General features: G+C 61.7%; 101 protein-coding genes and 1 tRNA gene (2 of these 102 running past the window's edge). 31 read left to right on the plus strand and 71 right to left on the minus strand.

Translation table 11 applies throughout. The features are described from left to right. The 5 genes from Q2K57_RS01275 to Q2K57_RS01295 all read right to left on the minus strand — a co-directional run. Positions 1–1,114: the 5' portion of a Re/Si-specific NAD(P)(+) transhydrogenase subunit alpha gene (locus Q2K57_RS01275; RefSeq protein ID WP_304525957.1), read on the minus strand. Its footprint begins 458 nt before the window's first position; only the first 1,114 of its 1,572 coding nucleotides appear in the window; it begins with the start codon at positions 1,112–1,114; its stop codon lies beyond the left edge, outside the window. A gap of 391 nt (positions 1,115–1,505) precedes the next feature. Further along, complete coding sequence (locus Q2K57_RS01280) at positions 1,506–2,105, minus strand: isochorismatase family protein (RefSeq protein WP_304525958.1); 600 nt, start codon at positions 2,103–2,105, stop codon at positions 1,506–1,508. A 411-nt stretch (positions 2,106–2,516) separates the two neighbouring features. Further along, positions 2,517–3,305: a glucosaminidase domain-containing protein gene (locus tag Q2K57_RS01285; RefSeq protein WP_304525959.1), complete on the minus strand. Its 789-nt coding sequence runs from the start codon at positions 3,303–3,305 to the stop codon at positions 2,517–2,519. Positions 3,306–3,590: 285 nt separating this feature from the next. After that, positions 3,591–5,495: a molecular chaperone HtpG gene (gene htpG / locus Q2K57_RS01290; RefSeq protein WP_304525960.1), complete on the minus strand. Its 1,905-nt coding sequence runs from the start codon at positions 5,493–5,495 to the stop codon at positions 3,591–3,593. Between the two features lie 185 nt (positions 5,496–5,680). Then, complete coding sequence (locus Q2K57_RS01295; protein WP_304525961.1) at positions 5,681–5,998, minus strand: YkvA family protein; 318 nt, start codon at positions 5,996–5,998, stop codon at positions 5,681–5,683. 263 nt (positions 5,999–6,261) lie between these two features. Between Q2K57_RS01295 and Q2K57_RS01300 the strand changes: the two genes are divergently transcribed. Next, the gene (locus tag Q2K57_RS01300; protein ID WP_304525962.1) at positions 6,262–8,232 is read left to right on the plus strand and encodes a transglycosylase SLT domain-containing protein; all 1,971 of its coding nucleotides are present in this window, start codon (positions 6,262–6,264) and stop codon (positions 8,230–8,232) included. A 175-nt stretch (positions 8,233–8,407) separates the two neighbouring features. On the opposite strand, the gene Q2K57_RS01305 is transcribed toward Q2K57_RS01300, so the two are convergent. The 3 genes from Q2K57_RS01305 to Q2K57_RS01315 form a co-directional block, all read right to left on the minus strand. Then, complete coding sequence (locus tag Q2K57_RS01305; RefSeq protein ID WP_112054521.1) at positions 8,408–9,052, minus strand: LysE family translocator; 645 nt, start codon at positions 9,050–9,052, stop codon at positions 8,408–8,410. Positions 9,053–9,129: 77 nt separating this feature from the next. Beyond that, positions 9,130–9,543 (minus strand): TM2 domain-containing protein, encoded by a 414-nt coding sequence (locus Q2K57_RS01310; RefSeq protein WP_112054523.1) that lies wholly within the window; start codon positions 9,541–9,543, stop codon positions 9,130–9,132. An 84-nt stretch (positions 9,544–9,627) separates the two neighbouring features. Next, positions 9,628–10,467 (minus strand): isopenicillin N synthase family oxygenase, encoded by an 840-nt coding sequence (locus Q2K57_RS01315; protein ID WP_112054525.1) that lies wholly within the window; start codon positions 10,465–10,467, stop codon positions 9,628–9,630. Positions 10,468–10,720: 253 nt separating this feature from the next. On the opposite strand from Q2K57_RS01315, the gene Q2K57_RS01320 reads away from it, so the two are divergent. Beyond that, positions 10,721–10,927: a cold-shock protein gene (locus Q2K57_RS01320; protein WP_092522637.1), complete on the plus strand. Its 207-nt coding sequence runs from the start codon at positions 10,721–10,723 to the stop codon at positions 10,925–10,927. Between the two features lie 274 nt (positions 10,928–11,201). Here Q2K57_RS01320 and Q2K57_RS01325 read toward each other — a convergent pair whose 3' ends face one another. The 4 genes from Q2K57_RS01325 to yegS form a co-directional block, all read right to left on the minus strand. Then, on the minus strand, positions 11,202–11,828 hold the full coding sequence (locus tag Q2K57_RS01325) for a hypothetical protein (RefSeq protein WP_112054527.1): 627 nt from the start codon (positions 11,826–11,828) through the stop codon (positions 11,202–11,204). A gap of 68 nt (positions 11,829–11,896) precedes the next feature. Next, the gene (locus tag Q2K57_RS01330; RefSeq protein WP_112054529.1) at positions 11,897–12,334 is read right to left on the minus strand and encodes a nucleoside deaminase; all 438 of its coding nucleotides are present in this window, start codon (positions 12,332–12,334) and stop codon (positions 11,897–11,899) included. 40 nt (positions 12,335–12,374) lie between these two features. Further along, a complete protein-coding gene (locus Q2K57_RS01335) occupies positions 12,375–12,794 on the minus strand; it encodes a VOC family protein (protein ID WP_112054531.1) in 420 nt (139 codons plus the stop codon). Positions 12,795–12,894: 100 nt separating this feature from the next. Further along, positions 12,895–13,824 carry a lipid kinase YegS gene (gene yegS, locus Q2K57_RS01340; RefSeq protein WP_112054533.1) on the minus strand — a complete coding sequence of 310 codons (930 nt, stop codon included), beginning with the start codon at positions 13,822–13,824 and terminating at the stop codon, positions 12,895–12,897. A gap of 153 nt (positions 13,825–13,977) precedes the next feature. Here yegS and Q2K57_RS01345 point away from each other — a divergent pair, with 153 nt between their 5' ends. Continuing rightward, entirely contained in the window at positions 13,978–15,579 is a 1,602-nt protein-coding gene (locus tag Q2K57_RS01345) for a cation:proton antiporter family protein (protein WP_181463050.1), read from the plus strand. Positions 15,580–15,802: 223 nt separating this feature from the next. On the opposite strand, the gene pepN is transcribed toward Q2K57_RS01345, so the two are convergent. The 4 genes from pepN to rimI form a co-directional block, all read right to left on the minus strand. Continuing rightward, positions 15,803–18,442, minus strand: coding sequence for an aminopeptidase N (gene pepN / locus Q2K57_RS01350; RefSeq protein ID WP_112054535.1), 2,640 nt, complete (start codon positions 18,440–18,442; stop codon positions 15,803–15,805). A 58-nt stretch (positions 18,443–18,500) separates the two neighbouring features. After that, entirely contained in the window at positions 18,501–18,947 is a 447-nt protein-coding gene (locus tag Q2K57_RS01355) for a YbaN family protein (RefSeq protein WP_112054536.1), read from the minus strand. Positions 18,948–19,143: 196 nt separating this feature from the next. Continuing rightward, a complete protein-coding gene (locus Q2K57_RS01360; RefSeq protein ID WP_112054538.1) occupies positions 19,144–19,629 on the minus strand; it encodes a YajQ family cyclic di-GMP-binding protein in 486 nt (161 codons plus the stop codon). An 84-nt stretch (positions 19,630–19,713) separates the two neighbouring features. Further along, positions 19,714–20,196: a ribosomal protein S18-alanine N-acetyltransferase gene (gene rimI / locus Q2K57_RS01365; RefSeq protein WP_112054539.1), complete on the minus strand. Its 483-nt coding sequence runs from the start codon at positions 20,194–20,196 to the stop codon at positions 19,714–19,716. Positions 20,197–20,367: 171 nt separating this feature from the next. Between rimI and Q2K57_RS01370 the strand changes: the two genes are divergently transcribed. Continuing rightward, positions 20,368–21,870: a RimK family protein gene (locus Q2K57_RS01370; protein ID WP_112054541.1), complete on the plus strand. Its 1,503-nt coding sequence runs from the start codon at positions 20,368–20,370 to the stop codon at positions 21,868–21,870. Between the two features lie 74 nt (positions 21,871–21,944). Further along, positions 21,945–22,361, plus strand: coding sequence for a hypothetical protein (locus Q2K57_RS01375; protein WP_112054543.1), 417 nt, complete (start codon positions 21,945–21,947; stop codon positions 22,359–22,361). A gap of 97 nt (positions 22,362–22,458) precedes the next feature. On the opposite strand, the gene Q2K57_RS01380 is transcribed toward Q2K57_RS01375, so the two are convergent. The 6 genes from Q2K57_RS01380 to Q2K57_RS01405 form a co-directional block, all read right to left on the minus strand. Then, positions 22,459–23,256: a DUF2797 domain-containing protein gene (locus tag Q2K57_RS01380; RefSeq protein WP_112054746.1), complete on the minus strand. Its 798-nt coding sequence runs from the start codon at positions 23,254–23,256 to the stop codon at positions 22,459–22,461. 32 nt (positions 23,257–23,288) lie between these two features. Beyond that, positions 23,289–23,600, minus strand: coding sequence for a YeaC family protein (locus tag Q2K57_RS01385; RefSeq protein ID WP_112054544.1), 312 nt, complete (start codon positions 23,598–23,600; stop codon positions 23,289–23,291). Between the two features lie 42 nt (positions 23,601–23,642). Further along, on the minus strand, positions 23,643–24,494 hold the full coding sequence (locus Q2K57_RS01390) for a rhomboid family intramembrane serine protease (RefSeq protein ID WP_112054546.1): 852 nt from the start codon (positions 24,492–24,494) through the stop codon (positions 23,643–23,645). A gap of 245 nt (positions 24,495–24,739) precedes the next feature. Then, positions 24,740–25,735: a metallophosphoesterase gene (locus tag Q2K57_RS01395; protein ID WP_181463051.1), complete on the minus strand. Its 996-nt coding sequence runs from the start codon at positions 25,733–25,735 to the stop codon at positions 24,740–24,742. A gap of 1 nt (position 25,736) precedes the next feature. After that, positions 25,737–26,618, minus strand: coding sequence for an NAD(+) kinase (locus Q2K57_RS01400; protein ID WP_112054548.1), 882 nt, complete (start codon positions 26,616–26,618; stop codon positions 25,737–25,739). A 72-nt stretch (positions 26,619–26,690) separates the two neighbouring features. Further along, positions 26,691–27,569, minus strand: a complete 879-nt coding sequence (locus Q2K57_RS01405) for a carboxylate/amino acid/amine transporter (RefSeq protein WP_112054550.1) — start codon at positions 27,567–27,569, stop codon at positions 26,691–26,693. Between the two features lie 25 nt (positions 27,570–27,594). Between Q2K57_RS01405 and Q2K57_RS01410 the strand changes: the two genes are divergently transcribed. Further along, positions 27,595–28,068, plus strand: a complete 474-nt coding sequence (locus Q2K57_RS01410) for a DUF6314 family protein (RefSeq protein ID WP_146742466.1) — start codon at positions 27,595–27,597, stop codon at positions 28,066–28,068. Positions 28,069–28,188: 120 nt separating this feature from the next. Here Q2K57_RS01410 and Q2K57_RS01415 read toward each other — a convergent pair whose 3' ends face one another. The 8 genes from Q2K57_RS01415 to Q2K57_RS01450 all read right to left on the minus strand — a co-directional run bounded on the left by Q2K57_RS01415 (position 28,189) and on the right by Q2K57_RS01450 (position 37,693). Continuing rightward, the gene (locus Q2K57_RS01415; protein ID WP_112054554.1) at positions 28,189–29,871 is read right to left on the minus strand and encodes a glycerol-3-phosphate dehydrogenase/oxidase; all 1,683 of its coding nucleotides are present in this window, start codon (positions 29,869–29,871) and stop codon (positions 28,189–28,191) included. A gap of 177 nt (positions 29,872–30,048) precedes the next feature. Continuing rightward, the gene (gene glpK, locus Q2K57_RS01420) at positions 30,049–31,557 is read right to left on the minus strand and encodes a glycerol kinase GlpK (RefSeq protein WP_112054556.1); all 1,509 of its coding nucleotides are present in this window, start codon (positions 31,555–31,557) and stop codon (positions 30,049–30,051) included. Positions 31,558–31,668: 111 nt separating this feature from the next. Continuing rightward, positions 31,669–33,381, minus strand: a complete 1,713-nt coding sequence (locus tag Q2K57_RS01425; RefSeq protein ID WP_369700285.1) for an ABC transporter substrate-binding protein — start codon at positions 33,379–33,381, stop codon at positions 31,669–31,671. 70 nt (positions 33,382–33,451) lie between these two features. After that, complete coding sequence (locus tag Q2K57_RS01430) at positions 33,452–33,724, minus strand: DUF2160 domain-containing protein (protein ID WP_112054559.1); 273 nt, start codon at positions 33,722–33,724, stop codon at positions 33,452–33,454. Between the two features lie 12 nt (positions 33,725–33,736). Beyond that, positions 33,737–34,630 carry a carbohydrate ABC transporter permease gene (locus Q2K57_RS01435; protein ID WP_112054561.1) on the minus strand — a complete coding sequence of 298 codons (894 nt, stop codon included), beginning with the start codon at positions 34,628–34,630 and terminating at the stop codon, positions 33,737–33,739. A gap of 1 nt (position 34,631) precedes the next feature. Then, positions 34,632–35,510, minus strand: coding sequence for a carbohydrate ABC transporter permease (locus Q2K57_RS01440; RefSeq protein ID WP_112054563.1), 879 nt, complete (start codon positions 35,508–35,510; stop codon positions 34,632–34,634). Continuing rightward, a complete protein-coding gene (locus Q2K57_RS01445; protein ID WP_112054565.1) occupies positions 35,503–36,603 on the minus strand; it encodes an ABC transporter ATP-binding protein in 1,101 nt (366 codons plus the stop codon). Before Q2K57_RS01445 ends, Q2K57_RS01440 begins: the two co-directional genes overlap by 8 nt. A gap of 1 nt (position 36,604) precedes the next feature. Beyond that, positions 36,605–37,693 carry an ABC transporter ATP-binding protein gene (locus Q2K57_RS01450; protein ID WP_112054567.1) on the minus strand — a complete coding sequence of 363 codons (1,089 nt, stop codon included), beginning with the start codon at positions 37,691–37,693 and terminating at the stop codon, positions 36,605–36,607. A 188-nt stretch (positions 37,694–37,881) separates the two neighbouring features. On the opposite strand from Q2K57_RS01450, the gene Q2K57_RS01455 reads away from it, so the two are divergent. Then, complete coding sequence (locus Q2K57_RS01455) at positions 37,882–38,169, plus strand: hypothetical protein (protein ID WP_146742467.1); 288 nt, start codon at positions 37,882–37,884, stop codon at positions 38,167–38,169. A gap of 45 nt (positions 38,170–38,214) precedes the next feature. Here the strand turns inward: Q2K57_RS01455 and Q2K57_RS18330 are convergent, their stop codons facing one another. Then, a complete protein-coding gene (locus tag Q2K57_RS18330; protein WP_181463052.1) occupies positions 38,215–38,571 on the minus strand; it encodes a hypothetical protein in 357 nt (118 codons plus the stop codon). A 341-nt stretch (positions 38,572–38,912) separates the two neighbouring features. On the opposite strand from Q2K57_RS18330, the gene Q2K57_RS01465 reads away from it, so the two are divergent. The 3 genes from Q2K57_RS01465 to Q2K57_RS01475 all read left to right on the plus strand — a co-directional run bounded on the left by Q2K57_RS01465 (position 38,913) and on the right by Q2K57_RS01475 (position 41,278). Further along, the gene (locus Q2K57_RS01465) at positions 38,913–40,382 is read left to right on the plus strand and encodes a dihydrolipoyl dehydrogenase (RefSeq protein ID WP_112054569.1); all 1,470 of its coding nucleotides are present in this window, start codon (positions 38,913–38,915) and stop codon (positions 40,380–40,382) included. Positions 40,383–40,440: 58 nt separating this feature from the next. Next, positions 40,441–40,854, plus strand: a complete 414-nt coding sequence (locus Q2K57_RS01470) for a CBS domain-containing protein (protein ID WP_112054570.1) — start codon at positions 40,441–40,443, stop codon at positions 40,852–40,854. Between the two features lie 350 nt (positions 40,855–41,204). Further along, positions 41,205–41,278, plus strand: a tRNA-Gly gene (locus tag Q2K57_RS01475). Between the two features lie 47 nt (positions 41,279–41,325). Here Q2K57_RS01475 and Q2K57_RS01480 read toward each other — a convergent pair. Continuing rightward, entirely contained in the window at positions 41,326–45,072 is a 3,747-nt protein-coding gene (locus Q2K57_RS01480; RefSeq protein ID WP_304525963.1) for an EAL domain-containing protein, read from the minus strand. 810 nt (positions 45,073–45,882) lie between these two features. On the opposite strand from Q2K57_RS01480, the gene Q2K57_RS01485 reads away from it, so the two are divergent. Then, entirely contained in the window at positions 45,883–46,107 is a 225-nt protein-coding gene (locus Q2K57_RS01485; protein WP_112054573.1) for a hypothetical protein, read from the plus strand. Between the two features lie 29 nt (positions 46,108–46,136). Next, positions 46,137–46,457, plus strand: a complete 321-nt coding sequence (locus Q2K57_RS01490; protein WP_258396063.1) for a GGDEF domain-containing protein — start codon at positions 46,137–46,139, stop codon at positions 46,455–46,457. A 171-nt stretch (positions 46,458–46,628) separates the two neighbouring features. Here the strand turns inward: Q2K57_RS01490 and Q2K57_RS01495 are convergent, their stop codons facing one another. Continuing rightward, positions 46,629–47,291 (minus strand): metallophosphoesterase, encoded by a 663-nt coding sequence (locus tag Q2K57_RS01495; RefSeq protein WP_258396064.1) that lies wholly within the window; start codon positions 47,289–47,291, stop codon positions 46,629–46,631. Positions 47,292–47,679: 388 nt separating this feature from the next. Between Q2K57_RS01495 and Q2K57_RS01500 the strand changes: the two genes are divergently transcribed. From Q2K57_RS01500 to putP (Q2K57_RS01525), 6 genes are all read left to right on the plus strand, one after another. Then, complete coding sequence (locus Q2K57_RS01500) at positions 47,680–48,060, plus strand: hypothetical protein (protein WP_112054576.1); 381 nt, start codon at positions 47,680–47,682, stop codon at positions 48,058–48,060. Between the two features lie 74 nt (positions 48,061–48,134). Next, positions 48,135–48,935, plus strand: a complete 801-nt coding sequence (locus Q2K57_RS01505) for a helix-turn-helix domain-containing protein (RefSeq protein WP_304525964.1) — start codon at positions 48,135–48,137, stop codon at positions 48,933–48,935. A gap of 358 nt (positions 48,936–49,293) precedes the next feature. Then, positions 49,294–50,283, plus strand: a complete 990-nt coding sequence (locus tag Q2K57_RS01510; RefSeq protein ID WP_304525965.1) for an IS481 family transposase — start codon at positions 49,294–49,296, stop codon at positions 50,281–50,283. An 11-nt stretch (positions 50,284–50,294) separates the two neighbouring features. Beyond that, on the plus strand, positions 50,295–53,468 hold the full coding sequence (gene putA, locus Q2K57_RS01515) for a bifunctional proline dehydrogenase/L-glutamate gamma-semialdehyde dehydrogenase PutA (protein WP_304525966.1): 3,174 nt from the start codon (positions 50,295–50,297) through the stop codon (positions 53,466–53,468). Between the two features lie 298 nt (positions 53,469–53,766). After that, a complete protein-coding gene (putP, locus tag Q2K57_RS01520) occupies positions 53,767–55,257 on the plus strand; it encodes a sodium/proline symporter PutP (RefSeq protein ID WP_112054582.1) in 1,491 nt (496 codons plus the stop codon). Positions 55,258–56,071: 814 nt separating this feature from the next. Continuing rightward, a complete protein-coding gene (gene putP / locus Q2K57_RS01525) occupies positions 56,072–57,550 on the plus strand; it encodes a sodium/proline symporter PutP (protein WP_112054584.1) in 1,479 nt (492 codons plus the stop codon). Between the two features lie 134 nt (positions 57,551–57,684). Here the strand turns inward: putP (Q2K57_RS01525) and Q2K57_RS01530 are convergent, their stop codons facing one another. Further along, entirely contained in the window at positions 57,685–57,975 is a 291-nt protein-coding gene (locus Q2K57_RS01530; protein WP_112054585.1) for a cyd operon YbgE family protein, read from the minus strand. Between the two features lie 312 nt (positions 57,976–58,287). Here Q2K57_RS01530 and Q2K57_RS01535 point away from each other — a divergent pair, with 312 nt between their 5' ends. Next, on the plus strand, positions 58,288–58,896 hold the full coding sequence (locus tag Q2K57_RS01535; protein ID WP_112054587.1) for an OmpW family protein: 609 nt from the start codon (positions 58,288–58,290) through the stop codon (positions 58,894–58,896). A gap of 178 nt (positions 58,897–59,074) precedes the next feature. Continuing rightward, positions 59,075–60,409 (plus strand): branched-chain amino acid transport system II carrier protein, encoded by a 1,335-nt coding sequence (gene brnQ / locus Q2K57_RS01540; protein ID WP_220086249.1) that lies wholly within the window; start codon positions 59,075–59,077, stop codon positions 60,407–60,409. A gap of 172 nt (positions 60,410–60,581) precedes the next feature. Here the strand turns inward: brnQ and Q2K57_RS01545 are convergent, their stop codons facing one another. The 6 genes from Q2K57_RS01545 to Q2K57_RS01570 form a co-directional block, all read right to left on the minus strand. After that, entirely contained in the window at positions 60,582–61,220 is a 639-nt protein-coding gene (locus Q2K57_RS01545) for an OmpW family protein (protein ID WP_112054588.1), read from the minus strand. 288 nt (positions 61,221–61,508) lie between these two features. Then, the gene (locus Q2K57_RS01550) at positions 61,509–62,009 is read right to left on the minus strand and encodes a gamma-glutamylcyclotransferase family protein (protein WP_112054591.1); all 501 of its coding nucleotides are present in this window, start codon (positions 62,007–62,009) and stop codon (positions 61,509–61,511) included. Between the two features lie 24 nt (positions 62,010–62,033). Continuing rightward, positions 62,034–62,369 (minus strand): YqcC family protein, encoded by a 336-nt coding sequence (locus Q2K57_RS01555; RefSeq protein ID WP_112054593.1) that lies wholly within the window; start codon positions 62,367–62,369, stop codon positions 62,034–62,036. A gap of 72 nt (positions 62,370–62,441) precedes the next feature. Next, positions 62,442–63,197, minus strand: coding sequence for an amino acid ABC transporter ATP-binding protein (locus Q2K57_RS01560; protein ID WP_112054595.1), 756 nt, complete (start codon positions 63,195–63,197; stop codon positions 62,442–62,444). Then, positions 63,194–63,868, minus strand: coding sequence for an amino acid ABC transporter permease (locus Q2K57_RS01565; protein ID WP_112054597.1), 675 nt, complete (start codon positions 63,866–63,868; stop codon positions 63,194–63,196). Before Q2K57_RS01565 ends, Q2K57_RS01560 begins: the two co-directional genes overlap by 4 nt. Before the next feature lie 12 nt (positions 63,869–63,880). Beyond that, positions 63,881–64,630, minus strand: a complete 750-nt coding sequence (locus tag Q2K57_RS01570) for an amino acid ABC transporter substrate-binding protein (RefSeq protein ID WP_112054598.1) — start codon at positions 64,628–64,630, stop codon at positions 63,881–63,883. 478 nt (positions 64,631–65,108) lie between these two features. On the opposite strand from Q2K57_RS01570, the gene Q2K57_RS01575 reads away from it, so the two are divergent. The 4 genes from Q2K57_RS01575 to Q2K57_RS01590 all read left to right on the plus strand — a co-directional run bounded on the left by Q2K57_RS01575 (position 65,109) and on the right by Q2K57_RS01590 (position 68,091). After that, complete coding sequence (locus Q2K57_RS01575; protein ID WP_112054600.1) at positions 65,109–66,164, plus strand: DUF3549 family protein; 1,056 nt, start codon at positions 65,109–65,111, stop codon at positions 66,162–66,164. Positions 66,165–66,176: 12 nt separating this feature from the next. Further along, on the plus strand, positions 66,177–66,614 hold the full coding sequence (locus tag Q2K57_RS01580; RefSeq protein ID WP_112054601.1) for a RimK/LysX family protein: 438 nt from the start codon (positions 66,177–66,179) through the stop codon (positions 66,612–66,614). Between the two features lie 22 nt (positions 66,615–66,636). Then, positions 66,637–67,545, plus strand: a complete 909-nt coding sequence (gene rimK / locus Q2K57_RS01585) for a 30S ribosomal protein S6--L-glutamate ligase (protein WP_112054603.1) — start codon at positions 66,637–66,639, stop codon at positions 67,543–67,545. A 105-nt stretch (positions 67,546–67,650) separates the two neighbouring features. Next, positions 67,651–68,091 carry a hypothetical protein gene (locus tag Q2K57_RS01590; protein ID WP_112054605.1) on the plus strand — a complete coding sequence of 147 codons (441 nt, stop codon included), beginning with the start codon at positions 67,651–67,653 and terminating at the stop codon, positions 68,089–68,091. On the opposite strand, the gene Q2K57_RS01595 is transcribed toward Q2K57_RS01590, so the two are convergent. From Q2K57_RS01595 to Q2K57_RS01680, 18 genes are all read right to left on the minus strand, one after another. Continuing rightward, a complete protein-coding gene (locus Q2K57_RS01595; RefSeq protein WP_258396073.1) occupies positions 68,018–68,917 on the minus strand; it encodes a vancomycin high temperature exclusion protein in 900 nt (299 codons plus the stop codon). The two genes, Q2K57_RS01590 and Q2K57_RS01595, sit on opposite strands and share 74 nt — an antisense overlap. Before the next feature lie 179 nt (positions 68,918–69,096). Next, entirely contained in the window at positions 69,097–69,660 is a 564-nt protein-coding gene (sufT, locus tag Q2K57_RS01600) for a putative Fe-S cluster assembly protein SufT (protein WP_369700286.1), read from the minus strand. A 28-nt stretch (positions 69,661–69,688) separates the two neighbouring features. Next, positions 69,689–70,930: a cysteine desulfurase gene (locus Q2K57_RS01605; RefSeq protein ID WP_112054608.1), complete on the minus strand. Its 1,242-nt coding sequence runs from the start codon at positions 70,928–70,930 to the stop codon at positions 69,689–69,691. A gap of 3 nt (positions 70,931–70,933) precedes the next feature. Further along, positions 70,934–72,292, minus strand: coding sequence for a Fe-S cluster assembly protein SufD (sufD, locus tag Q2K57_RS01610; protein ID WP_304525967.1), 1,359 nt, complete (start codon positions 72,290–72,292; stop codon positions 70,934–70,936). Then, positions 72,289–73,041: a Fe-S cluster assembly ATPase SufC gene (gene sufC / locus Q2K57_RS01615; protein ID WP_112054612.1), complete on the minus strand. Its 753-nt coding sequence runs from the start codon at positions 73,039–73,041 to the stop codon at positions 72,289–72,291. The genes sufD and sufC overlap by 4 nt, the downstream gene beginning before the upstream one ends. Before the next feature lie 82 nt (positions 73,042–73,123). Continuing rightward, entirely contained in the window at positions 73,124–74,566 is a 1,443-nt protein-coding gene (sufB, locus tag Q2K57_RS01620; RefSeq protein WP_112054614.1) for a Fe-S cluster assembly protein SufB, read from the minus strand. A 50-nt stretch (positions 74,567–74,616) separates the two neighbouring features. Then, on the minus strand, positions 74,617–75,084 hold the full coding sequence (locus Q2K57_RS01625) for an SUF system Fe-S cluster assembly regulator (protein ID WP_112054616.1): 468 nt from the start codon (positions 75,082–75,084) through the stop codon (positions 74,617–74,619). A 345-nt stretch (positions 75,085–75,429) separates the two neighbouring features. Further along, a complete protein-coding gene (locus tag Q2K57_RS01630; protein WP_112054618.1) occupies positions 75,430–76,725 on the minus strand; it encodes an adenylosuccinate synthase in 1,296 nt (431 codons plus the stop codon). Positions 76,726–76,777: 52 nt separating this feature from the next. Further along, positions 76,778–77,959: an ATP phosphoribosyltransferase regulatory subunit gene (locus Q2K57_RS01635; RefSeq protein ID WP_112054620.1), complete on the minus strand. Its 1,182-nt coding sequence runs from the start codon at positions 77,957–77,959 to the stop codon at positions 76,778–76,780. A gap of 273 nt (positions 77,960–78,232) precedes the next feature. Then, positions 78,233–79,117 (minus strand): protease modulator HflC, encoded by an 885-nt coding sequence (gene hflC, locus Q2K57_RS01640; protein WP_112054622.1) that lies wholly within the window; start codon positions 79,115–79,117, stop codon positions 78,233–78,235. Further along, entirely contained in the window at positions 79,117–80,352 is a 1,236-nt protein-coding gene (hflK, locus tag Q2K57_RS01645; protein ID WP_112054624.1) for an FtsH protease activity modulator HflK, read from the minus strand. Before hflK ends, hflC begins: the two co-directional genes overlap by 1 nt. A 158-nt stretch (positions 80,353–80,510) precedes the next feature. Continuing rightward, a complete protein-coding gene (gene hflX / locus Q2K57_RS01650) occupies positions 80,511–81,827 on the minus strand; it encodes a ribosome rescue GTPase HflX (RefSeq protein WP_112054626.1) in 1,317 nt (438 codons plus the stop codon). Positions 81,828–81,841: 14 nt separating this feature from the next. Continuing rightward, positions 81,842–82,087 (minus strand): RNA chaperone Hfq, encoded by a 246-nt coding sequence (gene hfq / locus Q2K57_RS01655; protein WP_092522408.1) that lies wholly within the window; start codon positions 82,085–82,087, stop codon positions 81,842–81,844. A gap of 127 nt (positions 82,088–82,214) precedes the next feature. Continuing rightward, positions 82,215–83,168: a tRNA (adenosine(37)-N6)-dimethylallyltransferase MiaA gene (gene miaA / locus Q2K57_RS01660; RefSeq protein ID WP_304525968.1), complete on the minus strand. Its 954-nt coding sequence runs from the start codon at positions 83,166–83,168 to the stop codon at positions 82,215–82,217. An 8-nt stretch (positions 83,169–83,176) separates the two neighbouring features. Then, positions 83,177–85,159 (minus strand): DNA mismatch repair endonuclease MutL, encoded by a 1,983-nt coding sequence (mutL, locus tag Q2K57_RS01665; protein WP_112054628.1) that lies wholly within the window; start codon positions 85,157–85,159, stop codon positions 83,177–83,179. Positions 85,160–85,249: 90 nt separating this feature from the next. Next, on the minus strand, positions 85,250–86,686 hold the full coding sequence (locus Q2K57_RS01670) for an N-acetylmuramoyl-L-alanine amidase (RefSeq protein ID WP_112054630.1): 1,437 nt from the start codon (positions 86,684–86,686) through the stop codon (positions 85,250–85,252). Beyond that, positions 86,683–87,168 carry a tRNA (adenosine(37)-N6)-threonylcarbamoyltransferase complex ATPase subunit type 1 TsaE gene (tsaE, locus tag Q2K57_RS01675; RefSeq protein WP_112054632.1) on the minus strand — a complete coding sequence of 162 codons (486 nt, stop codon included), beginning with the start codon at positions 87,166–87,168 and terminating at the stop codon, positions 86,683–86,685. Before tsaE ends, Q2K57_RS01670 begins: the two co-directional genes overlap by 4 nt. After that, positions 87,146–88,651 (minus strand): NAD(P)H-hydrate dehydratase, encoded by a 1,506-nt coding sequence (locus tag Q2K57_RS01680; RefSeq protein WP_112054634.1) that lies wholly within the window; start codon positions 88,649–88,651, stop codon positions 87,146–87,148. Before Q2K57_RS01680 ends, tsaE begins: the two co-directional genes overlap by 23 nt. Before the next feature lie 170 nt (positions 88,652–88,821). On the opposite strand from Q2K57_RS01680, the gene queG reads away from it, so the two are divergent. Continuing rightward, positions 88,822–89,961, plus strand: coding sequence for a tRNA epoxyqueuosine(34) reductase QueG (gene queG / locus Q2K57_RS01685; RefSeq protein WP_112054636.1), 1,140 nt, complete (start codon positions 88,822–88,824; stop codon positions 89,959–89,961). 88 nt (positions 89,962–90,049) lie between these two features. Here the strand turns inward: queG and orn are convergent, their stop codons facing one another. Continuing rightward, the gene (gene orn / locus Q2K57_RS01690) at positions 90,050–90,637 is read right to left on the minus strand and encodes an oligoribonuclease (RefSeq protein WP_112054638.1); all 588 of its coding nucleotides are present in this window, start codon (positions 90,635–90,637) and stop codon (positions 90,050–90,052) included. A 58-nt stretch (positions 90,638–90,695) separates the two neighbouring features. Here orn and rsgA point away from each other — a divergent pair, with 58 nt between their 5' ends. From rsgA to asd, 3 genes are all read left to right on the plus strand, one after another. Continuing rightward, positions 90,696–91,730: a small ribosomal subunit biogenesis GTPase RsgA gene (gene rsgA, locus Q2K57_RS01695; RefSeq protein ID WP_112054640.1), complete on the plus strand. Its 1,035-nt coding sequence runs from the start codon at positions 90,696–90,698 to the stop codon at positions 91,728–91,730. Positions 91,731–91,835: 105 nt separating this feature from the next. Continuing rightward, positions 91,836–92,666: a sulfurtransferase gene (locus Q2K57_RS01700; protein ID WP_112054642.1), complete on the plus strand. Its 831-nt coding sequence runs from the start codon at positions 91,836–91,838 to the stop codon at positions 92,664–92,666. 66 nt (positions 92,667–92,732) lie between these two features. Next, on the plus strand, positions 92,733–93,587 hold the full coding sequence (gene asd / locus Q2K57_RS01705) for an archaetidylserine decarboxylase (protein WP_112054644.1): 855 nt from the start codon (positions 92,733–92,735) through the stop codon (positions 93,585–93,587). A 140-nt stretch (positions 93,588–93,727) separates the two neighbouring features. Here asd and Q2K57_RS01710 read toward each other — a convergent pair whose 3' ends face one another. From Q2K57_RS01710 to efp, 5 genes are all read right to left on the minus strand, one after another. After that, positions 93,728–95,023, minus strand: coding sequence for a cytochrome c (locus Q2K57_RS01710; protein WP_112054646.1), 1,296 nt, complete (start codon positions 95,021–95,023; stop codon positions 93,728–93,730). A gap of 1 nt (position 95,024) precedes the next feature. Beyond that, on the minus strand, positions 95,025–96,626 hold the full coding sequence (locus Q2K57_RS01715) for a GMC family oxidoreductase (protein ID WP_112054647.1): 1,602 nt from the start codon (positions 96,624–96,626) through the stop codon (positions 95,025–95,027). A gap of 2 nt (positions 96,627–96,628) precedes the next feature. Next, entirely contained in the window at positions 96,629–97,189 is a 561-nt protein-coding gene (locus tag Q2K57_RS01720; RefSeq protein WP_181463053.1) for a sugar dehydrogenase complex small subunit, read from the minus strand. A gap of 271 nt (positions 97,190–97,460) precedes the next feature. Further along, positions 97,461–98,435 carry an EF-P lysine aminoacylase EpmA gene (gene epmA / locus Q2K57_RS01725; protein ID WP_112054649.1) on the minus strand — a complete coding sequence of 325 codons (975 nt, stop codon included), beginning with the start codon at positions 98,433–98,435 and terminating at the stop codon, positions 97,461–97,463. Positions 98,436–98,607: 172 nt separating this feature from the next. Next, on the minus strand, positions 98,608–99,174 hold the full coding sequence (efp, locus tag Q2K57_RS01730) for an elongation factor P (protein WP_112054650.1): 567 nt from the start codon (positions 99,172–99,174) through the stop codon (positions 98,608–98,610). 100 nt (positions 99,175–99,274) lie between these two features. On the opposite strand from efp, the gene epmB reads away from it, so the two are divergent. Beyond that, complete coding sequence (epmB, locus tag Q2K57_RS01735; protein ID WP_112054651.1) at positions 99,275–100,318, plus strand: EF-P beta-lysylation protein EpmB; 1,044 nt, start codon at positions 99,275–99,277, stop codon at positions 100,316–100,318. A 135-nt stretch (positions 100,319–100,453) separates the two neighbouring features. Here epmB and leuA read toward each other — a convergent pair whose 3' ends face one another. Together leuA and Q2K57_RS01745 are read right to left on the minus strand one after the other, a co-directional pair. Next, on the minus strand, positions 100,454–102,169 hold the full coding sequence (leuA, locus tag Q2K57_RS01740) for a 2-isopropylmalate synthase (RefSeq protein WP_112054652.1): 1,716 nt from the start codon (positions 102,167–102,169) through the stop codon (positions 100,454–100,456). 350 nt (positions 102,170–102,519) lie between these two features. Continuing rightward, entirely contained in the window at positions 102,520–103,347 is an 828-nt protein-coding gene (locus Q2K57_RS01745; protein ID WP_112054653.1) for an ion transporter, read from the minus strand. Between the two features lie 326 nt (positions 103,348–103,673). On the opposite strand from Q2K57_RS01745, the gene Q2K57_RS01750 reads away from it, so the two are divergent. Next, positions 103,674–105,353, plus strand: coding sequence for a diguanylate cyclase (locus Q2K57_RS01750; RefSeq protein WP_304525969.1), 1,680 nt, complete (start codon positions 103,674–103,676; stop codon positions 105,351–105,353). 76 nt (positions 105,354–105,429) lie between these two features. On the opposite strand, the gene Q2K57_RS01755 is transcribed toward Q2K57_RS01750, so the two are convergent. Beyond that, the gene (locus Q2K57_RS01755; RefSeq protein ID WP_112054655.1) at positions 105,430–105,687 is read right to left on the minus strand and encodes a TIGR02647 family protein; all 258 of its coding nucleotides are present in this window, start codon (positions 105,685–105,687) and stop codon (positions 105,430–105,432) included. 388 nt (positions 105,688–106,075) lie between these two features. Here Q2K57_RS01755 and Q2K57_RS01760 point away from each other — a divergent pair, with 388 nt between their 5' ends. Further along, complete coding sequence (locus Q2K57_RS01760) at positions 106,076–108,079, plus strand: PAS domain S-box protein (RefSeq protein WP_304525970.1); 2,004 nt, start codon at positions 106,076–106,078, stop codon at positions 108,077–108,079. 158 nt (positions 108,080–108,237) lie between these two features. Here Q2K57_RS01760 and serB read toward each other — a convergent pair whose 3' ends face one another. The 4 genes in view from serB to Q2K57_RS01780 are tightly spaced (at most 55 nt apart) and all read right to left on the minus strand, a layout consistent with a single transcriptional unit that may run on beyond the window. Beyond that, positions 108,238–109,464, minus strand: coding sequence for a phosphoserine phosphatase SerB (gene serB, locus Q2K57_RS01765; RefSeq protein WP_112054657.1), 1,227 nt, complete (start codon positions 109,462–109,464; stop codon positions 108,238–108,240). Between the two features lie 10 nt (positions 109,465–109,474). Continuing rightward, positions 109,475–111,727, minus strand: coding sequence for a DNA topoisomerase IV subunit A (parC, locus tag Q2K57_RS01770; RefSeq protein ID WP_112054658.1), 2,253 nt, complete (start codon positions 111,725–111,727; stop codon positions 109,475–109,477). Between the two features lie 7 nt (positions 111,728–111,734). Further along, positions 111,735–113,615 carry a DNA topoisomerase IV subunit B gene (gene parE, locus Q2K57_RS01775; protein ID WP_112054659.1) on the minus strand — a complete coding sequence of 627 codons (1,881 nt, stop codon included), beginning with the start codon at positions 113,613–113,615 and terminating at the stop codon, positions 111,735–111,737. Positions 113,616–113,670: 55 nt separating this feature from the next. After that, positions 113,671–114,292: the 3' portion of a YqiA/YcfP family alpha/beta fold hydrolase gene (locus Q2K57_RS01780; RefSeq protein WP_112054660.1), read on the minus strand. It continues 29 nt past the right edge of the window; the window shows 622 of its 651 coding nt (coding positions 30–651); the start codon falls outside the window, past its right edge; the stop codon is at positions 113,671–113,673.

A 114,292-nucleotide genomic window follows, 5' to 3' on the forward strand; every position in this document is an offset into this window, starting at 1 on the left:
AGGTGATCTCTCCGGCGTGCGTCACGGTGGACCCGCGGATGACATCATCTTCCATGTTGTGATTGACCACGCCGTCCTTCTCGGGGGTCAGGTCGGTCAACATATGGCGAATATTGGTGGCATAGAGCAGCGAGGACTGCGTCGCCATGCGCGACGGGAAGTCGGTATAGCCCACCACGATCACGCCGTTGTCGGTGACGATGCGCTCATCCGGCACGGTCAGGTCACAGTTACCCCCTTTTTCGGCGGCCAGGTCGATGATCACCGAGCCAGGTTTCATGGCCTCGACCATGTCCTCGAGCCACAGCTTGGGAGCCGGCTTGCCGGGTATCAGCGCAGTGGTAATGACGATGTCCACGTCCGGCGCCTGCTCGCGGAAACAGGCAAGCTGCTTTTCGCGAAACTCCGGACTGGAGGGTGCCGCATAGCCGCCGCTCTCGGCACCATCCTGACTGTCCTCAAAATCGAGAAACAGGAACTCGGCGCCCATGGATTCGATCTGCTCGGCCACTTCGGGGCGCACATCGAACGCGCGAACCACGGCACCGAGGCTGGTGGCGGTACCGATGGCGGCCAGCCCCGCCACCCCGGCGCCGACTACCAGCACCTTGGCCGGCGGCACCTTGCCGGCGGCGGTGACCTGGCCGGTGAAGAAGCGGCCGAACTGGTTACCGGCCTCGATCACCGCCCGGTAGCCGGCGATATTGGCAGTACTCGACAGGGCATCCATCTTCTGCGCCCTGGAGATACGCGGCACCATGTCCATGGCGACGACGGTAGCGCCCTGAGCGCGGCAGCGCTCCAGCAGCGCCTCATTCTGGGCCGGCCAGAAGAACGAAATCAGCGTCTGGCCATCATGCAGCCGGTCAGCTTCCTCGTCGGTGGGCTCGCGTACCTTGATGACGGTATCGGCCTGCTCCCAGAGCGTTTTAGCGTCGTCGACCACGCTGACGCCGGCATCACGATAGGCCGCATCGGCGAAGCCCGCGGCCACGCCGGCCCCGGCCTCGATGAGGCAGTCATGGCCGAGTTTCTGAATCTGCTGCGCGCTCTCCGGGGTCAGCGCCACTCGCGCCTCGCCCGGGGCCTGCTCCTTTGGTGCTCCGATCTTCACTCTATGCCTCCCTGTCGCGACGCTTGCCGCGAAGCCGACCGCCGTCCTAAAAACGGCGGGAATGAGTCGATATCTGCATGAATATCCGGGGGTAACACGCCTGTTTCGCCCGCCCCGGGTCATCCTTTGCGATAACGCAGTGTTTGGAGAAAGCAGCGCAAAGGCAAGGGTTTACGATAAAAAATCCTTTATAAATATACAGTTATGACATCCATAACCTACTCTTTATATTAATGATCCGAGTCAACTAATTGATAAATAATGGAAAAAATGAATTCCCCAACCTGACAAAATCGTTATGAGTGTCATAACGAAAGCATTATTGCTGCCTTGCCTGTCACCGTTCTTCGATTCATCACCGACCACATGCGTTCGCAAAAACGGGAGCAGATCAAAACTGATGCACCACTTCCTGCGTCGAGGTGATCCGCGCGTAATGGCTGCCCAGCAACGACAGGCTGAAGTGCTGCACATCCTCGGCGGCCCAGCGCTGCCCATCGATATCGTCGATAGGAAAACTCGCGCAGGCATCGGAGACCACGACCACGCCAAAATCCAGGCAGTGTGCATGGCGAGCGGCCGTCGACACGGCATGGCCGGTGGACACGCCCGCCACCACCAGACGCGACACACCGTGACGCCTCAACCAGATATCCAGGTCAGTGCCGATGAAGGGGCTTTCGACGTGTTTGGTGACGATACGCTCCCCAACACGGGGCGTTGCCGAGGCTTTGAATTCGGCCCCGGCATGGCCGGAGCGATAGAGGGACCCCGGGGTATGGGAGAAATGCCGGACATGAACGATGTGTCCATTGCCACCCCGCCAGCAACTCAGCAGTTCATCAACCCGATCATCCAGGGCTGGATTGCTATGCATGCCATTGAGCTCGACATCATCGATCGCCTTCTGGAGATCGATCAGCAGCAGAGCCGCCGCATCGTCCCTGGCATCGTAAAGACGCAACCGTGCATTACTTGACTGGCGCACCATCACCACCTCCGTCGCCTGTCCTGAAAGAAGCAGTCCCGAATTGCATGCTCCGCCTTGAGCCGAACAAACACGCCTGAACCGCATGAACCGCTTTGTACTGAATAAGCGGCCCCGAGACGAATCCCCCATCCCGACACCGAATAAGCGGCCGTGAACCGAATAACCACAGGATAAGCTGCTCCGAGTGAGCGCGTTCCAAGGGGCGCTATCCGGCACGCACCCGGCAAGTATTCATGCAAGCATAGGCGCTTGCGCGCCTTGCTGCCCTGCATCAAAGCACGCGACTCTCAACGCTCGACCGCACTGGGGGCTAAAACGACGACGCCTCCCGCGGCATAAGCCGGAGAGGCGTATTGAAGGTGCTCGACATGCGGGTATCGGCAAGATCAGGCTAATCGCCAAAGCGTCCAATCAGGCAGGCGTATCACCCGCATAGCGACGAATGCGCTCCGCATTGGTGCGCAGCAGCGACAGCAGCACATGCTGATAGTCGGAACGGGTGGCGTAATCATTGAGCATCGCGATCAGCGCTTCCGGCGGCACCTCGCCCTGAGCCGACAACTGGGCCCGACGCGCCCGCAGGTCTGCATAGGCACGATGGGTGTTCAGGTTCTTGAGATAGGCGCGCACGGCGTCCTGCAGACTGTCGAAGGACTGGTAGCGGCCACCGCTAGTGCGCATACCAAACAGGTTGTTGTTCTGACGTGCCAGCCGCGACGTTCCCCACCCGGATTCTTCCACCGCCTGCACGGCGACCATTTCCAGCGGCACCGGGGCGACACGCTTGAGAAGCAGCGCATTGATCTTGCCCGGCTCGCAGTCCAGCGCATATTCCTTGCACAGCGCCGTTACCCGTTCACGCTCGGCGCGGGTCCAGGGCGTGTCACGCTCGGCGAGCGCCATAAGCCACTCACGACGGGCCGCGAGCCGCGAGTTCTCGGCCTCGACGATCGGCACCAGCACCTGGAGGAAAGCATCCTTGCGCCGAGGTCCGGCCGGCAGTTGCCGCAGGTCAGGCAGGGTCACGGCCGCGGCCGGTTCTGTAGTAAGGGTGGGACGAGGTTCAGCGGGTTGGGAGACTGCCACCGGCGGCATGGCCACCAGCGCAAGAACAAGACTCAGGACCAGTAGCGCCAACGGCAAGGGCCGACGACGCGAGGGCGACGACAAGAAACACCAGGGAAATAGATAGCGCATCATCAGGACTCCGCTAACAGTGGTTGAGGGCCATCGTGCTATGACCGTCGTGCTAAGACGTCTCCTCAACAAGATGCCCCTCATTCAATGTCAGGGGCGCAGGAAAAAGGCAGTGGGCAGATGCATCCCAAGGCCCGGTGACAACCAGCGGGCAAGATTATCAGGCATTGGTCGAATCACCGAGCTTTTTTGCACTGCACAAAAAGAAAACCCCGCCAGGCGGAACCTGACGGGGTTTGCTAACACTCACGGCGCGCAGCGCGGGTCGTCTATGTCAACGCACGACCATTACGCCATCAGCAGCGCGTTGAGGCGCTTGACGTAAGCGGCCGGATCGTCGAGATGACCGCCCTCGGCGATGATCGCCTGATCGAGCAGGATCCGCGACAGGTCGCTAAAGGCCTCGCCATCGGCGCCCTCGAGACGACCGACCAGCGCATGCTCGGGGTTGAGCTCGAGGATCGGCTTGACTTCAGGCATCGGCTGACCGGCCGCCTCCATGATGCGGCGCATCTGGAAGCCCATCTCGTGCTCAGGCAGCACCACGCAGGCCGGGGAGTCGGTGAGGCGATGGGTAACCTTGACCTCCTGAACTTCCTCGCCCAGCGCTTCCTTGACGCGCTTGACCAGGTCTTCCTTGGACTTGGCGGTCTCTTCCTGCGCCTTCTTCTCGTCCTCGTCTTCGATCTCGCCCAGATCAAGGTCGCCCTTGGCGACGTCGACCATGGACTTGCCGTCGAACTCGGTGAGGTGGCTCATCAGCCACTCATCGATACGGTCGGAAAGCAGCAGTACCTCGATGCCCTTCTTGCGGAAGATCTCGAGATGCGGGCTGTGCTTGGCCGCATTGAAGCTGTCGGCCACGATGTAATAGATCTTCTGCTGGCCTTCCTTCATGCGCTCCACGTAAGCCGCCAGCGACTGATCCTGAGTCGTGCTGTCGGTGTGAGTGGAAGCGAAGCGAAGCAGCGCGGCGATCTTGTCGCGGTTGGCATGATCCTCGGCCGGGCCTTCCTTCAACACGGTGCCGAAGGTGTTCCAGAAGGTCTGGTACTGTTCGTCGTCCTTGGCCAGCTTCTTGAGCATGTCCAGGCCGCGCTTGGTCAGGGCCGCCTTCATCTTGTCGACCTGCGGGTCCTGCTGCAGCAGCTCGCGGGAGACGTTCAGCGACAGATCCTTGGTGTCGACCACACCCTTGACGAAGCGCAGATACAGCGGCAGGAACTGCTCGGCGTCGTCCATGATGAAGACGCGCTGCACGTAGAGCTTGAGGCCGCGGGCCCCGTCACGCTCGTAAAGATCGAAGGGCGCGCGGCCCGGCACATAGAGAAGGCTGGTGTAGTCGAGCTTGCCCTCGACCCGATTGTGGCTCCAGGTCAGCGGATCGCTGAAGTCATGGGAGACGTGCTTGTAAAACGCCTTGTACTCGTCGTCGGTAATCTCGGCCTTGGGGCGCACCCACAGAGCGGTCGCCTCGTTGACGGTCTCCCAGGTCTCGACCTCGCTGCCTTCGATCTCGTTGCCCTCGTCGTCCTTGGCAGTCTCGACCTTGGGCATGCGCACCGGCACTTCGATATGGTCGGAATACTTGCGCACCAGATTCTTGAGGCGGAAGTCGTCGGCGTATTCCTGGGCGTCATCCTTGAGGTGCAGCACGATCTCGGTGCCACGTACCTCGCGGTCGATGTCGGCGATGGTGAATTCGCCCTCGCCTTTCGAGCGCCATTCGACGCCGGCATCCTGGGGCAGGTCGGCACGACGAGTGCGGACGCTCACCTCATCGGCGACGATGAAGCCAGAATAGAAACCGACGCCAAACTGACCGATCAGGCGTGCATCTTTCTGTTGCTCGCCGGAAAGCTGCTGGAGAAAGTCGGCGGTGCCGCTCTTGGCGATGGTGCCGAGGTTCTGGATCACGTCATCACGGCTCATGCCAATGCCGTTGTCGCGAACGGTGACGGTGCCGGCCTTGGCATCGTGCTCGATCTCGACGCGCAGTTCGCTGTCACCCTCGTAGAGTGCATCGTTATCCAGCGCCTGATAGCGCAGCTTGTCGCAGGCATCGGCAGCGTTGGAAATCATCTCACGCAGGAAGATCTCCCGGTTGGAGTACAGGGAGTGAATCATCAGATTCAACAGCTGTTTGACTTCGGTCTGGAAGCCCAGGGTTTCTTCATGGGTGACGGTAGACATGTAACGAGTCCCTCATCGATCTCAGCATTGGGGGCGGTTGCCAACGGCAACGCGCCGGTATCGGGTGATGTGATCGAAATATGGGGCTCTGAATGGGCTTTTCAAGCCTGCCGAATCAACTGGATGACATTGATTCGACAAATGAGGCCGCGAGTGACACCTGATCCTCGGCGCCAGACCAATGGCTAGTCATCGCGACCCGCCCGCCAGGCATGATAAGGCGCCAGGTGACGGTCGACCCGAGATAACAGCCAGCCAACGATCAGGGCGTCGTCAGCCAGCCCCAACACCAGAAAGACATCGGGAATCAGATCCAAGGGTGACAGCAGATAGGCGACGGCTGCCGTCATGCAACCGATGGCCCGCCAGGGCACCGGCCGATAGCGCCCCGTCAGCACATCGCCAAGCATGGGGAAGAACGAGCGCAACGCGCGGCCGATCCGCGCAAACGATCGACCCCGCCGGCCAAGCCAGCCCTTGCCTCCTGACGGTGATCCTGCCATGTTGCTCTCCCCTGACTGCCCCGGTTGCTTTTGCGGCATCCATGACGCGAATGCTAACTCATTAGACCTCTTGCCCTCCCCGAGTGTCACCCGCTTAAACTGCCGCCAGGGTTAGACGGACTGTCAAAGTGCTTCCACTCCTGGCCAAGATGCCACGAGACAACCGAGCCTTCACCACCTGTCGAAAGCTGGCGACACTACTCAACGGGTCATGCATCGGCGAAGATAACGGTTATGCACGGCGCGACTCTGGAGATCCCCTAATGCGACGCTTCCTCCCCTCTCGGCATTGGCCGGCCCTGCTGGCAAGTCTGGCGCTCAGCCTGCCGCTGGGCCTGACAGTCGATGCGGCCAAGGCCGATGAAACACAGGATATGGCCATGCGTGATGCCCTGGAGGCCGCCAGGGCAAAGGAATTCTCGCGTATTGACCAGGCGGCCATCGATGGCCATGTCCTCGAGGGCTACGTGGAGTATCACCGCCTGCTGTCGCGCCTGCCAAATGCGCCGGCATCGCAGGTGCAAGACTTCATGACCCGATACGACGACTCGCCGCTGGCCGACTGGATGCGCGGCGAAGCCATAGGCCGTTACGGCAAGGCCGGTCGCTTTGAAAGCCTGCGCGAGATCAGCGACGGCGAGCCTCGTGGCACTCAGCGCCGCTGTTACTACTATACCGCCCTGCTGGATACCCGCCCCCAGGATGCCGCCAACGGTGGACGGGCGCTATGGCGCGTCGGCCACTCCCAGCCCGACGCCTGTAACCCGCTGTTTCGCGCCCTTCGCGAACGTGGCGAGATAGGCGCCCCCGAGATCTGGGAGCGCCTTACCCTGGCCTGGCAGGCCGGTGAGACTGGCATGGTGAGCTATCTTGGCCGTCAGTTAGGCAGCGCCTGGCAGCCCGGGCTAGACGCCCTGGACCGCCTGCAGCAGGACTTCTCGGCCATTACTCAGGTGCCCACGCGCATCGGCCCACAAGGAGGCGGCACCGACGCGCTCTATGAAGCGGCCATGCACGGTTTCACCCGAGCCGATACCGAGGCAGCCCTGGAAGCCTGGCGCAAGATCTCGCCGCACGTCGATCTCGGCGCCGGTGCACGGCGGGAAATCGAACACGACCTGATGTTCTATTCGATGGTTCGCGAAGTCGCCAATAACCGCGGCTGGGTCGATGCCACCCTCCCCGGTTTCCAGGACACCGACCTGCTGGAGCTCAGGATACGCCGGGCACTTGCTCAACGTGATTGGAGCGGCGTAATCGATTGGGTGCATCGCCTGCCGGACGAGCCGCGCCGCGAGGCCCGCTGGCAATACTGGGTAGGCCGCGCGCTCGAGCAGCTCGGCAATCCCGGCGGAGCCGCCGACGCCTTCCGCGCTGCCGCCAGCGACCGCAGCTTCTTCGGTTTCGCCGCCGCGGACCGTCTCGATGTGCCCTATGCATTGAATCTGGAGCGAGTCAGCTACAACGCGGCTTACCGCGAGCGCATTGCCGAATGGCCGGTCGTGCAGCGCACAGAAGCACTGATTCGCATCGGTGAGCCAGGACTTGCCAACAGCGAGTGGTACAGCGCTGCCGGTCGCGCCGATGCTGACAAGGCCAAGGCACTGGCGGACTACGCCGCTTATCGTGGCTGGCATGCGCGCGCGGTGCAGACCACGATTGCCGCCGGCCTTTGGGATGCACTGGACTGGCGCTTCCCCGAGGCCTATCGCGACGATTTCCTGCACTGGGGCAATCGCCGCGGCGTCGACCCCTACCTCTTGATGGCCATCGCCCGCCGTGAAAGTGCCTACAACCCAACGGTGGTCTCACCGGCCGGTGCCCGAGGCCTGATGCAACTGATGCCGGCCACCGCGCGCCATGTCAGTCGGCAACTGGGGCTCGAGGACCCTGGCCTCTATGGCGTTCTGCAGCCGGAAACCAACATCCGTCTGGGAAGCCGCTATATCCAGGACATGATCGAGCGCTACCGTGGCAATCGGCTGGCCGCCACCGCCGCCTACAACGCCGGACCGAACCGGGTCGACCGCTGGCTCAAGGATGCCCCGCGGGAGTTCGACCTGTTCGTGGAGAGCATTCCCTTCCACGAGACCCGCCAGTACGTCCAGGCGGTAATGGCCTACCGGGTGATCTTCGAGAGTCTTGCCAAGGGCGGCAGCACCCAGGATGTGTCGCTGCTGACCCAGGCGGAGCAACGCGAGCGTTACGACACCTCACTGCTCGCCCAGCAATAGAACGCTTGCCGCGCACCTGCGGCAAGCCATACCAGAGAGACCGACACACCACGGGCCCGCCAAGCGGGCCCGTGGTGCTTTCAGGCAGGGGCTTTTGTGACGCTGAGTTCGTTAAACGCGACTGATCTTTCCCCAAGACCCGCAACCGGGTGGCTCGGAGCCGACGCCAAGGCATTCAGACAGGTCGCTGTGACAGCGCAAGCTTGAGGCCAAAGGCGACCATCACCATCCCGGTGGCGCCATCCAGAGTGCGCGACACCGCTCGGCGCGCCAGCCAGTGGCCGGCCCGGCCCAGCATCACCGCGATGCCGATCTGCCACAGATTGGCAATCAGGAAGTGCACGCCGGCCAGCCACAGCGACTTGGCCAGCGCCGGGTCGCCCGGGGCGATGAACTGGGGAAGAAAGGCCATGTAGAACACGACCGTCTTGGGGTTGAGCACATTGGAAAGAAAACCCTCGCGCAGCGGCACCCAGTGCGATACCGCCTGCCGCTCGACAGAACAGTCGGCAACCGGCAGCGGCGTGCCCCGCCGGGCACTCGCCAGGCTCTGCAGGCCAAGCCATATCAGATAGGCCGCACCGACCAGTTTTAACGCCGAAAAGGCCCAGGCCGACTGCAGCAGGATGACCGAGATGCCCAGCGCCGAGACGGTGGCATGCACGAAGAGCCCCGAACAGATCGCCAGGCTGGTCAGCACCCCATCGCGCAGACCGCCGCGCGTGGTGTTGCGAATCACCAACAGGGTATCCACCCCGGGGCTCAGCGTCAGCAGGGTGATGGCAACGAGAAAGGGCCAGAACTGGGCATCGAAGAACATGAGCGGCAGGCCTCCTTGCCGTGCAGAATCGCCCGTTCAGAGCGAATGGACTAAGGCCGGGCCTGCCCGGCCATGGATCAGTTGAAGATGCCGCGTTTGGCATGCTTCATCGAGATCTGGTCATTGAGCGTCCAGAAGTCATAGAGCACGCCCAGCAGGAAGAACCCGCCCGTCAGCAAGTAAAGAATACCGGTCAGCCACTTACCCATATAGAAACGGTGCAGACCGAACACCCCAAGGAAGGTCAGCAGCACCCAGGCCAGTGAGTAATTGATCGGCCCGGCCTGATAGCGGAAGTCCGCGTCACGGTCCATGCCGGGAATCAGAAACAGATCGATCAGCCAGCCAATCCCCAGTAGGCCCAGGGTGAAGAACCAGATGGTGCCGGTGACCGGCTTGCCATAATAGAAGCGATGGGCGCCGAGGAAGCCGAAGATCCACAGCAGATAGCCCATCAGCTTACTGTGAGTGTCGCTGGGCGCACTGCTCATTGATGCCATATCAGGTACCTCGTCTAGACGTGTAGCGAAGTGGAGTAGCGGAGAGCCCCGTCAGCGCTCCGCCGGTACTGAACCTCAGATGACGCCCAGCTCGCGCAGGCGCTCCTTCAAATAGCTGTCAGCCGTATGGCGCTCGGACAGCACTACTTCCGGCCGCGGGTGCAGAAACAACGGCAGCGACAGCCGTGAGTGGAAACGCGCCGGACCGCTGGGGTTGACCACCCGATGAGACGTCGAGGGGAAGTACCCGCCCGAGGCCTCCTGCAGCATGTCGCCGACATTAATGATCAGTTGGCCCGGATCGCAGGGCACCGCCAGCCACTCGCCCTCGCGGTTTTTGACCTCAAGTCCGGGCTCATTGGACGCCGGCAGCACGGTGATCAGATTGATGTCTTCATGGGCAGCGGCACGCACGGCACCGGGCACCTCATCGCCGGACAGCGGCGGATAGTGCAGAACCCGCAGCAGTGTCTGGCCGCTATCGGCAATCATCCGCGACAGCGGCTCCCGGTAACGCTCGGCCACCTCCGGCGGTGTTTCGGCCTCGATCCAGCCGAGCAGCGTCGCCGCCAGTGCCTCGGCGCGACGATAGTACTCCATGATGTCCTCGGCCAGCGCGTCGGGAATCCGGCCCCAAGGATAGACGTGGTAGTACTCCTTGAGATCCTTGACCGACTGGCCTTTGGCGGTCTCGGAGACCGAGGGCGGGAAGTAACCATCCTGGCGCCCAGGATCGAATTGAAACTCATGCTTGTCCTGCCCTTCGAAGAAGGCCTGCCACTGGCGATAGATGGATTCCACCAGGTCGGATGAAATCGGATGGTTGCGCAGCACGCCGAATCCCGTCTCGCGCAGCGAGGCAACGAAGCGTTGAGGGGCGTCGGCGGCAGTGAAATCGACGTTCTGGACGGCCATGATATTTCCATCTAAAGTGATTTTGCGGGCATTCAGGCATGCCACTTCGCGGGTTATATTGACCCAACTCGGCTGCCGATGCATCTATCCGCTAAGTGGGTTGGCAAGTGGCAAGACGCCTGACGTTGATTGATTCCTTTGTCATTCTCCTCTCGCTCTTCTTCTCGACATAACCCACATACAGAGGGGACTTGCGCCGGACACGGGCATGATGTCCCCAGCATGATCATTACGTAAGGTAAGGAAAACAAAGATGGCAACTGGCACTGTCAAGTGGTTCAACGACACCAAGGGCTACGGCTTCATTTCTCCGGATGATGGCGGCGACGATCTCTTCGCCCACTTCTCCGAGATCCAGGCCGAGGGCTTCAAGTCTCTACAGGACGGTCAGAAGGTCAGCTTCGACGTCACTCAGGGCAAGAAAGGCCTCCAGGCCGCCAACATCAAGCCCGTCAGCTGATCAGCTACGATCAGATAAAAAGGCGCGGCTGCCCCTCGCCAGTTGCTAGCGCTGCGACAGCAGGCAGCAGACAGCAGCAGAGGGTTACAGCATCGGGTGTTCACATAGACTTTTCACATAGGCTGTTCGCGAAGTGTATGCCCGAACACTCAATGGCTAAGCAAAGGTCCACCGAGGTGGACCTTTTTCCTTAGCCGTTGCGGCACCTTTTAAACGCACGGACTGCGCCACGCGCTAGACACAGCGCTGACTCATCTACGTCCGCTGTTGACGTTCAGGGCTGACCAAGTTCTTTATCGGCCTCGTTCAGCATCTCGTCAGGCGTCTTGCTCTCCGCTTCCTTGAACTGCTGATCGATTTCCTGCTGGGCTTCCTCGAACCGGCGCTCGGTCTCCGCCATGAAGGCCTCGATCTCGGACTTGCTGGTCTCGCCAGGCGTCACTTCCAGGTTATCGTCGGCGCTGATCATGGCGTCGATCTCGGAGTCGCTCGGCTCGCTGGGTGTCGTTTCACCGATGGAACTGCCCACAGGCTCATTGAGCATGGACTCGTCGGTCATGGAGTCCTGACTCATCGACCCGGCACTCAGCGACGCGTTGCCGCCCATGGTGCTGTCACTGGCCGCGCCATCGCTTGCGGTCTCGGGGGCATTGGTGATCGAAGCTGCAGCGCCCTCCTCAGCACTCGGCTCTACCGTCGCCGCGCCATCAGAGTTCTCTGCTGCGGGCGCCTCTTCAGCCGCCGGAGCATTCGCCGCAGTGTCGCTTGCCGCTTGGTCACTGGTCGTCTGATCATTGGCCGCCGGATCGCCGGCTACCGGATCGTCACCATTGCCACATCCGGCCAGTCCCAGGCTCAGAACCAGAGCCAGCAGCAGGGCCCCGTATGGCGTCTTCATCATCTTGAATTTCCTCGCATCGTGTGTGGTGTCATTCCAGCAAAGCGCTGACGCGCACGCAAGGCGCCGGATCACTCGCCGATATCTTCGGCCCAGACCTCGGGGTGGCGATCAATGAAGGTATTCATCAGCTCACGGCACTGGACATCGTCGCGCACCTCAAGTTCGACGCCGGCCTGACGCAGGGTGTCTTCGGCGCCAAGAAAGGTGCGGTGCTCGCCGATCACTACCTTGGGAATGCCATACAGCAGGATGGCGCCACTACACATTGGACAGGGTGAGAGGGTGGTATAGAGTACCGAGTCACGGTACACCGATGCAGGCTGACGCCCGGCATTCTCGAGGGCATCCATCTCACCATGTAGCACCACGCTGCCGCGCTGCTGACGCTGGTTGTGACCACGCCCGATGATGCGCCCGCGATGCACCAGCACCGAGCCGATCGGCACACCGCCCTCCTCGAGGCCCAACCGCGCCTCGTCGATCGCCGCCTGCATGAATTCATCCATTGTCTGTCTCTCGTCGGGCTGTGGTAGACGTAAGCGTCGATCAGGTCGCGAACAGCTGACCGTCGATATCGCGAAAGGCCTTGAACTCCAGCGCATTCCCGCTGGGATCATAGAAAAACATGGTGGCCTGCTCGCCGGGCTGGCCTTGGAAGCGCACATAGGGCTCGATCTCGAAACGCACCCCGGCCTCGGTCAGGCGGTCGACAAGCGCTTCCCATTCGGCCATCTCAAGCACCACACCAAAGTGCGGTACCGGTACGCCATGACCGTCCACCGCATTATGATGGCGCTGCGGCGTCATGTCAGGGTTGAGGTGACAGACGAACTGATGGCCGAAGAGATTGAAATCGATCCAGGTATCGCTCGAGCGGCCCTCCGGGCAGCCCAGCAGATCAGCGTAGAAACCGCGCGCCTCAGCGAGATCCCGGACCTGCACGGCCAGATGGAATGGGGTCAACATCGAACATCGCTCCCTGTTGTTATCATGAATCGTTCTAATGAGTCGTTCTAATGAGTCGTGATCATGAATTATCATCGTGCGTGGTTATTACGAACCGCCATCAGGGTGCCGGCGCGGCATGCTCAAGCAATCGACAGTCGTGTGGCGCCAGCAAGTCGATGGCACCTGGGGCCAGTTCCACATCCAGGTGATCCAGGCGATGCGGCTCGCCATCCAGAGTCAGTGGCAGTGGCGTATCGGCCGTTACTCGGATTTGGTCGGTCTGCCAGTACTCCACGTACTCGCCGTTTGCGGGTAGCCGCTTGAGTTCGGCGAGCATCTGGCGCATCCCCGAGAGCGAAGAAGACTGCCGAACCGCCAGCACTTCCAAAAGGCCATCATCGAGACGGGCCATCGGGCTAAGCTGCTGTCCCCCGCCGGCCTGGGCGCCATTGCCAATCGCCAGCAGAAAAAGCTCGCGGTTCCCCTCGCCCCCCGGCCACTCGAGCCGGGCCGGGCAGGCGTGGAAACGCCAGGCCTTGAGCGCTCCCATCAGCGAATAGGCACCGCCGCCGAGTAAACGCTTGAGCGTCTTGGGGGTAGAGGCCGTGATCTCGGCCCCGAAGCCTGCCGACAGCATGTTGAGGAAATACTGATCGCCGACTCGCAGCACATCCACCGCTCGAGGAGACGCCGTGAGCGCCAGGCCCAGTGCTGCCTTGAGCTCTTCGGGGATGCCCAGGCCGGTGGCCAGATCATTGGCCGTGCCCATCGGCAACATGCCCAAGGCAGGCCGCGCATCCCGTGACAGGCGCATCAGGCCATTGACCGCCTCGTTCACGGTGCCATCACCGCCGGCGACGATCAGCCGCGACACCCCATCCTCACCTGCTCGCTCAGCGAGCATGGCGGCATCCCCGGCTTCCCAGGTCACCTGAACCTCGAGCCGGACGCCCTGCTCGCGCACGGCTTCCACGGCCTCACGCAGGGCCGGTGATTGGGCCGATTTGCCATTGATCAGCAGGCGTAAGATTAAACGGTTAGCATTCATGGCGCTTATCTTACACCGTTGCACTGGGTATCGGCGACGCATGGACGATGCAAAAGGTTGGCAAAGGCTGGCCGATAGGAAACCATTAGGCATAGACGCTACGCTCGAGCAGCGCACCCGCCCCGAACAAGGACGTACAGACGAGGAGACATCATGATCGAACCGGCTTTTCTGCTGGTCGCTTTTCTAGGAGGCCTGGGCGCCCTCGCACTCAGGCTTCCACCACTGGTCGGCTTTCTGGCTGGCGGTTTCGTGCTCAACGCACTGGGTTATGAAGAGACGCCGCTACTGACCACACTGGCCAATATTGGTGTGACGCTCTTGCTGTTCACCATCGGCCTCAAGCTCGATGTGCGCACTCTGCTGCGCAAGGAGGTGTGGGCCGGGGCCTCCCTGCACCTGGTCGTTTCGACGCTGCTGCTCAGCGCAGCACTGGGACTTTTCGCACTGGCAGGCTTCAAGCTGCTCGACGGTGTACCCTGGCAAACGCTGGCCCTGCTTGGTTTCGCCCTGTCGTTCTCTAGCACCGTTTTCGTGATCAAGGTGCTGGACAAGCGCAGCGAAACACAGACCGCCTATGGCCGCCTGGCGATCGGCGTGCTGATCATGCAGGACATTTTTGCCGTGGTGTTCCTCACCGTCTCCACCGGCGAGATGCCGAGCCCCTGGGCGCTGTTGTTGCTGCTGCTGATTCCAGCGGCTCCCCTGCTGCAGCGACTGCTCGACCGCATGGGGCACGGCGAGATGCAGATGCTGTGCGGCATGCTGATGGCGCTGGTACTCGGGTACGGCCTCTTCGATGCGGTCGGTATCAAGGGCGACCTCGGTGCGCTGATCGTGGGCCTGCTGCTGGCGCCTCACCCGGCCGCCCAGAACTTGGCGCGTTCGATGTTCAACCTGAAGGAGCTGCTGCTGGTCGGCTTTTTCCTGACCATCGGCCTGACCGCCATGCCCGATGCCGAGATGCTCGGCCTGGCTTTGCTGCTGGTGGCCGCGGTGCCGCTCAAGGCGCTGCTCTATCAGGTGATCTTCATGGGCTTTCGGCTACGCCTGCGCACTTCGGTGCTGGCTTCATTGGGACTCGCCAACTACTCCGAATTCGGCCTTATCGTTGGCGCCCTGGCAGCCGGCCAGGGCTGGCTCGACGACAAGTGGCTGGTGGTGATGTCGCTGGCGGTGGCGATCAGCTTCGTGCTTTCCTCATTGCTCAATGGCGCCAGCGAGACCCTCTATCGCCGCTTCGCCGAGCTGCTGCCGGTACGAATGACCAGGGGACCGGACGCAGTAGAGCGCTCCATCGAGGTCGGCAATGCCGAAGCGGTGGTAATGGGCATGGGACGTATCGGCCGCAGCACCTACAAGCGGCTGCAGAAGCAGTACGGCCTCAAGGTGCTGGGCATCGACAGCAACCCGCAAAGCGTCAAGCGCCTTCAGGAGCAGGGCTATAACCTGCTGGAGGGCGATGCCCTGGATTCGGACTTCTGGGACAAGCTGATGATGTCGCCGACCCTGAAGCTCGTGGTGCTGGCGATGCCGCACCATGCAGGCAACCTCTTCGCCCTCAAGCAGTTGCATGACCGAGATGAGTTCAAGGGTCAGATCACCGCCATCGTCGAGTATCCCGACGAGATCAAGCCGATCCAGGCCTTGGGGGCGAACGCCGTTTACCACATCTACGACGAGGCCGGCCGGGCGCTGGCCGACAGCGCCGCCAAGGAGGCTGGCCTGGTCACCGATGTCGACCAGCTGGGCTGATGTTAGCGAATGCTGACGGGCCTGGCCTTCCTCGCCCCTCCCCCACTTGAATGCGCCTTTTTCTAAAAAAACGTTCTCAAAAAAACGGGCCGCCCCGATAGGGCGGCCCGTTTCGTCTCTTGCCGTCATGCTAGTCACAAGATCGACAAGTACGCTTAGACTGGCACCTGCCTAAGAGGTCACACCCTGACCGGCGACACCAAAAGCGTCACCGGTCGTGGCGTCAATCGGCCAGCGCCTTTTCAATCACTTCATAGACGTTCGGCGAGAGATCCTCTGCGCGGATGCGCTCGAGTTCGGCTTTCATCAGCTCCTGACGAGCCTCGTCGAAGCGCTGCCAGCGCGTCAGCGGCGTAACCAGGCGCGCGGCGATTTCCGGGTTAAGCCGGTTGAGTTCGATCACCACGTCGCTCAGCAGCTGGTAGCCGGCGCCGTCGATGCGGTGGAAGTTGACCCGGTTGCTGGCGAAGGCGCCGATCAGGGCACGCACCTTGTTGGGGTTCTTCAACGAGAACTTCGGGTGCTTCATCAGGAACTTGACGCGATCCAGGGCGTCGGCCTGCGGCCGGGTTACCTGAATGCTGAACCACTGATCCATTACCAGCGGATCGTGGGCCCACTTGTCACCGAAGGCACGCAGCGCCGGATCGGCCAGGTCATTGCGCGAGCTGTGGGTGAGCAGCGTCAGTGCTGCACGCACGTCGGTCATATTGTGATCGGCGTTGAACTGGGCCTGCACAAGTTCCAGCGCCTCCTCGTCCTCGATCGCCACCAGATAGGACAGGGCCACGTTCTTGAGACTGCGCGCGGCGATCTGCTCGGGCTCCGGCGCATAGGGCTCATCGAGCTGGTTGGCACGATACACCGCCATGAACTCGTCGCGCAGGGAAGCCGCCAGCGACTGCTTGACGAAAGTACGAGCGGCATGGATGGCATCGACATCGACCACAGGCTGCTGCTCGGCGATGTAGGCCTCCGAAGGCAGGGTCAGCATCTCGGCGAGCACCGCCTTGTCGTCGGTTTCGCCGGTCAACAGGGTGCGGAAGGCGTCGATGACGCGCACGTCCATGACCTTCTCGACGCCATTGCGATGTGCCGCGATCAGGTCATCGAGGGCCAGCATCGCCAGCCGCTGGCCGGCATCCCAGCGATTGAAGCCGTCAGAATCCTGCTGCAGCAGGAAGGCCAGGTCTTCACGGCTGTATGGGAAGCGCAGCTTGACCGGCGCCGAGAAACCGCGCAGCAGCGACGGCACCGGGGCCTCGGCCAGATCGGTGAAGACGAAGTGCTGCTCGGATTCGCGCAGATGAATCACGGTGTCGGTGCCCACCGCCTCGCCGTCGAAGGTCATCTTGAGATCCTGGCCGGACTTGGTACCGACCAGGCCCATGCGGATCGGGATGTGCAGCGCGACCTTGTCCGGCTGCCCCGGGGTCGGCGCCGTGCGCTGACGCAGGGTCAGGTGGTACTCGGACGTGGCATAGTCGTACTCGCCGTGAGCGTCGATCTCCGGTGTCCCGGCCTGGGAGTACCAGTGCATGAACTGGCTCAGGTCGAGACCCGACACCTCGCTCATGCAGCCGACGAAGTCCTCGATGGTGGCGGCCTGGCCGTCGAGACGCTCGAAATACAGATCCGAGCCGCGGCGGAACAGCTCCCAGCCCAGCAGGTTCTGCAGCATGCGAACCACTTCGGCACCCTTCTCATAGATGGTCAGGGTGTAGAAGTTGCCAATCTCGATGTAGTGATCGGGACGGATCGGATGGGCGGTCGGCCCGGCATCTTCGGCGAACTGAGCGGTACGGAACACCGAGACATCCTCGATGCGCTTGACCGGCGCCGAGTTGGTATCCGCCGAGAAGCTCTGGTCGCGGAACACCGTGAAACCTTCCTTGAGCGACAGCTGGAACCAGTCGCGACAGGTCACGCGATTGCCAGACCAGTTGTGGAAGTACTCGTGGGCAACGATGCTCTCGACGCGCTGGAAGGCCGCATCGGTGGCGGTGTGCGGATGCGTCAGCACCGCCGCCGAGTTGAAGATGTTGAGGCCCTTGTTCTCCATGGCGCCCATGTTGAAGTCGTTGACGGCCACGATCATGAACAGGTCCAGATCGTACTCGCGCCCATAGGTCTCTTCGTCCCACTTCATGGCGCGCTTCAGCGAGGCCATGGCGTGATCGGTCTTCGAGAGGTTCTCTTCCTCGACCCATACCTGCAGCGTGACATCGCGACCACTCTGGGTGGTGAAGTGATCCTCGACCTTTTTCAGGTCACCGGCCACCAGGGCGAACAGGTAGCTGGGCTTGGGGTGCGGGTCTTCCCAGGTGACGAAGTGGCGATCACCGGGCAGTTCGCCGGATTCCACCGGATTGCCATTGGACAGCAGCACCGGCAGCGTCGCCCGGTCACCGATCACCGTGGTCGAGAAGGTCGCCATCACATCCGGACGGTCCGGATAGAAGGTGATGCGGCGAAAGCCTTCCGCCTCGCACTGGGTGCAGAACATGCCGCTGGACTGGTAGAGGCCTGCCAGGGCGGTATTGGCCGCCGGGTTGATCTCGACCTCGGTGTCGAGCAGGAAGCTTGCCGGCACGCGATGCACGGTCAGCGAGGCATCGTCCTGCGCGTACTCATCGGCTTCGAGCTCCTCACCGTCGATGGCGATACGCTTAAGCGAGAGCTGTTCGCCATTGAGCATCAGCGGCAGCGAGTCTGAATCCTGGTGCGCGGGATGACGCTCCAGATGCAGGCGGGCGGTGACGCGGGTCGCTGACGACGACAAATCGAACTTCAGCTCGGTATGAGTCACCCGGTACGCGGGCGGTTGGTAATCATGCAGGTAAGTCGGCTGCATCGCAGACATCGAGGAAGGCTCCTGTTCTGAAATCGCCGATCATTGTACGGCGCCAGTGGCAGCCATCTCAAAGTCGGCGGTGATTCGAGTGCATGGCCCGGGGCGAAAGAGCCTGGGAGGTAAGAGTGAATATTGGGAAAGCACGGGGCTCTGGTCGAGTGACAATCCAGGCCCCGAGGCATGCCAGCGACACGATCACGACGAGCTTGAGGCCCAGGGAGATCGGACTAAACACCAACACACCGATAGAGAATGCCAGCATCAGCACGGCCAGCCGCTTGGCATGACGCGGAATCGCCCGTTCACGCTCCCAGGCCGCCAAGGGCGGACCAAAACGCGGGTGCCGGCGAATCCAGGCGGCAAAACGAGGCGAGCCCTTTGAAGCGGCCCACACCGCCACCAGCATGAAGCAGGTGGTCGGCATCAGCGGCAGAAAGGCACCGATCACACCGAGCGCGAAGCTCACCATCGCCAGCAGGCGATAGGCGGTGCGGGTCACGGTGGTTCGAGGCATGTCCGTTCTCCTGATAACGGCAGCGTCTAGCTGAAGCTTAGCATCCATGAGGTCATTGAACCCCAACAACGCATTGAACGGAAATCGCTTTGCGCTATTTGACGTCTAACGCCGCTCAATGAGGCGTCTTTAAAGCAGTGAGCGCATGGCGCCGCCCTTGGGGTCAATCAAGCCACGATCCATCGTACTGCGCCGATCAATCGCGGAAATTGTTGTACTGCAGAGCCAGGTCCGGCCCCTGCTCGCTCTTGAGCAATGCGATGGCCTGTTGCAGGTCATCACGCTTCTTGCCCGTCACGCGCACCTTGTCGCCCTGGATCTGGGCCTGGACCTTAATCTTGGCATCCTTGATCTGCTTGACGATGGCCTTGCAGTCCGGCTGCTCGAGTCCCTGTTTCAGCTTGACCTCCTGGCGAGCCTTGACGCCACTCAGCTCCGGGTCCTGCTCATCCATGCAGCGGGCATCGATACCCCGTGCGATCAGCTTGGCACGCAGGACATCGGCCATCTGCTTGAGCTGGAAGTCGGCGTCGGCCTCGAGCGCAACAGTGTCGTCGTTAAGAGTGAAGCTGGCCTCGACGCCGCGGAAATCGAAACGCGTCTGCACTTCGCGATTGGCCTGATCCACGGCATTCATAGCTTCGTGTTTGTCGAACTCGGAGACGATATCGAAGGAGGGCATGAGACGTTCCTGACGAAGTGGAAATGGAGTGCGATTCTAGATCACCGCGACGGGCATTTCACCCGTCGCGCCTCGCATCAGTCATTAACCGTTGACCACTCGCCCGGTGTCCGGGGCGAGCAGCGACTTCTCCATCTGCCAGGCCGCGCAGCCATCGGCATAGTAGTCATCGAGCCAGCGCCGCAGCCCGAAGCCCATACGCCGATAGAGTGCCCGGGCGCGCCGGTTATCGGCCCGCACCTCGAGGGTCAGCCACTCGCAGCCACGTTCTCGCACCTCGCTTTCCAGCGTATCCAGCAGGCGCCGCCCGACTCCCTGGCCCTGGACGTCGGGATGCACACAGAAGGAATAGAGCCTCGCCGCGAGGCTGTTACGACGCAAAAGCAGGGTCGCATAGCCCACCAGTCGCCGTGCTTCATCCTCGGCCACCCAGGTAATGGCGTGAGCACGGTTCAATAAGTGTGACAGCTGCCGTCGGTTGAAATGATCGGTCGTGAAACAGAGCTGTTCGAGCTGGCAGAGTGCTGCGAGGTCACCCGGCTGAGCCGGGCGCAACAGGGCGGTCATGTCGAAGGGTACCTTGAGTATGTAATGAGGATTCTGCGATGCATGTAACCCAGTGTCACCGCCTGGGATGATGAATTTATTTCACCATATCCGCATATTGTCTTGATCCCTCTGCACGCGCATGCTGACCATCAGGAATTGCCTTCGGCCGCGCTCAAGGAGAGCCTTTCAATGCCCCTGCAAATCGTCGTCGACCGACTTGTCGACTGGCGCCCCTACTTCCCAAGCGACGACCTGATCACGGCCGATGATTACCTGGCAGAGGCGCGACCGGCTCAGGCCCTGGAAAAAGAACAGGAGCAGGATGCGGCCACCCACGTCATCAACCTGTCTGGTGAACTCGACTACTTGGAGAGCGGCTACTATGTGTCGCTGCTGGCGCAGGCCCGCGGCCAGCGAGTGCTACCCAGCGTCGAGACGCTCAATCAACTGTCGCGCAAGGCACTGGTCGACCTGCAGCTCGAGGCCCTGAGCCCTCTGCTCAATGAGCTGGCCAAGCGCGGTTCGCTGACCGGCGACAGCATCACCCTGCGCGTGATGTTCGGCGAGAGCCTGCAACCGGCGCTGTCCAAGCTGGCCCGCAAACTCTTCGAACGCCTGCCCTGCCCGCTGCTCGAGGCGCGCTTCACGCGACGCCAGGACATGTGGCGGCTGTCACGGCTCAAGCCACTGCGGCTCACCGCGCTCACTCAAGAAGAGCAGGACCTGTTCGCCAGCGCCTTGAACCGGCACTCGCGCAAGGTCTGGCGAACCCCAAAGGCCCGCCGCCGCTATCGCTTCGACCTGGCCATGCTGGTCGACCCGCAGGAGGCCCTGCCCCCAAGCAACCGCGCCGCACTCAAGGAGTTCATCCGTGCCGGACGCAAGCTGGGTATCGATGTCTCGCTGATCACCAAGCGTGACGCGGGTCGGCTGGCCGAGTTCGATGGGCTCTTCATCCGGGAGACCACGAGCCTCGATCACCATACCTATCGCATGGCTCGACGCGCCGAGCATGAGGGCCTGGTGGTCATCGACGACCCACGCTCGATCCTGCGCTGCACCAACAAGGTGTATCTGCACACCCTGCTGCGGGCACGTGGCATCGCGACTCCTGAAGGCGTACTGCTGAATCGCAACGACCTGCCCCGGTTGGCGGAAAAGGCGGCGGGACTCAGCTTCCCCATGGTGCTCAAGATCCCCGACGGCTCCTTCTCGCGGGGCATCGTCAAGATCACCTCCGCCGAGGCGCTGTTGGCCGAAGCCGAGCGGCTGTTCGCCTCCTCGGCCCTGCTGTTGCTGCAGGAGTGGCTGCCCACCGACTTCGACTGGCGCATCGGCGTGCTCGACGGCCAGCCGCTGTTCGCCAGCCGCTACTACATGGCCCGCGGTCACTGGCAGATCTACGACCACTCCAAGGGCAAGACCAGAAGCGGCGGCTTCAGCACGCACGCTCCCGAGGATGTGCCCGCCGCCGTCATCAAGGCGGCGCTCAAGTCGACCCGGCTGATCGGCAACGGCCTGTATGGCGTCGATCTGAAGCAGATCGGCGACCGAGTGGTGGTCATCGAGATCAACGATAACCCCAATATCGACGCCGGCGTGGAAGACTCCCTGCTGGGACGAGCCCTCTACAGCCGAATCCTCGAGGTGTTCCTCGAGCGTATGGAGGCCAACCGACGCGTCGGCGGTTGAGGCAACGGCTGCTAAGATGGGCGTCTTATGCTCAAGGAGCGTCTGCTCCAGGCCCGTCCCAAGGAAAGCCCCGCATGACCAATACCTCGTCCGCCCAGCCTCTCCTGCGTCAGTACCTGACGCAGGTCGCTTGCCAGGGCCAGCCCGTCACCTACCGTCAGGCCTGTGAAGCCCTGGGGCTATCCCCACCCGGCATGATTCAGGCTCTGGCGCGGCTGCTGGAAGACAGCATGGGTGATGACGCCGCGGCCGATCGCCCCTTCCTGGCCGCACTGGTCGTCAGCCAGTCAAGAGAGCGCCACGGCCTACCGGCACCGGGCTTCTTCGATGCGGCCCGCCGTTTGGGTCGCTTCGGCAGCGACGCGAAAGGTGATGGGGGAAGGGAATCTGACAATCGGTCGGAAAGTGCGGCAGGCAATGAATCAGCACGTGAGGCAGCCAGGCGCTTTCACGAACAGGAACTGGCTGCTGCACTGGCGCACTATGGTTAAAACAACATGATTAAAACAACATGGCTGAGCAATCAGTGACGGTCGCCGAAGGCAGACCGCGGAGCCCGATTGCTCCCCGGTCGGCCTGGAATCAGCATCAACCGACCTCGACCTCGTAGCCGGTAAACTTGCGAAGGTTGATGACACCGGTATCGAGGATCAGGTACTGGCCCTTGAGCCCCATCAGGGTGCCTTCTACCTCGGCGACCTTGTCGAAGTTGTGAGAAACGATTTTGCGCGGGAACTCGAGCACCGGGTAATCGAGGTGGCGAGGCGCGTCATCCAGCACGCGGATGGCATCAGCGCCGAAACGCTCGCGCAGGCTGCTGAGCCCGCCGTCGAGCTTGGCCAATAGTCGATCACGCTCGCCGACCAGATCCATCGGCTCAACGTCGCCCTTGAGCATCGCGCGCCAGTTGGTGCGATCGCTGACCTCTTCCTTGAACAGCATCTCGACGAAGCCAGACTGCTGTCGGGTGTCGACCTCGATAATCGGCAGGGCCTGGATGGCGCCCTGATCGAGCCAGCGAGTCGGCACCTGGGTACGTCGGGTGATCCCCACCTTGAGCCCCGATGAGTTGGCCAGATAGACCACATGGGGCTGGAAGCAGTGACGCTCGCCCCATTCCGGCTCGCGGCAGGTGCCGGCGAAGAAGTGGCAGGTCTCAGGCTTCATGATGCAGGTATCGCAGCTGGCCAAGCGCTTGAAGCAGGGGTAACAGTGGCCCTGGGCGAAGCTTTTCTTGGTGGCCCGGCCGCAGTGCGTGCAGGCAATGGCACCGGTCCAGCTAAGCCGCAACGACTGACCCAGACGCGCATTGAGGGGCAGGCGCGTTTCATCGAGACGCAGTGCGTAATCCGCCGCCTCCCCGGCCTTTCCCGGCGAGATGGCCATCTTGCTCAGGCAACCGCGAGCGGCGGTGTCGATCAGTTCACCCACTTGAGGCTTTCCTCGCCGTTGCTGGCACTCTCTACACTACTATTTCCACTACTCCCCCCACCGACATCACTCCCAGCGTCGCTGCCACAGCTGGTGCGATCCAGATAGCCGACCCGCTGGTCGGGAGACACGCCATGCTCGGCTTCGTACTTGATCACGGCCTCGAGGCACAGCTCGACCTGCTCGGCGCTCAGCACCCGCCCGTCAGGCCATTTGCGCAGCGACACCGCCTGCTTGAGGCTATCGTAGATGGCCGGCGTCATCTGCTGGACCATCTTGTCGAAGGTCATCTCGCTCATTTCAGTCTTCCTTTAGTGACATGGGGTGTCATCACCATCGCATCAGGCCCTTCGGGCACGGCGCGCATCATACCAGCCCAGTGCCAGGCCCACGACCAGGCCGCCCACGTGGGCCTCGTTGGCCACGTTGCCGAACCCGACCATCCCGGCCATCTCGGTCATGGTGAAGACCATCCAGCCCAGCATGAACACCACCAGCATCTGGGGCACGAAGAACCCGCTGCTGGGCGCTAGCCGCGACATCAGCCATACGTAACCAAGCAGCGCATAGACCACGCCGGACATGCCGCCGAACAGCACCGTGCCGGTGACGTACTGGGCAAGGTTGCCCACGATGGCACTGACGACGGCCAGGACCAGCATCAGCTTGCCGCCGCGCAGCGCCTCGATCTGGCGGCCGAAATACCACAGCCACAGCAGATTGAAGATCAGGTGCATCCAGCCGAAGTGCAAAAGGGCCGGCGAAAACAGCCGCCACACCTGCCCGGAGCTCAGGGTATCGGCCAGCGTGCCCAGGCTCAGGCTGCCGCCCGCCACGGCCACCGGCACGATGGTCAACATGGCCACCACGATATCGCCGAGCAGCCACATCAGGCCAAACACCACTAGGCAGGCCGCCAGCAAGCTGGCGGTCACCGGCGCCAGGGCGAAGGGGCGCAACAGCGGCGACGCATTGAGCTTGGCGCGCGCCGCATGGCCGCTGGGCATCAGCGACTCGCCGCGCTGCCAGCGTTCCAGCAACCGGGTGAGATCATCCAACTGGGCGGGGTCCGCAAGCCACAGGGTGTAGCCGTCCTCGTCCTCAGTGAAGCGATGACCGATGCGGTGGGCCCACAGTGCCTGGCGCAGGTCACGGGTATCGGTGTCTCGGGGCAGCATGAGCACCTTCAACATGCGGGGTTCCTTTTCATGCCAGTATGAATGGGGGCATACGCCGCAAAAGGCGTCTATGCGCCAGTGTAACGAATTCCACAAAGAAAAATCCGGCGGAGGGGGCCGCCGGATAAGAGCAAGGGATCATTCAAGGGAACACTCTTGAGATGCGCCTGCCGGGAAGAAGTTCATGCGTGATGCCTAAAATAATGTAAAAGTTTGTTATCTTATCGTGACAGATTGTTCTTACCGCCTATTCCGGTCGTTCAATCGAAATCGATCTCCCAGGGCCGAGGCATCGCCTGCTCATCGCGAGGCACCTTGAGCCAGACGAAGTGATTGGCATCCAGTCGAGTTTCGCCGCTCCAGCGATAGGCCACCAGGCGGCCAAACTTGACCGCGCTGTAATCGAGGCAGGCCACGTTGGGCGCCGGCAATGCCGGAATGCCCTCGCACCAATAGTGGCCAATAAACAGCGGCGGCTCGTCGGGTCCGTAGTAGCTCAGTCGGGCACGTTCGCTCGCGCTCAACGCTCGAAGCTCCAGGTCGCCGGGCAGGTTGTCCGGCTGAAAGACCACATCGCCGTAGGTATGCGGGTCGCGGGCCCAGAAGTGAGTGCGAAAGCTGCGGCGCCGGAAACCGTCTCCTGAGTGAATCTCCAGGTTATCGGGCAGCACGAGGTGGCTGCCACGGGTCAACCGGTCCATGATCGCAAAGGCCTTGGTGCCGTGCATCGCCGACTCGCGCAGGAAGGCTTCATCCATGCGTCCGTCCGGGTGGTCGAGGCGAAAGGCGTCGATCAACGCCTGATCCCAGCAGGCGTGAACCACCCGCAGGCCGTCTCGCTCTAGAAACAGCGGAATCTGCATGAACCAGGCCAGGGTATCGTCCCACTCGTTCAGGTGATCGCTGTACTGCTCGAGGGTGTCCTTGATGATGCGGTTATGTCGCGGAGTATGGGCCCGCAGGAAGCCCCCTTCCGGGTCACGCCGGCAATACGCCAGGGCGTTGTATTCGTGATTGCCCATGACGATATGCGCCTCGCCGGCCTCGACCATGCGCCGGGCAATGGTCACCGCCAGGCGAATGCGCGGGCCGCGGTCGATCAGGTCGCCGAGGAAGATCACCCGCCGCCGCGGATGGCGATAGACCCCGCGCCGCCGGTGATAGCCGAGCTTCTCGAGCAGTGCGGCCAGGGTGGCGCCACAGCCGTGCACATCGCCGATCAGGTCGTAGCCTTCGATGCCATCGCTCATGGTCATCTCAATCCCCCAGCCGGCTGCTCCAGCCGAGCTTGCTGCGACAGACCTCGTAGAAGTTGTGGCCCAGGGGGTGCACCAGCTTCAAACGCTCGGGCTTCCTGCGTACATAGAGAATGTCGTCGGGTTTGGATACGACCCGAGTCTGACCATCGCAGCTGACGTGGGGATAGGCTTCGTTGGTCTCGCCGATATGAATGCGGATTTCAGAACTGGCATCCACAACGATGGGACGGCTCGACAGGGTATGGGGAAACATCGGCACCAGGGTGATGGCTTCAATGCTGGGATGCACGATAGGACCACCGCCGGAGAGCGCGTAGGCGGTGGAGCCGGTAGGAGTGGCAATGATCAGTCCATCGCTGCGCTGGCTGTAGACGAACTGGCCGTCGATGAAGAGCTCGAACTCGATCATGCGCACCGCCTTACCGGGATGCATAACTACGTCGTTGAGGGCTTCGGCGCTGCCGACCAGCGCATCATTGCGATAGACCTCGGCATCGAGCAGGAAGCGCTCTTCGATCATGAAGCGCCCGGCCAGTACCTCGCCGACCTTGTCCTCGAGCTCGCTCGGCGAGATGTCGGTCAGAAAGCCCAGCCGGCCACGGTTGACCCCGAGCACCGGCGTGCCGCTCTTGCACAGCGCTCGCGCCGCGCCCAGCAGGCTGCCATCACCTCCGATCACGATCACCAGATCACAGATTTCGCCCAGCATCCGCCGGCTGGCTTCCTGCTGGCCGTGATCCAACATCACGGTTGCAGTGCGATCCTCGAGAATGACGTGATAGCCGCCTTCATCGAGGAAGCGGATCAGTCGCCTGAGCGTATCCACTACCTTGGCACTGCCCATGCGGCCGATCAGGCCAATGTTCTTGAAGGTTGTCATGCGCGCTCCCGCCTCATCGAGCCGTCATTATGCGGACTCCCGCCGGGAGCGGCAAACCGCCAGGCAGCCCCCTCAAGCCAGCGGCGAGACCGGCAGGCGGCGACGGCGCACCCACCACTCGTTGATAGCGAGCGACGCCACGAGGATGGCACCGCCCAGCGCCAGTCGGGATAGATCGGCATCCCGGTTCCAGAGCGCCAGGTTGACCAGAAGCCCCGCCGGCACCAGCGCATTGTTCATGATGGCAAGCGCTCCCGCATCGACCCGGGTCGCTCCCTTGTTCCACAGGAAGTAGCCGAGCCCAGAGGCCACCAGGCCAAGCCACGCCAGCACGCCCCACTGAAGCCCAGAGGAAGGCAGCTTAGCGGGGTTGCCGAACAGCGCGAAGGCCACGACCACCAGCGCCAGTGCGCCCAGGTAGAACCAGCCGAAGATGCTGTATTGGGGCACATCATCTTCCAGGCGCACGGCCAGATGACGGTAGGCCACCTGACCCAGCGCAAAGCACAGGTTGGCGCCCTGCACCACTAGGAAACCCAGCCAGAAACCGCTATCCACGCCCTGGTAGCGAATCACCGCCGCGCCGATCACGGCAAGCAATGCACTGAGCAGGTAGAATGGCGTGAACCGCCCGGCCAGGGCGTCGTCGATCAGCGTTACGTAGAGCGGCGTGAAGATGGTGAACAGCAGCACCTCCGGCACCGACAGCAGCAGAAACGACTGATAGAAGAAGATGTACATCAGCCCCAACTGCACGGCGCCGATCGCCATCAGCGCCAGCTTGTGACGATTGGCCAGCAGCCGCGGCTTGAGAAACGGCAAGAACACCAGCGTGGCCAACACGATGCGCACCAGCACCGCGAAGTAGCTGTCGACCTGACCGGACAGGTAGGCGCCGATCAGCGAGAACGAAAACGCCCATAAGGCTGTGACGCCCACAAGATAGCTCATTGGTTAACTCCACAAGGAAATAAAGTTGACAAGCATTATACGCGTGCGCGCCCTGCTACCAACCATCAGTCGCCTGAAATTTTCCTCGCGTTCCGGCACTGCCTCGCAGTGCGAGTGGTCCGGCGAAGGATATGGCAGCGTCACGGTGAGCGAAGACGACCAGGTACGATGCTTCCATGTACGCTTCCATGAGGAGGGCCACTTCGCGCTCGCAGGACAATCTCGGGAAGTCGCGTTTCGCAACGTCTATCGTTGGGAGCTGGAAGAGGACCGCTTGCGCCTCTTCCATGAGCGGCGCGGTCGAGAAGCGGCCGTCTGGCTGTTCGACCTGATCGAGGCCGAGGATGGCAGCGGGCTGGTGGCCGCCGCCCCTCACCTGTGCGGCGAGGATCGCTACACGGCAAGACTAGCGGTCAATAGCGATGGCTTCGCGCTCGACTGGCGCATCCAAGGCCCGCGCAAGGACGAATCGATCGCCTACCGCTATTTCATTCGCTGAGCCCTTCTGCCAACGTCCTCGGCATTGATCAGGCGGCGGTGGGATCTCTCCTGCGCCCTGCCCTCACCGCCTGACCGGTTCTCTTGGCCGACGCTCTTGGCCGGTTTTCTTATGATGGTCTTAGCGCCACTTGAGCGACTCCGAATGCGCCGGGTTATCGGCGTGGGAGTCGGCGCTCAGCACCTCACCGACGCTCTGGGCCTGAGGGCTCGCCAAGTACTCCTCGAGCTTGGCCTCGGCCTCGTCGCCAAACAGGATCTCGCAGGCCTCTCTGAGCCCGGGGGCCTTGCGGATGTCTTCGGCACTGACCACCAGCGAGATCTTCGAGCGCCGGCGCAGGAAATCCTCGAGACGGGTAATCATCTCGCGGCGCTGTGCCTGTCGAATCTCGCAGCGCAGGTACTCGGTGCCTTCGATCAACACCTCGGCCTGACGCGGGTCTTCGCGGATTTCCTCGAGCATGTCCAATGCCTGAGCGCCGTAGCGCCGCCAAAGCCGTGTGCTCAGGGCCTCATGGTGATGAGGCGCCATGGCGTCCAGCCCCATCAGGCGCGCCTGATGGAAGAATTCCTTGCGCACCGCTCGTCCCGGCTCCCCATACCAGACGTAGTCTGCATAGGGCACCTCGACGCCCAGCTCCTTGACCGCCGCAACGATCTCGTCGCCGACGTTAAGGCAGTCGGTCAGCTTGCCGCCAAAGATGCTCAGGTGATGGGTAGCGGCGTCGGTATCGATGACGTGCTTGCGAGAGAGCTGCAGGAAGTCCCGATCGCCCCCCGAGCTCGCCTTGACCGCCAACGGACGCACGCCGCAGCGGGTCGAAATGATGTCGTCCTGGGTCAGCGGCGCATTCAGCGTCAGTCGCTTGTTGATGTTGTCCAGCACGAAGCGGATGTCATCGTCGGTGACCTTCACCTCGGGGCTCTCTACCCGGGTGTCGGTGGTGCCGATACAGGTGCGCCGCCCCATGGGAATGACGAAGAATAGCCGGCCGTCATCGGCGAAGAAGGCCAGCACCCGCTGATGCTCGCTGAGCTGCGGCACGATCAGGTGAATGCCCTTGGAATAGACGTGCTGGTGCTCGGTGCGCTCGCCGCTCAGGGAGTTGTGCTGATCCACATAGGGCCCGGCGGCATTGACCACCACCTTGGCGCGAATCTCGAAGGTATCGCCGGTCATCACATTGCGGGCCTGGGTGATCCAGCGCTGCCCTTCCCGCTTGGCGCCCAGCGACTCGACATAGTTAGTGGCCGCACAGCCCCGGTCCATGGCACTGCGCACGAAGTTGAAGACAAAGCGCGCATCATTGTCGTGCAGGTAGGCATCGGAGTATTCGAAGCCGCCCACGCTGCCAGCGATATCGACGATCGGCTCACGGGCCTTGATGCCCTCAGGCGACAGGTAGTGCGGGATCTTGGTGAAGCCATTACCGATGAACCAGTAGAGCCAGCTACCCGCCCACAGATAGCGCGGGTGGTAGCGGAAACCGCTGGCGATGGTAGTCAGGAATCGAATCTCCTTCACCGTCGACGGAAAGTGCTTGATCAGGTGGTTGCGACTCTTGCACAGCTTGCGGACCAGCGGAAAGTCATGGCTCTCCATGTACTTGATGCCGCCCCACACCAGATTCGAGGAATGCATGCTGGTGCTGCTGGCAAAGTCGCCGCGATCAATCAGCGCCACCTTGACGCCCTTGCCCGCCAACGCCGCCGCCGAGGCCGCGCCATTGATGCCGCCCCCGATGACCAGGACATCGAAATCCTCTTGCTGCTGGCGGTCGAGATTGTGTTTGCGCAATTGCATGATGCCGTGCCTTTGTGAAGTGGCCTTTGTCTTTGTCGAGTAATCTTTGAGGAGTGGCCTTTGTGAAATGGACTTTATGAAATGACTCGGCCAATAGGACGCGATGCAGACGCAAGAGCCCTCCCCTCGTAACAACCCTCCCTTTTTTAATAACGCGTCATAGCGAGCAACGCAGGCCTACTCCAGCGGCGTGTCCCAAGCCTTGGAGAGCGCCACCGCCCGATGCCAGCGCCGATAAAGGGCGGCGCGCTCCGCCTCAGGCATGCCCGGCTGATAGCACTGGGCAAGCTGCCACTTGGCGTCGATCTCGGCGCGATCCTTCCAGAAGCCGGTCGCCAGACCCGCGAGATAGGCGGCGCCAAGCGCCGTGGTCTCGGTGATCCGCGGCACCTTGACCGGCACACCCAAGGTGTCGGCCTGGAACTGCATCAGGAAGGTGTTCACCGCCCCGCCGCCATCGGCGCGCAGCTCTTTGAGCGGAATGCCGGACTCATCAACCATGATCTCGACGATGTCGCGCGTCTGGTAGGCAATGCTCTCGAGCACCGCCCGGGCGATATGCGCCTTGGTGGTGCCCCGCGTCACGCCAAGCAGCGTGCCGCGCGCATAAGGGTCCCAATGCGGCGCGCCAAGCCCGGTCAGAGCCGGCACGAAATAGACGTTGTCATTGCCTGACAGTGACAGCGCCATGCGCTCGGTGTCTGCGGCATCATCGATGATATTGAGTTCATCACGCAGCCACTGCACCGCCGCGCCGGTGACGAAGATCGCCCCTTCCAGCGCGTATTCCACCGGTTCATCGCCGATGCCCCAGGCGATGGTCGAGAGCAACCCGTGCTGGCTTGCCACCGGCTGGGTGCCTGTGTTCATCAGCAGGAAGCTGCCGGTGCCATAGGTGTTCTTGGCCATGCCCTCGCCGTGGCAGGCCTCACCGAACAGCGCGGCCTGCTGATCCCCGGCGATACCGGCCACCGGCACGCGAGCACCGAAAAATGCCTCCGGGTCGGTCTCACCGAAGAGCGAAGACGATGATTTGACCTCGGGCAGGATGGCCGCCGGCACCTTGAGCAGGTCCAGCAGCTCCTCGTCCCATTCGAGGCTATGGATGTTGTACATCAGGGTGCGCGATGCGTTGGACACATCGGTTGCATGCACTCGCCCGCCGGTCAGCTTGTGGACCAGCCAGCTGTCGATGGTGCCAAAGGCGAGCTCGCCGCGCTCGGCGCGCTCACGCAGGCCGCTGACGTTGTCGAGCAGCCAGCGCACCTTGGTACCGGAAAAGTAGGGGTCGCAGACCAACCCGGTTTTGGCGCGGAAGGTGGCTTCGAGCCCCTCCTCGCGTAGCGTCTCGCAGATACCTGCCGCACGGCGGTCCTGCCAGACAATGGCGCGGTGAACCGGCTCGCCGGTCTCGCGGTCCCACAGCAGCGTGGTCTCGCGTTGGTTGGCGATGCCGATGCCGACGATTTGATCGGGAAGAATATCGGCGCGATTGAGCGCCTCCTGGACGACCTGATGCGTCACGCTCCAGATCATCTGTGCATCGTGCTCGACCCAGCCAGGCTTGGGATAGTACTGACGAAACTCCCGGTAGGCCCTGCCCCGGGCGATGCCGTCATGGTCGAAGACCAGCACCGTCGAGCCCGTGGTGCCCTGGTCGATGGCCAGGATATAACCCTTGTTCATGCAATCACCTCGGCACCACCTCGCCCCGCGAACGGGACGAGGAAGCGTCATGCCGGTTGACGATAGTCCCTTGGGCGGCCGTTTTGCCGGCCGCCCTCCGGCGATCAAGCCTTACTGCTGCCAGGACTGGATCAGTTCGTCGTAGGGGACGGTGGTGCCCTGAGGCATCTCGTTGTCGAGCTTGGCCTTGGGCGCACCGGGCTGGTTCAGCCAGTACTCCGGGTCACGCTCTTCGTTGAGCTTGGGTTCGAAGGTAGCGAACACCTTCGCACGAGCCAGTCGCGACATGATGTTGTCGAGATCTCCGGCCAGGTTGTCCAGGGCTTCCTTGGGGGTGACATCGCCGCTGACCGCAGGGGCCAGGTTCTGCCACCACAGCGGAGCCATGCGCGGATAGTCAGGCACGTTGGTGCTCGACGGGGTCCACTTGGACTGATCCGGGCTGCGATAGAACTCCACCAGGCCACCCAGCTTGGGCGCCATCTCGGTCATCTCGTCGGAGAAGATGTCTGAGCGGCGAATTGGTGTCAGACCGGCCATCAGCTTCTCAAGTGACACCGTCTTGGAGGTGGTGAACTGCGCGTACAGCCAGGCTGCAGTGCGACGATCCTCGGGTGTGGAATCGAAGAAGGTCCAGGAGCCCACGTCCTGATAGCCAACCTTCATGCCTTCTTCCCAGTAAGGACCGGTCGGCGAAGGGGCCATGCGCCACTTGGGGTTGCCCTCGGCATCGGTGACCGGCACATCGGGGCTGGTCATGTCGGCGGTGAAGGCGGTGTACCAGAACATCTGCTGGGCGATCTGGCCCTGGGCAGGCACCGGGCCGGCCTCACCGAAGGTCATGCCCTGGGCTTCAGGCGGCGCATAGTCACGCAGCCAGTCGACCATCTTGGTGACGGCGAACACCGAGGCCGGCGAATTGGTGGCACCGCCGCGGCTGACGCTGGCGCCTACCGGACGGCTGTCTTCGTCGACGCGGATACCCCAGTCATCTACCGGATTACCGAAGGGCACGCCGGGGCTACCCATACCGGCCATCGACAGCCAGGAGTCATGGAAACGCCAGCCAAGTGACGGATCGCGACGCCCGTAGTCCATGTGGCCGTAGACCTTCTGGCCGTCGAGTTCACCTACATCATTGGTGAAGAACTCAGCGATGTCCTGATAGGCAGTCCAGTTGGTCGGCACGCCCAGATCATAGCCGTAGCGCTCGCGGAACTGTTTCTGCAGGTCTTCGCGCTGGAACCAGTCATAGCGGAACCAGTAGAGGTTGGCGAACTGCTGGTCGGGCAGCTGATAGATATCCCCATCCGGCCCAGTGGTGTACTGGATGCCGATGAAGTCTTCCAGGTCCAGAGTCGGCAGAGTGTAGTCGGCCCACTCATTTTTCATCGCTTTGGACAGGTTGATGGTGGTGCCATAGCGAATATGGGTGCCGATGGAGTCCGAATCGTTGACGTAGCCATCGTAGATGTTGCGACCCGACTGCATCTGGGTCTGCATGTTGTTGACGACGTCACCCTCGCCAATGATGTTGTGGGTGAGCTCGATGCCGGTCAGCTCTGTGAAGGCCTTGGACAGCACGTCGCGCTCATAGACGTGGGTGGTCAAGCCTTCGGAGACCACGTTGATCTCCATGCCACGGAAGGGTTCGGCGGCCTTGGCGAACCACTCGAGCTCGGCAGCCTGCTGCTCGCGGCTCAGCGTCGAGTGCTGGAAGTTCTCGTCGATCAGCCGGTCGATAACGGCCTGAGTGTCATGATTGTCGGCGTGCACTGAGCCGCTGGCCAGCATCACGCCAGCCGCCAGCACAGAGAGTCGCATTCTTGTCGGTATCATAATGACCTCTTCTTATTGAAGTGCTTACTTGAAGGAGTGACTCCTTCCACCCAGATCACCCCCAACGGATCAGTACCAGCAACCACAGTACCGAACCCGCAAGGGCCCACCAGATACTCAGGGGCGTGAAGCCCACCACCATCAGATGCAGATAGGCGGCGGACAACAGCCCGATAAAGAGACGATCACCGCGCGTGGTCGAGATCGGCAGAAAGCCCTTACGCTCGACCGTTGGCTGCACGACCTCCCAGACCGTCATGCCGGCGAGCATCGCCGCAATAACGGAAAAGAAGACAGTGGTCGGCAGCGTCCATACCATCCATTCCATGACGCGCCCTCCTCAGGTGCGGCCCAGGGCGAAGCCCTTGGCGATGTGATTGCGAACGAAGTAGACCACCAGGATGCCGGGCACGATGGTCAGCACACCGGCGGCGGCCAGCGTCCCCCAGTCGATGCCTGAGGCCGTGGAGGTACTGGTCATCACCGAGGCAATCGGCTGCGCATTGGTCGAGGTCAGGGTGCTGGCCAGCAGCAGCTCGACCCACGAGAACATGAACAGGAAGAACAGCGTCACGCCGATCCCCGAGCGAATCATCGGGATGAAGATCCGCACGAAGAAGCGCGGGAAACTATAGCCATCGATGAAGGCGGTCTCGTCGATTTCCTTGGGCACGCTGCTCATGAAGCCCTCGAGAATCCAGATCGCCAGAGGGATATTGAACAGGCAGTGCGCCAGCGCCACCGCGATATGGGTATCGAACAGCCCCACGGTGTAATAGAGCTGGAAGTACGGCAGCAGGAAGACGGCGGGCGGCGCCATCAGGTTGGTCAGCAGCCAGAAGAACAGGTGCTTATCGCCAATGAAATGATAGCGACTGAACGCATAGGCCGCAGGCAAGGCAACCAGAATACTGATCACCATGTTCATCACCACATAGGTGATCGAGTTCACATAGCCCATATACCAAGTCTCAGTGGTAAAGATCTTGGTGTAGTGCTCAAGGGTGAAGTTGTCCGGCCACAGGGTTAAGCCACCGAGAATCTCGGTGTTGGACTGGAACGACATGTTCATCAGCCAGTAGATCGGCAGCAGGACGAACAGCAAATAGAGTCCCAGCAGGAGCTTGGGCCGCAGGCGGCCCGGCACGGCCCGTGCCTTGCGGCGGCGCCGCTTGTCTTCGACGGCTGCCCGCTGGCGCACTTCTGCGGGAGTCGTAGGCTTGGACTGGCTCATCTCAGGCGCCCCCCTCTTTGTCTTTCTGCATATTCATGATCGCGGTGTAGAACACCCAACTGACCAGCAGGATGATCAGGAAGTAGATCAGCGAGAAGGCGGCAGAAGGACCGAGATCCTGCTGGCCGATTGCCATGGTGGTCAGTGACTGACTCAGGAAGGTGGTCGAACTGCCTGGCCCGCCACCGGTCAGCACGAAGGGCTCGGCGTAGATCATGAAAGAGTGCATGAAGCGCAGCAGCACCCCGATCACCAGCACGTTGGTCAGCTTGGGCAGTTGAATGAAGCGGAACACCGCCCAGCGCGAGGCGCGATCGATACGTGCCGCCTGGTAGTAGGCTTCGGGAATCGAGCGCAGACCGCTATAGCACAAAAGCGCGATCAGCGGCGTCCAGTGCCAGACGTCCATGATGATGATGGTGCCCCACGCATCCACCGCGCTGCGGGTGATGTTGTACTCGTAGCCCAGCTCGCGAAGCCCCCAGCCCATCAGGCCGATGTCGCCACGGGTAAAGATCTGCCAGATGCTGCCCACCACGTTCCAGGGAATCAGCAGCGGCAGCGTCACCAGGATCAGTACCGCCGAAGCCTGCCAGCCCTTCTTGGGCATCAGCAGGGCAATGCCGATACCCAGCGGCACCTGAATGCAGAGCACCGTCAGCGAAAAGGCGAACTGGCGCAGCAACGCCGACTGCAGGGTCGGATCGTTGAGCATTTGCACGAACCATTCGGTGCCGGTGAAAAAGCGGGTGTTGGCATCGAACACGTCCTGCACCGAATAGTTGACGACGGTCATCAACGGAATGATCGCCGAGAAGGCCACCAGCGCCAGCATCGGCAGGATCAGCAGCCAGGCCTTGTTGTCGTAGACCTTATTCATGGTCGGTCTCCACACGGTATTCGTCGATATAGACGCCCAGGCGCCCCTGGGGGAAGCGGATGTAGGCCTTGCCCTTGGGCGTGACCTGGTCCTCATCGATACGCGCCTTGAGGGTCACGTCGCCAAGCGCCAGCGTCAGGATCGAATAGGTCCCCAAGTCCTGAGCGTTCACCACATCGACTGCCAGCGAGTCTTCCTCGGCGGTCTCGAAGACCTCCACGAAGTCGGGACGGATACCGAGGCGAATGTTGTCCGAGGAACTGCGGGCGATCATGTCCCGCATCTTGGGCGCGACCGGAATCACCACCTCACCGCAGCGAACCTGGTCATCTTTCACCGAGATATCGAGCAGGTTCATGCCGGGGCTGCCGATGAAATAGCCTACGAAGGTATGAGCCGGGCGCTCATAAAGCTCACGAGGGGTGCCGAACTGCACTACCTGGCCCTGGTACATGACCGCGATCTTGTCAGCGAACGTCGAGGCTTCCAGCTGATCGTGGGTCACATAGACCATGGTGATGTTGAAGCGCCGGTGGATCTCCTTGAGCTTACGGCGCAGCTTCCACTTGAGCTGCGGGTCGATCACGGTCAGCGGCTCGTCGAAGAGAATCGCCGAGACGTCTTCGCGGACCAGGCCGCGGCCCATGGAGACCTTCTGCTTTTCGTCGGCGGTCAGGTTCTTGGCCTTGCGCTTGAGCTGGGGGGTCAGCTCCAGCACGTCGGCCACTTCGAGCACCTTCTCGCGGATCTGCGTCTCGCCCATACCGGCGTTACGCAGCGGAAAAGCCAGGTTGTCGAATACCGTCATGGTGTCGTACACCACCGGGAACTGGAAAACCTGGGCGATGTTGCGCTGCTCGGGAGGTAGCGAGTTGACGCGCTCGCCATCGAACAGCACTTCCCCGCTTGAGGGCTCCAGCAGCCCGGAGATGATGTTGAGCAAGGTCGACTTGCCACAGCCGGACGGCCCCAGCAAGGCATAGGCGCCGCCCTGGTGCCAGACATGATCCATCTCGCGAATCGCATAATCTTCTGGCCCGGACGGCGACGGCAGATAGGAATGGGCGAGTTGCCGCAGGGTAATTTCCGCCATCTTAGAGGCCTCCCAAATGCGCCGGAATATGAACCACGCCGCCCTGCCGATCGAAGGCATAGACCTTGTGCGTCGGCACGTAGAGAGTGACGGGGTCGTCAGGATCGAACTCGTGAACGCCTTCCAGCAGCACCGTCATCTCGAAGCGCTCGTTATGTACGTGAAGGAAGGTTTCCGAGCCACTTAGCTCGGCCAGGTCGACGCGCATCTCGAGCGATAGATCGTCCGCCGCCTGAGGGTGCAGCGCGATATGCGAGGCGCGGATGCCGAAACGGAAGTCCCCCTCGCCCAGCGGACGCAGGTCATCATTGAGGGGGAACTGGATGCCACCATCGAGATGCACCTCGCGCCCGGTGATGCGGCCATCGACGATATTGATCGGCGGCTCCGAGAACATCTCGGCGGCAAGGATGTCCTGGGGACGGTGATACACCTCTTCGGTGGGCCCGTACTGCAGCAGTCTTCCCTCATGCAGCACGGCGGTATTGCCGCCCAGCGCCAGCGCCTCGCCGGGCTCGGTGGTGGCATAGACCGCGATGCAATGGCGCTCGCTGAACAGGGTGCGCAGTTCGTCGCGCAGCTCTTCACGCAGCTTGTAATCCAGGTTGACCAGCGGTTCGTCGAAGAGAATGACGTCGGCTTCCTTGACCAGCGCTCGCCCCATGGCGGTTCGCTGCTGCTGGCCACCGGACAGTTCCAGAGGAAAGCGGTCCAGCAGATGGTCGATGCGCAGCATCTCGGCGGTCTCGCGCACGCGACGATCGATATCGGCGCTGGCGACCTTGGCCAGCCTGAGCGGCGAGGCGATGTTCTCAAAGACGCTCAGCGCCGGATAGTTGATGAACTGCTGGTACACCATCGAGACATTGCGACGACGCACCGAAACGCCGGTCACGTCGCGACCGTCCATCATGATGCGCCCACGGGTCGGAACTTCGAGCCCCGCCATCAGGCGCATCAGCGTTGTCTTGCCTGCCAGGGTGCGCCCCAGCAGCACGTTGAACGACCCCGGGGCTAATTCCATATTCACGCCTTCGATATGGGTGGCGCCGTTGACCACGTGGTCGATGTTCTCAAGGATCAGGGACATGTCGTTCTCATGGGCAGCATGGGTGAATCAGCGCGAGACAACCTGCAAGCAGACGTCGCGCGACATGGCAGCGGAGAGATCAGTAACACTAGGCGAGCTCCTGTTTGTTGTTGTAAGAAGCGATTCAGGAGGACAAGTGCACATCAGCGCATCTTGATGTTCGCTTGCAAACATACGAACACTCACAGATGTTCGTTTCAGTGCTCAGACTAGTCGAGAGGGGGTATGGCGGCAACGCAAACTGGGCGTTTCTAGCTTATACCTTGGTCTACAAGGCCCTAAAAATCAGTAAAATGATCGAAAAATGCGAAAATAACAGGAAGGCGGCACGACATTTTCGCTTTCGATCATGGAAAGAAAGCCCAACCGAACATTCGACGGCACATCACAGCGCCGCCGAAGGGTTGATGGGGAACATAACATCAGGGAAAGAAGGCGGGATGCGGCTGGGGTTGGATTTAGTCGAGCTGGATTGAACCGGGTTGAATTGAGGCGAGTGGATTGCGCTGGATTGCGTCGCCTCAGGAATTGCCTTTCTCACCGGATCTTGGCTCGTCACCCTTACCTTCACCGGCCTGACGTCCGCTCCCGGCTTTCTCATCACCATGGTCGCCTGACGGTTTCGACTGGTTGTCGCACGCCGATACCCTACCGCCATGTGCCTTAGGATCTATTTTCTGTTCGAGTCGCTCGGCGCCGTCGGCCAAGGATTCGTGATAGCGAGACCAGTCTTCCCAGTCGTGGGGCGTGCCACTGCGGGGGCGATGCTGTCCTGCCTCGATGGCTCTGGACCAGGCCAGCTCCTCAAGGGTATGCGGTTTTTCCTCTTCCTTGTCCAGGTCGATGCCTTTCTTGGCGAGATATTGGCGAGCATCCATAAGGACTCTCCTCTAGGCTCTTGTCGGTGTTGCGACTTTCGGGGCCAGCGCCGGCAAACTAGCCAAACCTGCTCCGAAACCGGCTGTTCCATCACCATTCTACTCTTCATGACTCAGGTCGGTGATGGGTGTTTCATCAGCGAAAGCTATCGCTGAGTTCAAATCAATCAAATTCCTCTCTCACTGACGTACCGGGATACTCGTAGGCGTTTTACGCTAGGCAGCGTCGCCTTAGGTCTGAGATAGCATCGATGTTGTCGACATACCTCTGGGCAAATGCGGTCAGGACCGCGTCTCATACACGCCGCTGCCCGCTCACTCATTCGGATATGGAACTGGATATGCAAGAACGTCAGGTTGATGTCGCCATCATCGGTGCCGGTACCGCCGGTCTCGGCGCCTACCGCGCCGCTAAACAGCACACCGATTCCGTGGTCATGATCGAGGGTGGCCCTTACGGTACCACCTGCGCCCGGGTGGGCTGCATGCCCTCGAAGCTCTTGATCGCCGCTGCCGAGGCCGCCCACCAAGCCGCTGATACCGAGGCCTTCGGCATCCGCCTCAATGGCGAGATCGAAGTCAATGGTGCAGCGGTGATGGCGCGCGTGAAACGTGAACGTGACCGTTTCGTCGGTTTCGTGCTCGAATCGGTCGAGCGCATTCCCGCCGACGACAAGCTACACGGCTATGCCCGCTTTGAAGGCCCCAACACCCTGCTCGTTGATGATCACACCCGCGTACACGCCAAGCGGGTAGTGATCGCCAGCGGTTCACGGCCCAGCTACCCCGGTTTCTTCGAGGCTGCCGGCGACAGACTGATCATCAACGACGACGTTTTCGAATGGGACAACCTGCCGGAGTCGGTTGCTGTATTCGGCCCCGGCGTTATCGGCCTCGAGCTTGGCCAGGCATTGCACCGCCTCGGCGTGCGGCTGAGAGTGTTTGGCGTCGGCGGCGCCCTAGGCCCTCTTCAGGATGACGCCGTGCGTGACGTCGCGGATCGCACCTTCAACCAGGAGTTCTACGTCGACCCCGATGCCCAAGTAGAGGCCATCGAGCGAGACGGCGACAGCGTGGTGGTGACCTTCCTCGAGCGCGACAGTGGCCAGCGCCTGACCGAGCGCTTCGACTACCTGCTCGCCGCCACCGGGCGTCGCCCTAACGTCGACCGGCTCTCGATCGAGAACGCCAATCTGACGCTTAACGACAAGGGCGTGCCGACCTACAACACCTTTACCCTGCAGTGTCGCAATGCCGAAGGCGGCCCCAGTCATATTTTCATCGCTGGAGACGCCGACCAGGACCTGCCTCTGCTGCATGAAGCCAGCGACGAAGGGCGCATCGCCGGCGACAACGCCGGGCGCTACCCCGAAATGCGCGCCGGCCAGCGCCGCACACCGTTGGCGGTAGTGTTTAGCGATCCACAGATGGCAACGGTGGGGCTCAGCTATGCTGAACTCGAAAGGCGCTACGGCGGATGTGACTGCCTGGCCAGCGGCGAGGTGTCTTTCGAAGGCCAAGGCCGCTCACGAGTGATGCGAGTCAACAAGGGGCTGATGCGGGTCTATGCCGAGCAGGGCAGCGGGCTCTTCCTTGGCGCTGAGATATTTGGCCCGCGCGCCGAGCACCTGGCGCACTTGCTGGCCTGGGCACAGCAACAGCGCATGACGGTCGCCCAGATGCTGGAGATGCCGTTCTATCACCCGGTCATCGAAGAAGGTCTACGTACCGCCCTTCGCGACCTGAACGCCAATCTGCAGCTCGGTTCTCGGATCGTTGAGCGCTGCATGGAATGCGGACCGGGCGACTGACCCAACCCGGGGCCAAGCGACGCAACGGGTCACTACCGTTGAAGCAAGGAGACTGACGATGCCACAGACCGCTCCCAGTATCGTACGCGATATCATGTCCCGCGATTGCTATAGGGTGACCAGTAATACCTCGATCACCCAACTGGTCAAGGGCCTTGGGCTGCACCGGCTGCCAGGCGTGCCGGTTGTCGATGACCGAGATCATCTGATCGGCTTCATCTCCGAGCAGGACGTGCTTGGCAAGTTGCTTCAGAGCGCCTACCTCAACGACGAGGCGCCACTGGTCAGGGAACTGATGCGCCACGAAGTACTGTCGGTGGCGCCTGCCAAGAGCATCACCGACCTTGCCCAGGAAATGCTCGGCACCAAGCCAAAGGTTTACCCGGTCGTGGAACAGGAGCGTCTGGTGGGTATCGTGACGCGTCGCGACATCCTCAGCGCCATTCTGCAAATGCGCGGCGGGCACCACTAGGCGCCAGCCGATACCGCCTCCAAGCTCACGCTCCAACGTCATACCCAGACGAGCGCTGCCCGGCCTTCAAAAAAGGCCGGGCAGCGCTCGTTGCGCTCGCCTCTTCATGGCCGAGCCACCTCTCGCCATACAGGCAAAAAAAACGCCATGTGAGAGCACATGGCGGTAAGGATCGGAACCTGAGTATTCACTCCTAACTGCGACTGCTATCGCCAAGGAATTTGTACTCACCTTCTGTGACCGCGCCCTACCGAAAACTATCCATCCCGCTCGAAAAAATTCTTACACCACCATTTCTCGGTCCGAGGCTAGACGCTGTCTAACACATTGGTTACAGTGCCAATCGGTTCGCGGGTGTAGCTCAATGGTAGAGCAGAAGCTTCCCAAGCTTAAGACGAGGGTTCGATTCCCTTCACCCGCTCCAAAAGCCCGCATCATATTGCTCAGACTGCCCTTCCCTCCTCGTAAGCATCAGAACTCAGGAGTTCGAGCAAGAAATTGCTCCAGTTGTTCAAGCGGCATTGGCTTGGCAAGCAAGAACCCCTGAAAGATCTCGCAGCCATCATCAGCGAGGCACTGCAGCTGGTCCTCAGTCTCCACCCCCTCGGCTACCACCTGCAGTTCCATGTGTTTCGCCATGGAAATAATGCTTTGAACGATTGCCCTATCGTTGCCATCCACCGCCAGGTCACGGATGAAGCTGCGATCGATCTTGACCTTGCTAACCGGCAGCTGTTTCAGGTAGCTAAGGCTTGAGAAGCCAGTACCGAAATCATCGATGGCTACACCAACTCCCAATTCACGTAGGGCATGCAGAATCGAAATGGTGACTTCCTTATCCTCCATCAATACCCCCTCGGTGACCTCCAGCTCAAGCCAGTGTGGCGGAATATGGCTTTCCTCTAAGCGTTGCTCGAGCTGGCTGAGGAAGGTAGGTCGCTGGAACTGCATCGGCGACAGGTTAACGGCCACGCGGCAGCCTCTGGCTCCGAGTTCCTGCAGCTGCGGCAGGTCCTGACAGACCTGCGCCAACACCCACTCACTGATAGGAATGATCTGACCGGTAATTTCCGCGACCGGGATGAAGTTGCCCGGAGAGATCTGCCCCTTGGTCGGGTGCTGCCAGCGGATGAGAGCCTCAAAGCCCAACACATCACCGTCATAACTCATCAGCGGCTGATAATGCAGGGAAAATTCGTCCTTCTCGATAGCCTCCTGAATGTCCTTCCGTAACTCGACGCGCTTTGACAACCCCATGTTGAAGTGGTGACGGTACCAGAGCGCTGTGTTGCCGCCCTGTTTCTTGGCTGCATACATGGCGCTATCAGCCCACATGATCAGCTGCTCGGGGTGCTGTAATGACATCTCTCGACTCGAGGCCATGCCAATGCTGGCGGAGAGTCGGAAGACGTGATCGTCGACCTTATACGGGCGCGTGAGTGCTGCCAGCAAACGGTCGACGACCTTTTGCGCCTGATGTTCCTGCTCAAGGTTAGGCAAAAGCACCAGAAACTCATCGCCGCCGAAGCGTCCCAGGGTGTCACCGGCACGAAGCTCTGTGGCAAGGCGCTCGGCAACGGCCACCAGCAGACGGTCTCCCATAGCGTGCCCGTGGGTGTCGTTGATCGGCTTGAAGTCATCGAGATCAATGAAGAACACCACCAGCAACTCATTTCTGCGCTGGGCGATTTCAGCATGGTGCTTCAGGCGCTCTTCAAACTTTGCACGGTTATAGGCATCGGTCAGAACATCATGACTTGCCTGGTGAGTCAGCGCCGCCTGATCGGCAATGCGTTGGGTGACATCGTTTACGACGCCGATGAAATGGCTCACTGCCCCGTGTTCGTCACGCACTGGTGAAATGTGCAGATCATTCCAGAATCGCTCGCCATTCTTGCGATAGTTGCACAGCGTCACCTGAACATCACGCTGGTCATCCAGTCCTTGCCGGATTTCCTGAACCGTCTGGGGGTCGGTCTCGTGCCCTTGAAGGAACCGGCAGTTCCGCCCCTTGATCTCTGCGTTGCTATAGCCAGAGATGCGGCTAAAAGCATGGTTGGCGAATATGATCGGCATATCAGTCTGGTTGGCATCGACGATCAATACACCATGAACACTGGCCTCAACGCTGCGCTCCAGGATGCGTAGTCGGGTTTCATCATTCTTGAGCGCAGTGATGTCCTTGGCGATACCAAAGACCCCGGTCACACGATCACCCATCATGATAGGAATGGTCGTGACATCAAGCTCATGGAGAGTGCCGCGTACGTCACGGTTCTGTAGCTCATACCGGAGGGCACGACCAGTCCGGGCAATCTCGAGTAGTGCTTGCCCTTGGGGAATGTCGCCAGTCTCGACGAACTGTGAGAAATGCTTGCCCAACATCTCGCTGGCCGGCAGCCCCGTTATCTCCGCTACTTGCGGGTTCAGGCTCAGGAAGAGCCCCTCCATATCCAAAGAGAAGACCGCATCAGGGTGATGCGTAAACAGGGAGCGATAGCGCTGCTCGCTTTCGACCAGGGCCTGACGGTCACGGTGACGCTCGATGGCCAGGGCGACAAGGTCGACGGCTTTGCTGGCCAGTTGACGTTCCTCGTTATCTGGCGCACCGGGCTCCGAGTGATATAGCGCTACTGTCGCCAAGACTTGCCCACGTGATGAGATCACCGGAAATGACCAGCAGGCGGCAAGCTCGTAGTGCTTTACCAGGTCTTGATAGCCTTCCCAGCGCGGATCTGTCGCCAGATCCTCGCAAATAACCAGCTTGCGCGAGTAAGCGGCACTGCCACAGGCACCGACCTCTGGACCGATTTTGACCCCGGTGAGTGCCTGGAGATACTTGCTAGGCAAGCTAGGGCCAATACCGTCATGGAAATAGGTCTGTGTATCATCACACAGCATGATCGTGCAGAAGGCCCCCGGTACCTGGCGCTCCAGCATTCGACAGACGGCTTCCAAGGACTTGTCCTGAGAGGTCTCCCCGGCAATCAGGGCCTGAGCCCGATACTGATACTGGAGCTGCCGATTGGCATGATCCAATTGCCGCGCACGCCCCTGACTCAGCCTCATGACTCCGATACTGAAAGCCAGCAGATAACTCAGGATCAGGCTGCCGGCACCCACGCCGGTGGAAAGCAGCGACGAGGCCGACCAGGGGCCGGGGGGACCACCGAAGATCGCCAGGCGCAGGGGGGACGCACCGGGAAAATCGATGAAACGCTCGGCGAGCGGCTGCAGGGCCTGTTCGCTATCATCGTGTGCATGGTCTAGCGCCACCGGTTCTCCCAGTAGTCGATCATCCTGCTCGACATGCAGCACATAGTCGCCCAATTCGGGACGCATCTCCCGGAGAAGCAGCATGTTCAGATCTATTTGAGCGACCAGACGACCTGCCGCCGGACTGGGAAGAGGGACTGCGACCAGGGCCTTCAATGGCTGATCGGGAGAGAGAAATAGCCACTTGAGCGAATCGCCTTGAGACAGCAACTGCTGTCTGACCTCATCATCCGCCAGGCAGGCCTCTAGTCGGGACAGCGACTCGGTGTTCTGCGCCTTGCGCCAGCCCACATCCCCTGCCCCATCAACGAAGGCGATGCCTTCCAGGGCGGAGAGATCACGTAGATAGCTATCTGCATCCTGTACCTGCAACGACGCTGTGGACAGGCCTTCCAATACGCTCCAACGTTCACCCATGCGCTTTAACGCCTGCTCATGGCGCTTGATGATCGCTTCGCTGGTCAGTTCGGCCACATCCGCTACATGCGACGCCTGCTCCGCTTCGACCCGGTGTTGCTGCCAGCCGACAAGCAGCCAGCCGAGCGTGCTCAGGGTGACCCCGATCACCGCTGCGGTACAGAGCCCCCGACCAAGCCTGAGTGGAAAACGCTGCCAGTGTTCTGCCGCATAGCGCATGGCCAAGCCGAAGCATAAGTAGAAACCACTGCACAGAGGGCTGCTCATCCGCTGCAGCTCCTGCAAGGCGTCATGGCGTGTGGGTACCAGGACCACCAGGAGGCTGGCCAAGCCTACTAGGAAGAGTCCGTTACCTACTAACTTGAAGCACCAGCGCCTGGCCTGCCCCCGCACGCCAAGCCATAGGCCGAAGGCGATCATCAAGGGAAAGATGGCGGAGGCGATCTGTAAGCTCCCCTTTCCCGCTCCGCTATCGAAGCTCACTCCCTGAGGGGAGATCCCCATGGCCTCGGCCAGCAGATACACGGCATAGAAAGCTAGCAGAGCTGACAGGCTTAAGCGCCACCTCCGGTGATGCTGGATCAACGCCAGGAGGCCAAGCCCGGCCAGCAGCCCTGAGACAGCACTGCCCGGCGTGACCCGCAGGCCAGACGGCAGATGAAGGTCCAGCCCCAGTTGAGCGAAGAGTGCACCAAATACGCCCATCGCGGTGGTGCCGGCAATCAACACCACCAGCCCGGCATCCCCAGCCAAGTGTTGATGCTTGTGTGCAGAATCCATCAGAGGTCATCCCTTACTGAAGTACCATCAGGAGGAAGTTAATACTTTTTCCTTATAACTCAGATGCTTAAAAAACAAGAGCAGCTACATATTTTCACTACACTGTACACACAATTTTTTCCTACACACTCAACAATCAATAGGCGAGTTGGCTGACAAGGTAAGAAATACATGCATTGAAAGACTTAGAAGCATCGCGCAGCGATTCCATTTCTCACGTCAGATGATCGCATTACGGATGATGGGTAGGAAAGAGTGGCATATGCTGCTTAAGCATTAGTTTTCTACGAGGACCACACACGTGGAGTTACACAGCCTGTGGCAGTCGCTGACGTATCCAAAACGCATGGCGAAATCGTTGGCAAATAACCACAGCATCCAGTGCGCCATCATCATGCTGCTATTGTGCCTTGGCGCAGGAATCGTATATGCCACTGGTGGGACGGCTTACGCCTATCTTTATTATTGCTGATCCCCATATTGGTTGCCGCCTCATGATATGCCCTGCCTGGTAGCCTTATCACAGCACTTGTCGCCAGCATATTGATGGCTTTTATGCCTCAAGACGCCAACCGTGGCATCGATCAGGAAAGCGCCAACTATTTGCTCCGTATGGCGCTGTATATGCTGCTGGGTGGCGTTGCCGATTGGCTGTCTCATTCCCGTCGTCAAGCGCTCGTCGCCCATCGCTACGTGGCCCACAGCGATGACCAATCTGGCCTCGCTAACCAGGTCGCACTCAATGAGGGTCTTCACAAGCGACACTCACAGCCCAAATGACTGGTGTGGTCAAGGTAAAGATCACTGACATGTCAGACGTCATCGAAGCCTTGGGCTTAGAAGCTGCCGATGAGCTTCTCTTCGAGATGAGCCAAAAGCTTAGTCGGGCGATTAGTGGTAACCACCAAGCCTACCGCATCACCCCAGATGAGCTGGCTCTGATCGTGCCAGACCTCGAACCACATGATCTCGACACAATCAGTCAGCAATTGCTGGAGGCTGGGGAGGAAACCCCATCCATTCAGCAGATGCCTGTCCGTATCCAGCTGGCACTTGGCAGCGCCATTACCGACATCAACAACAAGATAATGCCAGTCAAGCTGCTACGAGAACCGCACGTTGCAATTTGAAATCCATCCAACGACGGCAGGGGAGCACACATTGAACGCAGCATGTCGTGACCAAACAGACTTGGCGGCATCATTGATCACGCTCACCTTCCGCAAAATGCCTGACGCGATTCCCGGTGGCAACCTGCGGCTTACATACCACTCAAGCCCGTCGTTTTGGCCGACGCCCATTCACGAGATCACCTCCCCCGCCTCAATCAATGTCAGGCGGCCGGTCAAGAAGGCACCGGTGTCGATATAGTGGACATTGCCAAGGCTGGTTGGGGTGCCGACGATGGAGTGCCCCACTACTACAGCATCGATGCCATCGACGGTTGTCCTGTCACCTTCCTTGATGCGCGAGCGACCCCAAATAAGGCGCTCGCGGCCGGAATCATTGTCTTCGAGTTCAAGCCGGGACCTGTCAGCGGGCGGTTCAGCATGCACGATGCCTATACGCTTGCCGGCAACGCTTAGCTCTCTTGCGTAGGGTAGATGGCGCATGGCATCGCTGAGCACCATCTTCACTTCCTTGACGCTCCCTCTCTGCACCCAGGTGCCGCCATTGGCCATCCACAATTCATGCTTGTGCCATTCATCGCCGACGGTGTTGAACAAAGCTTTGTAGGCCAGCATCTCGTGATTGCCTCGCACTCCGAAGAACCAGGGCTTGAACGGCAAAGACAGGCAGTCGAACGATTGTGCGCCGCGATCGATCAGGTCGCCCACGCTGAAAAGGCGATCCCGAGCCCTATCGAAATCGACGCTGGCCATGGCTTTCATCAGCAGGTCGTACTGGCCATGAATGTCGCCGACCAGGAAGTCGCGGCCTTGCGTATTGGCGGCATGCTGCACAAAAAAGGTCACGGCTACGGCTCCTTCTGATCTGCCCACATCGGCTACCGGGCAAGGATGGCGCTATCCAACGCCCACCTCTAGCGGGTAGCACCAAAGATCGAGAGTAGATTCGTCATCAGGTAGCGCCAGCCATGCGGGGGTAACCTGCGCCCTCTGCTGCTCCTGCTCCTGCTCCTGCTTCTGCTTCTCTACTATAGTGCCGCCCGGCCATGGTAAAGTGCGGGCAGACTTGGGCGCTGGCGGCAAAGTCCTGCCTATATGACTGAATAGAGCAGCAAGTGACAGACAGAGATAGCCCACCAACAGGGGTCGCTGAGTGCTCTATACCCGCTACACAGTCGCTCAGTTCCTGAATGTCTTTTCCTTCTACCTGTGAGCCGATCACATGGCTACCTTTCTGCTGATCTTTGCTGTTTGCTTCCTGGTCATCGGCAGTATGGTCGGTGTCATGATGCTGTCGCGCACGCCGCGCTACCGTACAGAGGCTCATGATCTGCTGACGCTATTCGACAAAGCGCTCACCGGCAGCCTCAGCGAGACAGAATGGCATACCGTCATTGGCTACCCAGTGCGTCATGATGAATTCCTCGAGGGCGTTCGCCGCCGCGCGCAGCACCTGATGGATGAGCACGGCCGCCCCTGGCAGGCCGCTCAGGGTGGGTCGCTGTTCTCCCGCAGCGGGCGTGACGATCTTCAGGCGCTGCGTGACCACCTCGCTTCCAGAACGGCGCTACGAGAGGCACGAGAGCGACCACAGTCAGACTAAGGCCGCTGTCTTTCGATTTGCATCGGCGTACAATGGCCGCCTATCTGGTTTAATGTGCCGGGAGTGCCAAACCGATGCCCAGCGCCCTTCATCTTTTCCCGCTCGATACCATTACCAAGCACCATGATCATGACTATCATCAGATCGTGATCGGGGTGGATGGTAATGCCGAGTTCGAGATCGAAGGTCTGGGCGGTTCGATTGCCCCTCTCTCGGGATGCATCGTTCCGGCCAATCACGTGCATTACTACGAAGGGGTGGGGATCAATCGCCATCTCATCATGAACCTGCCATCCGACGCTTTCCCCCTGGCAGGCCAGCACCATGAGTTCGCGCGGCTGTTCGACGCGCCACTGTTCTTCTCGTTAGATGCATCGCTCACCCGCTATCTCGACTTCCTGGTACAAGAACTCAGCCACATGATGGACGGAGCGCCACAGCAGCTGGTGCATCACGAACTGATGGCGACCACCTTTCTGTCCTGCCTTAACGTGCGCCTGCAGCCCGCTCAAGAACTGTCCAACGGGCAACAGCGCATCAACTTGGCCTCGTTGGATCGCTATATTCAGCAACACCTTTCAAAACGACTCAGCGTCGCTGATCTGGCACGTCATGCCTGTCTGAGCGAGGCCCATTTCACTGACTGCTTCCGCCAACAGGCGGGCGTAACGCCTTATCAATATCTGCTGACCAAGCGCCTGCGTACGGCCCAGCATCTACTCCTTTCAACGCGCCTCCCCTTGTCGGAAATTGCTGATCAGACTGGCTTTTCTTCGCAAAGCTCGCTGTCACATGCCTTCCGCCGCAGCTTCGGTCACCCTCCCAGCGCCTTGCGTCGGCCTACACAGCCAACCATTCTTAATAACGCTCCTTAAGACGTAACCAAAAAGTCTAAATATCGACTTACTCTCGCAACCTTTCCCGCTTTTTGACAAATCAAGCCGGGAAATTCGCAAGACGCAAGCCGCGCGCATCACTACATTCATCCAGTCATGAAACGACCACGGGCAGTTCGCGCCTGCCCTGACGTTTCCTGGGCCACGCTTCACCAGCCGGGTTCCTGCCACCTTCGCAGGCCACTGACGTCATGTCGGCAATGTCGCCCGGTCACGCATTGTCATGGGGTATTCATAAATGCTAGATGTCGGGTCCCCGATGATCGAATCGCCTATAGAAGTTATCCTCTGCTAGCCGCCAGAGAGCTTCTTCAGCAATTCATTCGGGAGCAGGTTCATGGACATCAAGCTGCATAAACAAGCGACCACGACACCGAAGATCCGTGCCGAGATCCAGGCAGCCCCCACCAGCATCACGGATAGCGAGTTGGCCCGCCAATATGGCGTCGCCACCGCGACCATCCGGCGCTGGCGGAACCGTGACGATGTCCACGATCGATCTCACACGCGGCACAACCTGCTGGCCACGCTCACGCCCGAGCAAGAGGAGGTGCTGATCGCCGCTCGCGAATTCCTTCGCCTCGGTCTGGATGATCTCCTGGTCGTGGCACGTGAATTCCTGAATCCTCGCTTGTCCCGCTCCGGGCTGCATCGCATGCTCAAGCGGCGCGAGGTGCCGACATTGGCGAAACTGGCTCGGCAGGACGCCGGCGGTGATGAGAAGCCCCGGCACAAGCCCTTCAAGGACTATGAGCCGGGTTTCGTGCACATCGACATTAAACACCTGCCTCAGATGCCTGACGAGCAGCAGAAACGCTACTTGTACGTCGCCATCGACCGTGCCACGCGCTGGGTCTATTTGGAGATCAAGCGCAGTCAGTCAGCGAAGGACGCGCGTGCGTTCATGAAGCAGTTGAAGGAGAAGGCCCCCTTCAAGATCCAGACGGTACTTACAGACAACGGAAAATCCTTTACTGATCGCTTTACTCGGGCCGGTGAGCGTAAGCCCAGCGGCAACCATGCATTCGACCAGGAGTGCCAAGCCCATAACATCGAGCATCGTCTGATCAAGCCGGGCAGGCCGCAGACGAACGGCATGGTGGAGCGCTTCAATGGTCGCATCAGCGACGTGTTGGCGACTCGGCGCTACACCTCAGGCGAAGACCTTGAGCAGACGCTGAAACGCTATATGTGGCTGTACAATCACCACATTCCGCAGAAGGCACTGCATCATCAATCGCCGATTGAGGTGATGAAGGTATGGCAGATCAAGCACCCTGAGTTATTTACCAAGCGGGTGGTTAATCACACGGGACCCGACAGCTAGACGCTAATAACATGCTGGATAGCACCATTTGGAAGCAGGACCTGGATACGCTGTTCGCCCGCATCAGCGATCATTACGTGGTGGATGAAGAAACCTTCGTAGGTGAACTCGTCGACTTCCTGTCCGCCGACGAAGCAGAATTCAAGCGGACAGCGAACCAGGCAGCCGAGCTGGTACGCGAAGTCCGGGAAATGGATACAGCAGTCGATTCCATCGATGAACTGCTCCAACAGTACAGCCTTGATACCAATGAAGGCCTGATGTTGATGTGCCTCGCCGAGGCCATGCTGCGCATTCCGGATAAAGCCACTGCAGACGCCCTGATCGAAGACAAGCTTGGTCCGGCAGACTGGAAGGCCCACGTCGGCAAGAGTGAGTCGTGGTTCGTCAATGCGTCTACCTGGGGCCTTTTGATGACTGGTCGCGTCATCAACCTGGACAAGCCCAAGGAAGGCAAGCCCGCCCACTTCATCAATAAGCTCGTCAATCGCATGGGTGAGCCGGTCATTCGTCGCGCCATGTATGAAGCGATGAAGATCATGGGCAAGCAGTTCGTGCTCGGCCGCGACATCGAAGAGGCACTCAAGCGCTCCAAGCCGCTATTCGATAAAGGCTACACCTACTCCTACGACATGCTCGGTGAAGCGGCTCGAACCCGCGCGGACGCCAAACGCTATTTCGATTCCTATGCCGACGCCATCAAGAGCGTGGGCAAGACCAGCAAGAGCCTGTCGTCCAAGACGCCGTCACCGTCGATCTCCATCAAGCTCTCGGCCCTGCATCCGCGCTATGAATTCGGGCGTCGCGAGCAGGTCCTCGAAGAGCTGGTCGGCACCGTGCGTGAGCTGGCGGCCATGGCGCGCGAGCGCGATGTGGCCATGACCATCGATGCTGAAGAAGTCGATCGCCTCGAGTTGTCGCTGGAAGTCTTCCGTGCCGTCTATGAAAGCGACACCTGCCGTGGCTGGGGCCACTTCGGTTTGGTCGTGCAGGCTTACGCCAAGCGCGCCCTGCCGGTGCTGCATTACATCAATCGCCTGGCCGACCAGCAGGGCGACGAGATCCCGATGCGCCTGGTCAAGGGCGCTTACTGGGATACCGAAGTCAAGGAGTGCCAGCAGATCGGCGTCGACGGCTATCCGGTCTATACCCGCAAGGCCAGCACTGACGTTGCCTATCTGGTCTGTGCCAGCTTCCTGCTGTCGGAAAGCACCCGCGGGCGTATCTTCCCGCAGTTCGCGACGCACAACGCGCACACCATCAGCACCATTCTTGAACTGGCCAACGAAGCAAGTCGGCCCTTCGAGTTCCAGCGCCTGCACGGCATGGGCGAGGCCCTGTACGACGCGGCGCTCAAGCGTGCACCGCAAGGCACTTACTGCCGTATCTATGCGCCGGTAGGGGCGCACAAGGATCTACTGCCGTATCTGGTTCGCCGCCTGCTCGAGAACGGGGCCAACTCCTCCTTCGTTCACCAGTTGGTGGACCCGCGTGTCCCGGTCGAATCGCTTTGCGTGCACCCGGTAGAGACGCTCAAGCAGTACAAGACCTACGCCAACAACCGGATTCCTTTGCCCAAGGATATCTATGGCCCTAACCGCGTGAACTCGAAGGGAGTGAACTTGAACATCAACAGCCAGTACCAGCCGCTCATGGATGAGATGGCGAAATTCATGGACAAGGAGTACAACGCTAAACCGCTGCTGGCCTTCGATGTTGCCGATGACGGCAGTGCTCGCCATGATGTCCTCTGCCCGTTCGACCGCAAGGTCAAAGTGGGCAGCGTGCAGTGGACCAGCAAGGACCAGGCGTCCAAGGCCGTGGATGCCGCCTGGGCTGCCTTCCCGCGTTGGGAGAACACTCCGGTTGCCGAGCGTGCCGCCATCATCCGCCGCCTGGGCGACCTGATGGAAGAGAACCTCGCCGAGCTGATGGCCCTGTGCTCGCGCGAAGGTGGCAAGCTGCTGACCGATGGCGTCGACGAGATCCGCGAGGCGGTTGACTTCTGCCGCTACTATGCGACCCGCGCCGAAGAGCTGTTCGGTAACGCCACCACTCTGCCGGGCCCCACCGGCGAGTCCAACGAGCTGATGCTGTCCGGCAAGGGCGTGTTTGCCGCGATCAGCCCCTGGAACTTCCCGATCGCCATCTTCTGCGGTCAGGTCGTGGCAGCGGCCGTTGCCGGCAACCCGGTACTGGCCAAGCCGGCCGAACAGACCTCACTGGCGGCCAACCGCATTATCGAACTGCTCTATGAAGCGGGCATGCCGCGCGACGTCGTACAGCTGCTGCCGGGCGATGGCCCCACCGTGGGCAGCGTGCTCAGCGGTGATCCGCGCATCACTGGCGTGGTCTTCACCGGCGGCACCGACACCGCTCAGATCATCAACCGCGCACTGGCCGCCCGTGAAGGCGCCGCCCTGCCGACACTGATCGCCGAGACTGGCGGCATGAACGCCATGATCGTCGACTCGACCGCCCTGCCCGAGCAGGTCGTGGCCGATGTCGTGCAGTCCGCGTTCCAGAGTGCCGGTCAGCGCTGCTCCGCACTGCGCGTGCTTTACCTCCAGGAAGACGTGGCCGACCGGGTCATCGAGATCCTCAAGGGCGCGATGGACGAGCTGCATGTGGGCGATCCGCGCAACCTGGGTACCGATGTGGGCCCGGTGATCGACGAGGACGCGCGCAAGGGCCTGATGGCTCACATCGAGAAACTCAAGGGCGAAGGCCGTCTGGTCGCCGAAACCAAACTCGACCCGGTGCACACCGCCGAGGGCACCTTCGTCGCCCCGGTCGCCTTCGAGATCGACAGCATCGACGCCCTGGAGCGCGAGCAATTCGGCCCGATTCTGCATATCGTTCGCTACAAGGCCAGCGAGATCGATAAGGTGGTCCAATCCATCAACGATCGCCGCTACGGTCTGACCTTCGGCGTGCATAGCCGCAACGAATCCTTCGCCGAAGAAATCGCGCAAAAGATTCGGGTAGGCAATGTATACGTAAATCGTAATATCATAGGCGCCGTCGTCGGCGTCCAGCCCTTCGGTGGTCAGGGGCTGTCGGGCACCGGCCCCAAGGCGGGTGGTCCGAACTATCTGTTGCGTTTCGCCACAGAGAAGACGCTGACTATCAATACCGCCGCGCTCGGCGGCAACGCGTCGCTACTCGCGATGGGTGATGAATAACCCGGATCGAGTAGTCTGCCCTGCGGGGGATGCCCCCCGCAGGGCGGGAACGTACGAAAAGGCCTTGTAGATCGTCTATAACTAAAGCAGGGCCCTTTCGGCGTTGGACAACAATAACTGCAGAAGGACGACTCAAGATGATAGAAAAAACCTAGCCCCCAGCTTTACCTTCGCGCTCTACCTGAAGCAGGTGAAGAGAAAAGAGTTACAAAAACAATGCGTGCCACTACCGGATTCTGCACGGTAAACGCACTAACCGGTCGGAACGAGTTCCGCCCTAATAAATTGGAGATGTTCCATGGCTATTGGTGTTTGGATCAGCCTATTTGTTTACTTTGCGCTCATGGTTGCCATCGGCATCTATGCGATGCGCAAAGCCACGTCGTCGTCTGAAGACTACATGCTAGGTGGACGATCTCTCAGTCCAAAGGTAGCGGCCCTATCGGCCGGTGCATCGGACATGAGCGGTTGGTTGCTCCTGGGTCTGCCCGGTGCGCTGTTTGCATCTGGCCTGGGTTCTGCCTGGATCGGTATCGGCCTGCTTGTTGGCGCGTTCTTCAACTGGACACTGGTCGCACCACGCCTTCGTGAACAGACGGTTCACTATGGCAATGCGATTACCATTCCGTCTTTCCTGGCCAACCGGTTCCCGACTCAGGCGATGTCGCTGAGAACGGTATCCGCTATCGTCATCGTGATCTTCTTCGCGGTTTATACAGCGTCAGGCCTGGTGGCAGGCGGCAAGCTGTTTGAAAGCGCGTTCTCCGGGATCTTCAACTTCGGTGGTCTAAGCGACTACGCCGTAGGTATCGTCATCACCTTGGGCGTGGTACTTGCCTACACGGTGGTCGGTGGCTTCCTGGCCGTGAGCATGACGGACTTCGTGCAAGGCTGCATCATGATGCTGGCCCTGGTGATCATGCCGGCGGTAGTGCTCTTTGGCGAAGGCGGCGGCGGTTTCGCCCAGGCGTCACAGACGCTGAATGAAGTCGATCCCACGCTGTTATCCTGGACCAACGGGCTGACCTTTATCGGTTGGCTGTCTGCGGTTACCTGGGGTCTGGGTTATTTCGGTCAGCCGCACATCATCGTGCGCTTCATGGCTATCCGGACGCTGAAGGAAGTGCCAGTTGCCCGTAACATCGGTATGGGCTGGATGGCTATCTCCCTGATCGGCGCGGTCTCACTGGGTATTTTCGGCCGCGCTTATGCGGTTCGCAATGGCTTGAACATTGAAGATCCAGAAACCATCTTCATCGTTCTGTCGAACCTGCTGTTCCATCCGCTGATCACTGGCTTCCTCTATGCAGCACTGCTGGCAGCGATCATGAGCACCATCTCCAGTCAGCTGCTGGTGTCCTCATCCTCACTGACCGAGGACTTCTATCGCCTGTTCCTGCGTAAAGAAGCCAGCGATCGTGAGTGTGTGAATGTTGGCCGCATCTGCGTAGTACTGGTTGGCCTGGTTGCTGCCGTCATTGCCTCTGATCCCAACTCTCAGGTTCTGGGACTGGTCAGTAATGCCTGGGCAGGCTTCGGCTCGGCGTTTGGTCCTTTGATCATTCTGTCGCTGATGTGGCAGCGTACTAACGGCGCTGGTGCCATTGCGGGCATGGTGGTCGGTGCTCTCACCGTCATTATCTGGATCTCTCTGGGCTGGAATGGATCGTTCATGGGTGGCCCGGGTGTGTACGAGATCATTCCTGGCTTCATCGCTTCCATGATTGCCATTCTGGTGGTGAGCAGCGTTACTGCTGATGCAGGCGAATATCAGCACATCACTCGCTAAGAGCGCGCGCATGACGCTCTCAACGTAGTGAAAGGCGTAGTAACAAGCGAGTAACAAGCGTAGTGAAAGGGCTCCTGAGGGGGCCCTTTTTATTATCTGCTGATACCAGGCCAACAGGACCCGGCTGGCGGCCACCATCGCCAGCGTAATGCCCTCCCCCAGTTTTCGCTTTTTGACTCATGTTGACCCGAGTCGCCATCAAGTGCCCGGCGTCCTTGCCGGCTGCCAACGCCAGCCCCTACCTGGTCGTTGCGCACAAAGACCGCCAGTGTTGCCACGGTGAATGGGCAAGTGATCGAGCAGTTACGCGCGCCGAGCTTGCGCAGATCTACCTTGAGCATGTGATACCGAACAGCGATGCATAGCCCCCTCATTCCGACCTGAATGAAGCGGCCATAAACCCTATGATATTCATCGTCAGATAGATGCCCGGGCCGAATCCTTCCTGGGAGTAAATTCGGGCAAGCAATGTAGACGTAAATCGTAATATCATTGGCGCCGTCGTCAGCGTTCGGCCCTTCGATGGTCAGGGTCTATCAGGCACCGCTCTCATGCGGGTGGCCCCATCTATCTGCTGCGTTTCGTCTTTTTCGCTTCGTCCCAGAGATAACCCTGACCATCAATACCGCCGCGTTCGACGGCACCGCGTCGCTATTCGCTATGGGTGATGAGTCACTCATTACGAATGGTCTGCCAAGCAGGATAGTAACGCTCCGCTTGGCGGGTACGTACGAAAAGGCCTTGCCTTTCTTTTATAAGAAAAGCAGGGCCCTTTCGGCGTTTGACAACCATAACCGCAGAAGGACGACTCAACATGGTTGAAAACAACCTGACCATCGGCTTTACCTTCGCGCTCTATCTGGTGGTGATGCTCGGCATCGGCGTCATCGCTTATAAGCGCACGACCAACCTCTCCGACTACATTCTTGGCGGTCGTTCTCTTGGGCCCTGGACGTCAGCTATTTCGGCCGGCGCCTCCGACATGTCCGGCTGGCTGCTGCTTGGCCTGCCGGGCGCAGCCTATGTCAGCGGCCTTTCTGCTGGCTGGATCGGCATCGGTCTGCTCGCAGGCACCTGGCTGAACTGGCTGATCGTGGCCCGCCGCATGCGCGTCTACAGCTTCAAGTCTGGCGACGCCCTGACCCTGCCGGAGTTCTTCGCCAACCGCTTCCGCGACAAGACTCAGCTGCTACGTGTGGTATCAGCGATCTTCATCCTGATGTTCTTCATGTTCTACACCAGCTCCGGCCTGGTCGCCGGCGGCAAGCTGTTCGAAACTGTCTTCGGCCTCGATTACACCCTGGCAGTGACAGTCGGCACCCTGGCAATCATCTCCTACACCTTCTTCGGCGGTTTCCTGGCGGTGTCCTGGACCGACTTGATCCAAGGCCTGATGATGGCTGCCGCCCTGCTGATCGTACCGGTCATCGCCCTGTCCGAGCTCGGTGGTTTCAGCGGCAGTAGCGCCCAGATCCTCGCCGAAAATGGTGACATGCTGAAATGGTTCACCGATGCCAACACCGGCGAGTCCCTGACCGCTATCGGCATCATCAGCTCCATGGCATGGGGCCTGGGTTATTTCGGTCAGCCGCATATCCTAGCGCGCTTTGCCGCCATCCGCAGCCCGAACGACATCCCGGCCGCACGTCGCATCGCCGTGTCCTGGTCGGCGCTCTGCCTGATCTGTGCCATGGGTGTTGGCCTGCTGGGCACCGTCTACATGGCCCGCGACCTGGGTGACGGCGAGACCATCTTCATGATCATGGTCAATGCTATCTTCCATCCGGTCATCGCCGGCGTGCTGCTGGCCGCGATCCTGGCAGCCGTGATGTCCACCGCCGACTCCCAACTGCTGGTCTCTTCCTCAGCCCTGACCGATGACTTCTACAAAGCCATGATCCGTAAGGATGCCTCTCAGAGTGAACTGGTCTGGGTGGGGCGCTTCGCGGTCATCGGCATCGCCGTCATTGCCTACCTGCTGGCCCTGAACCCGGACTCTTCCGTGCTGGGACTGGTGTCCTACGCCTGGGCGGGCTTCGGCGCGGCCTTCGGCCCGGCGCTGATCATGGCCCTGTTCTGGCGTCGCATGAACACCTGGGGCGCCCTGGCCGGCATCTTGGTCGGTGGTGTGACCGTAGTGGCCTGGGCTCAGATCTCCGGCGGCATCTTCGATCTTTACGAAATCGTGCCGGGCGTGATCTTCGCCTACATCGCCATCGTTGTGGTCTCACTGATCACCGGTGAGCCGACTGCCGAGATCACCGAGGAGTTCGACTCCATCAAGGAAGGTTGAACCTTTTCCATCTCGAGCAAGTTTCGGTTCAGAGCTAGAACTGCGGGGGCGCCCATTGGCGCCCCCGCTGCGTTTCATGCCTTCACGAACCTAGCTGGCTGACGCCTGACCAGCTTGCTGACCCAGTCCACCGCTCAGGCCGCCGTCATTCGGCCAAGCACGAATAGCGCAAAAACCACCAGCCCCCACCAGCAGGCGGGCGCTGACATCAACTGACGAAGCCAACGACGAGGCGCTGTCACCCCCACCCCGTGCATGAAACCTGCCCCTATTGCCCATAGCCCCAGCAGCACCATCGGCAGGCGCCATCCCCAGGACAAGTCGCTGAGCGCCTCAGGCCGCCACAGCAGCGCCACCGAGAGAACCGACGACAGCACCAGGCCGGCAAAGGGCAGCCAAACCTGCCGTAACATGCGTGAATTCATATGTCCTCCTTGCCGACTCGCCGTTATCAAGCAGCGTCTCTCTGATAGCCAGTCAAGACCAATTCAGATGACTTGGCGAATCATCATCGCTCACATGGCTGCATCACCTTTACACATCCTATACAGAATCATGCCTTTGATAAGAGGCCATTAACCTCATACCCTCCATATTCTGGGGCAATCATAACTATCAGCGTGATTGGAAAAATCTTGATGCCAAAGGAAACACTGTTTCCTATACTGCTCTTGTCAAACTAGGAGCCGGCCAGCGACCGCTAGCGTCGATCCACTAGAAGCAACCAGGAGGCTTACATGAACAAGGCAACTCTTTTTTCCGCAGCTGTTATCGCCACCAGCGGCTTGATGGCTACCCAGACGGCTATGGCCTATCAGGCTGGTGATATCTTCGTGCGCGGCGGTGTCGCTCAAGTCGAGCCCACTTCCGACAACGGCAACCTCAACGGGGCTGAGCTCGATGTATCCGACGAGCGTGGTTTCACCTATGGCTTTGGCTATCTGTTGACCGACAAGGTTGGCGTCGAGCTCAACAGCAGCGAGCCCTTCGAGCACGACCTGAGCCTAGGTGGAAAAGGCATCGGCAGCGTGGATCGCACCCCGGTCAACCTGCTGGCGAACTACTACCCGCTGGGCGGTACTAGGGGCAAGGTACAGCCCTACGTCGGGGTCGGGGTCAACTACACCACCTACTCCGATGAAGAGCTGAGTGGCCTGAATATCGATGACTCCTGGGGTGCGATAGGCCAGGTCGGCGTCGATCTCGCCCTCACTGACTATCTGCTGCTCAATGGCTCGGTGAGCTATTCCGATGTCGAAGCCGACGCCAGCCTGAATGGCAATGGCATCGGTACCGCGGATATCGATCCGGTAACCATCGGCGGCGGCATCACCCTGCGCTTCTAATGAATGGCATCTAGCAACACGCTTCTGATCAGGCACTGCTGATCAAGAGTAGAAGCATCTAACGCCGGGCCCTTGGCCCGGCGTTTTTTTTGCTGCGAGCAAGCGCATCGACGATAATATTGCGCCGAAAATCTCATGTTCTTTCCAACGTTCCACTATCAACTCGCAGGTATTCTCCGTGAAAACGCGTCTTTCCGGTTTCGAGGTGCTCGCGCTGGGCTTCATGACCTTCGCTCTGTTCCTCGGGGCCGGCAACATCATCTTCCCGCCGCAAGTCGGCCAGGGTGCCGGAATCGCCTTCTGGCCCGCGGCACTGGGCTTTCTGGTCACTGGCGTCGGCCTGCCATTGCTAGGCATCGTGGCTGTGGCCATCGTCGGCGGCGGTCTGGACCGACTGACCTCGCCACTACCCAAGGTGGCAGCAATGCTCTTCGGCCTGGGCATCTATCTGTCGATCGGCCCGCTGTTCGCATTGCCCCGTACCGGCACCGTGGCCTTCGAGATGGGCATGCGCCCCTTCATCGACTCCGCTCCAAGCACCGGCCTGGCCATTCACTCGGTGCTTTTCTTTGGCCTCGCCACCTTGCTGGCGTTGTCGCCCGGCCGGCTGGTCGATGTGATCGGCAAGTGGATCACCCCCCTGCTGATATTCCTGCTGATGGTGATCGCCGCCGCCACCTTGCTCTTTCCTCAGGGGCCGCTGGGGCCGATCAGCGAGTCCTGGGTCGATGCGCCCTTCGCTCAGGGTTTTGAAAACGGTTACCTGACCATGGACACCCTGGCCTCGCTGGTCTTCGGCATCCTGATCGTCAGCGCTATCCGCGAGCGCGGCATCGAGGATCGCCGCACCCTGATGCGCTACACCCTGATGACCGGTGTGATCGCCGCGACCTGCCTGGCCGCGGTCTATCTGCCCCTGGCCTACATGGGCGCCACCAGCCATGAGGTAGCGGCCGGTGCCGACAACGGCACACTGATTCCCACCTATGTGCAGGCGCTGTTCGGCCCGGCCGGCCCAGTGTTGCTGGCAGTGATCATCACCTTGGCCTGTCTGACCACGGCGGTTGGCCTGCTGACCTCCTGCGGCGAGTACTTCCATCGTCTCTTCCCGCGTCTACCCTACCGAGTGATGGTCATCGTCATGGGCGCCTTTTCCGCCCTGGTGGCCAACCAGGGGTTGGATAGCCTGATCCGCGTCTCGGTGCCGGTACTGGTGGCCCTCTACCCACCGGCCATCGCCCTGATAGCTCTGTCTATGCTGCGCAGGCAGTTGGCGGACGCGCCGCGGGTCTTCTCCTGCACGATGGGGCTGACCTTCGCCGCCAGTCTGCTGGACGGCCTGGCCGCCAGCGGCATCGAGACACTGGTGAAGCCAGCAAGCACCCTGCAGGCCATGCTGCCACTAGGCGAGACAAGTTTCGGCTGGGTGCTGCCGGCCGCCGCTGGCCTGCTGCTGGGCCTGGCCATTAGTCGCCGCAGCGGCGTCTCGCTGGACCCGGCACTCGCCGACTGAGACCACCAAGGGGGCCCTTAGGGGCATGCGACATGCCGGAGCACTAAAAGCGCCAGAGCACTCAAGGTGCCCAACGCAAGACGCCCGCTTCCCATCGGAAGCGGGCGTCGTCGTTTAGGCGGCTCATTCAGGTGAGTCGTTCAGGCGATTCTTGCAGACAACCGCATGTGGCTCAGAAGCGGTAGCTCAGGCCCGCCATCACCACCACCGGGTCGATCTCGACGGTGCCGGCATCGCTGCCGCCAACCTTGGCATCGGTATCGATGTCCAGATACCAGGCCGCCGCATTGAGCGCCCAATGATCATCGATCACCAGATCGACCCCGACCTGACCCGCGGCCCCCCAGGAATCATCGAGCTCCAGGGTTGAGCCATCGACCTTTTCATCGGTGAAGGTGGTGTAATTGACGCCCAGTCCGGCATAAGGCTGCACGCGTGCCTGGGTGCCGCCCAGCGGATAGTACTGCAGGGTCAAGGTCGGCGGCAGGTGCTTGGTAGAGGCCTGGTTGGCACCATTCAGCTCAATGTCGTGTTCGAAGCGCTGAGCGGCAAGGAGCTCGACACCCAGCTTGTCGGTAAACCGATAGCCCAGGGTGAAGGCGGCCGCACTGTCGCTCTGCACGTCCACGTCAATGGCACCGTTGGAGAGGGTGCCGTTGTCGCTCTTCGGCGTGACCTTGGCCACGCCGAAGCGGGTGAAGATATCCCCGACGCCATACTGGGAACCGGCAGCGAGTGCATCGCTTGAATGGACAGCGCTGGCAGCGACCAGGCCAGTGGCGAGAACAGCAGTGAGGACAGAATAACGCATGACTCGATTCCTTTTGATGTCGAGGCAGCCATGGCTGCCGAAAAAGACATCCCGAGTCTACTCAGCGAGAAAGGGGCAAATATTGATTCAGCGCAAGACCGGAAGGCTCACCGCCCGGCCTGCGACAATACACCCCGTCATCAGCGCCAGCGCCACGGCCTCAACGGTTATCGAAGAAAATGAAGCCAGTGGAATGGTTGAGCAACATCAGCGCGCAGCCAGTAACAACACCGAGTAAAACACCCAGTGAGAAGCGCCAATGACTAAGCTAGTAAGCATTAGGTGAACTCAGCGCGGCGTGTGCCGGTGCAGGCCAAGGGCCGCCAGGCTTTCATCGTCGAGTTCCTCAACGACCTCGACCCGTGCCAGCTCAGCGTGGTACTGCGCCGACAGGAAGGCCTCACCCGCCAACAGGTGAGCAAGATACTCCCTCGCCGGCCGCAACGACTCAGCGGTGCGCTCTGGCTGGGCGACGTACACCCACGCTTCGATGGGGCCTTCGTCGGTGAGCACGGATTCACGTACCCGGGTGTAATCGTGAGGATGCCCTTCGAAAGGATCCATCAGCGTGATCTGGTCGGGATGGGTCAGCTCGAAGAGCGCCCCCTCGACCCGCTGCCCCCGGGCCGGATGGACGTTGGCATGCGCAATCCCCGGCACCTTGGATGCCTTGTCGAAGCTCAGCCGATAATCATCCAGCACCCCGGCCAGGGCACGCCGGGTCTCGCCGATCCGCGCATCGACTCGTGCCACGTTCATGTTGCTGCCATAGGCAAAGTAATAGGGCATGCGGTTCTCCTGGCTTTAGCGACCTCAGGAGGCCTCGTTGATCACCTGATCGACTTCCTCGATGGCCTTGACCACTAACAGGCGATCACCGGCACGCGCCTGCTCCTGCTTGAGATACACATCGGCCGCCGGTGCCACATTGCAGCTGGCGGGCAGTGCCGCTTGCGCTGCAATCATGGCATCGAGGCGGGCGATGAACACGAAGCGCAGCCACTGGGGCAGTGACATGCTGTCGACACAGAACGGCTGCTGGCTGGCCATCGCTTCGGTTGAGGGTTCTTCCACCCGCCACAGGTCTGAGGCCTTGAGGGTTGCTTCCAGACGGCGAACCGCCTCGTCGAGTTGCTGGTGAACGCTCATAGTCTCTCCCCAATCAAAACCAAAACAGGCCATTATCCCGGGCAAGCCTCGGCTTGGCCAGTCGTTGCTGGCTTAGCCCTCCAGTGGCGCCTGATTTGCCAGCACCTTGCGCAGAAAGTCCCGGGTGCGTGGATCACGAGGCGCCGAGAACAGTTCAGAGGGCGGCCCCTGTTCGACAATGCGTCCACCCTCCATAAAGATCACTCGATCGGCCACGTCGCGGGCAAACGCCATCTCGTGAGTCACCACCAGCATGGTCTGACGTTCCTCGGCCAGCTGTTTCATCAGTCCCAACACCTCCTCGACCCATTCCGGGTCCAGCGACGAGGTCGGTTCATCGAACAGGATCACCTCGGCCTGGGCCGCCATGGCGCGCCCTATGCCGACACGCTGCTGTTGTCCACCTGAGAGCGAGGCCGGATAGGCATCCGCCTTGTCGGCAAGACCGATACGCTCGAGAATTTCCCGTCCGCGAGCATGTGCCTTGGCCTTGGGCCAGTGATTGACCACGATCAGGCCTTCGGTGATGTTCTCAAGCGCCGTCTTGTTGGCGAACAGGGCATAGTTCTGGAACACAAAGGCAGTGGCGCGACGCAGCGCCAGGATATCCGCCTTGCGCGGGCGGGCGGCATTAACGTCGAGGTTGCCGATACGAATCCGCCCAGCATCCGGCCGTTCGAGAAAATTCAGACAGCGCAGCAGGGTCGACTTTCCCGTACCGGACGGGCCGATCACCACGATGATTTCACCCTGCTGAATTTTCAGGTCGATGCCGTTGAGCACGACGCTGTCCTGAAAGTGTTTGATCAGTCCTTCTACCACCATCATCGTTGATAGGCCTCGTTGAATCTTGCCTCAAGGCGCCGCTGCAGCCAGGCCAGCAGCTCGACTATCCCCCAGTAGATAACAGCGACCGTAATGAAGGCTTCAAAGTAGAGGAAGCTACCTGCGGCCTCCTTTTGGGTGGCCCCCATCAGCTCCGTCACGCCCAGGGTAAAGGCCAGCGAAGTGGCCTTGATCATGTCGATGAAATAGTTCATCAACGTCGGTACTGCGATGCGGGTAGCCTGGGGCAGCACGATGCGCCGCATCAGTTGCGCATTGGTCATGCCGATCGACAGCGCCGCCTCGGTCTGACTGCGGTCCACGCCGACGATGGCGGCACGGATTGATTCCGCCATGTACGCAGAGAAGTGCAAGGTCAGACCAAGAATGGTCGCGGTAATGCCATTGATCTCGGTCAGCGCACTAAACAACTGGGGCAACCCGTAATAGAACAGGAACAGCTGGACCAGCAGTGGCGTGCCGCGGAAGAACGAGATGAACAGCAGCGTGGCCGCATTCAAGCCGGGAATCGCCAGCACCCGGACCACGGCCAGCAGACAGGCCAGCACCAGGGCCAGCACCATGCCGGCCCCGGCCATTTCCAAGGTCAGTGGCAGATAGCTCAGCAGGATCGGCACCAGCCCAAGCATGTAATCAACGTCGAGCACACTCATCATGACTCCCGGTTACGGGCGGGTGATATCGGTGCCGAACCAGCGTTCGGAGATCGCGCTCAGCGTACCGTCGCTGCGCAACGTCGACAGCGCCGAGTTGACTCGATCACGCAGTTCGCCGTCGCCCTCCCGGAACGGCAGAGCATTGCGGATCTGGGAGAACGGCTGACCGGCGAGCGCCAGCGGTAGCGGTTTTTCCTTGATGACCTGGCTAGCACTGACCCGGTCCATGACAAAGGCATCGACCCGCCCCAACGCCGTGTCCTGCTCGATATTGCTTTCGTAGGTGCGAATGTCGATCTCGTCGGCATAAGGCAAGGCTTCGAGCAACGCTTCGTAATTGGAGCCCAGATTGACTGCCACCGACTTGCCGCGCAGGTCCTCGACGCCATGGATACTGTCATTGCCGCGCTTGACTACCACCTGGGCACCGTCATAGACGTAGGGCTCGGTGAAGCGGTACTTCGCCTCACGCTCATCGGTGATGGTGATCTGGTTGGCAATGGTATCGATGCGCCCGGACTCGAGCATGCCGAACAGGCCGGAGAAGTTGGCCGTCACAAACGTCACCTCGACGCCCATCTCCTTGGCGACGGCCTCCAGCACATCGACTTCAAAGCCCTTGAGCTCATCCTGTTCGACGAAGGTGAAGGGGAAATACCCGCCGGACATGCCGACCTTGAGAGGATCGTCGGCCTGGGCCAGCCCGGCAGTGGCGAGTGCAGCGGCACCCAGCAGAGAAAGAGTGAAGGAACGCAGCATGCGTGCTCTCCTGAATTGAGTTTAAAGAGATCATTAAGTAATAAGCCATTATAAAGCTTATTACCCTTTGGAACATAGGTCAGGTAAGGCTTACCTACTAGATTTTACTGCTACACCTAACGGCGAGGCGTCCTCTCTTCCTCCACCACTGCATCAACGACATCGCATCACCGACATCGCATCAACGACCCTGCATCAACGCCCCACCCCATGCCACATAGTGCTTCCCTTGTAAGGCAACGGCCATGCCGTGCAACTTCCCATCTCAGAGTGACATCTATTCGTCACGCTATTGTCATGCACAGAAACACTGAAAAGAACTGTGGATAACCATTGGACAAGCGCGGCTTACCGGGACGTCATGGGGCCTAGGGATGACTGGGTAATTTTTATACAACCCGCGGTTTCTCCCCAGCTCGGGACTGCCAAGGGAACCGGCATAAGTGATAGAGTGGCCGCTTGATTATGGGAAGGTGCCATGCAGCCAATTTTGACGCTTCACGACTTCTTCACGCGCAGCGGCGCCCAGGTTCGGCTCTATCATATGGGCCGGCGCTTGGCACCCTGTTCGCTCGACGAGCTGGCGGCCTTCGAGGCCCAACAGCAGCCTTGGCCGAGCCCCTGGCAGGGGCAGGCGCGACTGGCCTGCATATTCACGCTTGGCGATGCCGAAGAGCCGCTGATCTGGTTCCTGTCACTGCCACTGGACGAGCAGGGATATCTGGTGGCCGCTCCTCGGGATGCGTTCATCCAGCGTCTGCTCGAGACCCTAGGCCACAGCGTCTCGACGCTGGGCAAGGAGCACCAGGTAGACAACCTGATGAAAGACAACCCGCTGGCCTTCGCACCCTCGCTGCAGCTTCAGGCGATGCTGCACGCCCGCGCCAACCAGGATATGGATCGCCCGGGCAGCCAGTATCTCGAGTTCGCTGAAGACTACCTGACCGGCGCCCAGAGTGATGTTCCATCAGAGCACCAGGACGACCTTCAGGGCAATCAGTGGCAGGCGCTTGGCCTCCAGGGCCTGGCTGACTTCGCGACACGCCACGACACCGACCAGGCTCATGCCCTGGCCCAGCGGCTGCCAAGGCTGCCCAACGAAGTCCTGCATTCGCTGTGCTATTGCCTCGAGCATGTCAGCCTTGATGCCGCACTGATTCAGGCGCTGCGCGCACGCGGCGAGCAGGCGGCAAGCGCTGGTGACATAGAGACCTTCTGCGCCTGCGTGCGAGCGATGGGCGCAAGCCAGGATGACAGCGTCGGCGCCTGGTACGGCAAGCTGCTGGACGATTCGGCCGCCTGTGGCCCGGACCTGCTTGCGGCGATCGCCGCTCGCGGCTGGGAGCATCTGGAAGACGCCCAGCGCCTGCCGCGCTATCTCGAGCGCCTGGCCGAGCAGCCGTCGGTAGACTTCACCGCGATGGTCAAGGATCTGGCGTTGATTCCGCGGCTGCGCCTGCCGCTGCTGATGCAGTTGCGCGATGCGCCGCCCGACTCACCGGTCGGTCAACGGCTCGCCCACCTTCACCACTGACGCGGAGGGGTCATGAAAGCACTGCCCTATCAGGCCAAGGCGGTCATCGGTCGCCGAGAAATGGTCACGCTTCCGGAACTGGGGCTGACCCTTTGCTGCAAGGCCGACACCGGCGCCCGTACCTCGGCCCTGCATGCCGAGGACATAGAGACCTATGAGGAAGGTGGCCACGTCTGGGTCAGCTTCGTGACCCGGGGCGGCGGACCTGATAGCCCGGCCCACCCCGTGCGCCTGCACCTGCATGACCGTCGAATGGTGACCAGCTCCAACGGCCAGTCTGAATGGCGCTACGTGGTGCGCACGCGCTTGCAGATGGGTGAGCTCGACTTCATGGCGGAGTTGAGCCTGACGCACCGCGGCGATATGCGCCACCCGATGCTGCTCGGCCGTCGTGCCATGCGCCGCCTGCTGGTTGCGCCCGGCGCCGCCTTCCTTCACGGCGAGCCCTGACTTTTTTACAAGGACCCGATGCATGCATATCGCCCTGCTTTCCCGCAATCGCCACCTGTATTCCACCCGCCGCCTGATCGAGGCAGCGGAGCAGCGTGGCCATAGCATCCGGGTTGTCGATACCCTGCGCTGCTACATGAACATCACCTCGCACCGGCCCTCGATTCACTACAAGGGGGCGGAACTGGAACCGTTCGACGCTGTGATTCCGCGTATCGGTTCTTCAGTGACGTTCTATGGCTGCGCGGTGCTACGCCAGTTCGAGATGATGGGCACCTATGTGCTCAACGACAACGTGGCGATCACTCGCTCACGAGACAAGCTGCGCTCTCTGCAGCTACTGTCGCGAAAGGGTGTGGGTCTGCCTGTCACCGGCTTTGCTCACTCTCCCGATGACATCCCTGACCTGATTACCATGGTCAAAGGCGCCCCTCTGGTCATCAAGCTTCTGGAAGGCACCCAGGGCATCGGCGTGGTGCTGGCCGAGACCAACCAGGCGGCCGAGAGCGTGATCCAGGCCTTCATGGGCATGAAGGCCAACATCATGGTTCAGGAATACATCAAGGAAGCCAAGGGCGCCGATATCCGCTGCCTGGTGATTGGCGACAAGGTGATAGCCTCGATGAAGCGCCAGGCAGCGGAAGGCGAGTTTCGTTCCAATCTGCACCGGGGCGGTAGCGCCAGCGTGATCCGCATCACCCCGGAGGAACGCTCCACGGCGATCCGGGCCGCCAAGGCCATGGGCCTGCATGTGGCTGGGGTCGATTTGTTGCGCTCCAATCACGGGCCAGTGATCATGGAAGTCAACTCATCGCCAGGGCTTCAAGGCATCGAGACGGCCACCGGCAAGGACATCGCCGGTCAGATCATCGAGCACCTGGAAAAGCATGCCGCCCCGAAACTCAAGGCCCCGCCCAAGCCCAAGGGCTAGGGTGGCACTCTCGGGCTAGCCCGCCCGAGAGTTTTTTATCGCCCAGGGGTAGCAAAACACTGTTTCCCCACGCACAATCTGCGTCACCGGAGGAGGTGACTGCTCATGTTTCTCGATAATCGCCAAGTGGCGATGGACAGCTTGCTCGAAGCGCTGGCCGATAGCCTCGACTATTTCCAGGACAACATCGAACGCCTGCGTCCGTCGCTGCGCGAAGTACTGAAGCCGCACTACGAGGCGCGCAGCAAGGACATGCAAAAGCTGCAGACGCTGGCCAAGCGTCACCTCAACCTGTTGCCCAGAGACGCCGATGTCGAACGCGACGACTACATGTGGCTGTGGAGCCGGCTGAAGAGCTTCGTCGGCAACGATAGTCAGGTGCTGATCGGTGAGCTGCTCGAACAGGAACGCGTGCTGATGCAGGCCCTCGCCACGCTGCATACTCATCCGCTGCCCGACTCCATCGAGCCGGTCATGGAGCGCTGCTGGAAGGGCTGCCGTAAGCTGATTCGCGAGCTGTATCAGCTGCAGAAAGAGAACCGCTAGCCTCCCCTGCGCCTTCGGGCCCGCCCGCGGGGGACGTCACGTCAGCGTCGACTCCCCCTGACGTACTGTTCTGCCCTTCTTGCTCCTTCTCCTCCTGCAGGCTCTTTCCCTTTTGCAGATGCTGTGATACCGCCACCGCCTGCGCCGATACCCGTGGCGGCTTGGCAATCACCAGTGGCTCTTCGGGTCCCAGAAAGTAGGCTTCCCGCCCCCAGAGATACAGATCGCCGAGCGTGGCCAGTCGCGCCAGCCACTCCCGGGCGCGCAGCCGCCAGATACCGTCCGCCTCTTCTTCCTGCACCGCGCAGCCTTCGACCTTGAGCCCCAACGCATCGGCGATGAACATGGCCCTGGGCAGATGCCAGGCCTGACTGATCAGCAGCGCGCGCTCGACGTCGAAGACCGCCTGAGCGCGCACCAGGGTATCGAAAGTGCTGAAGCCCGCATAATCCAGCGTCATGTCGACATCACGCACGCGAAGAGCACGCAGCTCTCGCCACATGCTCACGGGCTCGTTGTAGTAGCGGGTGCGGTTATCGCCGGACAGCAGCAGATGATCGACGCGTCGGTCGCGCATCAAGCTAGCAGCGGCTTCGATCCGCGCCGCGAAATAGGGATTGCGCCCGCCCTGTCGGCTCCAAAGCGAGGTGCCGAAGACGATGCCTACCGGCGCTTCGACACACTGCGACAGCTGATGATCAATACGGCCTCGCGTGCGCTCGACCATCCACAGATTGGCCGCCACCCCAGCGATTACCAGGCATACCACCAGGGCGCCCAGCGTCATCAGGATGGCCCTGAGGCCCACCCCCCATTTCCGGTACATGCAAGCTTACCCTTTGCTGTCCAGCACCCCGGGGCGCATGGCGTTTGTTCCGACGCCCGGCCCGGCTCACCGGTGGTGCTTTCCCCCGCGTTCAGGGACGTCATCTCACGGCTATATGACACGCACGCTACTATGTCCGCTACCATCAATCCATGGCGCGTGGGTCCGGTCGTGAAACCTTAGAACATGCCCAGTTCGAGCCGGGCTTCCTCGCTCATCATCTCGCGACTCCAGGGCGGGTCGAAGACGATTTCGACATGGACCTTGCTGATCTGCGGGGCGCCGAGGATCTTGTTGCGGGCATCGGCAGCGATCACATCACCCATGCCGCAGCCCGGCGCAGTGAGCGTCATGCGCAACGTGACGAGGCGCTCGCCGGTCAGCAGCCGCTCGATGCGACAGCCATAGACCAGGCCCAGTTCGACGATATCGACCGGAATCTCCGGGTCGAAGCAGGTGCGTAGCTGGTCCCAGACGAACTGCTCGATCTGCTCTTCGCTGGCGTCCTCGGGCAGAGTCGGGCGCGGCAGTGACTCGAGACCCAGGGCATCCAGATTGGCGCCCTCGATCAGAAACAGGCGGCCCTCGAAGGCCACGCTGACGGTACTGCCCTTAGCCTGCATCACCGAGACAATGCTGTCCTCGGTCAGCGTCACGGTCTTGCCGAAGGGGATGGAGATAACCTCCACATCCCGCTGCAGGGGCATTTCCTGGCCCTTATAGAGCTCTTCCACTTGTTCCATGGCCGACATTTGGCTCCTCCGGGGTCAGTTAGCGCACCATGCCGATCACCCGCTCCAGAGACTCGACGAAGATGTCGATCTCCTCGGGGGTGTTGTAGGCGGCAAAGGAGGCGCGACAGGTGGCATCGACACCGAAGTGTGCGAGCAGCGGCTGGGCGCAGTGATGACCGGTGCGAATCGCCACGCCAAGCTGGTCGATCAGCAGGCCGATGTCCTGACTGTGGGCGCCCTCGACCACGAAGGACATCACGGCCGCCTTGCCGGGAGCGGTGCCCAGAATCCGCAGGCCGTCGATGCGCGAAAGCTCCCGCGTAGCATGCTCGGTGAGGCGATGCTCCCAGGCACGGATCAGCGGCAGACCGATGCCGGACACCCAATCGAGCGCCGCGCCCAGAGCGATCACCTCGGCGATCGCCGGGGTGCCAGCCTCGAACTTGTGGGGAATATCGGCAAAGGTGCTGCCGGCCTCGAAGGACACGGTCTTGATCATCTCGCCACCACCCTGCCAAGGCGGCATGGCGTTCAACAGGGCGGCTTTGCCGTAGAGCACACCAACGCCTGTGGGCCCGTAGACCTTATGCCCGGAAAACGCATAAAAGTCGACGTCCATGGCCGACACATCGACCTGCTCATGGGGCGCCGCCTGGGCACCGTCGACCAGGATCAGGGCGCCATGGGAGTGCGCCACGCTTGCCATCTCGGAGACCGGATTAACGGTGCCGAAGGCGTTGGATACGTGGTTCACCGCCACCAGGCGAGTCCGTTCGGTGAAGAGATCACGGTAGGCGGCCTGATCGAGCACGCCACGCTCATCGACCGGGATCACCTTGATGGTGAAGCCGATCTCCTTGGCCAGCAGCTGCCAGGGCACGATGTTCGAGTGGTGCTCTAGCTGCGAGATCAGCACCTCATCGCCGGCCTTGAGATTGGCCCGGCCCCAGGTGTTGACCACCAGATTGATGGCCTCGGTAGTGCCACGGGTAAAGATGATCTCGCGGATCTCGCGGGCATTGATGAAGGCCCGCACCTTGTCACGGGCACGCTCGAAGGCAGAGGTCGCCTCATCAGACAGGGTATGCAGGCCACGATGGATATTGGCGTTGTAGTGCCGATAGTAGTCGTCGAAGACCTCAATCACCTGCCGTGGCGTCTGGCAGGTGGCGGCGTTGTCGAGATACACCAGCGGCTTGTCGTGAACCTCCCGGTCAAGGATCGGGAAGTCGCTGCGTACCTTGGCCACGTCCAGCATCAGGTCACTGAAGTCAGTCATGACTTACTCCTCATCCAGGGCGGCGGCAACCTCGACCAGCCCGGCCAGATTGAACCGCTCCGGCAGCTTGCCGGCCACCGTGCGCTCGACGCGCTCGGCCACGGCGTCCAGCGCCACCTGATCCATCACTTCGCCGGCAAAGGCCAGGGTCAGCAAGCCGCGGGCGGTCTCTTCGCCGATGCCCCGAGCCCGCAGCGCGAAGATGGCTTCTTCGTCGAGCTGGCCAGTGGTGGCCCCGTGGGAGCATTTGACGTCGTCGGCGTAAATCTCGAGTTCCGGCTTGGTGTCGATCTCGGCACGGTCGGAGAGCAGCAGGTTGGCGTTGCTCTGGTGCGCTTCGATCTTCTGGCTGTCGCGGCGCACGACCACCTTGCCATTGAAGACGCCATGGGCCCGATCGCCGAGAATGCCCTTGTAATTCTCGTTGGAGAAGGTGTGGGGCGCGTTGTGATTGACCAGGGTGTGGTTGTCGACGTGCTGGCGACCCTGGGCGAAGAACAGACCGAAGTAGTTGGTCTCGGCACCCTGGGCGTTGAGCTCGGCGACGATGTCGTTGCGCACCAGCGAGCCGCCCAGGTTCAGGTTGAAGGACGTGAAGCGGCTGTCGCGCCCCTGATCGATATGCAGGCTCGAGACATGCAGGTCCTTGAGCGATGCTTCCTGCAGTTTGTAGTGCGTCAGAATCGCGCCACGCTCGAGCATCACCTCGGAGACCAGGTTGGAGAAGTTGGCAGCGCCCTCCTCGCCCACCTGGTGCTCGATCACGGTGGCCTGGCTACGTGCACCGGCTTCGATCAGCACCCGCGGATGACTCATCAGCGGGGTGGCATTGGCCCGGGACAGGAACTGCACCAGGATCGGCGTCTCGACCACCGAGCCCGGCGCCAGGCGAATCACCGCACCCTCTTCGGCGAAGGCGGTATTGAGCGCCGTGAACGGCGAGAAATCGACGCCGGCCAGGCGCCCAAGGGCACCGCCCACCGCTTCGTGGTTGTCGGCCAGTGCCTGGGACAGCGGCTCGACGCTGACGCCGGCCGGCAGAGCCGCCAGGTCAGACAGCTCGGGCGCAAAAATGCCGTCGACGAAGGTCAAGCGCAGCGCCTCGAGGGGCAACGTCAGGGCCGCGGCGGTCGCGGGGGACAGCGGTGCCACGTCCTGCGCATCCTGAGCCAGGGTAAAGTCACCGCGGGCGATGGCGCGCACATCGGTGTACTTGAAGGCCTCATCACGGCGGGTCGGGAAGCCCAGCGCCTCGAAGCGCGCCGCGCCAGCCTGACGGCGGGCGGCAATCCAGGTCGGCTCGGCGCCACGGCGCGTGCCGCGTGCGCTCAGTGCATCGAGAAAAGTCTGTTCGTCGCTCATGCCGCGGATTCCTCCAGGACCCATTCGTAGCCGCGCGATTCGAGTTCCAGGGCCAGCTCCTTGCCGCCGGTCTTGACGATGCGTCCGTCGACCAGCACATGCACCACGTCCGGCACGATATGATCGAGCAGGCGCTGGTAGTGAGTGACCATCAGGATGGCGCGATTGGCGTCACGCAGAGAGTTGACGCCGTCGGCGACCACCTTCATGGCGTCGATATCCAGGCCGGAGTCGATCTCGTCGAGCATGGCGAGCTTGGGCTCGAGCAGCAGCATCTGGAGGATCTCGTTGCGCTTCTTCTCGCCACCGGAGAAACCTTCATTGACGGCGCGCTGCAGGAAGCTCGAGTCCATCTTCATGAACTTGATCTTTTCCCGCACCAGCTTCATGAACTCCGGTGCCGGCATCTCGTCTTCGCCGCGGGCTGCGCGCTGAGCATTCAGCGCCGCCTTGAGCAGGTAGATGTTCTTCACCCCGGGGATCTCGACCGGATACTGGAAGCCGAGCAGCAGGCCAGCACAGGCACGCTCCTCGATGTCCATCTCCAGCACGTCCTTGCCTTCGAAGGTGATCGAACCGCTGGTTACCTCATAGCCGTCCTTGCCGGCGATGACCGCCGACAGGGTCGACTTGCCGGCCCCGTTGGGGCCCATGATGGCATGCACCTCACCAGGATTGATGGTCAGCGAGAGGCCCTTGAGGATTTCCTTGCCTTCCACCGTGACGTGCAGGTCCTTGACTTCGAGCATGTTGACACCTTGATTCGGTTCGGGCCGCCACGCGGCCTTTAAAGATTCGATGACGGATGACGTATCACAGGGCGTGCGGCGCTTAGCCGACGGCACCTTCCAATGTCACGTTGAGCAGCGCTTCAGCTTCGACGGCGAACTCCATCGGCAGCTCCTGGAAGACGTCCTTGCAGAAGCCGTTGACGATCATGCTGACCGCATCTTCCTCGGAGATACCTCGGCTCTGGCAGTAGAACAGCTGGTCCTCGCCGATCTTCGAGGTGGTCGCCTCGTGCTCGACGGTGGCGGTGCTGTTGCCAATTTCCTGATAGGGGAAGGTGTGAGCGCCACACTGATCACCGATCAGCAGCGAATCACACTGGGTGAAGTTGCGCGCGCCCTTGGCCCGTGGGCCGATCTTGACCAGGCCACGATAGGACTGGTTGCTGCGCCCGGCGGAAATGCCCTTGGAGATGATGCTGGAGCGGGTACCCTCGCCGATGTGAATCATCTTGGTGCCGGTATCGGCCTGCTGACGGCCGTTGGTCACCGCCACCGAATAGAACTCGCCGATGCTGTCGCGGCCGCGCAGCACGCAGGACGGGTACTTCCAGGTGATCGCCGAGCCGGTCTCGACCTGGGTCCAACTGATACGCGAGCGGTCGCCGCGGCAATCACCGCGCTTGGTCACGAAGTTGTAGATACCGCCCTTGCCATCTTCATCGCCCGGGTACCAGTTCTGCACCGTGGAGTACTTGATGTAGGCATCTTCCAGCGCCACCAGTTCGACCACCGCTGCGTGCAGCTGGTTTTCATCACGCTGAGGCGCGGTGCAGCCCTCGAGATAGGAGACCTGGGCCTGCTTCTCGCAGATGATCAGGGTGCGCTCGAACTGCCCGGTGTTGGCGGCGTTGATACGGAAATAGGTGGAAAGCTCCATCGGGCAGGTCACGCCTTCCGGCACGAAGACGAAGGAACCGTCGGTGAAGACCGCGGAGTTGAGCGCCGCGAAGTAGTTGTCTGCAGCTGGCACCACGCTGCCCAGGTACTGCTTGATCAGCTCCGGGTAATCGCGGATGGCCTCCGAGATCGAGCAGAAGATCACCCCGGCCTCGGCCAGCTTGTCCTTGAAGGTGGTGGTCACGGACACCGAGTCGAAGACCGCGTCCACGGCGACGCCCGCCAGTGCGGCCCGCTCGTGCAGCGGAATGCCCAGCTTCTCGTAGGTTTCGAGCAGCTTGGGATCGACCTCGTCGAGGCTCTGCGGACGATCTTCGTCCTTCTTAGGCGCGCTGTAGTAGGAGATCGCCTGGTAGTCGATGGGAGGATAATCCAGATGCGCCCAGGAGGGTGACGTCATCTTCAACCACTGATGGTAGGCCTTGAGACGCCACTCGAGCATCCACTCGGGCTCGCCCTTCTTCTTCGAGATGAAGGCGATGGTGTTCTCATCGAGGCCAGGCGGCATCGTGTCGCTTTCGATGTCTGTCACGAACCCTTGGGTATATTCGCGACGGACAAGCTGCTCCATTTCTTCACTTGCCATGGTCTGTCTCCTCCCGGGCAATTGGAATCGAGGAATCCGGGCGTTTTACGTTAGCGACCGGCCTCGCTGGCCAGGGTCACGGATTGAATGGGAAGCCTGACCGGCAACTTGATCGGCGTGGTTTCGGCCAGATGCGCCAGGGTCACGCTGTCGAGCAGGGCGCGCACGGCAAGTGACACCCGCTGCCAGTTGTCGGATACCCCGCAGGTGGCGGCCAGCTCGCAGTCGCCGTCGTCCTGACTGCACTCGGTCATCGCCACCGGGCCTTCGATGGCAGTGATGATATCGATGGCGCTGATCTGGGAAGCGGGCCGCGCCAGGCGATAGCCGCCCTGCGCGCCGCGCTGAGACAGCAACAGCCCTGCACGAACCAGCATCTTCAGCGTCTTGCTCACCGTAGGGTGCGGCAGCTGGACCGCCTCAGCCAATTCAGCGGCGGCATGCGGCTGCTCCGGATGACGAGCGATCTGCGCCATGACAACGGCGGCGTAATCGGTCAAACGGGACAGTTTCAGCATGGCGGCACTCCTTGAGCGCAAAAGCGCGGTGGCGGTCTGCCTGGCGAGGTAGCCTCGGATTGAGGACCATTTTAGTCCTGTATAAGCACGATGTGAAGCCTCCCTCCCGGTCCCGGCAGGCTTGTCGACGGATCGACGCACGATCGGCACCGATGGCATCAATAATGACAATTATTATCATTTGAGACAGGCCCGCTCCTCCCTAAACCGGAATGGGGAATAACCCGGCCCGATTGACCGACCTGATACGCAAATCCGGTATGCACGCCCGAAACGCAAACACCCCCGCCAGGAAGCCCGGCGGGGGTGTCATCAGTCGGTCAGCGCCCGGCGGGGCGCGCCCGATCAGGCGTCGAACGGATTACGCAGGACAATGGTCTCGTTGCGATCCGGCCCGGTAGAGATGATGTCGATGGGCGTACCCACCTGCTCTTCCAGGAAGCGGATATAGCCACGGGCATTGTCCGGCAGATCCTCGACGCGCTTGACGCCCAGGGTCGACTCGCTCCAGCCCGGCAGGTCGTGGTAGAGCGGCTCGATGGCCTCATACCCTTCGGAGTCCACCGGCGTATCCAGCACGTCGCCATCCTTGCTGCGATAGCCGATGCAGACACGGATGTTCTCCAGACCGTCGAGCACATCGAGCTTGGTCAGACACAGGCCAGAGACCGAATTGATCTGCACCGCATGGCGCAGGGCCACGGCATCGAACCAGCCACAGCGACGCGCGCGACCGGTGGTCGCGCCGAACTCGTGGCCTTTCTCGGCCAGGTGGCGACCGTGATCATCGAAGAGCTCGGTGGGGAATGGACCGGAGCCGACACGCGTGGTGTAAGCCTTGGTGATGCCCAGCACATAATCGAGATACAGCGGGCCAACGCCGGAGCCGGTAGCAGTGCCACCAGCCGTGGTGTTGGAACTGGTCACGAACGGATAGGTACCGTGGTCGATATCCAGCAGCGAGCCCTGAGCCCCCTCGAAGAGAATGTTCTCGCCGGCCTTGCGGAAGTCGTGGACCAGACCCACGGTGTCGCAGACCATCGGGCGCAGGTCCTCACCCATCTGCATGGCCTCGTCGAGCACCTGCTGGAAATCGACCGGCTCTTCACCGTGATACTTGGTCAGCACGAAATTGTGATAGTCCAGCACCTCGCCGAGCTTGGAGGCGAAGCGCTCACGGTGCTGCAGATCCCCAAGGCGCAGGCCGCGACGAGCGACCTTATCTTCATAGGCCGGGCCGATCCCGCGACCAGTGGTGCCGATCTTGGCCACGCCGCGCGCCTTCTCGCGCGCCTGGTCCAGCCGCACGTGATAGGACAGGATCAGCGGGCAGGCCGGCGACAGGCGCAGGCGCTCACGCACCGGAACGCCCTTGGCTTCCAGCTCGCGGATTTCCTTGATCAGCGCCTCCGGCGACAGCACCACGCCGTTGCCGATCACGCAGGTCTTGTCGTCCCGCAGAATACCGGACGGAATCAGGTGCAGGACGGTTTTTTCACCGTCGATGACCAGCGTATGACCGGCATTGTGCCCGCCTTGGAAACGCACCACCGCAGCGGCCGATTCGGTCAGCAGGTCGACGACCTTGCCCTTGCCTTCGTCACCCCACTGGGTGCCCAGTACGACTACGTTCTTGCCCATTGCTCTCGTCTCTTGATCAAAGAATCCGTCAATCGAAGCCTCATCGCCGGCCTCAGGCCAGGTGAGACACCTGCCAGTCATCGCCCATGTGCACCAGCTGGCGATCGCAGCGGTGCTCGGCGGGCCCGGTGCGCTGGCCTGGCAGGGCCTGCACCACGCGCTCGCCGGCCTCACGCAGGCCTTGCACGGCCTGGGCCAGGCCCGGGGCATCGTCGGCCGGGGCCCAGATACCGTCGCAGGGGGGCTGCTGTTCGTCCAGGGTCGCCAGTAGTTTGAGGTCCATCGAGAAACCGGTGGCCGGGCGAGCACGCCCGAAGGCCCGCCCAGTATCGTCATAGCGTCCGCCCTTGGCTAGCGCCTGGCCATAGCCCGGCACATAGGCGGCGAACATCATGCCGGTGTGATATTCATAGCCGCGCAGCTCGGCAAGATCGATGTAGATATCGAGCTGCGGGTCGGCCGCCGCTACGCCTTCGCACAGCGCCGACAGCTGGTCCAGGGCAGCAGCGACAGGCGCCGGCGCCTCGGCGAAAGCGCTTCGCGCCTCGTCGAGCACTTCGCGACCGCCGTGCAGCTCGACCAGCGCGAGGAACATCTCGGCAAGCGCCGGATCCTTGACGCTTGACTCGACGCAGGAGGCCAGCTCGCCCGGTGACTTGAGCTCCAGGGCCGCGAAGATCGCGCGCTCCTCGGCATGCTCCAGCTCGGCAGCCTGCACCAGGCTGCGATAGAGGCCGATATGGCCCAGCGCCAGGTGGACTTCGCCGGCACCGGCCGCCTTGACGCTACCCAGCGCCAGGCGAAGGATTTCCAGGTCCGCCTCGAGACCGGCGTGGCCGAACAGCTCGACGCCAACCTGCACCGGGCTTCGGCTTCCCTGGTGCTGGTCAGACTTGGCCCGCAGCACGTTGGTGCAGTAGCAAAGCCGCACGGGTCCTTGGCGCTTCAATGAGTGGGCATCCATGCGCGCCACCTGAGGTGTGACGTCGGCACTGGCGCCCATCATGCGCCCGGTGAGCTGGTCGGTCAGCTTGAAGGTCTGCAGGTCGAGGTCGGTGCCGGTGCCGGTCAGCAACGAGTCGAGAAACTCGAGGGGGGGCGGCATCACCTGGTCATACCCCCAGCGATGGTAGAGGTCGAGCAACGCCCGACGAAGCTCTTCCATGCGCGCCGCCTGGGGCGGCAACACTTCATCCATGCCGTCGGGGAGCAACCAGCGGTCAGCGATGGTCATGTTCTGTCCTGCCAAGGTTGAATGGCCTATCCGGGCGTCGGCCGGGATCACGAAGCCTTTAGAAGGCCACGACTTCCGCGCCCCTCGGGTCGCATGGCCCAAGCAAACGGAGTCGCATGACCCGTGGGAACGCCCACAAAAAAACCGGGCAACGCCCGGTTGAGGGATTCTATCACGTTTGACTGTGTGATGAACCCTGAGCGGGGCGCTGATCGCCCCGCTCACTGCACTGTTCGTGCAGAATCACGCTGGCGCAGATTCACGCCACCAGCATCATTCCCCGCCTTGAGGTGACGGGCTCTTGAGGTAGCGGAAGAAGTCGCTCGACGGGTCGAGCACCATCATGTTGCCACCACTGCTGAAGCTCTCGCGGTAGGCATCGAGGCTGCGCCAGAAGGAGTAGAACTCCTCATCCTGCTGGTAGGCATCCGAGTAGATCGCGGCGGCCTCGGCATCACCCTCGCCACGAAGGGTCTCGGAGCGCGACTGAGCCTGCGCCAGCAGCACCTGGCGGCGACGATCGGCATTGGCGCGAATACGCTCGGCCTCTTCCTGGCCCTGCGCGCGCCATTCCCGTGCCTGACGCTCACGCTCGGAGCGCATCCGCGAGTAGACCGCGGAGGACACATCCTCGGGCAGATCGATACGCTTGACGCGAATATCGCGAATCGCCACACCCAGCTCGTCACGCATCAGGTTGTCGAGTTCCTTGGTCGGCGCGGTCATCAGGTCATCACGACGCTCGGAGATGATCTGCTGCAGGTTCAGGCGACCGAACTCGTTACGCAGGCTCTCGTCGACGCGGGGCTGAATCAGGCGTACGGCCATCATCTCGTCCCCGGCGGTAGCCTCGTAGTAGCGGGTCGGGTTGACCACCTGCCACTTGACGTAGGAGTCGACGATGACCGCTTTCTGCTCGAGTGTCAGGTAGCGGCTGGCGTCGGTATCCAGCGTCAGCACACGGGTATCGAAGGTCCGTACCGTCTGGGTAATCGGAATCTTCACGTGAAGGCCAGGCTGAATGTTCTCCTCGATGACCTCACCGAAGCGCAGCTTCACCGCGCGCTGGGTTTCATCGACGATGTACAGGCTGTTGCTGGCCAACCAGGCGACGGCTGCGAGGCCGCCGACGATCAGCAGGGAGCGATTATTGATCATTACCGGCCCTCCCTCTGGATACCGCTGGTGCTATTGCTGGAACTTGAACTGCGATTGGACTGCTGGCCCTGGCCACGCAGGCGCTCCAGCAGCTGAGGGTCGACATTCTGAGCATTGGCATCCTGGTTGTTCTGGCCGTTCTGCCCCGACTTGCTGCCTGAACGCAGCTGATCCAGCGGCAGGTACATCATCGGGCTCGAATCGGCATCGACCAGCACCTTGTCGGTACGGCCCAAGACGTCGCTCATGGTGTCGAGGTAGAGACGCTCACGCATCACGCCCGGTGCACCCTTGTACTGGGTCAGCAGCGAGTTGAAGCGGTTGGCCTTACCCTGAGCCTCGGCTACTACCGATTCGCGATAGCCCTGGCCCTGTTCGAGCAGACGCTGTGCCTGACCCTGAGCCGCGGGAATGATCGCGTTGGCATACGCCATGGCTTCGTTGATGGTGCGCTGGCGATCCTCACGAGCACGAATCACGTCATCGAAGGCGTCCTGCACGGCATCCGGCGGCGCAGTCGATTCGATGTTGATGGTCTGCAAGAGCAGCCCCGTGCCATAGCTGTCCAGGTAGGACTGCAAACGGCTGCTTACCGCACTGCCGAGGATCTCACGTCCGGAGGTCAGGATATCGATCATCTCGGTACCGCCGACCACATGACGCAGGGCGGAGTCCAGAGCATTCTCGAGGCTGACTTCGGGATTGCGGACATTGAGCACGAAGTCACGCGGATTGGAGACCTGGTACTGAGCCGATATCTCGACGGAAACGATATTCTCGTCCTGCGTCAGCATCGACTGCGTCTGCGTCAGCGAACGCACACGAGTCACGTTGACCATGCGCACGTCATCCACCAGCGGCGGATTCCAGTGCAGGCCCGGCGTGACGATTTCCTGGAACTTACCGAAGCGCAGCACCACGCCACGCTCTGACTGGTCGACCAGGTAGAACCCGGAGGCTGCCCACACGGCCAACGCGATCACGATCAACAGACCCGGCAGAGCGAAGGTGTTGCGACGACCGCCTCCCGAGTTGCCACCGCCACCGCTGCGCTTGCCGCGGCCGCCCAGGAGGCTGTTGATCTTGTCCTGGAATTTCTTCAGGGCTTCATCGAGGTCGGGAGGCCCCTGATTGTTGCCTCCGCCCCCATTATTGCCGCCGCCATTACCGCCGCGTCGGCCGCCCCCACTCCAGGGGTCATGCTGCTTGCCTCCACCAGGCTCATTCCAAGCCATACGTATTCTCCACTCTGCGTTGACTGCGTCGAGGGTCGAGGCTCTCGCGCCTCGACCCGACATGCGATGCGATCGTCATGTCCTGTTCGGTGCCCCGGCCATCCCGCCGGCAGCGTTAAGCTGCCATCTTGCCCTCAATGACGGGTATCAGAAAACCCTCAAGGCTCCCAGACCGGTTTTTCCTGCTCTTCGGGAGGCAGGTAGGTCTCGGCCTTCTCGCCGAGGCGCGCCATCAGCTGCATGAACTCACGCCTGGGCAGGCGGATATCGAGCAGCGAGCGACCCTGCTCATCGAAATGCTCCTCGCGAACGGCACCCAGCTCATGCAGGCCGGCACGCAGCTTGCCCTGCTCGGGCGACAGCGCCAGAGAGGTGTCCAGCACGTCCTCGGCGAGGCACTCGGAAAGCGCCTGCTGCAAAAGATCGAGCCCCAGGCCCTGCTGGGCCGACACCCATACCGACATGGGGCGACCCTCGCCGTCACGTTCGATGCGTGGCGCACTGTCGAACAGGTCGATCTTGTTCATCACCCTCAGGCACGGCACCTCATCGGCACCGATTTCCTCTAGCACGCCTTCGACCTGGGCCACGTTGAGCTCACGATCCGGGTCGGCGGCATCGATCACATGCACCAGCAGGCTGGCCTCGGCGGCCTCCTGCAGGGTGGCACGAAAGGCTTCGACCAACTTGTGCGGCAGGTGGCGGATGAAGCCCACGGTATCGGCCAGCACCACCGGTCCTACATCGTCGATCTCGAGCCGGCGCAGGGTCGGATCAAGCGTCGCGAAGAGCTGGTCGGCGGCGAACACGCTGGCCTCGGTCACGCTGTTGAACAGCGTGGACTTGCCGGCGTTGGTGTAGCCCACCAGCGAAACGCTGGGGATCTCCGCCTTGGCGCGCGCACGACGATTCTGCTCACGCTGGGAGCGCACCTTGTCGAGCCGTTTATGAATCGACTTGATACGCCCGCGCAGCAGACGACGGTCGGTCTCGAGCTGGGTTTCACCCGGCCCGCGCAGACCGATACCGCCCTTCTGGCGCTCGAGGTGGGTCCAGCCGCGCACCAGGCGCGTGGACATGTACTCGAGCTGGGCCAGTTCGACCTGCAGCTTGCCTTCATGGGTCCGCGCACGCTGGGCGAAGATATCGAGGATCAACCCGGTACGGTCGAGCACCCGGCACTTCAACGCCTGCTCGACGTTGCGCTGCTGGGAAGGACTCAGGGCGTGGTTGAAGATCACCAATTCGGCGTGGTGAATCTCGCGCAGCTCCTTGAGCTCCTCGAGCTTGCCACTACCGATGAATGTGCGGGAATCGGGCCGGCTCCGGCTGCCCTGCATCAGGGTAGCCGGCTCGGCACCAGCGGAGCGCACAAGCTCGAGGAATTCCCCCGGGTCTTCGCGCTCCTTCTCGTCCTGGAAGTCGACATGGACGAGGATCGCCGTCTCTCCGGCGTCGGGACGTTCAAAAAACAATCAATACCTCGTGATCAGCTTTCCTGGGCCACCGCAGTATCCTGGGCAGGCAGGCGCACGTTGCGCGACGGCACGACCGTCGAGATTGCGTGCTTGTACACCATCTGGCTGACAGTATTGCGCAGCAGGATCACGAACTGATCGAAGGACTCGATCTGTCCCTGCAACTTGATACCGTTGACCAAGAAGATCGATACCGGAATGCGCTCCTTGCGCAGAATATTCAGGTACGGGTCTTGGAGGGATTGCCCCTTGGACATTTTGCTCTCCCTAATCTGTCTCTTAGCTGATGTCATTTTTATCGGCTTTGGCACGGTGCTTGCCGTTCCTCGGCACGGATAGTGTGCGGCTCGAAAAGTGCGAACCAATCCAACCATCTATCTTACGCTATGTCTCGCAGTGGCGCACGAGATTCAGAACCTCTTCGAGCGGGTCTGCGCCCTGGCTGTCGACCCAATGCAGGTCGGGCCAGCGGCGCAGCCAGGTCAACTGGCGCTTGGCCAGCTGACGGGTGGCAATCACCCCTCGCTCGCGAAACTCCTCCCGGCCGTAGTGACCGTCCAGATGCTCCCATGCCTGTCGATAACCGACGCTCTTCATCGAAGGCAGCCCCGGATGCAGATCGACACGCTCACGCAGGGCGGCGACTTCTTCGAGGAAATCGCCCGCCAGCATGGCATCGAAGCGCTGGGCGATACGCCAGTGAAGCACGGCACGCTCGCTGGGTGACACGGCGATTGACAACGTACGGTAGGGAAAGGTTTCACGGCGCTGCTCTCGCCATAGCTCTGTCATCGCTCGGCCGCTGATGCGCTGCACTTCCAGCGCCCGCATCAGCCGCTGGGGATCGTTGACATGGATGCGCTGCGCCGATGCCGGATCGACCTCGGCTAGCGCCTCATGCACAGCGGAAAGCCCGCCCTCGGCAGCCAGTGCCTCGATGCCGGCGCGCACCTCGGGATCGCTGCTCGGCAGGTTGGCCACCCCCTCGGTGAGGTGCTTGTAATACATCATGGTGCCGCCGACCAGCAGCGGAATGCCGCCGGTCTCGCTGATGGCTGCCATCTCGCGCAAGGCATCCTGACGAAAATCCTCCGCCGAATAGGGATCGGCCGGGTCGCGGATATCGATCAGCCGGTGCGGCGCCCGGGCGAGCTCCTCGGCGCTTGGTTTGGCGGTGCCAATATCCATACCGCGGTAGACCATCGCCGAGTCGACGCTGATCAGCTCGCAGCCCAGGCGCTCGTGCAGTGCCATGGCTAGATCGGTCTTGCCGGCGGCGGTAGGGCCCATCAGCAGGATCGCCAGCGGGCGGTTGTCCGCCTCGCCGGTCGTTGTCATGGCGTTCATCATTGCCCCCGCAGGAAACGCTTGTCGAGCTCGTGCATCGACATCTCGAACCAGGTCGGGCGACCATGATTGCACTGACCGCTGCGCTCGGTACGCTCCATGTCACGCAGCAGGGCGTTCATTTCGGCGATCGACAGCCGCCGGTTGGCACGCACGCTGCCATGGCAGGCCATGGTCGAGAGCAGCTCGTTGATATGGGCCTCGAGACGATCCGAACGGCCGTAGCGTTCGAGGTCGCCGAGCATGTCACGAATCAGCGGCTCGACATCGGCATCGGCGAGCAGGGTCGGCACCTGACGCACCAGCAGCGTCTCGGGGCCCGCCACGTCGAGCTCGACCCCCAGGCGAGTGAAGGCCTCGCGCTCTGATTCGGCGGTGGCCACCTCGGCAGGGCTCGCCGCCAGCGACACCGGCACCAGCAGCGGCTGCGCCTCGAGGGCATCGCCGTGCACCTGAGTCTTCATGCGCTCATAGGTGATTCGCTCATGGGCCGCATGCATATCCACGACCACCATGCCCCGCTCGGTCTGAGCGAGAATATAGACACCGTGCAGCTGGGCAACGGCATAGCCCATGGGCGGCGCTTGTGTGGCATCGTCTTCGGGCATCGGTGGTGCGGGCTCTCGGGCAGCTCTGACCTCTTCCCGCTCGGCGAGTGCCGTGCCGGCGGCCACGCCTCCGGGCGGCATGGTCTGTGGGGTCAGCAGGCTCTCTTCATGATCCGGGTGCAGAGCGTGGTAGCCGGCCATGAATTCGCGAACCTTATTGGCGCCGGGGTGGCGCTCGTCGCTTGACGGGCGCAGCGCCATCGGCTGCTGCTGCCAGCGACCGGCATCGCCCGACTCGCTTGCCCCACCGTCAACTGAGCCAGACTGAGACACGCCCTGGGCACCTCCCTCACCATCGACCGCAGACACAGCGCCTGACTCACCCGCCACTTCATCTGCACCGGGAGCATCGCTGTTGGGGCGCACCTCGCCAAGCGCCCGATGCAGGCTCGAGAACAGGAAGTCATGCACCAGGCGGCCATCACGGAAGCGCACCTCATGCTTGGTGGGATGCACGTTGACATCGACCACCGAAGGGTCGAGCTCCAGATAGAGCACGAACACCGGGTGACGGCCGTGGAAAAGCACGTCCCGATAGGCCTGACGAACCGCGTGGGCCACCAGTCGATCGCGGACCACCCGGCCATTGACGAAGAAATACTGCTGATCGGCCTGGGCGCGAGAATGCGTTGGTAGCCCTACCCAGCCCCACAGTCGCAGGCCACTGGCCTCGATATCCAGATGCAGGGCGTTTTCCAGGAACTTGTTGCCGAGCAGCGCGCCGATGCGACGCTCTCGGGATGCACCGTCATCACCGGGGCGAAGCTGGTGCAGGGTCTTCTGGTTGTGCCGCAGGGTCCAGCCGATGTCGAAACGCGACAGCGCCAGGCGCCGAAACCCTTCTTCGACATGACCGAACTCGGTCTTTTCAGTACGCAGGAACTTGCGTCGCGCCGGGGTATTGAAAAACAGGTCGCGCACGATGACCGAGGTACCGCGAGGATGCGGTGCCGGCGTGACCCGGGGCTCCATGCGCCGCCCCTCGGCCACCACCCGCCAGCCCTCTCGCGGGTCGTCGGTAACGTTTGAGGTCAGCTCCAGCCGTGACACCGCGCTGATCGACGCCAGCGCCTCGCCGCGAAACCCCAGGCTCGCCACCCCTTCGAGGTCATCGAGCGAGGTGATCTTGCTGGTCGCATGGCGTGCCAAGGCCAGCGGCAGGTCATCCTCGCTGATGCCGGAGCCATCGTCGCGCACCTTGATCAGCCGCGCACCGCCCGCCTCGAGCTCCAGCTCGATGCGCCGGCTGCCGGCATCGATGGCGTTCTCGACGAGTTCCTTGATCACCGAGGCCGGACGCTCGACCACCTCACCGGCGGAAATCTGGTTGGCCAAGCGCGGATCGAGCACCTGGATGGCATGCCTGTCTGTCATAGCATCTCTACAGTATATATCGACAGTACGTAACTACAGTACGTAACTACAGTACATAACTACAGCATCTGGAAAGGGCCACCTTGAGCCTCAGGAACGCGGTATACGCAGCACCTGGCCCACTCGGATATCGTCACCGTTGATCTGGTTGGCCTGCTTGAGCATGGCAACCGGCACCTGATGGCGGGCGGCGATTTCGGAGAGGGTGTCGCCGGGCTGGATGCGGTACTCATTGCTGGCCTGCCCCCGTCCCTGATCGCGCTGCCAAGCCAGCAGGCTGCCCGGTGGCGGATTGCGGGTGAAGTGCGCCTCGATGCCGGAGAAGACGGCCTGGGCCAGCTTGCGCTGGTGGGATGGGTCACTCAGGCGGCGCTCTTCCTGAGGGTTCGAGATAAAACCGGTCTCGACCAGCAGCGAGGGAATATCCGGCGACTTCAACACCACGAAGCCCGCCTGTTCGACCCGAGGCTTGTGCAGCGGATTGACCTGCTTGAGGCGATCGAGCACCTGCCCGCCGATGGCCAGGGAGTCATTGAGGGTCGCCGTCATGGTCAGGTCCAGCAGCACGCCACGCAGCACTTCATCCTTGTCGCGCAACGATAAGTTGCCGTCGACCCCGCCGATCAAGTCGGCGCGGTTCTCGCTGTTGGCGAGCCATTTGGCGGTCTCCGAGGTGGCGCCGCGCTGGGACAGCGCAAATACCGAGCTGCCCTTGGGCCTCGCACTCGAGAAGGCATCGGCATGGATCGAGACGAAGAAGTCGGCCTTCTGTTCGCGGGCGATGCGGGTCCGCTCTCTGAGCCCGACATAGTAGTCGCTGTCACGGATCATCACCGCACGAAAGCCCGGCGCGGCATCGATGATGCGCTTCAGGGAGCGGGCGATATCCAGCACCACATCTTTCTCGCGTGTACCGCGGCTGCCAATGGCCCCCGGGTCTTCCCCACCGTGGCCGGCATCCACCGCGATGATGATGTCGCGCTTGGGATGCGGCGCTGCACTGGCCTGGCTGGTCGCCTGGGCCGGCTGGGCGTTCTGCTCCTGAGCGCGGATCATGTCCTCGATCGGGTCTTTGACGGCGCTTTCGCCCGGGTATTCGAGATCCACCACCAGACGGTGGCCATACTGATCATTGGGACTCAGGGAAAAGTGGCGTGGCTCGACGCGGCGCTCGAGGTCCAGCACCACCCGCAGATCGTTGCCGGCTCGAACGCCCGTGCGCACCGCGGTGATGGCACTACCGTCGAGGTTCAGGGTCGCACTATCGGCCTGCAGTTTGCTGTCCGCGAGATCGATCACCAGCCGGTCAGGGTTTTCTAGGGTAAAAACGTCCGCATCGACCGGCGAGGACAGGTCGAACACCAGTCTGGCATGGTCGGGTGCCGCCCACAGACGCATGTTGTCGACGTCAGCGGCCAAGGCAGGCCCCGTCAGGGCGCACCAGGTTACTGCCAGCAGCAGCGCGGTGCTGGCCAAACGCTTGAGGTAGCGCCGCCCGACGCCTGAAAGGGTAGCAATCACATTCATGGTGTCGTCGAAACATCCTTATTGGGGGGCCAGTCGGCGAGCCGCGCAAGCACCACCCGCCCCCACTCGCTGTCGGCATCGAGCAAGGCACTGCGCCCGGAGGGCAACACCTCGAGACAGACACGCAGATCCGGCACCGGCAGCCAGCCGGCACCCCGGCTCGGCCACTCGATCAGGCTCAACTGGTCATCGCCCAAGAGGTCCCGGGCCCCCGTGAACTCGAGCTCCTCGGGATCGCCCAGCCGATAAAGGTCAAAGTGTTGAATATGGACGTCGCCGAGCTCATAAGGTTCGACCAGCGTGTAGGTCGGGCTCTTGACCGCACCCTTGTGCCCATACGCGCGCAGCACACCGCGAGTCAAGGTGGTCTTGCCGGCACCCAGTTCACCTTCCAGATGGACCTGCCCGCGGCCCTTGAGGGCTAGCCCAAGAGCCTCGCCGAAGGCGACCTGAGTCTGTTCATCCGGAAGTATCACGCGCATCGTTTGTCCTGCCATTGATCAATCGTCGCGCATAGGATGCCAGATCACCGGCCAGCAAACCACGCTCCCCGCCGGCCGCCGCGGCCTGATCCGCCGCTCGCGCGTGCAGCACTACGCCAAGCCGAGCGGCCGCCGACAGGGTGAGCCCCTGGGCGATCAAGGCCCCCAGCATGCCGGATAGGGCATCCCCCATGCCGCCACTGGCCATGCCAGGGTTGCCAAAGGGGCACACCGCCAGGCCCTTGCCATCGGCGATCAAGCTGCCGGAGCCCTTGAGCACCACCGCACCACCATAGCGATCGACCAAGGCCCTTGCCGCCGCCGGACGGTCGGCCTGAATCTCTGCCCCGCTGCTGGCAAGCAGCCTCGCCGCCTCGCCGGGATGCGGTGTCAGCAGCCAGTCCTCTCGCCTGAGCGAAGGCCAGAGGCTGACCAGCAGGGTCAGGGCGTCGGCATCCACCACCAGCGGCTTGCCAGCGTCCAGCGCCACCCGCAGCATGGCCTGACCCCAGGCACCAACCCCCAGCCCAGGACCCACGACCAACACCGTCGCAGCGCTCAACAGCCTGCCCAGATCGTTGGCGCTGTGTACGCCATGCACCATCACCTCCGGACAGCGCACAAGGCTCGCCGTGACGTGTTCAGGGGCAGTAGCCAGGCTCACCTTGCCGGCACCCAATCGTGCCGCGGTTTGACTCGCAAGCAGCGCGGCCCCGCCAAAACCCGGCGCGCCGCCGATCACCAGCACATGGCCGAAGTCACCCTTGTGGCTATCCTGGGCACGAGGCGGCAGGGCTGTCTCAGCACCCAGCCGCCAGGCCGCCGGTTCGATATCGTCATGATCAAGTGACGCGACGCCCAGCGACTCGAACTGCACCTCGCCGCAGCAGGCCGGACCGGCACCGGTCTGTAAACCGAGCTTATCGGCGATAAAGGTGATAGTCAGATGAGCCCGCACCGCCGAGCCCATCGCCGCCCCCGTGTCCGCCGAGAGCCCTGAGGGAATATCCACCGATAAAACCGGTCGCGCGCTAGCATTGATCGCGTCGATTGCCGAAGCAAAGGGCTCACGCACCTCGCCGGCAAGCCCTGTGCCCAGCAGCGCATCGACGATCAGCTCGCCGTCGAGCGCGGCCTGGGGCTGCCAGGGGCTGATGCCGACGCCCGCCTGGCGGGCCATCTCCACCGCCCGGCCGGCATCACCCTCGAGCGACCCAGGATCGCGAAGACTATAGAGTTGCACCTCGAGGCCATCGAGGGCCGCCAGGGCGGCGATCACATAGCCGTCACCGGCGTTGTTGCCGGCGCCGCACAGCACGCTCAAATGCCTGACCGCCGGCCAGCGCTGGCGCAGCCCACGATAGGCCGCCATGGCGGCACGCTGCATCAGCGCAAACCCCTTTATGCCCGCGGCGATAGTGCGCTTGTCCAGCTCCCTTACCTGAGCGGCTCGATAGAGCGGGCGTCCTGCCTCGTTCTGCATGCTTGGCTCCTCAATGACGACTTCCAGAGACTAGTGTAGGGTGTGGGCGCCTGTCGCCCCATCGGAACTTAAGCAGCTACTCAAGCCAACCTTAGTCGCCACGCTTTTCCGCCGGCTCAGCTCCCGATTAGCCCCGATTCAGCCACTCGTCTAGCCGTGACCCACGCCACATGTCGACCACTGCCTCCCAACAAGCGCCATCAGCCCAACAAGCGTCATCTGGCGCAAAAGCGCTATCCGATGCCGACCTGGCCGCACTCGCTGCCAAGATCAAGGTCTGGGGGCGCGAACTGGGCTTTCAGGAACTCGGCATCACCGACACGGACCTCTCCAGCCACGAGCGCTATCTCGAGCGCTGGCTGGCGGCGGGATATCATGGCGAGATGGGCTTCATGGAGAAGCACGGCACCAAGCGCACCCGCCCGGAAGAGCTAGTGCCCGGAACGCTGCGCGTAATCAGCGCACGCATGGACTACCTGCCCCCGGAGGTCGAGACCACCAAGGTGCTGGGCAAGCCAGACATCGCCTATGTCTCGCGCTACGCACTGGGCCGTGACTATCACAAGCTGATCAGAAAGCGCCTGGCCACCCTTGCCAAGCGCATCGAGGCCGAGGTGGGAGCCTTCGGTTACCGAGCCTTCGTCGATTCGGCACCGGTGATGGAGCGGGCCCTGGCACAGAAGGCCGGGCTCGGCTGGTTCGGCAAGAACGCCATGCTGCTCAACCCACAGGCGGGCTCGCTGTTTTTCCTCGGTGAGCTCTACACCGACCTGCCGCTGCCGGTTGATGCGCCCTTCGAGACCGAGCACTGCGGCAAGTGCTCATCCTGCCGCACCGCCTGCCCCACCGGGGCCATCGTCGACGACAAGGTCGTCGACTCCAGGCGCTGCATTTCCTACCTGACCATTGAGCTGCACGGTGCCATTCCCGAGCAATACCGGGAGGCGATGGGCAATCGAGTCTACGGCTGCGACGACTGCCAGCTGGTCTGCCCCTTCACCCGCTTCACCCGGGCCAGTCAGGAAGAGGACTTCGCGCCCCGCCATGACCTAGACCGCATCGCACTGACTCGGCTGTTCGCCTGGAGTGAAGAAGAGTTCCTGGACAAGACCGCGGGCAGTGCGATTCGGCGCATCGGCTACGAGCGCTGGCTGCGCAACCTGGCAGTGGGGCTTGGCAACGCGCCCTGGAGCGAGACCGTGGAGGCCGCGCTCAAGGCGCGGCTGGCCTACCCCTCAGATCTGGTGCGCGAGCATGTGCGCTGGGCGCTTGAACGCCAGCGTGACAAACGCGCCCAGCGGATTCTCTAGTCACAGGCGCCTCGCTGGCGCCGCCCTATCGGCGACGCTGAGTTTCTGCTTGCCTGCGACCTCTTACCAAACCTTTTTTGCCTGCCGGTTACTCTTCCTCGTCCCGCACCAGGTTCGGCGGCTGCAGGAAGGTCCGGCGATAGTGGGCAAGCTCGGCGACGGATTCGCGAATGTCATCCAGTGCCTGGTGAGTGCCCTTCTTCTCGAACCCCGCAAGAGCGCCCGGGTTCCAGCGCTTGGCCAGTTCCTTGAGGGTCGAGGGATCGATGTTGCGATAGTGGAAGAAGGCCAGCAGCTCGGGCATCTCGCGCTCCAGGAAGCGCCGGTCCTGGTGCACGCTGTTGCCACACATCGGCGAAGTGCCCGGCACCACGTGAGCGGCCAGGAATTCGAGGGTCTGGCGCTCGGCGGCGGCGGTGTCGATGGAGCTTTTCCTGACGCGCTCGATCAACCCCGAATCGCCATGGGTCTTCTGGTTCCAATCATCCATGCCATTCAACAGGGCGTCAGACTGATGAACAGCCAGCGCCGGGCCTTCCGCGATCAGGTTCAGCTCGCTGTCGGTGATCAGGGTGGCGATCTCGATGATGCGCTCGCGATTAGGGTCCAGACCGGTCATTTCCAGATCGATCCAGATCAAACGGTCATTACGCGGCGCGCCTTGCTCATCGGCCATGGTGGGGTGTCTCCTGGGTGGTTACAATGAAGGCCATTGTACAGACCCTTGGGCCCGCATGAGCAAACGCAAGTTAACCCGCCAGCAGCGCTGGCGCATCGAGAAGATCCAGGCCGAGCGCACCAAGCGTGCGAGCCGCCACGACGTCGATGACGACGCCGCCCTCGGCGCCGGCGAGTACGGCCCCGAACGCGAGGGTCGGGTGATCGCACACTTCGGCCGCAGCCTGGCCGTCGCCGCAAGCGAAGATGGCACCCACTACCGCTGCCACCTGCGCGCCAACCTCGAGAGCCTGGTCACCGGCGACCGGGTGGTATGGCGCCTGGGGGAAGAAGGCAGCGGCGTCGTGGTGGCGCGGGGTGAGCGCGACAACGTACTCGAACGCCCCGATGCCCGTGGTCAGCTCAAGCCGGTGGCGGCCAATATCGACCAGATCCTGATCGTCTTCGCCGTCGAGCCGGCTCCGCATGCCAACCTGATCGATCGCTACCTGGTGGCCGCCGAGGCCACCGGCATTGCGCCTGTGCTGGTGCTCAACAAGATCGACCTGCTGCCCGACGATGGCGGTGAGCTCAAGGCACTGCTTGACCGCTATGAAGCGCTGGGCTATCCGGTAGTCGAGGCGACTACCCAGCGCCCGGACGGCCTGGATGCCCTGCACGCCCGCCTGACCGAGCGAACCTCAGTGTTCGTCGGCCAGAGCGGGGTGGGTAAGTCCTCGCTTATCGACCGCCTGTTACCCGATGAAGCGCTGCGCATCGGCGCGCTCTCCGAGGATTCCCGCAAGGGCACCCACACGACCACCACCGCCCGCCTTTACCGGCTGCCCTCGCCTGTCGCGGATGACGGCGGTGAGCTGATCGACTCGCCGGGCATTCGCGAGTTCGGCCTGGGCCACCTGACCGAAGACGAAGTCACTCAGGGCTTTATCGAGTTTCGCGACCATCTCGGCCACTGCCGCTTTCGTGACTGTCGCCATCGCCAGGAGCCCGGCTGTGCCCTGCTGGCCGCCGTGGAGCGCGGCGATATCGAGGCGGCTCGCTTCGACAGCTACCGGCGCATCCTCGAAAGCCTCAACACCCCTGGCCACTGAATCAACACGCTAGGCTCCCGAATAACCGGCTACCGAGCATTAGAAACCGGCCCGGCGGCTGTGACATGATCCTGGCATTCCCTAATTCACCACGAGGCGTGACCCATGAGTTCCGAAGACAACCTGCTGCCGTTGATCGTCGAACCCGAGCAACTCGAGGCGCGGCTTGGCCACCCGGATTTATTGATCATCGATGTCCCGGCGAAGGCTGACAGCTACCTGGAAGGCCACGTGCCCGGCGCGGTCTTCCTCGATTACAAACATCTGCTGCTCGGCAGCGGTGACGTGCCCAACGACACGCCAAGCGTCGAGCAGCTCTCGGCGCTGTTCTCCTCGCTGGGGCTGGATCGCGACACCCATGTGGTGGCCTATGACGACGAGGGCGGCGGCTGGGCCGGGCGCCTGCTGTGGACCCTGGAGCTGATCGGCCACAACCGCTACTCCTATCTCAACGGCGGCATCCACGCCTGGCGCCAGCAAGAGCTCGCCACCGAGATCCAGCCTCACGAGCCTGTGCTCAGCCACTACGAGGCCGAGATACTGCACCCCGAGGTGAGCATCGACGCCGAGACGATTCAGGAGCGCCTGAGCGACAAAAACTTCGCCGTCTGGGATGCCCGTTCGCGCGCCGAATATGACGGCGAGAAGGGCCAGAACAAGCATCTGGGCCATATTCCTGGCGCGGTCAATCTGGACTGGCTCGACGTCATGGATCGCGACAACGCCCTTCGCATCCGCGACTATGCCGAACTCGTCACCGAGCTCGACGCCCTGGGCCTGACCCCTGACATGGAAATTGCCACCCACTGCCAGAGCCACCACCGCAGCGGCCTGACCTGGCTTGCCGGCAAGGCGCTGGGCTTCACCAAGATGCGCGCCTACCCCGGGTCCTGGAAGGACTGGGGAAACCGCGACGACACGCCGATCGAGCACTGATCGACACACTTCGAGCACCGGTCGAGCCATGATCGACGCCTCATCGAACACCAACGGACACCCTACGTGACACGCGACAAGCTGTTTGCCCTGATCCAGTATCCCCTGCCCCACCACCTGATCTCTCGGACGGTGGGCTGGTTTGCCGAGACTCGCCTGAGCTGGCTGAAGAATGCCCTGATCCGCGCCTTCATCAAGCGCTTCAAGGTCGACATGGACGAGGCGGCCGAGCCGGACCCGACCGCCTACGCTTGCTTCAACGACTTCTTCACCCGCGCACTGCGCAAGGGAGCACGCCCCGTCGCCGAAGGACTGGTCTCGCCCGCCGACGGCACCCTGTCACAGTTCGGACGCACCCATCATGGCACCCAGATCCAGGCCAAGAGTCAGGCCTACTCGCTGACCAGCCTGCTGGGCGGCGACACGCACCGGGCCGCACCCTTCCGTCAGGGCAGCTTCGCCACCGTCTACCTGTCGCCCAGCGACTACCATCGCGTGCACATGCCGCTGACCGGCACCCTCAAGGAGATGGTCTATGTGCCGGGGCGTATTTTCTCGGTCAATCAGGCCACCGCCGATCATGTGCCGGGACTGTTCGCCCGCAACGAACGGCTGGTGTGCATCTTCGATACCGAAGAGGGGCCGCTGGCCATGGTGCTGGTGGGTGCCATGATCGTCGCCGCCATCGAGACGGTATGGGCCGGCCAGATTACTCCGCTGAGTGACCAGGTGCAGAGCATTCGCTTCGATGAACCGATCACCCTGGAAAAAGGCGCCGAGATGGGACGCTTCAAGCTAGGCTCGACGGTCGTGATGTGCTTTGGCCACGAGGCCAGCTTTGATGCCGCCGAGCTCGATGCCAGCGTGCGCATGGGCGAACGCCTCGGCGAGATTCCCCATCACGCGCCTCAGACATCCTGAAGGCGCGTCCCGAGTAGACCGCCGGCAGCGCCCCGGCAAACGGTGATGAACCATCAAAAACGCCCCCGCAGATTCGGTATGGCCGAACCGGCGGGGGCGTTGTCGTATCAGCCGCTATCGTCGTGGCGAGGGCCAGGCGCCTAGTGCTCTGCCTCACGCAACTCAGCGATCCGCTCAGCCGACGGCGCCTCGGCATCCGGATAACCGAACTGCTCTACCAGGTACGCCATCAGGCTTGCCGCCTCATCATTGCTGATGTCCTGATCCAGCGCCGGCATCAGCAATTCACCGTCGTTGGTCTCGCGCTGGATGCCGTGCAGGACCACCTGGGTCAGGTTGCCCAGATGCGTACTACCCATGACGCTGTTGTTGATCAGCGGCGGATAATGCCCATCCTGGGACCCCTGCCCAGACGCCCCGTGACAGCTTGCGCAGGCCCCCAGGTAGAGCCGCGCCCCCTGGTCCTGCGGGGCATCCTCGGTAAGATCAACACCGCGCAGCCTGGCGACGTCATCGGCCGGCTGCCCCTGCGTAAAGCGACTCGGCCCCGCCTCGCTGACCGCCGGCACTGACTTGAGGTAGGTCGCGATGGCCTGCAAATCGTCGCGCTTCAGGAACCGCAGGCTGTGCTCGATCGCTTCCCCCATCGGCCCGGCCGCCTGGGCTTTACCGGGCACACTGCCAGACTCGAGATAGGTGACCAGTTGCTCGTCGCTCCAGTCACCCACCCCGTGGTCCTCGTCGCTGGTGATGTTGAAGGCATACCAGCCATCCAGCTCAGCGCCGGCGAGATAGTCCTCATCCCCGGCCTCATATCCTTTCTCCTGGAAGGCGATACCGCGCGGGGTATGGCAGGTGCCGCAGTGCCCCAGCCCCTCGACCAGATAGGCCCCGCGGTTCCACTCATCGCTCTGCGAGGCATCCGGCGTGAAGCCGACCTCGTCCGGAGCAAACACCCAGGCCCAGATGTTCAGCGGCCAGCGCATGTTCAGCGGCCAAGAGATGTCGCTGTCACGATTCTCTTTCGCCACCGGCTCGACGCCATGCTGGAAATAGGCATACAGCGCCTCGACATCCTCATCGGTGAGGGTCGAAAAGGACGGATAGGGCATGGCCGGATACAGCTGATGCCCGTCCCTTGCCTCGCCGTTACGCAGGGCGTTGGCGAAGTCTTCGACCGTATAGCGGCCGATGCCGGTCTCTTTGTCCGGCGTGATGTTGGTCGAATAGATGGTGCCGACCGGGGTCGACATCGGCAGGCCACCCGCGAAAGGCTCGCCCTCTGGGGCCGTGTGGCAGGCCGTGCAGTCACCGGCCTTGGCAAGATAGGCGCCTTTTTCGACCTGAGCGTCATCGACCGGCTGCTGGGCGTAAGCCGTCGTTGCCGCCAGTGCCAGGGTTGGCAGGACGGAGCTCCATTTAGCAAAGCGCGTCATGTCATACCTCCCCTTGCAGACGGTCGGCGATGCGCAGAGCCAGCGCGGCGATGGTCAGGGTGCAGTTCACCGAGCCCACCGTCGGCATGGTGCCGCTGCTGGCGATCGACAGGTTCTCGTGATCGTGGCAACGGCAGTCACCGTCGACCACCGAATCCGTGGGGTCGTCACCCATCAGCACGGTGCCGCAGATGTGCTGGTTGTTCGAATAGTCGTCGCGAAACTGCACATCGGTGCCACCCATTAGTTCGGCAATGCGGGCGTACTGCTCGCGGGTATGCGCCGCGCTGCGCTTCACGTAATCATCGATGGCGTAGTGGAATTCCGGCTTGGGAATACCCAACGCATCCTTCTCGCTGCTCGGCACAATGCGATTTTCGGGATGCGGCAGCAATTCATGAAAGCTGTCGAACTGCACGTAGCGCGAGGCCCGGTCGCGAATCTCCTGGTCCAGTTCCGGCCCCAGACGCAGGGTATCCTCGGCGAGGATCTCGTTGGTCATCGGCGTCGTGCGCGAGATGTTCGACATATGCAGTTTCTTGGCGGCGAAGTCACTGCGGAAATCGCCGTCGCGCCAGCTGACGATCGAGGTCATTTCCTGGGGCCCCCGGCCGGCCCACAGCTTCTCGTTGGCGAAGAAACGCACCCCAGTTCCCGGATGGTCCATCAGGTTGCGGCCGACCATGCCGGAAGAATTGCCGATGCCATCCGGGTAGGCCGCGCTGGTCGAGATCAGCATCAGCTTGGGAATCTCGATGCCGTTGGCGGCCAGCACGAACTCGCGCCCTTCTACGCGGTGCTCGTCGCCCTGCGGGTCCTTGTAATGCACCGCTGTGATGCGGCCGTTATCGCCCGCCTCGATACGATGCACCACCGCCTGATCGATCAACTGGGCCCCGGCACGCTCGGCCTTTTCGACGTGGAAGATGCCGTTGTACATGGCTCCGATCGGACAGATGGGCATGCAGTTGTTGTTGCCACAGCAGGTCGGCCTGCCGTCGTAGGGTCGGCTGTTGCGCGCCACCGGCTCGGTGACCATGTTAAAGCCATTGCCATTGAGCACTTCGGAAACCCGCTGATCGTTGTAGGACAGCGGCAGCGGTTCCATCGGGTAAGGAGCGCTGCGCGGCGAGCCCAGATCAATATCGTTGGGCCCCCAGACACCCAGCGCTTCCTCAGCGCGCTGGTAATAGGGTTCCAGGGTGGCGTAGTCGATTGGCCAGTCGCGGCCCACGCCATACAGGCTCTTGAGCTTCAGGTCGCTTGGTAAAAAGCGCCAGGCCGCCGCAGCCCAGTGCCAGGTCGTACCGCCGACAGCGCGGATGTACTGAGCGTCGTAGGCCTGCTCGCCCTTCTGCACCAGGTAGCCGTTATCGGGGCTCGCCATCGGATGCGGCGCATAATCACTGGACGGATACGGCGCCATGAAGTCCATCTTGTTGGGCTGGTTGCGAAAGCGCTCGACGATCTGCCAGCGCGGCATGCGCGGCCCCGCCTCGAGCATGATCACTGATTTGCCGGCCTCGGCCATGCGGTGGGCAATCAGCGCTCCGGCCACGCCAGAACCGATCACGACGACATCGGCGGATGCTGTTTCAGCCATGCTCAGGCTCCCTGCTTGGTGGTGGTCGATATGGCGGTCGGATCGGCAGCCGGCGGCTCCTCGGCCCAATAACCCGGCCGATTCGGGCAGTAACTGCGAATCACCAACACATCGGAGACGGCATCAAACATCAGCGACTGCTGGTAGGTGACCAATTCGGCCTTCGGCATCTTGCCGACCACGCCCGTGTACCACGCCGACAGCAAACGATTGGCCACGCTGCGATGCGCCGTTGTCAGGCTGACCGTGTCTGCCTGAAAGGCCTCATCCAGGTAAGCGAGATCGTCATCGAGTGTGACCCAGTGACGCGACAGCACCTCGAAGAGCCGTTTGCCCTGCTCTTCATCGAGACCAGCTCGCGTGGTCAGTTGGCGCGACAAGCGCATGAAACGTTCAAAGGGGGCATCCGCCTCATTCCCCTGCTGAGCCAGCGCCAGGCCGGGCATCAAGGGAATGGCGCCGACGCCCAGGGAATGCTTGAGCAGGCTACGGCGACTTAGCGCGAGCCGCGATGCGGGGCCGTCGCTCGAGGCAAGCGGCATATCGCCAGACGAGGTCGTCATCCTGTCGTCCTCTATAAGATGCGGTGGGGAGTACGCGCCGGGTTGACGCATTCAAATAAGGTAGAATTAGTTAGCATGCTATCAGGAGCTACCAGGAACTTCCATTATCCCGAGCTGCCCGGGCGTCGCTTGCGGTCCAGGGTAAGCCAACCGGTTCCCTATACTGCCCCCCTTACCCCTCTGCCATGATCACTTTAATAACCTTTAGGCAAAATATCCTCTCTGAATCAGGTGACCTACCCGTTACATTGGTTACCGGTAACATCGGCCTTCATGCTCGCGGGGTGGCGAAGGCCATCACCTCGGCGACGCTACCCTTGCCAAGCGCCAGTTGAAGCAGCCGGTCGAGACCCAGAGCCACTCCACTGCCCGAGGGCATGCCTGAGCGAAGCGCCGCCAGCAGACGCTCGTCAACATCCACTTCTGGCTTGCCAAGCGCCCGGCGGGCGATATTGTCCTCGAGGAAACGTGCCTGTTGTTCGCAGGCGTCGGTCAGCTCGTCATATCCGTTGGCGAGTTCCAGCCCATCGAGATAGACCTCGAAACGCGAGGCCACCCAGGCGCCGTCCTCCGGGTCCTGGTGGCGCCTGGCCAGCGCGGCCTGGCTGGCCGGGTAGTCGACCACCACGTCCGGCCCTTCGCGGCCAAGGGTCGGCTCGATGGCAAGGCTCATCAGCAGATCCAGGCAGTCATCTCTCTGCGCATCGGCCATGTCGAGCCCGCCTTGCGTACTGGCCAGACTGCGCAGTGCATCGAGGTCTTCCGTGAAGGGGTCGATGGCGAGGCCCTCGCGGAAGAGATCGCGGTAGCGGTACCGGCGCTGCGGGCCGGGATTATGGGGCAACACGTCGCGAATCAGAGCATCGGTCTCGTCGATCAAAGCGGCAAGTGTGAAGCCCGGGCGATACCACTCGAGCATGGTAAATTCGAGGTTGTGGCGCGTGCCCACCTCGCCGTCGCGAAAGCTGCGGGCGAGCTGGAAGATGGGCCCGCTGCCGGCCGCCAACAAGCGTTTCATGTGGAATTCCGGCGAAGTCTGCAACCACAGTCGCTCTCGGCCTGAGGGCGTCGTCGCCTCGCAGGACAGGGAGTCGAGATGCACATCGGTGCTGCCGCCATGACCGAGCACCGGCGTGTCGATCTCGAGCACGTCGCGTGCCGCGAAGAAGGCTCGCACCTTACCAAGCAGCCGGGCACGCTCGCGCAGGGTCGCGATCTCGGCCGAGGGGCGCCAATCGGTTGCCATAAAACTCTCCTAAAACGGTACTCAAGCTGAGCTCCACTTCTACTCAACTTCTGCTCGGAAAACACGAAGGCCACGCCGTATCGGCGTGGCCTTCATGGAGCTTAATCCATAAGTCTGAATAAGCAGTCCTAAATAAACAGGTCTGAATAAACAGGGTGGATTCGCGACCGGCTCAGGCGCGGGAGACGTAGTCGCCGGAGCGCGTATCGATCTTGAGCACCTCGCCCTCATTGATGAACAGCGGCACGCGCACCACGGCGCCGGAGGACAGCGTCGCCGGCTTGGAGCCGCCCTGCGCAGTGTCGCCCTTGAGGCCGGGGTCGGTCTCGGTGACTTCAAGCTCGATGAAATTCGGCGCGGTGACGGTGATGGCGTTGTCGTTCCACAACGTCACGGTGTAGGGCACCTGCTCCTTGAGCCACTTCTCGGTCTCGGCCAGGGCGCGCTTCTCGACCGCGTACTGCTCGAAGGAGCCATCGGTCTTCATGAAGTACCACATGTCGCCGTCGGAATAGAGGTATTCCATTTCCAGCTCGAGGACGTCAGCGGCTTCAAGGGAATCGCCAGACTTGAAGGTGCGCTCCCAGACACGACCGGTCATCAGGTTGCGTAGTTTGACCCGGTTGAAGGCCTGGCCCTTGCCCGGCTTGACGAAGTCGTTCTCAACGATCGCGCAGGGGTCGCCATCGAGCATCACCTTCAGACCGCCCTTGAATTCGTTGGTAGAATAGCTCGCCATGATTCCTCACCGATAATTGTTGGTCACGCCGGCCATTTGCCGGACGTGAATCGAAAATGTGACGCGGGCCCAAGCCCTCGCCCTCTGATAGTGTGTGCGCATGATAACCCGAAGCCCTGCCAATGTGCAGATTGCAAGCGACCTTGCCTCGTCGTCCCCTACATCCACCTCGCCGGCCTGGCAGCGTCAGCTGGCTGACGTGGTCCGCGACCCCGCCGAACTGTGCCGCCGCCTGGGGCTTGGCGACGAGGCCCTGCCCGGTGCGCGAGACGGCCATGCCCTGTTCGAGGTGCGCGTACCCGAGGCCTACCTCTCCCGCATCCGCCCGGGCGACCCGGACGATCCGCTGCTGCGCCAGGTACTGCCGCTGGTCGCCGAAACCGATGCCGTAGACGGCTTCATCGCCGACCCGCTCGAGGAAGCCGACCACACCCCGCGCCGGGGGCTGATTCACAAGTACGCCGGCCGTGTGCTTCTGATCGCGAGCCCGACCTGTGCCATCAACTGCCGCTACTGTTTCCGCCGCCACTTCCCCTATCAGGAGAACTCGCCCTCCAGGGCCCAGTGGCAGGCAACCCTCGATTACCTGCGCGAGGATGCCTCGATTCATGAGGTGATTCTCTCCGGCGGCGATCCGCTGGCGGCGAGTGATCGCCAGCTCGCCTGGCTGGTCGCACGCCTCGAGGAGATTCCTCACCTCAAGCGGCTGCGCATCCACACGCGGCTGCCGGTGGTGATTCCAGCCCGCATCGACGAAGCACTGCTCGACTGGCTGGGCAGCACGCGACTGCAGAAGGTGGTGGTGCTGCACGCCAACCATGCCCAGGAAATCGACGAGCACGTGGCGGCGGCCTGTAAGCGACTCACGGCGTCAGGCGTCACCCTGCTCAACCAGAGCGTGCTGCTGCGCGGCGTCAACGACAGCGTGGCGGCCCTGGCCGCACTTTCAGAGCGACTCTTCGAGACCGGGGTACTGCCCTACTACCTGCATGTGCTCGACCCGGTGAGCGGTGCCGCCCATTTCGACGTGGCCGATGAGGAAGCGCGCTCGCTGGTGGAGGCGCTGCGAGATCGGCTGCCCGGGTTCTTGATGCCGCGACTGGTGCGTGAAGTGCCCGGCGCCGCCAGCAAGACGCCGCTCTAGCGATTCAAGGCAGATTCACCAGGCATCACGGCGCCAAGCCTCTGCTCGACCAGCTTCAGCCGCCCAACGAAACGCCCCCGCGACCATTCGGTCGCGGGGGCGCTGGTTTGCCATCACATTATCGCGTCATACCGATCACTTCGCCGCCGCCAGGCTGTCCGCCGTGACGTTGGCCGCTACCGGCTCGTCGGCCAGGTGGCGGTTGAGTGCGCCGATCACACCCTTCATGGACGCGGCGGTGATGCTCTCGTCAATCCCCACGCCGAAGATCGCCTTCTCGCCGACACGCACCTCGACGTAAGCAATGGCCTCGGCATCGGCGCCCTGCCCGCGGGAATGCTCGTGATAGTCAATGATCTCGGCATCCACACCGTGAGCCACCAGCGCCTTGATGAAGGCGGCCAAGGGCCCGTTGCCTTCACCGCGGATAGTCTCGCGCTCGCCCTTGTGCTCGATCAGCGCCTCGAGGTGTACCCGCGGGCTGTCCGGTTCTGAAGACAGACGATGGTTGATCAGACCATAGGGGGCGGCCTTGTCCAGGTATTCGTCGCTGAAGGCCTGGTAGATCATTTTTGAGGTGATTTCGCGGCCGGTACGATCGGCCACTTCCTGCACGACCTGACTGAATTCGATGGACAGGCGGCGCGGCAGCTCGATGCCGTGCTCCTGCTCGAGCAGGTAAGAGATACCGCCCTTGCCTGACTGGCTGTTGACGCGGATCACTGCCTCGTAGCTGCGGCCAACGTCCATCGGATCGATCGGCAGATAAGGCACTTCCCATACCGCATCCGGGTTATCGCGGCGCGCGTTCATGCCCTTCTTGATGGCATCCTGGTGAGAGCCTGAGAAGGCCGTGAACACCAGATCGCCGACATAGGGGTGACGCGGGTGAACCGGCAACTGGTTGCAGTGCTCGACCTCACGCATGATCGGGGTGATGTTGGAGAAGTCGAGCGCCGGGTGCACGCCCTGGGTATAGAGATTCATGGCCAGGGTGACGATATCGACGTTACCGGTGCGCTCACCGTTGCCGAACAGGGTGCCCTCGACGCGATCGGCGCCGGCCATCACGGTCAATTCGGCGGCGGCCACGCCGGTGCCCCGGTCGTTGTGCGGGTGAACACTGACGATCAGGTGATCACGGTGGCTGATGTGACGGCAGAACCACTCGACCTGATCGGCATAGTTGTTGGGGGTCGCGCACTCCACCGTCGCCGGCAGGTTAACGATCATCGGCTTCTCGGCCGTGGCGCCATAGGTCGCCATGACCTCGTCGACGATCTCGACCGCGAAATCCATCTCGGTGGTAGTAAAGAGCTCCGGCGAGTACTGGAAGGTCCAGTCGGTTTCCGGGGACTCTTCCATGCGCTGACGAATCAGGGCAGTGGCATCGCAGGCGATCTTGATGCAATCGCTCTTGTCGACGTTGAATACCACGCGGCGAAATACCGGGTCAGTCGCGTTGTACACGTGCACGATGGCCTTCTTCGCGCCCTTCAAGGCCTCGAAGGTCCGGTCGATCAGATGCGGGCGCGCCTGGGTCAACACCTGGATGGTCACGTCATCCGGCACCAGGTCGTCCTCGATCAGCTCGCGGGCGAAGTCGAAGTCGATCTGCGAGGCGGACGGGAAGCCGATCTCGATCTGCTTGAACCCCACCTGAACCAGCAGATCGAAGAAACGCTTCTTGCGCTCGAGATCCATCGGATCGATCAGCGCCTGGTTGCCATCGCGAAGGTCAACGCTACACCACAGCGGCGGCGTCTCGATGCGCCGGCTGGGCCACTGGCGATCGGGCAGATCAACGGCAACGAAGGGGCGGTATTTACTGGACGGGTCGGCGAGCATCATGGCGTGAACTCCTGGCGCGGGGTGAGTGATGGCGTGCACATACGACGACGCCCCGGCTGCTGAGGGCAGGCCGGGGCGTCGGTCGCGGAAATATAGCGGTATACGAACACGCAGCGGTGGCTTCGAGGCATGAAAGCCCAAAAAGAAGCGACGGCGCATACGTTTGTAGACATGTGGCTGACTGACATCTTGCTACCTCAACGACCTGAACAACTTGGACTCTAAAATGCAACGCGAGGCGTCGCCCGGCGGGCTCAAAGGCCAGCTAGTAGTAGTCGTAGGTCTAGGCGGAGGTCAAAAGATGTCGTATTCATGTGCCCAAGCAAATCAGGCTGACGAGTGCTTGTCAACTAGCGATCCCGGGACAGCCCCTCCTCCAACCGAGTGATCTGCTCGCTCAGGGCCCTGACATCACGACGCAAGGCATGCAGTTCGCCGGCCTCGCCAGTGCCATTCTCGATCTCCATCTGCACGCTTTCCTTCTGCATCACGTCGAGCACGATACCGATCATCATATTGAGAAAGATGAACGCAGTCAGGAAGATAAAGGTTAAATAATACAGCCAGCTCCAAGCATACAGCTCTTGGGTGGCGTACATGACATCGGTCCAATCCTCAAAGGTCGCGATGCGAAACAGTGTCAGCATAGCCACCGAGATGTTGTCCCACAGGAAAGGATCGACGTCATTAAACAGGAAGCTGCCGAGCGCGGCATAAATGTAGAAAATGATGAACATCAGCAGGGCCACGTAGCCCATGCGGGGAATCGACTTGATCAGCGCCGCCAGCAGAATGCGCAGCTCGGGAATCATCGATACCAGGCGCAGCACCCGGAAGACGCGCAACAGCCGTGCCAGCAACACCATTTCCGAGTCGTCCAGCGGTATCAAGCTTGCCACGACAATCAGGGTATCGAAGATGTTCCAGCCGCTCTTGAAGAAGTCCTTGACCGAGCGTTCAGCGGCCAGGCGAATCAGAATCTCGACAAGAAAGAAAAGCGTCACCGCCCAGTCGAAGTAGTACAGCGCCTGCTCGAAGCGACTAGTCTGTTCTTCATAGGTCTTGGCACCGATCAACAATGCCGAGACGAGAATGATGGCGATCACGCAGGTCTCGAACAGCTTATTGGCGCGCAGCCGCTCGAAGCGGGCCTGCCAGGTGTTGAAGGGTTCGCTCATCGGGGATGGGGTCTCTTTTCGGGGGCTCTTTCTTGGCGACTTTTTCTTGACGACTTTCTCTTGGCGACTCTTTCCAAGGGGCTCGCTACAAGTCGACCTGGTCTGATCGGGCGTGGGCCTAGGCATTAATCACTGGCCGTCATCGACCATGCTCATCGGCCTTGGGCCTAGCGCCCGCGAGAATAGCACGGGGTCGTGATGGCAATCACAGGGATACCGTACTTTCCCCCTCTTCTTTCACTCGGCGGTATACGATATACCATTCATCAGGCGCCATGAGCCAGTCCACCCCAAGAGGCTTGAACATATGATCGAGCGAGTTCGCCATGCCTCATGACAGCTGGCTTCGTTGCGCTGCCGCACTTCATAACGACGTCTACCTGCTGCTAGATCACCAACTGCGGATCAGCGAACAGCTGGGCACCCTGACCGATGTAGACACCACGGATCTGTCGGGTCAGATGCTGACTGACTGCGTCGCCCCCGATGGCATGGCGGCTTTGGAGACGACCCTGTCGGCACTGCTGATACGTCGCCTGCCTGGTGAAGTCACGACGCTCTGGCCCAACGGTAACCAGACGCATTGGAAAGCCATGCCGACGCCGACCGCGGGGCTGGTGTTAAGCCGGGTACGAGAACGCCAAGCGGGGTTGGGACATGACTCATTGGTGTCGATGATCGATGCCCTGCCAGTCATGGTGGCAAGCATCGATAACGAGCTGCGTTACCGCTTCGTCAACGCGAGCTACGAGGCCTTCTTCGGAAAGACCCGTGGCACACTGTGCGGGCAACATATCGAAGTGATCCTCGGCGAGGCAACGTGGAAGCGGCTGACCCCGTTCTACGAGCGGGTCCTATCCGGCGAACGCGTGCAGTACGAAGAGACCCTACCCTTGAAAGACGGCAGTGTCTTGGAGTGCCGCGTCCAGTATGTGCCGGACATGGCCGCGGATGGCAGCGTAAAAGGGTTCTTCGCCGCTATCGAGGACGTCAGCGAATACGGCGCCACGATACGTCTACTGAAGCAGATTCATCACATTGTCCACAATCGACCCGACGAGTATGACAGCACTATCGATGACCTCCTGACCCTGGCGCTCGACTTCCTGGGCCTAGAGATCGGCATCGTCAGCCAAGTCAGCGGCGACATCTACAAGGTGCGTCATGTGGTCAGCCAGCAATCCGGGCTAGAGCCTGGGGCACAGTTTTCCCTGGGGGAGACGTTCTGCTGCCTGACGCTAGAAGCTGACGATGTGCTGGGCACCGTCCATGCCGGCGAGAACCCGCTTTTTCAGGGCCACCCCTGCTATCAGCGCTTCCCGCTGGAGAGCTACATTGGCGTCCCGCTGATCATCAACGGCGAAGTGTGGGGCACCCTCAACTTTTCGAGCCCTAAAGCACGACAGATGTCGTTCACCGCGCTGGAAATCGAGCTGGTGCGCCTGGTCGGCGATGCTGTTGAGCATCTGATCACCAGGTATCTCACCTCTGAACGCTGGGCCAAGGAACGGGAAGCCATCAACCATCTGGCGCTGACCGATGCGCTGACCGGGCTACCCAACCGCGCTCGAATCGACCGGGCCCTGGATGAAGCCATCACCCGACGCTATGCCATCAGCTTGGCGATCATCGATATCGACTTCTTCAAGCGTATCAACGACCGTCATGGGCACGACGTTGGCGATCGAGTACTGCGCGGAGTTGCTGACACACTGGCGGAAGGCGTACGTGAGGGAGATCTGATCGGTCGACTGGGCGGTGAGGAATTCATGCTGCTGATGCACGCCACTCCCTTGTTTACGGCTCGTCGTGTAGCGGAACGGCTGCGCCGGGCCGTCGAATCTTTCTCGCTGCCAATGGACCCGGAACCGCCGCTGTCGGTGACCATCAGCCTTGGCCTCACCCAGGGGCGACAGGACGACGATGCCGCCAGTCTCTATCAGCGTGCCGATCACGCCCTCTACATGGCCAAGCACCGAGGGCGCAATAGGATCGAAGTACTCTAGACCGCCATAACCATAATCAAACGCCCCGCCCTGCAGCATGGCGGGACGGGGCGTGTAATGCGAGACCTGCAGCGGACTAGCTGGCTAGCTTCTCGGTTACTAGGATGGTCAGCAAATCCTGAGCGTGCTGGGCGGCTTCGTGACCGAGGCTCGTCAGGTATCCGCCGTCGTCCTGCGTAATCAGGCCCTTGTCATGAAGCCGGCGGGCAGCCGAAATGGCTTCCGGCGTAGCGTTCGAATGTACCTTGATGCCTTCTTGGGTCGTGGTCAGGTTGAACAGGCCAAGGATCTTCATTTCCTCGAACAGCTCCGGCGAGAAACGGGATGTGGGCATGGCGACCTCATACAAGTAAGTGACTCTCACAAACTAGCCCGCCATCCGCCACGGCACCAGAGCTACCTCATCCGCAAACGCCAATATCGTCCCATCGATTACGATCCTGTGACCCGGAGACTTTTTTCAACGCAATAGTCACGATGCGCAGGTGAATATGGGCGGAATGCACCACGCTATCTCTAGGGACACGCTGAATAGAAAAATACCGGTATAGCATCAGGAATATATAAGCCAAAGATGCGGATCATCAGACGGATCTGACAGTAAGGAGTGCGCTGTGACCTCCCAAGGGAAAAACGAGAACCAAGCCAGTGACGCTTCCTTAGACGCAGGCCAGCGGGATGATGAAGGTCAGATAAAGCGACTGCAGGCTGATCTTGAGCATATGAGACTAGAGCGCGATCAGTGGAAGCGGGAATCGAATCAGCTCTTCGACGCCATGTTTCGGCAAAATACCGCACCCAAGCTGTTGATAGAGGTCGATAGCGGACAGATCATCGATGCTAATGAGTCGGCGCTTTCGTTTTACGGCTATTCCCGATCAGCGATCGAGCGACTGAACATTCGCGACATCAATCCTCTTGATGACGCGGCCCTCAGGCGGGAACTTCAATTAGCGCAGCGCGAAGAGCGGCGCTTTTTCCGTTTCCAGCACCGCCTGGCCAACGGCGAGCTGCGTGATGTCGAGGTCTACAGTAGCCCGATGACGCGCCACGGATGCCAGTTGCTTCACTCGATCATCCATGACGTAACCGAACGCACCAGAGCAGAAGCCGAGCTGGCCGCCCAGAAAGCCGAGTATCGCGACCTGATCGAGCAGCACCCTCATTTCGTGGTGCGTTACCTGCCCGACACCACGATTCTCTTCATCAACGCTCCCTTGTCTAAGCTGACCGGTAAGCATCAAGACGCCCTGGTCGGCAAGCGCTGGGGCGACCTGCTGCCCGCCGAACAGCAGGACGCCATCCGAGAACACCTGGCTGACTTCAGTGACCAGACACCGATTCGCGCGTTCGAGAACCAGGTAACCGATAGCCAGGGTAAGACGCGCTGGGTGCACTGGACCAGTCGCGCCTTCTGTGATGAGAACGGCACGCCAAGGGAGTTCCAGAGCGTAGGTATCGATATTACCGAACGTCGAATGCTCGAGCAGGAGCATCGACGGCTGAGCGAAATCATCGAAGCAACCCCCGACTTGATCTCCATGGCGGACACCGAGGCACGGCCGTTCTATTACAACCCAGCCGGCAAGAAGCTGATAGGCCACCAGTTGGCCTCGTCATCTCCCGATGAGCATATCGTCTTCCATCAGCTGGCGGATATCTGGCAGCACCTACGTGAGAACGCAATACCGGAGGCGCTGAGAAACGGCTATTGGCAGGGGGAAGGCAAGATTCGAAATGCCCTGGGCGAAGAGATCCCGGTTCAGCAGACGCTGATCGCTCACCGCAACGCGCAAGGCGAGACCACGCACTTCTCAACCATCATGCATGACCTGACGCAGCACAAGGCGCTTGAGGCCGAGCACCGGCTGATGGCTGTCGCCTTTCATACCGGGCAAGGGGTAATGATCGTCAACCGACAGCAGATCATCGAACGCGTCAACGATGCTTTTACCTCGATCACCGGCTATACGCTTCAAGCAGCCGTTGGCCAGTCCCCTCAGTTGCTGCAATCCGACCAGCACGATGCCACCTTCTACCAGCGTGTCCAATTCACTCTGTCGGTCAGCGGGTACTGGGAGGGAGAATACTGGTATCGACATCAAAACGGCGAAACTCTGCCTTTATGGCAGTCCATCTCCACCCTGACCAACGGCCAAGGTGAGATCGAGCACTATATCTACGTCTTCCATGACATCCGCAAGCAGAAGATATTGGAAGAAGAGCTCAAGCATCTCGCCGAACATGACCGGCTGACCGGCATCTGCAACCGCACCCGACTCTATCGGCTGCAGGAGCAGGCTATCAACGACCTCGAGCGTTACGACACGCCTTTTTCGCTAATCATGCTCGATATCGACTGTTTCAAGGACATCAATGATGAGTACGGACACGATGTCGGCGACAGTGTGCTCAAGGCACTGACCGATGTCATCATCCGGCAGCTGCGTGACAGTGACGAAGTCGGTCGCTGGGGCGGCGATGAATTCATGCTGCTGGCCGGCCACACGCACCTGGACGGCGCCATCAAGCTGGCAGAACGGGTTCGCGCCAGCATCGAAGCGACATCCTTCGACGATGTCGGCAGCGTGACCGTGAGCCTGGGGGTCGTGGAGTTCCATCGCGGTATGACCCTAGCGGAGTCGGGGAAAGCCGTCGATGAGGCGCTCTATCGAGCCAAGCGCCGGGGGCGTAATCGCGTGGAGAGCCTTCCCGGCGACACCTGATGACAGCCCCGGGAACCGACTTGAGCACGTAAGCTCAGGCGTAACGGGTTAGAACAACACCCGATCGGACAACAGCTGAGCGGCTTACCCATGGTTCGCTTGTTGGCTCGCATAGTGAATGCAGCTCGCCTGGAGGATGAGGCTCGCGCCAGAAGCCCTCAGCCCTCAAGATCGCTCTGGCGATAGCCGATCAGATAGAGCACTGCATCGAGACCCAGTGTCGAAAGCGAATGACTGGCCTGCTGACGCACCAGCGGCTTGGCCCGAAAGGCGATACCGAGTCCCGCTGTGGCTAGCATCTTCAAATCGTTGGCGCCGTCACCCACGGCAATGGTCTGCTCCAGCGCCAGCCCCTCGCGGCGGGCGATCTCGCGCAGCAGATAGGCTTTGCGCTCGGCATCGAGGATCGGCTCACGCACCTCGCCGGTGACCTTGCCATTCTCGATGACCAGCTCATTGGCATGGACTTCATCAAAGCCAAGCTTCTGCTGCAGGTAATCGGCGAAGTAGGTAAAGCCACCGGAGAGGATGGCGGTGCGATATCCCAACCGTTTGAGGTGGCCCATCAGGCGTTCGACGCCGTCCATCAACGGCAGGTTCTCGGCGATGTCGGCGAGCACCGCCTCGTCCAGGCCCTTCAGCTTGCTCATCCGCTCGCGAAAGCTCTGCTGAAAATCCAGCTCGCCGCGCATCGCCCGTTCGGTGACCGCTGCCACCTCATCGCCCACGCCGTGGCGCCGGGCCAGCTCGTCGATCACTTCGGTCTGGATCAGCGTCGAGTCCATGTCGAAGCACACCAGCCGACGGTGGCGACGCCAGATCGAATCCTCCTGAATGGCGATATCCACGCCGTGCATGGCGCCCAGCGCCAGGGCCTTTTCACGCAAGGCGGTCAGGTCGACTTCCTCACCGCGCAGCCAACACTCGACGCAGGCGCCCATGGGGTGACGATCGCTGCCCTCTCCGGCCACGCTGCCATCCAGCGGCTCACGGCCTGACAGACGATGGATCAGCTCGACGGTCAGGTCATGTTCGGCGGTCAGGGCGCCGACCTCGGCAAGAATGCCCGCAGGGAGATGCGGCGCCAGCAGGGTCAGGATCAGCCGTGGCCGACTTTCCTGGGCGCTCCAGCGCTGATAGTCCTCGGCACCCACCTGCACCGCCTGGATGTCGAGCCCCAAGGTATCGCCAGCCTCAGCGAGAATCGCCTCCAGGTCGCTGTCATGATCAAGCCCGACCAGCGCCTCCAGCGACAGGATATCGAAGGTCACGCTCTGATTGATGTCCAACAGGCGGGCCCCGGCGCGGGCCAGGGCGCTTCCTAGGCCGGCGAGCTGGCCGGGATGGGCCTGGCCCGTGGCGCGAATCAAGAGTCGTCGTGTCATGAGCCTTCCCTCAGTCTTCAATGGCGAGGCGGTCAACCTTCTGGAAGCCGCGAGGCAGCTTGCTGCCGCGACGCCCGCGTTCACCGGTATAGTAATCGAGATCGCTCGGCTTGAGCGTCAGCTTGCGCTTGCCGGCATGCACCACCAGCGCGGCCCCTTCAGGCAGCATCACCAGGTCGCGCATGAACTCTTCGCGCTGGGTGGCTCGGGTGCCGGGAATATCGAGCATCTTGTTGCCTTTGCCCTTGGCCATCTCCGGTAGCTGTTCGAGGGCAAACACCAGCAGGCGCCCTTCGTTGGAGACGGCGGCAACCTGCACGCCCTCACCGCTCGGCACCGCCAGCGGCGGAATCACAGCACAGCCCTTGGGTACCGAGAGGATGGCCTTGCCGGCCTTGTTCTTGCCGATCAGGTCCTCGAGCCGGGCAATGAAGCCATAGCCGCCGTCGGACGCCAGCAGATAGCGAGTCTCGGGGGGCGCCAGCATCAGCCCGGCCATATGCGCCCCAGCCGCGGTGTTGACGCGACCGGTAATCGGCTCGCCCTGGCTTCTGGCGCTGGGCAGGTTATGGGCGGCCAGGGTGTAAGCTCGCCCGGTATCGTCAAGCAGCACCAGCGGCTGATTGGTCTTGCCTCGCGCCGCCAGGTGGAAGCGGTCGCCGGACTTGTAGCTGAGCCCGGCGGGGTCGATCTCGTGCCCCTTGGCCGAGCGAATCCAGCCCTTCTCGGACAGCACCACGGTGACCGGATCGGCGCCGAGAAGCTCGACTTCAGACAGCGCCTTGGCCTCGCCGCGCTCGACCAGCGGCGCACGGCGATCATCGCCGTGTTCCTTGGCAGCCTCGCGCAACTCATCTTCGATCAGGTCGGTGAGTGCTTCCTCGCTACCCAGCAGCGTCTTGAGGTGCTTACGCTCAGCGGCCAACTCGTCCTGCTCGCCGCGAATCTTGAACTCCTCGAGTTTGGCCAAGTGGCGCAAACGCAGCTCAAGGATGGCCTCTGCCTGACGCTCGGAGAGATCGAAGGCCTGGATCAGCGCGGCCTTGGGCTCGTCCTCTTCCCGAATGATACGGATCACCTCATCGATATTGAGGTAGGCCGCCAGCAGACCCTCGAGAATATGCAGGCGATCCTCGACCTTGCCCAGGCGATGTTCGAGGCGCCGGCGCACGGTCGTGCGGCGGAAGTTGAGCCATTCGCCAAGCATTTGCGGCAGGGGCATGACCCGCGGCCGGCCATCCAGGCCAATCACATTCATGTTGACGCGGATGTTCTTCTCGAGATCGCTGGTGGCGAACAGGTGTGCCATCAGGGCCTCGATATCGACCCGGTTGGAGCGCGGCTCGATAACCAATCGCGTCGGAGTCTCGTGGGTCGATTCGTCGCGCAGGTCGGCAACCATCGGCAGCTTCTTGGCCTGCATCTGGGCGGCGATCTGCTCGAGTACCTTGGACCCGCTTACCTGGTAAGGCAGCGCGGTGATCACCACCTTGCCCTCTTCCAGGGTGTAACGGGCACGCAGCTTGACCGAGCCACGGCCACTCTCATAAAGCTTACGCAGATCAGAGCGCGGGGTGATGATTTCAGCGGCAGAGGGAAAGTCCGGCGCCGGCACATACTCGAGCAGATCGGCCGTCGTCGCCTCAGGGTGGCGCAGCAGGTGGCAGGTCGCTTCGACCACCTCGTTGACGTTATGGGGCGGTATATCGGTGGCCATGCCCACGGCGATGCCGGTACCGCCGTTGAGCAGCACATGGGGCAACTTGGCCGGCAGCACCACCGGCTCGTTCATGGTGCCATCGAAGTTGGGCGTCCAGTCGACGGTGCCCTGCCCCAGTTCGCTGAGCAGCACCTCGGAAAACTTGGACAGCCGCGCCTCGGTGTAGCGCATGGCGGCGAAGGACTTGGGGTCGTCGGGGCTGCCCCAGTTGCCCTGGCCATCCACCAGCGGATAGCGGTAACTGAACGGCTGGGCCATCAGCACCATCGCCTCGTAGCAGGCGCTGTCACCGTGCGGGTGAAACTTGCCGAGTACGTCGCCGACGGTGCGCGCCGACTTCTTGTACTTGGCGTTGGCGCTGAGCGAAAGCTCGCGCATGGCGTAGACGATGCGCCGCTGCACCGGCTTCATGCCGTCGCCGATGTGGGGCAGCGCACGGTCGAGAATCACGTACATCGAGTAGTCGAGGTACGCCTTTTCGGTGTACTCGCGAAGGGAAAGACGCTCGACGTCCCCCTCCGCCACCTGAATATCCATGGTCATCGGGGAATCAAACCTCTATGTCTGCGAGATTGCCGTAGTCCTCGAGCCAGCTCTTGCGATCACTGGCGCGCTTGCGGGCGAGCAGCATGTCCATCATCTCGAAGGTGCCGTCGCCATCCTCACGGGTCAGCTGCACCAGACGGCGCGTATCGGCGGCCATGGTGGTCTCGCGCAACTGCAGCGGGCTCATCTCGCCGAGGCCCTTGAAGCGCTGGACGTTGACGGTGCCGCGCTTGCCTTCCAGGCGCTTGAGAATCGCCGCCTTCTCGCTCTCGTCGAGGGCATAGTGAACCTCCTTGCCCAGGTCGATGCGATACAGTGGCGGCATGGCGACGAACACGTGGCCAGCGGCCACCAGCGCCGGGAAGTGGCGCACGAACAGCGCACACAGCAGGGTAGCAATGTGCAGTCCGTCGGAGTCGGCATCGGCAAGGATGCAGATCTTGTGGTAGCGCAGCTTCGAGAGATCATCGCTGACCGGGTCGATGCCGATGGCCACGGCGATGTCGTGAACCTCCTGAGAGCCATAGATGTCGTGGGACTCCACCTCCCAGGTATTGAGGATCTTGCCACGCAGCGGCAGGATCGCCTGCGTTTCGCGATCACGAGCCTGCTTGGCGCTACCCCCAGCGGAATCACCCTCGACCAGGAACAGCTCGCTGGCGGCCGGATCCTGACCTGAGCAGTCGGCAAGTTTGCCCGGCAGCGCAGGGCCGGAAGTGACCTTCTTGCGAGCGACCTTCTTGGCGCTCTTCTGGCGGCGCTGGGCGGCGCTGATCACCAGCTCCGCCAGCGCCTCGGCCTGATCGACATGGTGGTTGAGCCACAGCGAGAAGGCATCCTTGACCACGCCGGAGACAAAGGCCGCCACCGCCCGGGAGGACAGCCGCTCCTTGGTCTGGCCAGCGAACTGTGGGTCGAGCATTTTCACCGAGAACACATAGCTGACCCGCTCCCACAAATCGTCGGCGGTCAGCTTCACGCCCCGGGGCAGAATGCTTCTGTACTCGCAGAACTCGCGCAGTGCCTCGAGCAGCCCCGAGCGCAGGCCATTGACGTGAGTGCCGCCGAGCGGAGTGGGGATCAGGTTGACGTAGGATTCCATCAGCGGCTCGCCACCCTCCGGCAGCCACTGCAGCGCCCAGTCGACGCCCTGCTCGTCGTCGGCGAAGTGGCCAACGAACGGCGAGGCCGGCAGCACTTCGAAGCCGTCGGTGGCCTGGGCCAGATAGTCGCGCAGGCCATCCTCGTATTGCCACTCGCTCTGGCTGCCATCGGTCTCGGTAAGGGTTACCTTGAGCCCTGGACAGAGCACCGCCTTGGCACGCAGCAGGTGCTTCAGCCGCGGCAGGGCAAGCTTGGGGCTGTCGAAATAGCTCTCGTCGGGCCAGAAGCGCACCAGGGTGCCGGTGGCACGCTTGGCACAGCTGCCGATAACGGCCAGGTCCGACACCTTTTCACCGTGCTCGAAGGCGATGGCGTGGCGATTACCGTCGCGACACACCTCGACCTCGAGGCGCCGCGACAGGGCGTTGACCACCGACACACCGACCCCGTGCAGGCCGCCCGCAAAGCGGTAGCTCGACTGGGAGAACTTGCCACCGGCATGCAGCTTGGTGAGGATCAGCTCGATCCCCGAGACGCCGTGCTCGGGGTGAATATCGATGGGCATGCCGCGGCCGTCATCCGAAACCTCGATGCCGCCATCGGCAAGCAGGCGCAGCTGGATGTGATGGGCATGCTCGGCCAGGGCCTCATCGACGCTGTTGTCGATGACTTCCTGAGCCAGGTGATTGGGTCGCGAGGTATCCGTGTACATCCCCGGGCGCTTTCGCACCGGTTCGAGCCCGGAAAGAACCTCGATGGAACTAGCACTGTATTGCGTCATGCGTTGTCCAGGTGTTTGGCAGTGAACGGGGCGGATGGCACGCCGCCAGGCGTCGTCATGCGTGATGAAAGATCGTGGTCACCCGGCCCGGTGCGAGGCGACGACCGCCGTGGGCCAGCACCGCCGGCAGATAGTCAGCAAGTGCGCTGAAGCCGTGGTCGCCGCCAGGATGCAGGATCGTCGAGCATCCCGCGTAGGCCTCGAAGGCATCGCGACAGTCCAGCGTCTCGTCAGCGGTACCCAGCAGCAGAAGGTAATGCGCAGGCGTCAACCGGGCCGGTGTCAGGGCCTCAAGCGCCTCATGGTGACGGTGGTCGATGACGAAGCGCTCGCCAGTATCCGCGTTGACGAAGGCCTCGCCGATCCAGCTTTGCATCAGACGTGCCGGCCGCACCGCCGGGTTGATGGCCACCGCGGGAAGGCCCAGCCGCTCGGCAAGGCAACTGACCAGAAAGCCGCCCATGGAACTGCCCACCAATAGCGGCCGTGGGCCCAGGGCCTCGAGTGCCGCCTCGGCGGTGGCCAGGGCCTCATTGGGGCGATGCGAGAGCTGCGGGGCCTCACAGGGCAAGGGGGCCCTTTCCACGACGCTACAGGCCGCGCGCATCAGTTGCGACTTGGGCGAACTTACGCCGCTATTGAAGCCGTGCAGGTAGAGCACGCCGCTCGCCGGGGTC

The organism is Halomonas sp. I5-271120 (genome assembly GCF_030553075.1).
GTDB classification, from domain to species: domain Bacteria; phylum Pseudomonadota; class Gammaproteobacteria; order Pseudomonadales; family Halomonadaceae; genus Onishia; species Onishia taeanensis_A.

What these genes read in the sequence shown, in the direction of transcription:
- Q2K57_RS01380 (WP_112054746.1), bottom strand. Translation starts at nt 23,256, where the DNA reads ATGGCCATCTCGCCGGGAAAGGCCGGGGAGGCGGCGGATTACGCACTG.
- rimI (WP_112054539.1), bottom strand. Translation starts at nt 20,196, where the DNA reads ATGACCGCCCTGTTGCGCCCGGCTCAGCCGGGTGACCTCGCAGCACTC.
- htpG (WP_304525960.1), bottom strand. Translation starts at nt 5,495, where the DNA reads ATGTCTACCGTCACCCATGAAGAAACCCTGGGCTTCCAGACCGAAGTC.
- Q2K57_RS01720 (WP_181463053.1), bottom strand. Translation starts at nt 97,189, where the DNA reads ATGACGACCTCGTCTGGCGATATGCCGCTTGCCTCGAGCGACGGCCCC.
- Q2K57_RS01445 (WP_112054565.1), bottom strand. Translation starts at nt 36,603, where the DNA reads ATGGCGGAAATTACCCTGCGGCAACTCGCCCATTCCTATCTGCCGTCG.
- Q2K57_RS01425 (WP_369700285.1), bottom strand. Translation starts at nt 33,381, where the DNA reads ATGCGACTCTCTGTGCTGGCGGCTGGCGTGATGCTGGCCAGCGGCTCA.
- Q2K57_RS01435 (WP_112054561.1), bottom strand. Translation starts at nt 34,630, where the DNA reads ATGAGCCAGTCCAAGCCTACGACTCCCGCAGAAGTGCGCCAGCGGGCA.
- Q2K57_RS01710 (WP_112054646.1), bottom strand. Translation starts at nt 95,023, where the DNA reads ATGACGCGCTTTGCTAAATGGAGCTCCGTCCTGCCAACCCTGGCACTG.
- tsaE (WP_112054632.1), bottom strand. Translation starts at nt 87,168, where the DNA reads ATGCGCGTGATACTTCCGGATGAACAGACTCAGGTCGCCTTCGGCGAG.
- Q2K57_RS01485 (WP_112054573.1), top strand. Translation starts at nt 45,883, where the DNA reads ATGCCTCAAGACGCCAACCGTGGCATCGATCAGGAAAGCGCCAACTAT.
- Q2K57_RS01590 (WP_112054605.1), top strand. Translation starts at nt 67,651, where the DNA reads ATGTTTCTCGATAATCGCCAAGTGGCGATGGACAGCTTGCTCGAAGCG.
- Q2K57_RS01300 (WP_304525962.1), top strand. Translation starts at nt 6,262, where the DNA reads ATGCGACGCTTCCTCCCCTCTCGGCATTGGCCGGCCCTGCTGGCAAGT.
- Q2K57_RS01395 (WP_181463051.1), bottom strand. Translation starts at nt 25,735, where the DNA reads ATGACCATGAGCGATGGCATCGAAGGCTACGACCTGATCGGCGATGTG.
- Q2K57_RS01575 (WP_112054600.1), top strand. Translation starts at nt 65,109, where the DNA reads ATGCAGCCAATTTTGACGCTTCACGACTTCTTCACGCGCAGCGGCGCC.
- hfq (WP_092522408.1), bottom strand. Translation starts at nt 82,087, where the DNA reads ATGTCCAAGGGGCAATCCCTCCAAGACCCGTACCTGAATATTCTGCGC.
- miaA (WP_304525968.1), bottom strand. Translation starts at nt 83,168, where the DNA reads ATGACAACGACCGGCGAGGCGGACAACCGCCCGCTGGCGATCCTGCTG.
- Q2K57_RS01760 (WP_304525970.1), top strand. Translation starts at nt 106,076, where the DNA reads ATGAGACTAGAGCGCGATCAGTGGAAGCGGGAATCGAATCAGCTCTTC.
- Q2K57_RS01625 (WP_112054616.1), bottom strand. Translation starts at nt 75,084, where the DNA reads ATGCTGAAACTGTCCCGTTTGACCGATTACGCCGCCGTTGTCATGGCG.
- pepN (WP_112054535.1), bottom strand. Translation starts at nt 18,442, where the DNA reads ATGTCTGCGATGCAGCCGACTTACCTGCATGATTACCAACCGCCCGCG.
- Q2K57_RS01545 (WP_112054588.1), bottom strand. Translation starts at nt 61,220, where the DNA reads ATGCGTTATTCTGTCCTCACTGCTGTTCTCGCCACTGGCCTGGTCGCT.
- Q2K57_RS01400 (WP_112054548.1), bottom strand. Translation starts at nt 26,618, where the DNA reads ATGACAACCTTCAAGAACATTGGCCTGATCGGCCGCATGGGCAGTGCC.
- Q2K57_RS01320 (WP_092522637.1), top strand. Translation starts at nt 10,721, where the DNA reads ATGGCAACTGGCACTGTCAAGTGGTTCAACGACACCAAGGGCTACGGC.
- Q2K57_RS01455 (WP_146742467.1), top strand. Translation starts at nt 37,882, where the DNA reads ATGTTCGTTTCAGTGCTCAGACTAGTCGAGAGGGGGTATGGCGGCAAC.
- putP (WP_112054582.1), top strand. Translation starts at nt 53,767, where the DNA reads ATGGCTATTGGTGTTTGGATCAGCCTATTTGTTTACTTTGCGCTCATG.
- Q2K57_RS01295 (WP_304525961.1), bottom strand. Translation starts at nt 5,998, where the DNA reads ATGGCAGGATCACCGTCAGGAGGCAAGGGCTGGCTTGGCCGGCGGGGT.
- Q2K57_RS01355 (WP_112054536.1), bottom strand. Translation starts at nt 18,947, where the DNA reads ATGCCTCGAACCACCGTGACCCGCACCGCCTATCGCCTGCTGGCGATG.
- Q2K57_RS01580 (WP_112054601.1), top strand. Translation starts at nt 66,177, where the DNA reads ATGAAAGCACTGCCCTATCAGGCCAAGGCGGTCATCGGTCGCCGAGAA.
- parE (WP_112054659.1), bottom strand. Translation starts at nt 113,615, where the DNA reads ATGACGCAATACAGTGCTAGTTCCATCGAGGTTCTTTCCGGGCTCGAA.
- Q2K57_RS01500 (WP_112054576.1), top strand. Translation starts at nt 47,680, where the DNA reads ATGGCTACCTTTCTGCTGATCTTTGCTGTTTGCTTCCTGGTCATCGGC.
- Q2K57_RS01370 (WP_112054541.1), top strand. Translation starts at nt 20,368, where the DNA reads ATGCCCCTGCAAATCGTCGTCGACCGACTTGTCGACTGGCGCCCCTAC.
- Q2K57_RS01745 (WP_112054653.1), bottom strand. Translation starts at nt 103,347, where the DNA reads ATGAGCGAACCCTTCAACACCTGGCAGGCCCGCTTCGAGCGGCTGCGC.
- epmB (WP_112054651.1), top strand. Translation starts at nt 99,275, where the DNA reads ATGATAACCCGAAGCCCTGCCAATGTGCAGATTGCAAGCGACCTTGCC.
- Q2K57_RS01385 (WP_112054544.1), bottom strand. Translation starts at nt 23,600, where the DNA reads ATGAGCGAGATGACCTTCGACAAGATGGTCCAGCAGATGACGCCGGCC.
- Q2K57_RS01530 (WP_112054585.1), bottom strand. Translation starts at nt 57,975, where the DNA reads ATGAATTCACGCATGTTACGGCAGGTTTGGCTGCCCTTTGCCGGCCTG.
- Q2K57_RS01375 (WP_112054543.1), top strand. Translation starts at nt 21,945, where the DNA reads ATGACCAATACCTCGTCCGCCCAGCCTCTCCTGCGTCAGTACCTGACG.
- Q2K57_RS01470 (WP_112054570.1), top strand. Translation starts at nt 40,441, where the DNA reads ATGCCACAGACCGCTCCCAGTATCGTACGCGATATCATGTCCCGCGAT.
- mutL (WP_112054628.1), bottom strand. Translation starts at nt 85,159, where the DNA reads ATGACAGACAGGCATGCCATCCAGGTGCTCGATCCGCGCTTGGCCAAC.
- Q2K57_RS01670 (WP_112054630.1), bottom strand. Translation starts at nt 86,686, where the DNA reads ATGAATGTGATTGCTACCCTTTCAGGCGTCGGGCGGCGCTACCTCAAG.
- Q2K57_RS01535 (WP_112054587.1), top strand. Translation starts at nt 58,288, where the DNA reads ATGAACAAGGCAACTCTTTTTTCCGCAGCTGTTATCGCCACCAGCGGC.
- parC (WP_112054658.1), bottom strand. Translation starts at nt 111,727, where the DNA reads ATGACCATGGATATTCAGGTGGCGGAGGGGGACGTCGAGCGTCTTTCC.
- Q2K57_RS01280 (WP_304525958.1), bottom strand. Translation starts at nt 2,105, where the DNA reads ATGGTGCGCCAGTCAAGTAATGCACGGTTGCGTCTTTACGATGCCAGG.
- rsgA (WP_112054640.1), top strand. Translation starts at nt 90,696, where the DNA reads ATGAGCAAACGCAAGTTAACCCGCCAGCAGCGCTGGCGCATCGAGAAG.
- Q2K57_RS01415 (WP_112054554.1), bottom strand. Translation starts at nt 29,871, where the DNA reads ATGCAATTGCGCAAACACAATCTCGACCGCCAGCAGCAAGAGGATTTC.
- Q2K57_RS01310 (WP_112054523.1), bottom strand. Translation starts at nt 9,543, where the DNA reads ATGAGCAGTGCGCCCAGCGACACTCACAGTAAGCTGATGGGCTATCTG.
- Q2K57_RS01505 (WP_304525964.1), top strand. Translation starts at nt 48,135, where the DNA reads ATGCCCAGCGCCCTTCATCTTTTCCCGCTCGATACCATTACCAAGCAC.
- Q2K57_RS01635 (WP_112054620.1), bottom strand. Translation starts at nt 77,959, where the DNA reads ATGACCATCGCTGACCGCTGGTTGCTCCCCGACGGCATGGATGAAGTG.
- Q2K57_RS01390 (WP_112054546.1), bottom strand. Translation starts at nt 24,494, where the DNA reads ATGTTGAAGGTGCTCATGCTGCCCCGAGACACCGATACCCGTGACCTG.
- epmA (WP_112054649.1), bottom strand. Translation starts at nt 98,435, where the DNA reads ATGGCAACCGATTGGCGCCCCTCGGCCGAGATCGCGACCCTGCGCGAG.
- putA (WP_304525966.1), top strand. Translation starts at nt 50,295, where the DNA reads ATGCTGGATAGCACCATTTGGAAGCAGGACCTGGATACGCTGTTCGCC.
- Q2K57_RS01560 (WP_112054595.1), bottom strand. Translation starts at nt 63,197, where the DNA reads ATGATGGTGGTAGAAGGACTGATCAAACACTTTCAGGACAGCGTCGTG.
- Q2K57_RS01700 (WP_112054642.1), top strand. Translation starts at nt 91,836, where the DNA reads ATGAGTTCCGAAGACAACCTGCTGCCGTTGATCGTCGAACCCGAGCAA.
- Q2K57_RS01605 (WP_112054608.1), bottom strand. Translation starts at nt 70,930, where the DNA reads ATGACTGACTTCAGTGACCTGATGCTGGACGTGGCCAAGGTACGCAGC.
- Q2K57_RS01570 (WP_112054598.1), bottom strand. Translation starts at nt 64,630, where the DNA reads ATGCTGCGTTCCTTCACTCTTTCTCTGCTGGGTGCCGCTGCACTCGCC.
- Q2K57_RS01360 (WP_112054538.1), bottom strand. Translation starts at nt 19,629, where the DNA reads ATGCCCTCCTTCGATATCGTCTCCGAGTTCGACAAACACGAAGCTATG.
- Q2K57_RS01450 (WP_112054567.1), bottom strand. Translation starts at nt 37,693, where the DNA reads ATGTCCCTGATCCTTGAGAACATCGACCACGTGGTCAACGGCGCCACC.
- Q2K57_RS01595 (WP_258396073.1), bottom strand. Translation starts at nt 68,917, where the DNA reads ATGTACCGGAAATGGGGGGTGGGCCTCAGGGCCATCCTGATGACGCTG.
- Q2K57_RS01335 (WP_112054531.1), bottom strand. Translation starts at nt 12,794, where the DNA reads ATGTTGACCCCATTCCATCTGGCCGTGCAGGTCCGGGATCTCGCTGAG.
- sufC (WP_112054612.1), bottom strand. Translation starts at nt 73,041, where the DNA reads ATGCTCGAAGTCAAGGACCTGCACGTCACGGTGGAAGGCAAGGAAATC.
- Q2K57_RS01430 (WP_112054559.1), bottom strand. Translation starts at nt 33,724, where the DNA reads ATGGAATGGATGGTATGGACGCTGCCGACCACTGTCTTCTTTTCCGTT.
- leuA (WP_112054652.1), bottom strand. Translation starts at nt 102,169, where the DNA reads ATGATGCTCGCCGACCCGTCCAGTAAATACCGCCCCTTCGTTGCCGTT.
- Q2K57_RS01490 (WP_258396063.1), top strand. Translation starts at nt 46,137, where the DNA reads ATGTCAGACGTCATCGAAGCCTTGGGCTTAGAAGCTGCCGATGAGCTT.
- Q2K57_RS01345 (WP_181463050.1), top strand. Translation starts at nt 13,978, where the DNA reads ATGATCGAACCGGCTTTTCTGCTGGTCGCTTTTCTAGGAGGCCTGGGC.
- Q2K57_RS01565 (WP_112054597.1), bottom strand. Translation starts at nt 63,868, where the DNA reads ATGAGTGTGCTCGACGTTGATTACATGCTTGGGCTGGTGCCGATCCTG.
- sufB (WP_112054614.1), bottom strand. Translation starts at nt 74,566, where the DNA reads ATGGCAAGTGAAGAAATGGAGCAGCTTGTCCGTCGCGAATATACCCAA.
- Q2K57_RS01715 (WP_112054647.1), bottom strand. Translation starts at nt 96,626, where the DNA reads ATGGCTGAAACAGCATCCGCCGATGTCGTCGTGATCGGTTCTGGCGTG.
- Q2K57_RS01750 (WP_304525969.1), top strand. Translation starts at nt 103,674, where the DNA reads ATGCCTCATGACAGCTGGCTTCGTTGCGCTGCCGCACTTCATAACGAC.
- Q2K57_RS01305 (WP_112054521.1), bottom strand. Translation starts at nt 9,052, where the DNA reads ATGTTCTTCGATGCCCAGTTCTGGCCCTTTCTCGTTGCCATCACCCTG.
- Q2K57_RS01405 (WP_112054550.1), bottom strand. Translation starts at nt 27,569, where the DNA reads ATGAGCTATCTTGTGGGCGTCACAGCCTTATGGGCGTTTTCGTTCTCG.
- Q2K57_RS01330 (WP_112054529.1), bottom strand. Translation starts at nt 12,334, where the DNA reads ATGGATGAATTCATGCAGGCGGCGATCGACGAGGCGCGGTTGGGCCTC.
- glpK (WP_112054556.1), bottom strand. Translation starts at nt 31,557, where the DNA reads ATGAACAAGGGTTATATCCTGGCCATCGACCAGGGCACCACGGGCTCG.
- Q2K57_RS01630 (WP_112054618.1), bottom strand. Translation starts at nt 76,725, where the DNA reads ATGGGCAAGAACGTAGTCGTACTGGGCACCCAGTGGGGTGACGAAGGC.
- Q2K57_RS18330 (WP_181463052.1), bottom strand. Translation starts at nt 38,571, where the DNA reads ATGGATGCTCGCCAATATCTCGCCAAGAAAGGCATCGACCTGGACAAG.
- Q2K57_RS01315 (WP_112054525.1), bottom strand. Translation starts at nt 10,467, where the DNA reads ATGGCCGTCCAGAACGTCGATTTCACTGCCGCCGACGCCCCTCAACGC.
- Q2K57_RS01755 (WP_112054655.1), bottom strand. Translation starts at nt 105,687, where the DNA reads ATGCCCACATCCCGTTTCTCGCCGGAGCTGTTCGAGGAAATGAAGATC.
- queG (WP_112054636.1), top strand. Translation starts at nt 88,822, where the DNA reads ATGTCGACCACTGCCTCCCAACAAGCGCCATCAGCCCAACAAGCGTCA.
- Q2K57_RS01510 (WP_304525965.1), top strand. Translation starts at nt 49,294, where the DNA reads ATGGACATCAAGCTGCATAAACAAGCGACCACGACACCGAAGATCCGT.
- sufT (WP_369700286.1), bottom strand. Translation starts at nt 69,660, where the DNA reads ATGGAACAAGTGGAAGAGCTCTATAAGGGCCAGGAAATGCCCCTGCAG.
- Q2K57_RS01465 (WP_112054569.1), top strand. Translation starts at nt 38,913, where the DNA reads ATGCAAGAACGTCAGGTTGATGTCGCCATCATCGGTGCCGGTACCGCC.
- putP (WP_112054584.1), top strand. Translation starts at nt 56,072, where the DNA reads ATGGTTGAAAACAACCTGACCATCGGCTTTACCTTCGCGCTCTATCTG.
- Q2K57_RS01680 (WP_112054634.1), bottom strand. Translation starts at nt 88,651, where the DNA reads ATGCAGAACGAGGCAGGACGCCCGCTCTATCGAGCCGCTCAGGTAAGG.
- Q2K57_RS01555 (WP_112054593.1), bottom strand. Translation starts at nt 62,369, where the DNA reads ATGAGCGTTCACCAGCAACTCGACGAGGCGGTTCGCCGTCTGGAAGCA.
- Q2K57_RS01440 (WP_112054563.1), bottom strand. Translation starts at nt 35,510, where the DNA reads ATGAATAAGGTCTACGACAACAAGGCCTGGCTGCTGATCCTGCCGATG.
- hflK (WP_112054624.1), bottom strand. Translation starts at nt 80,352, where the DNA reads ATGGCTTGGAATGAGCCTGGTGGAGGCAAGCAGCATGACCCCTGGAGT.
- Q2K57_RS01325 (WP_112054527.1), bottom strand. Translation starts at nt 11,828, where the DNA reads ATGATGAAGACGCCATACGGGGCCCTGCTGCTGGCTCTGGTTCTGAGC.
- sufD (WP_304525967.1), bottom strand. Translation starts at nt 72,292, where the DNA reads ATGAGCGACGAACAGACTTTTCTCGATGCACTGAGCGCACGCGGCACG.
- efp (WP_112054650.1), bottom strand. Translation starts at nt 99,174, where the DNA reads ATGGCGAGCTATTCTACCAACGAATTCAAGGGCGGTCTGAAGGTGATG.
- orn (WP_112054638.1), bottom strand. Translation starts at nt 90,637, where the DNA reads ATGGCCGATGAGCAAGGCGCGCCGCGTAATGACCGTTTGATCTGGATC.
- Q2K57_RS01550 (WP_112054591.1), bottom strand. Translation starts at nt 62,009, where the DNA reads ATGCCCTATTACTTTGCCTATGGCAGCAACATGAACGTGGCACGAGTC.
- rimK (WP_112054603.1), top strand. Translation starts at nt 66,637, where the DNA reads ATGCATATCGCCCTGCTTTCCCGCAATCGCCACCTGTATTCCACCCGC.
- yegS (WP_112054533.1), bottom strand. Translation starts at nt 13,824, where the DNA reads ATGAATGCTAACCGTTTAATCTTACGCCTGCTGATCAATGGCAAATCG.
- serB (WP_112054657.1), bottom strand. Translation starts at nt 109,464, where the DNA reads ATGACACGACGACTCTTGATTCGCGCCACGGGCCAGGCCCATCCCGGC.
- hflC (WP_112054622.1), bottom strand. Translation starts at nt 79,117, where the DNA reads ATGATCAATAATCGCTCCCTGCTGATCGTCGGCGGCCTCGCAGCCGTC.
- Q2K57_RS01285 (WP_304525959.1), bottom strand. Translation starts at nt 3,305, where the DNA reads ATGATGCGCTATCTATTTCCCTGGTGTTTCTTGTCGTCGCCCTCGCGT.